Origin of the sequence: Fibrobacter sp. UWP2, from assembly GCF_900141705.1 — a bacterium.
GTDB lineage: Bacteria > Fibrobacterota > Fibrobacteria > Fibrobacterales > Fibrobacteraceae > Fibrobacter.
On sequence record NZ_FQYM01000001.1, the window covers coordinates 230555 to 345897 of the forward strand.

107 protein-coding genes, 1 tRNA gene and 1 other RNA gene (2 of these 109 running past the window's edge) are annotated in these 115343 nt (G+C 54.4%); 38 read left to right on the forward strand and 71 right to left on the reverse strand.

From position 1 onward, the window contains the following. The 6 genes from BUB55_RS01010 to rpsF all read right to left on the reverse strand — a co-directional run. A protein-coding gene (locus tag BUB55_RS01010; RefSeq protein WP_073187397.1) for an efflux RND transporter periplasmic adaptor subunit crosses the window boundary here: on the reverse strand, window positions 1–1019 show its 5' portion. Its footprint begins 76 nt before the window's first position; the window shows 1019 of its 1095 coding nt (coding positions 1–1019); the start codon lies at window positions 1017–1019; its stop codon lies off the left edge, out of view. A gap of 56 nt (window positions 1020–1075) precedes the next feature. Then, a complete protein-coding gene (locus BUB55_RS01015; protein ID WP_073187399.1) occupies window positions 1076–1786 on the reverse strand; it encodes a hypothetical protein in 711 nt (236 codons plus the stop codon). 11 nt (window positions 1787–1797) lie between these two features. Further along, window positions 1798–3228, reverse strand: coding sequence for a DUF5683 domain-containing protein (locus BUB55_RS01020; protein ID WP_073187400.1), 1431 nt, complete (start codon window positions 3226–3228; stop codon window positions 1798–1800). Window positions 3229–3356: 128 nt separating this feature from the next. Further along, a complete protein-coding gene (rplI, locus tag BUB55_RS01025) occupies window positions 3357–3803 on the reverse strand; it encodes a 50S ribosomal protein L9 (protein ID WP_073187402.1) in 447 nt (148 codons plus the stop codon). A 14-nt stretch (window positions 3804–3817) separates the two neighbouring features. After that, window positions 3818–4069 (reverse strand): 30S ribosomal protein S18, encoded by a 252-nt coding sequence (gene rpsR / locus BUB55_RS01030; protein ID WP_073187404.1) that lies wholly within the window; start codon window positions 4067–4069, stop codon window positions 3818–3820. Further along, window positions 4069–4440, reverse strand: a complete 372-nt coding sequence (rpsF, locus tag BUB55_RS01035) for a 30S ribosomal protein S6 (protein ID WP_073187406.1) — start codon at window positions 4438–4440, stop codon at window positions 4069–4071. Before rpsF ends, rpsR begins: the two co-directional genes overlap by 1 nt. A gap of 137 nt (window positions 4441–4577) precedes the next feature. On the opposite strand from rpsF, the gene BUB55_RS01040 reads away from it, so the two are divergent. Continuing rightward, a complete protein-coding gene (locus tag BUB55_RS01040) occupies window positions 4578–5588 on the forward strand; it encodes an MlaD family protein (protein WP_073187408.1) in 1011 nt (336 codons plus the stop codon). Further along, entirely contained in the window at window positions 5557–7695 is a 2139-nt protein-coding gene (locus BUB55_RS01045; RefSeq protein ID WP_234971744.1) for an ATP-dependent DNA helicase RecG, read from the forward strand. The genes BUB55_RS01040 and BUB55_RS01045 overlap by 32 nt, the downstream gene beginning before the upstream one ends. 43 nt (window positions 7696–7738) lie before the next feature. Here BUB55_RS01045 and BUB55_RS01050 read toward each other — a convergent pair whose 3' ends face one another. After that, window positions 7739–8026, reverse strand: coding sequence for a hypothetical protein (locus BUB55_RS01050; RefSeq protein WP_234971745.1), 288 nt, complete (start codon window positions 8024–8026; stop codon window positions 7739–7741). A gap of 63 nt (window positions 8027–8089) precedes the next feature. Beyond that, complete coding sequence (locus BUB55_RS01055) at window positions 8090–9793, reverse strand: BamA/TamA family outer membrane protein (RefSeq protein WP_143152826.1); 1704 nt, start codon at window positions 9791–9793, stop codon at window positions 8090–8092. A gap of 88 nt (window positions 9794–9881) precedes the next feature. On the opposite strand from BUB55_RS01055, the gene rnpB reads away from it, so the two are divergent. Continuing rightward, an RNA gene (rnpB, locus tag BUB55_RS01060) (RNase P RNA component class A) lies at window positions 9882–10252 on the forward strand. Window positions 10253–10402: 150 nt separating this feature from the next. Here rnpB and BUB55_RS01065 read toward each other — a convergent pair. Genes BUB55_RS01065 through BUB55_RS01075 form a run of 3 tightly spaced genes read right to left on the reverse strand, consistent with a single transcriptional unit; the run spans window position 10403 to window position 12491 of the window. Next, entirely contained in the window at window positions 10403–11728 is a 1326-nt protein-coding gene (locus BUB55_RS01065) for a hemolysin family protein (RefSeq protein WP_073187414.1), read from the reverse strand. Beyond that, complete coding sequence (ybeY, locus tag BUB55_RS01070; RefSeq protein WP_083596804.1) at window positions 11728–12201, reverse strand: rRNA maturation RNase YbeY; 474 nt, start codon at window positions 12199–12201, stop codon at window positions 11728–11730. The genes BUB55_RS01065 and ybeY overlap by 1 nt, the downstream gene beginning before the upstream one ends. After that, a complete protein-coding gene (locus tag BUB55_RS01075; RefSeq protein ID WP_073187416.1) occupies window positions 12201–12491 on the reverse strand; it encodes a hypothetical protein in 291 nt (96 codons plus the stop codon). The genes ybeY and BUB55_RS01075 overlap by 1 nt, the downstream gene beginning before the upstream one ends. 115 nt (window positions 12492–12606) lie before the next feature. Between BUB55_RS01075 and BUB55_RS01080 the strand changes: the two genes are divergently transcribed. The 3 genes from BUB55_RS01080 to BUB55_RS01090 all read left to right on the forward strand — a co-directional run bounded on the left by BUB55_RS01080 (window position 12607) and on the right by BUB55_RS01090 (window position 19950). Further along, window positions 12607–14682, forward strand: coding sequence for a FecR domain-containing protein (locus tag BUB55_RS01080; RefSeq protein WP_083596805.1), 2076 nt, complete (start codon window positions 12607–12609; stop codon window positions 14680–14682). Beyond that, window positions 14682–18302, forward strand: coding sequence for a right-handed parallel beta-helix repeat-containing protein (locus tag BUB55_RS01085; RefSeq protein ID WP_073187419.1), 3621 nt, complete (start codon window positions 14682–14684; stop codon window positions 18300–18302). Before BUB55_RS01080 ends, BUB55_RS01085 begins: the two co-directional genes overlap by 1 nt. A gap of 67 nt (window positions 18303–18369) precedes the next feature. Next, window positions 18370–19950: an NAD(P)/FAD-dependent oxidoreductase gene (locus BUB55_RS01090; RefSeq protein WP_073187421.1), complete on the forward strand. Its 1581-nt coding sequence runs from the start codon at window positions 18370–18372 to the stop codon at window positions 19948–19950. Window positions 19951–19968: 18 nt separating this feature from the next. Here BUB55_RS01090 and BUB55_RS01095 read toward each other — a convergent pair whose 3' ends face one another. The 3 genes from BUB55_RS01095 to BUB55_RS01105 form a co-directional block, all read right to left on the reverse strand. Continuing rightward, window positions 19969–20247, reverse strand: a complete 279-nt coding sequence (locus BUB55_RS01095; protein WP_143152827.1) for a hypothetical protein — start codon at window positions 20245–20247, stop codon at window positions 19969–19971. 207 nt (window positions 20248–20454) lie between these two features. Continuing rightward, the gene (locus BUB55_RS01100; protein WP_143152828.1) at window positions 20455–22560 is read right to left on the reverse strand and encodes a cytochrome c biogenesis protein; all 2106 of its coding nucleotides are present in this window, start codon (window positions 22558–22560) and stop codon (window positions 20455–20457) included. Further along, window positions 22557–23549, reverse strand: coding sequence for a metallophosphoesterase (locus BUB55_RS01105; RefSeq protein ID WP_083596806.1), 993 nt, complete (start codon window positions 23547–23549; stop codon window positions 22557–22559). Before BUB55_RS01105 ends, BUB55_RS01100 begins: the two co-directional genes overlap by 4 nt. 25 nt (window positions 23550–23574) lie before the next feature. On the opposite strand from BUB55_RS01105, the gene BUB55_RS01110 reads away from it, so the two are divergent. Next, the gene (locus BUB55_RS01110; protein WP_073187429.1) at window positions 23575–24111 is read left to right on the forward strand and encodes a DUF5662 family protein; all 537 of its coding nucleotides are present in this window, start codon (window positions 23575–23577) and stop codon (window positions 24109–24111) included. On the opposite strand, the gene BUB55_RS01115 is transcribed toward BUB55_RS01110, so the two are convergent. Beyond that, window positions 24077–26413 (reverse strand): ATP-dependent helicase, encoded by a 2337-nt coding sequence (locus BUB55_RS01115; RefSeq protein WP_073187431.1) that lies wholly within the window; start codon window positions 26411–26413, stop codon window positions 24077–24079. The genes BUB55_RS01110 and BUB55_RS01115 overlap by 35 nt on opposite strands. Window positions 26414–26513: 100 nt before the next feature. On the opposite strand from BUB55_RS01115, the gene BUB55_RS01120 reads away from it, so the two are divergent. From BUB55_RS01120 to BUB55_RS01130, 3 genes are all read left to right on the forward strand, one after another. Further along, window positions 26514–27347: a CvfB family protein gene (locus BUB55_RS01120; RefSeq protein ID WP_073187433.1), complete on the forward strand. Its 834-nt coding sequence runs from the start codon at window positions 26514–26516 to the stop codon at window positions 27345–27347. 124 nt (window positions 27348–27471) lie between these two features. Next, entirely contained in the window at window positions 27472–28467 is a 996-nt protein-coding gene (locus BUB55_RS01125) for an FISUMP domain-containing protein (protein WP_073187435.1), read from the forward strand. A gap of 48 nt (window positions 28468–28515) precedes the next feature. Next, window positions 28516–29298, forward strand: a complete 783-nt coding sequence (locus BUB55_RS01130) for a CAP domain-containing protein (RefSeq protein ID WP_073187437.1) — start codon at window positions 28516–28518, stop codon at window positions 29296–29298. 11 nt (window positions 29299–29309) lie between these two features. Here BUB55_RS01130 and BUB55_RS01135 read toward each other — a convergent pair whose 3' ends face one another. Then, window positions 29310–30020 (reverse strand): OmpA family protein, encoded by a 711-nt coding sequence (locus BUB55_RS01135; RefSeq protein WP_073187439.1) that lies wholly within the window; start codon window positions 30018–30020, stop codon window positions 29310–29312. A gap of 175 nt (window positions 30021–30195) precedes the next feature. On the opposite strand from BUB55_RS01135, the gene BUB55_RS01140 reads away from it, so the two are divergent. Further along, entirely contained in the window at window positions 30196–31278 is a 1083-nt protein-coding gene (locus BUB55_RS01140; protein ID WP_073187440.1) for a hypothetical protein, read from the forward strand. A gap of 1 nt (window position 31279) precedes the next feature. Here the strand turns inward: BUB55_RS01140 and BUB55_RS01145 are convergent, their stop codons facing one another. After that, entirely contained in the window at window positions 31280–32041 is a 762-nt protein-coding gene (locus BUB55_RS01145) for a phosphatase PAP2 family protein (protein WP_073187442.1), read from the reverse strand. 92 nt (window positions 32042–32133) lie between these two features. On the opposite strand from BUB55_RS01145, the gene BUB55_RS01150 reads away from it, so the two are divergent. Further along, entirely contained in the window at window positions 32134–33066 is a 933-nt protein-coding gene (locus BUB55_RS01150) for an ArsR/SmtB family transcription factor (protein ID WP_234971746.1), read from the forward strand. A 238-nt stretch (window positions 33067–33304) separates the two neighbouring features. Continuing rightward, complete coding sequence (locus BUB55_RS01155) at window positions 33305–36052, forward strand: YfhO family protein (protein WP_234971747.1); 2748 nt, start codon at window positions 33305–33307, stop codon at window positions 36050–36052. A gap of 73 nt (window positions 36053–36125) precedes the next feature. Here BUB55_RS01155 and BUB55_RS01160 read toward each other — a convergent pair whose 3' ends face one another. Then, window positions 36126–37103 (reverse strand): hypothetical protein, encoded by a 978-nt coding sequence (locus BUB55_RS01160; RefSeq protein ID WP_073187443.1) that lies wholly within the window; start codon window positions 37101–37103, stop codon window positions 36126–36128. A 19-nt stretch (window positions 37104–37122) separates the two neighbouring features. Next, the gene (locus BUB55_RS01165) at window positions 37123–37911 is read right to left on the reverse strand and encodes an HAD-IIA family hydrolase (protein ID WP_073187445.1); all 789 of its coding nucleotides are present in this window, start codon (window positions 37909–37911) and stop codon (window positions 37123–37125) included. Between the two features lie 48 nt (window positions 37912–37959). On the opposite strand from BUB55_RS01165, the gene BUB55_RS01170 reads away from it, so the two are divergent. Beyond that, window positions 37960–38679: an RsmE family RNA methyltransferase gene (locus BUB55_RS01170; RefSeq protein ID WP_073187446.1), complete on the forward strand. Its 720-nt coding sequence runs from the start codon at window positions 37960–37962 to the stop codon at window positions 38677–38679. Window positions 38680–38717: 38 nt separating this feature from the next. Here BUB55_RS01170 and BUB55_RS01175 read toward each other — a convergent pair whose 3' ends face one another. Genes BUB55_RS01175 through BUB55_RS01185 form a run of 3 tightly spaced genes read right to left on the reverse strand, consistent with a single transcriptional unit; the run spans window position 38718 to window position 42408 of the window. Beyond that, a complete protein-coding gene (locus BUB55_RS01175) occupies window positions 38718–39890 on the reverse strand; it encodes a hypothetical protein (protein ID WP_073187448.1) in 1173 nt (390 codons plus the stop codon). A 1-nt stretch (window position 39891) separates the two neighbouring features. Further along, a complete protein-coding gene (locus BUB55_RS01180; protein WP_073187450.1) occupies window positions 39892–40857 on the reverse strand; it encodes a hypothetical protein in 966 nt (321 codons plus the stop codon). Between the two features lie 9 nt (window positions 40858–40866). Next, window positions 40867–42408 carry a FecR domain-containing protein gene (locus BUB55_RS01185; protein WP_159431907.1) on the reverse strand — a complete coding sequence of 514 codons (1542 nt, stop codon included), beginning with the start codon at window positions 42406–42408 and terminating at the stop codon, window positions 40867–40869. A 191-nt stretch (window positions 42409–42599) separates the two neighbouring features. On the opposite strand from BUB55_RS01185, the gene BUB55_RS01190 reads away from it, so the two are divergent. After that, window positions 42600–43145 (forward strand): hypothetical protein, encoded by a 546-nt coding sequence (locus BUB55_RS01190; RefSeq protein WP_073187454.1) that lies wholly within the window; start codon window positions 42600–42602, stop codon window positions 43143–43145. A gap of 59 nt (window positions 43146–43204) precedes the next feature. Here the strand turns inward: BUB55_RS01190 and BUB55_RS01195 are convergent, their stop codons facing one another. Together BUB55_RS01195 and BUB55_RS01200 are read right to left on the reverse strand one after the other, a co-directional pair. Continuing rightward, on the reverse strand, window positions 43205–43735 hold the full coding sequence (locus BUB55_RS01195) for a DUF4416 family protein (protein ID WP_073187456.1): 531 nt from the start codon (window positions 43733–43735) through the stop codon (window positions 43205–43207). Window positions 43736–43752: 17 nt separating this feature from the next. Beyond that, window positions 43753–44985: a zinc metalloprotease gene (locus BUB55_RS01200; RefSeq protein WP_073187458.1), complete on the reverse strand. Its 1233-nt coding sequence runs from the start codon at window positions 44983–44985 to the stop codon at window positions 43753–43755. Between the two features lie 159 nt (window positions 44986–45144). Here BUB55_RS01200 and BUB55_RS01205 point away from each other — a divergent pair, with 159 nt between their 5' ends. From BUB55_RS01205 to BUB55_RS01235, 6 genes are all read left to right on the forward strand, one after another. Then, a complete protein-coding gene (locus BUB55_RS01205; protein ID WP_159431908.1) occupies window positions 45145–45972 on the forward strand; it encodes a ComEC/Rec2 family competence protein in 828 nt (275 codons plus the stop codon). A 15-nt stretch (window positions 45973–45987) separates the two neighbouring features. Continuing rightward, window positions 45988–47049 carry a tyrosine-type recombinase/integrase gene (locus BUB55_RS01210; RefSeq protein ID WP_073187461.1) on the forward strand — a complete coding sequence of 354 codons (1062 nt, stop codon included), beginning with the start codon at window positions 45988–45990 and terminating at the stop codon, window positions 47047–47049. Window positions 47050–48189: 1140 nt separating this feature from the next. Beyond that, window positions 48190–50322 (forward strand): DUF5906 domain-containing protein, encoded by a 2133-nt coding sequence (locus BUB55_RS01220; protein WP_073187465.1) that lies wholly within the window; start codon window positions 48190–48192, stop codon window positions 50320–50322. A gap of 50 nt (window positions 50323–50372) precedes the next feature. After that, complete coding sequence (locus BUB55_RS01225; RefSeq protein WP_143152831.1) at window positions 50373–51164, forward strand: hypothetical protein; 792 nt, start codon at window positions 50373–50375, stop codon at window positions 51162–51164. Between the two features lie 74 nt (window positions 51165–51238). Then, window positions 51239–52081 carry a hypothetical protein gene (locus BUB55_RS01230; RefSeq protein ID WP_143152832.1) on the forward strand — a complete coding sequence of 281 codons (843 nt, stop codon included), beginning with the start codon at window positions 51239–51241 and terminating at the stop codon, window positions 52079–52081. A gap of 154 nt (window positions 52082–52235) precedes the next feature. Beyond that, on the forward strand, window positions 52236–52613 hold the full coding sequence (locus BUB55_RS01235) for a hypothetical protein (RefSeq protein ID WP_073187470.1): 378 nt from the start codon (window positions 52236–52238) through the stop codon (window positions 52611–52613). A gap of 200 nt (window positions 52614–52813) precedes the next feature. Here the strand turns inward: BUB55_RS01235 and BUB55_RS01240 are convergent, their stop codons facing one another. The 3 genes from BUB55_RS01240 to BUB55_RS01250 are packed head-to-tail and all read right to left on the reverse strand — an operon-like array spanning window position 52814 to window position 55340. Next, on the reverse strand, window positions 52814–54367 hold the full coding sequence (locus tag BUB55_RS01240; RefSeq protein WP_073187472.1) for a glycosyltransferase family 2 protein: 1554 nt from the start codon (window positions 54365–54367) through the stop codon (window positions 52814–52816). Next, window positions 54364–55002 carry a hypothetical protein gene (locus BUB55_RS01245; RefSeq protein WP_073187474.1) on the reverse strand — a complete coding sequence of 213 codons (639 nt, stop codon included), beginning with the start codon at window positions 55000–55002 and terminating at the stop codon, window positions 54364–54366. Before BUB55_RS01245 ends, BUB55_RS01240 begins: the two co-directional genes overlap by 4 nt. Beyond that, window positions 54999–55340, reverse strand: a complete 342-nt coding sequence (locus BUB55_RS01250) for a hypothetical protein (protein ID WP_143152833.1) — start codon at window positions 55338–55340, stop codon at window positions 54999–55001. The genes BUB55_RS01245 and BUB55_RS01250 overlap by 4 nt, the downstream gene beginning before the upstream one ends. Window positions 55341–55368: 28 nt before the next feature. Here BUB55_RS01250 and BUB55_RS01255 point away from each other — a divergent pair, with 28 nt between their 5' ends. Next, the gene (locus tag BUB55_RS01255; RefSeq protein WP_143152834.1) at window positions 55369–55635 is read left to right on the forward strand and encodes a hypothetical protein; all 267 of its coding nucleotides are present in this window, start codon (window positions 55369–55371) and stop codon (window positions 55633–55635) included. A 30-nt stretch (window positions 55636–55665) separates the two neighbouring features. Here the strand turns inward: BUB55_RS01255 and BUB55_RS01260 are convergent, their stop codons facing one another. The 24 genes from BUB55_RS01260 to BUB55_RS01365 form a co-directional block, all read right to left on the reverse strand. Beyond that, on the reverse strand, window positions 55666–56967 hold the full coding sequence (locus tag BUB55_RS01260) for a hypothetical protein (RefSeq protein ID WP_073187478.1): 1302 nt from the start codon (window positions 56965–56967) through the stop codon (window positions 55666–55668). A gap of 41 nt (window positions 56968–57008) precedes the next feature. Then, a complete protein-coding gene (locus BUB55_RS01265; RefSeq protein WP_143152835.1) occupies window positions 57009–57800 on the reverse strand; it encodes a hypothetical protein in 792 nt (263 codons plus the stop codon). Window positions 57801–57903: 103 nt separating this feature from the next. Beyond that, window positions 57904–58239, reverse strand: a complete 336-nt coding sequence (locus BUB55_RS01270) for a hypothetical protein (RefSeq protein WP_073187481.1) — start codon at window positions 58237–58239, stop codon at window positions 57904–57906. A 15-nt stretch (window positions 58240–58254) separates the two neighbouring features. Further along, on the reverse strand, window positions 58255–59652 hold the full coding sequence (locus tag BUB55_RS01275) for a hypothetical protein (protein WP_073187483.1): 1398 nt from the start codon (window positions 59650–59652) through the stop codon (window positions 58255–58257). Between the two features lie 3 nt (window positions 59653–59655). Then, a complete protein-coding gene (locus BUB55_RS01280; protein ID WP_073187485.1) occupies window positions 59656–61332 on the reverse strand; it encodes a BspA family leucine-rich repeat surface protein in 1677 nt (558 codons plus the stop codon). A gap of 27 nt (window positions 61333–61359) precedes the next feature. Continuing rightward, window positions 61360–63732 carry a hypothetical protein gene (locus tag BUB55_RS01285; protein ID WP_073187486.1) on the reverse strand — a complete coding sequence of 791 codons (2373 nt, stop codon included), beginning with the start codon at window positions 63730–63732 and terminating at the stop codon, window positions 61360–61362. Further along, on the reverse strand, window positions 63732–65573 hold the full coding sequence (locus BUB55_RS01290) for a portal protein (RefSeq protein ID WP_073187488.1): 1842 nt from the start codon (window positions 65571–65573) through the stop codon (window positions 63732–63734). Before BUB55_RS01290 ends, BUB55_RS01285 begins: the two co-directional genes overlap by 1 nt. Window positions 65574–65600: 27 nt before the next feature. Continuing rightward, entirely contained in the window at window positions 65601–67583 is a 1983-nt protein-coding gene (locus BUB55_RS01295) for a hypothetical protein (protein ID WP_073187490.1), read from the reverse strand. Then, window positions 67583–68668, reverse strand: a complete 1086-nt coding sequence (locus BUB55_RS01300) for a DUF5320 domain-containing protein (RefSeq protein ID WP_143152836.1) — start codon at window positions 68666–68668, stop codon at window positions 67583–67585. Before BUB55_RS01300 ends, BUB55_RS01295 begins: the two co-directional genes overlap by 1 nt. Window positions 68669–68679: 11 nt before the next feature. Further along, entirely contained in the window at window positions 68680–69378 is a 699-nt protein-coding gene (locus BUB55_RS01305) for a hypothetical protein (protein WP_143152837.1), read from the reverse strand. Window positions 69379–69381: 3 nt separating this feature from the next. Then, window positions 69382–69720 carry a hypothetical protein gene (locus BUB55_RS01310; RefSeq protein WP_073187495.1) on the reverse strand — a complete coding sequence of 113 codons (339 nt, stop codon included), beginning with the start codon at window positions 69718–69720 and terminating at the stop codon, window positions 69382–69384. Between the two features lie 9 nt (window positions 69721–69729). After that, on the reverse strand, window positions 69730–70446 hold the full coding sequence (locus BUB55_RS01315; protein WP_073187497.1) for a hypothetical protein: 717 nt from the start codon (window positions 70444–70446) through the stop codon (window positions 69730–69732). Beyond that, a complete protein-coding gene (locus BUB55_RS14150) occupies window positions 70439–70585 on the reverse strand; it encodes a hypothetical protein (protein ID WP_159431910.1) in 147 nt (48 codons plus the stop codon). The genes BUB55_RS01315 and BUB55_RS14150 overlap by 8 nt, the downstream gene beginning before the upstream one ends. Next, window positions 70578–70895 carry a hypothetical protein gene (locus BUB55_RS01320; RefSeq protein WP_143152838.1) on the reverse strand — a complete coding sequence of 106 codons (318 nt, stop codon included), beginning with the start codon at window positions 70893–70895 and terminating at the stop codon, window positions 70578–70580. Before BUB55_RS01320 ends, BUB55_RS14150 begins: the two co-directional genes overlap by 8 nt. Beyond that, entirely contained in the window at window positions 70892–72502 is a 1611-nt protein-coding gene (locus tag BUB55_RS01325; RefSeq protein ID WP_073187501.1) for a hypothetical protein, read from the reverse strand. Before BUB55_RS01325 ends, BUB55_RS01320 begins: the two co-directional genes overlap by 4 nt. 9 nt (window positions 72503–72511) lie before the next feature. Beyond that, the gene (locus tag BUB55_RS01330) at window positions 72512–73246 is read right to left on the reverse strand and encodes a hypothetical protein (RefSeq protein WP_073187503.1); all 735 of its coding nucleotides are present in this window, start codon (window positions 73244–73246) and stop codon (window positions 72512–72514) included. A 94-nt stretch (window positions 73247–73340) separates the two neighbouring features. Continuing rightward, window positions 73341–74594, reverse strand: a complete 1254-nt coding sequence (locus BUB55_RS01335) for a hypothetical protein (RefSeq protein WP_073187505.1) — start codon at window positions 74592–74594, stop codon at window positions 73341–73343. A 197-nt stretch (window positions 74595–74791) separates the two neighbouring features. Continuing rightward, a complete protein-coding gene (locus BUB55_RS14155) occupies window positions 74792–74953 on the reverse strand; it encodes a hypothetical protein (RefSeq protein WP_159431911.1) in 162 nt (53 codons plus the stop codon). Beyond that, window positions 74950–75912: a hypothetical protein gene (locus BUB55_RS01340; protein WP_073187506.1), complete on the reverse strand. Its 963-nt coding sequence runs from the start codon at window positions 75910–75912 to the stop codon at window positions 74950–74952. Before BUB55_RS01340 ends, BUB55_RS14155 begins: the two co-directional genes overlap by 4 nt. A 12-nt stretch (window positions 75913–75924) precedes the next feature. Next, the gene (locus BUB55_RS01345; RefSeq protein WP_143152839.1) at window positions 75925–76266 is read right to left on the reverse strand and encodes a hypothetical protein; all 342 of its coding nucleotides are present in this window, start codon (window positions 76264–76266) and stop codon (window positions 75925–75927) included. Between the two features lie 176 nt (window positions 76267–76442). Then, a complete protein-coding gene (locus BUB55_RS01350) occupies window positions 76443–77807 on the reverse strand; it encodes a hypothetical protein (RefSeq protein WP_073187510.1) in 1365 nt (454 codons plus the stop codon). Continuing rightward, on the reverse strand, window positions 77807–78229 hold the full coding sequence (locus BUB55_RS01355; RefSeq protein WP_073187511.1) for a hypothetical protein: 423 nt from the start codon (window positions 78227–78229) through the stop codon (window positions 77807–77809). The genes BUB55_RS01350 and BUB55_RS01355 overlap by 1 nt, the downstream gene beginning before the upstream one ends. Beyond that, a complete protein-coding gene (locus BUB55_RS01360; RefSeq protein ID WP_073187513.1) occupies window positions 78222–78458 on the reverse strand; it encodes a hypothetical protein in 237 nt (78 codons plus the stop codon). The genes BUB55_RS01355 and BUB55_RS01360 overlap by 8 nt, the downstream gene beginning before the upstream one ends. Window positions 78459–78557: 99 nt before the next feature. Beyond that, entirely contained in the window at window positions 78558–78923 is a 366-nt protein-coding gene (locus BUB55_RS01365) for a hypothetical protein (protein ID WP_073187515.1), read from the reverse strand. A gap of 98 nt (window positions 78924–79021) precedes the next feature. Here BUB55_RS01365 and BUB55_RS01370 point away from each other — a divergent pair, with 98 nt between their 5' ends. Continuing rightward, a complete protein-coding gene (locus BUB55_RS01370) occupies window positions 79022–80611 on the forward strand; it encodes a DNA internalization-related competence protein ComEC/Rec2 (RefSeq protein WP_234971748.1) in 1590 nt (529 codons plus the stop codon). Here BUB55_RS01370 and hisN read toward each other — a convergent pair. Together hisN and hisC are read right to left on the reverse strand one after the other, a co-directional pair. Next, complete coding sequence (hisN, locus tag BUB55_RS01375; RefSeq protein WP_073187519.1) at window positions 80608–81408, reverse strand: histidinol-phosphatase; 801 nt, start codon at window positions 81406–81408, stop codon at window positions 80608–80610. The two genes, BUB55_RS01370 and hisN, sit on opposite strands and share 4 nt — an antisense overlap. Further along, window positions 81408–82493 carry a histidinol-phosphate transaminase gene (gene hisC / locus BUB55_RS01380; RefSeq protein WP_073187522.1) on the reverse strand — a complete coding sequence of 362 codons (1086 nt, stop codon included), beginning with the start codon at window positions 82491–82493 and terminating at the stop codon, window positions 81408–81410. The genes hisN and hisC overlap by 1 nt, the downstream gene beginning before the upstream one ends. A gap of 63 nt (window positions 82494–82556) precedes the next feature. On the opposite strand from hisC, the gene BUB55_RS01385 reads away from it, so the two are divergent. Next, complete coding sequence (locus tag BUB55_RS01385) at window positions 82557–83255, forward strand: hypothetical protein (RefSeq protein ID WP_073187524.1); 699 nt, start codon at window positions 82557–82559, stop codon at window positions 83253–83255. 5 nt (window positions 83256–83260) lie between these two features. On the opposite strand, the gene BUB55_RS01390 is transcribed toward BUB55_RS01385, so the two are convergent. Continuing rightward, window positions 83261–85813 carry an ATP-dependent Clp protease ATP-binding subunit gene (locus tag BUB55_RS01390; protein ID WP_073187526.1) on the reverse strand — a complete coding sequence of 851 codons (2553 nt, stop codon included), beginning with the start codon at window positions 85811–85813 and terminating at the stop codon, window positions 83261–83263. Between the two features lie 245 nt (window positions 85814–86058). Here BUB55_RS01390 and BUB55_RS01395 point away from each other — a divergent pair, with 245 nt between their 5' ends. Then, window positions 86059–86940, forward strand: a complete 882-nt coding sequence (locus BUB55_RS01395) for a glycoside hydrolase family 11 protein (RefSeq protein ID WP_083596810.1) — start codon at window positions 86059–86061, stop codon at window positions 86938–86940. Window positions 86941–87280: 340 nt separating this feature from the next. Here BUB55_RS01395 and BUB55_RS01400 read toward each other — a convergent pair whose 3' ends face one another. The 14 genes from BUB55_RS01400 to BUB55_RS01465 form a co-directional block, all read right to left on the reverse strand. Next, window positions 87281–88672: a TldD/PmbA family protein gene (locus BUB55_RS01400; RefSeq protein WP_073187530.1), complete on the reverse strand. Its 1392-nt coding sequence runs from the start codon at window positions 88670–88672 to the stop codon at window positions 87281–87283. Beyond that, the gene (gene hisF / locus BUB55_RS01405) at window positions 88673–89464 is read right to left on the reverse strand and encodes an imidazole glycerol phosphate synthase subunit HisF (protein WP_073187531.1); all 792 of its coding nucleotides are present in this window, start codon (window positions 89462–89464) and stop codon (window positions 88673–88675) included. Window positions 89465–89505: 41 nt separating this feature from the next. Further along, entirely contained in the window at window positions 89506–89829 is a 324-nt protein-coding gene (gene trxA / locus BUB55_RS01410; RefSeq protein WP_073187533.1) for a thioredoxin, read from the reverse strand. A gap of 33 nt (window positions 89830–89862) precedes the next feature. Then, window positions 89863–90546: a hypothetical protein gene (locus BUB55_RS01415; RefSeq protein ID WP_073187535.1), complete on the reverse strand. Its 684-nt coding sequence runs from the start codon at window positions 90544–90546 to the stop codon at window positions 89863–89865. A 55-nt stretch (window positions 90547–90601) separates the two neighbouring features. Beyond that, window positions 90602–92272 (reverse strand): PCMD domain-containing protein, encoded by a 1671-nt coding sequence (locus tag BUB55_RS01420; RefSeq protein ID WP_143152841.1) that lies wholly within the window; start codon window positions 92270–92272, stop codon window positions 90602–90604. Between the two features lie 10 nt (window positions 92273–92282). Continuing rightward, window positions 92283–93071: a hypothetical protein gene (locus tag BUB55_RS01425; protein ID WP_143152842.1), complete on the reverse strand. Its 789-nt coding sequence runs from the start codon at window positions 93069–93071 to the stop codon at window positions 92283–92285. 62 nt (window positions 93072–93133) lie between these two features. Beyond that, the gene (locus BUB55_RS01430) at window positions 93134–94663 is read right to left on the reverse strand and encodes an FISUMP domain-containing protein (protein WP_083596811.1); all 1530 of its coding nucleotides are present in this window, start codon (window positions 94661–94663) and stop codon (window positions 93134–93136) included. Between the two features lie 47 nt (window positions 94664–94710). Further along, window positions 94711–95637 carry a nickel/cobalt transporter gene (locus BUB55_RS01435; RefSeq protein ID WP_073187543.1) on the reverse strand — a complete coding sequence of 309 codons (927 nt, stop codon included), beginning with the start codon at window positions 95635–95637 and terminating at the stop codon, window positions 94711–94713. A 20-nt stretch (window positions 95638–95657) separates the two neighbouring features. Further along, entirely contained in the window at window positions 95658–96254 is a 597-nt protein-coding gene (locus BUB55_RS01440; RefSeq protein WP_083596813.1) for a DUF1007 family protein, read from the reverse strand. A 29-nt stretch (window positions 96255–96283) separates the two neighbouring features. After that, complete coding sequence (locus BUB55_RS01445; RefSeq protein WP_143152843.1) at window positions 96284–97891, reverse strand: hypothetical protein; 1608 nt, start codon at window positions 97889–97891, stop codon at window positions 96284–96286. A gap of 43 nt (window positions 97892–97934) precedes the next feature. Continuing rightward, window positions 97935–98702, reverse strand: a complete 768-nt coding sequence (locus BUB55_RS01450) for an RsmB/NOP family class I SAM-dependent RNA methyltransferase (RefSeq protein WP_234971749.1) — start codon at window positions 98700–98702, stop codon at window positions 97935–97937. Between the two features lie 125 nt (window positions 98703–98827). After that, window positions 98828–98898 (reverse strand) — tRNA-Gln (locus BUB55_RS01455). A gap of 55 nt (window positions 98899–98953) precedes the next feature. Further along, window positions 98954–100384 (reverse strand): hypothetical protein, encoded by a 1431-nt coding sequence (locus BUB55_RS01460; protein WP_073187549.1) that lies wholly within the window; start codon window positions 100382–100384, stop codon window positions 98954–98956. Next, entirely contained in the window at window positions 100384–101238 is an 855-nt protein-coding gene (locus BUB55_RS01465; RefSeq protein ID WP_073187551.1) for a TIGR02147 family protein, read from the reverse strand. The genes BUB55_RS01460 and BUB55_RS01465 overlap by 1 nt, the downstream gene beginning before the upstream one ends. A gap of 314 nt (window positions 101239–101552) precedes the next feature. Here BUB55_RS01465 and BUB55_RS01470 point away from each other — a divergent pair, with 314 nt between their 5' ends. From BUB55_RS01470 to BUB55_RS01480, 3 genes are all read left to right on the forward strand, one after another. Further along, window positions 101553–102329, forward strand: a complete 777-nt coding sequence (locus BUB55_RS01470) for an alpha/beta hydrolase (protein ID WP_073187553.1) — start codon at window positions 101553–101555, stop codon at window positions 102327–102329. A 198-nt stretch (window positions 102330–102527) separates the two neighbouring features. Further along, a complete protein-coding gene (locus tag BUB55_RS01475; protein WP_073187555.1) occupies window positions 102528–103211 on the forward strand; it encodes a hypothetical protein in 684 nt (227 codons plus the stop codon). Window positions 103212–103224: 13 nt separating this feature from the next. Beyond that, the gene (locus BUB55_RS01480) at window positions 103225–103659 is read left to right on the forward strand and encodes a hypothetical protein (protein ID WP_073187557.1); all 435 of its coding nucleotides are present in this window, start codon (window positions 103225–103227) and stop codon (window positions 103657–103659) included. A gap of 2 nt (window positions 103660–103661) precedes the next feature. On the opposite strand, the gene BUB55_RS01485 is transcribed toward BUB55_RS01480, so the two are convergent. Then, entirely contained in the window at window positions 103662–104381 is a 720-nt protein-coding gene (locus BUB55_RS01485; protein ID WP_073187559.1) for a UDP-2,3-diacylglucosamine diphosphatase, read from the reverse strand. A 69-nt stretch (window positions 104382–104450) separates the two neighbouring features. Here BUB55_RS01485 and BUB55_RS01490 point away from each other — a divergent pair, with 69 nt between their 5' ends. The 3 genes from BUB55_RS01490 to lnt all read left to right on the forward strand — a co-directional run bounded on the left by BUB55_RS01490 (window position 104451) and on the right by lnt (window position 107696). Next, window positions 104451–105014 (forward strand): hypothetical protein, encoded by a 564-nt coding sequence (locus BUB55_RS01490; protein WP_073187561.1) that lies wholly within the window; start codon window positions 104451–104453, stop codon window positions 105012–105014. 66 nt (window positions 105015–105080) lie between these two features. Then, window positions 105081–105776 (forward strand): 16S rRNA (cytidine(1402)-2'-O)-methyltransferase, encoded by a 696-nt coding sequence (gene rsmI / locus BUB55_RS01495; RefSeq protein WP_073187563.1) that lies wholly within the window; start codon window positions 105081–105083, stop codon window positions 105774–105776. A 9-nt stretch (window positions 105777–105785) separates the two neighbouring features. Then, window positions 105786–107696 (forward strand): apolipoprotein N-acyltransferase, encoded by a 1911-nt coding sequence (gene lnt / locus BUB55_RS01500; protein ID WP_234971750.1) that lies wholly within the window; start codon window positions 105786–105788, stop codon window positions 107694–107696. Here lnt and BUB55_RS01505 read toward each other — a convergent pair. Beyond that, window positions 107693–108331 (reverse strand): alpha/beta fold hydrolase, encoded by a 639-nt coding sequence (locus BUB55_RS01505; RefSeq protein ID WP_073187736.1) that lies wholly within the window; start codon window positions 108329–108331, stop codon window positions 107693–107695. The two genes, lnt and BUB55_RS01505, sit on opposite strands and share 4 nt — an antisense overlap. 375 nt (window positions 108332–108706) lie before the next feature. Between BUB55_RS01505 and BUB55_RS01510 the strand changes: the two genes are divergently transcribed. The 6 genes from BUB55_RS01510 to BUB55_RS01535 are packed head-to-tail and all read left to right on the forward strand — an operon-like array spanning window position 108707 to window position 113045. Continuing rightward, a complete protein-coding gene (locus tag BUB55_RS01510) occupies window positions 108707–109471 on the forward strand; it encodes a hypothetical protein (protein ID WP_234971751.1) in 765 nt (254 codons plus the stop codon). 13 nt (window positions 109472–109484) lie between these two features. After that, window positions 109485–110705, forward strand: a complete 1221-nt coding sequence (locus BUB55_RS01515; RefSeq protein ID WP_073187566.1) for a hypothetical protein — start codon at window positions 109485–109487, stop codon at window positions 110703–110705. A 27-nt stretch (window positions 110706–110732) separates the two neighbouring features. After that, window positions 110733–111512, forward strand: a complete 780-nt coding sequence (locus BUB55_RS01520; RefSeq protein WP_234971752.1) for a TPM domain-containing protein — start codon at window positions 110733–110735, stop codon at window positions 111510–111512. A 30-nt stretch (window positions 111513–111542) separates the two neighbouring features. Beyond that, complete coding sequence (locus BUB55_RS01525) at window positions 111543–112190, forward strand: hypothetical protein (RefSeq protein WP_073187569.1); 648 nt, start codon at window positions 111543–111545, stop codon at window positions 112188–112190. Next, window positions 112187–112795 (forward strand): LemA family protein, encoded by a 609-nt coding sequence (locus tag BUB55_RS01530; RefSeq protein WP_073187571.1) that lies wholly within the window; start codon window positions 112187–112189, stop codon window positions 112793–112795. Before BUB55_RS01525 ends, BUB55_RS01530 begins: the two co-directional genes overlap by 4 nt. 7 nt (window positions 112796–112802) lie before the next feature. Then, on the forward strand, window positions 112803–113045 hold the full coding sequence (locus BUB55_RS01535) for a UreE family protein (RefSeq protein WP_073187573.1): 243 nt from the start codon (window positions 112803–112805) through the stop codon (window positions 113043–113045). A gap of 12 nt (window positions 113046–113057) precedes the next feature. On the opposite strand, the gene BUB55_RS01540 is transcribed toward BUB55_RS01535, so the two are convergent. Further along, window positions 113058–114158 (reverse strand): DUF3300 domain-containing protein, encoded by a 1101-nt coding sequence (locus BUB55_RS01540; RefSeq protein ID WP_234971753.1) that lies wholly within the window; start codon window positions 114156–114158, stop codon window positions 113058–113060. Window positions 114159–114366: 208 nt separating this feature from the next. On the opposite strand from BUB55_RS01540, the gene BUB55_RS01545 reads away from it, so the two are divergent. Next, on the forward strand, window positions 114367–115343 hold the 5' portion of the coding sequence (locus BUB55_RS01545; RefSeq protein ID WP_073187576.1) for a CotH kinase family protein. 805 nt of this gene lie beyond the right edge of the window; only the first 977 of its 1782 coding nucleotides appear in the window; the start codon lies at window positions 114367–114369; the stop codon falls past the right edge of the window.

Sequence of the window (115343 nt, forward strand, 5' to 3'; positions counted from 1 at the left end):
CCGGAGGTGATCACGGAGTCGCCCTCATCAAGGCCTGCGGTCACGTTTACCGCGATGGGTGTCCTGAGCCCGGTCTCGACACGCTTGACCGTCGCCTTGCCGCCCTTGACCACAAACACATAGGCGCCGTCCTTGTCGAGCGTGAGCGCTTCCGAGGGAACGCTCATGACGGGAACACTGTGCTGCGTAAGCGGGACAGTCACCTTGGCGAAGCCACCTGCCAAAAGTTCCCCCTTGGCGTTGTCGACCTCGACCATGATCTGGCGGGTACGACTGCTCTCCGAGATGGTGGCGTCGAGCGCCTTGACCTTGCCATCCTTTTTGAAATTGCGTTCCTGGTCCAAAACTTCGACAGCATCGCCCACCTTGACCGCAGAGGCAAAACGCTGCGGCAACGCAAAAACCGCCTTGAGCCGGTTCACTTCGCTGAGTTCAGCCACCCTGGCGCCCGCCGTGAGCCATGCGCCCACAGAAACGTCGACAAAGCCGAGCTTGCCTCCAAACGGAGCGCGGACCTCGGTCTTCTCGATTTGCGCCTTGATGAGTTCCGTGTTCGCCTGCGCCGACTGCAAACTCGCCTCGGCGGCTTCCAAGTCCTCCTTGGTGGCGCCATCTTTTTCAAAAAGGTTCTTAGTGCGGTTGTAACGCTGTTCCGCCAGCGCCTTGTTGGACTCCGCCTGCTTGAGCTGGGCCCTGAGTTCGGAATCGTCAATCTTTGCAAGGAGCGAGCCCTTCTGCACCTGGGCGCCGTCCTTCGCCGAAAGTTTTACCAGGCGACCCGATGTAGCCGCTGAGAGGGCGACACTGTTCATGGGCACCAAAGTCGCCATGGTCTGGTATTCCCGTGCCTGTTCGCTCAACGTGGCTATATAAACTTCAACGGCGACTTCGCGAGCGCCGCGTCCGCCTGGGCCCTTGCCCCCAGGTCCGTCCTTGGGAGCCTTGGAGCCGCCTTCATCGCCACCCGAACAGGCGACCACGAAACAAGCACATAAAAAAGCAAATAAAAAGTATTTCATACAAATTGGTGGTTCAATGCACCATTTAGATGTCTTATGGGCAGCAAAGGTTGCCATTAAAATTTCACATTCACATTGAGCCCGCTGCCGTCTTCGTAAAATTCGGGCAAAAACTCAATATTTTCGCTAAAGGACTTGCTTGAGGTCTTGCGGTAGACGCGCACCGCATCCAAAATCGAGACTACGCGGTTCAAAATCAAAGCGCCCACTGAAGCCTGGAACACTATGCGGCTTATGCGGTAATGACGCATGCGGCTCTGGAACTCGTCCATGTGCTCCGTCGTCTCGGGATTGTCGCTTGCGCCCCAGTCCCACTGGATACTCTCGTCGAACTCCTCGTCTATCTCCTTGCCCGAGCGGAGCATCGCCTGGTTGTAATCCTCGTCCATGTCGGGCGACGAGTTCTGCCCCGCAACGCCACTGCGGCTGCGGTAGTCGCCCACCGTGTTGAGCATCGACACGCTCTTGCTAGAACTGGTGAGGCCCGCATGACGCACCGCGTAACTGTGCGCCGAGGTGATGTAGCGCTCGCCTATGTAATAGGAACTCACCGCGGTGAGCCAAAGCCCAATGTCGGTCCACAAGAACGGACGCACCAGGCTCTTTTCGCCCAAATAGAGTTCGCCCATACCCGGCAAAAGCGCCGAGGCGCCTATCGCCAAAAATACGTTCTTGTCCTTGTTTTTGCTGACGCTCTCGTCAACCGAAATCACCACCTGCGAAAAAGCGGCGACCGCAGTCAAAAGTATGGCGAGAATAAAGCGCATCCAAACCCCGGCTAGAATCCTATACGTGCCTGAGCACCCACGTCAAAGCCGTCGGTAAAGCTCATGTAGCTGTCAAAATGCAAGCGGTCGTACCACGAGAGCTCCTCGGAATAGAGCGACTTGTTGTGGGAATGCGCAGTAAACGCGGCGTCCACGGCAGAAATCAGGTGGTTCAAGATGATACCGCCAAAGAACCACGCCTGCATGTCGGCGTAGTCGTTCGCCTTGCCGCGCATGTCGCGGTATTCTTCCTGACGGCTCGACTTGCCCAGGGGAACGGTCCCATTCTCGGGAGAATCCGTCTGCAGTTCCAGGTTCAATACCACTTCCTCGTCGGTCACGTCGTCCCAGCCCAGCACGTAGGCGTCGTCGGCAATCTGCTGGTAAATCGTGGAAACGTCATACACGTCCTTCAGGGCGTCAATTTCCTCGCCCAACGGCTTTTGGTCGCTGAACTTGTTCAAGTGGTTCTTGTCGTCCTGGAAGAGCTGACCCTTGACGTAGCAGCCGTAGCTGTTGGCCGTGCCGTAGAGGGCCTCGCAGAATCCCTCGCGGGAGCTCATGTAGCGGTTTTCAAAACGGGACTCCTCGGTCTCGTCGGCGAGCTGCTTGTAAATGTTGCGCATCTTGACTTCGTACTGGCCAATGGAGTAATGGCTCTTAGCAAACTTCTTGTACTTGTCGACCTGGTCGTTGTACTTGTGTACCGAGAAGTAGTACCAGCTGCCCCACAGGGCTGCTTCCAATGCCAGATAGACGCCGCCACGCACATAGGTGAACGTGGAGCCGCCCGTATAGAGCTGCCCGCTGCCCGGAATCACAAGGGACATGAACATCGCCTTGCGCGGGCTCTTGTACTTGCCCTTCATCTCGTCGATGCCATGCACCTTGGAAACCTTGACCGGGCCGAGCAAATCGCGACGGCTCATGCTACTGGAGGAAGGCGCTTCTGCGACGACCGAGGAAGTGGAAAGGGCGGCAAGCGAATCGCGCTTTTTGGCCTCTTCAATCGCAGCATTGATAGCGGCTTGTTTCTGGGCCGCATAATCTACGACCGCCGAATCGGCTGTCGATGCCGAATCAACCACAGCGGAATCGGCAGCTGCAGAATCTGCCGGAGCGACCGGGCCGCGGTCGGCGGGCGCCTCGATGGAACTGGAAGAGAGCTCGGCAGAACTGCTCGCAGGGGCCTCAACGGAACTGGAAGAACTGACAGCTACGGAACTACTCAACACGGCGACGCTCGAAGAACTGGCGGCAACACTGGAGGAGCTCGCAGGGGCAACCACGGCGCTGGACGCCGGAACCACGGCGGAACTCGCCGGGGCCTCCTGGGCGGCGACTTCTTCCTCGAATTCAGCAAAGAGGTCCCGGGGCTGGGCAAAAGCACCCTGGGCCAAGACGAGACCCACAAACAAAGGTAAAAGAGCAAACTTGCGCATATAGCCATAAAATAGAAAAATGAGCTATAAAAAAAGAACCGCCCCCCATAGGGAGCGGTCCAAAAGTTCCGGCGTCAGCGAGAATTACTTTTGGTGCTGCGCACCATCCGTAGCTGCACCTCGGTTTGCTACTTCTCGGCAACAACCCAAACCTTGACCTGTGCTTCAACGTCGCCAAAGACCTTGACAGTCACGGTGTAGACACCGAGCTGCTTGATGGGTTCAGCGAGGTCGATCTGAGCACGGGAAACCTTGACACCGGCCTTCGTGATGGCGTCAGCGATGTCAGCAGCGGTCACAGAACCGTACAGACGTTCGCCTTCCACGACACGGCGTTCGAGGTTCACAGAAACCTGGGCGAGCTTGGCAGCCACATCGCCGGCAGCGGCGAGTTCCTTCTGGAACTGAGCTTCGAGAGCAGCGCGGTTGGTTTCGATCTGAAGCTTGGCTTCTTTGGTTGCACGGACAGCGAGCTTGCGCGGGAAGAGGTAGTTACGGGCATAGCCGTCCTTAACCTTCACGACGTCGAGCATCTTGCCCAAGTGGGGAACATTGGCCTTAAGAATAATTTCCATAGTCTAGTTCCTCCTTAGCGCATGCTGTCCGAAACGAACGGGAGAATAGCCATCTGACGAGCACGCTTGATGGCCTCGTTCAGCATACGCTGATACTTGGCGCTCGTGCCGGAGATACGGCGCGGAATGATCTTGCCGCGTTCAGAGATAAAGCGACGGAGAGTCTTCTCGTCCTTGTAGTCAATGAACTTGACATTGTTTTCCGTGAACCAGCAAGTCTTCTTGCGGCGAATACGCGGAGCCTGTTTCTTGTCTTCAAAAGCCATTATTCAGCCTCCCCTTCTTCTGCGTCGACCGGGATGATTTCCTCGGTAGACTGAGCCATGTCCTTGTTGTAGACGATTTCGCTCATCGGATAATCCGCGAGGGTCATCCAGCGGAGGGCGTTCTCGTTCAGCTTGAGGGCAGCTTCCATGTTAGCCACCACAGAGGCTTCGGCCTTGTAGTAGAAAATCACATAGTAGCCGTGCTGGCGCTTGTTGATGGAATAGGCGAGCTTGCGCTTGCCCCAGTCGTCGCGACGGAGAATTTCACCGCCGCCGTTGGTGATCATGGCACCGATGTTCTCGACTTCAGCGTTGATGGCGTCGTCAGAGATCATAGCGTCGATGATAACCATCGTTTCGTATTGTCTCATAATGAGTCCCTTTGGTCTATCGCCCGAGAACCGACATTGGCCCCGGGAGGGTTCCGATTAAAATCGGTAACGGCAAATATAGCAAAAATTTCAGTTGAACCAAGGGTGGCGGTCGGGAATTAGTTAAATTGTGGAACATGAAAATATCGGACCGGGCCTTGGGCTATTTATCGTTTTTGGCGCTCATTTGCATAATTGCGGGCGTCTCTTACGGCATGTACCGGGCCCACCACGAGGTCACCCCCATAGCCCTGGTCGACTTTGACGAACTCGGCACCCTGCAGCCCGAGGACGTGGTCGTGGTCCGCGGCTACAAGGTCGGCACCATCGGTTCCGTCACCTGGCTCGGCGACCGCGCCCGCGTGCAAATCAAGTTCGACGAACCGCTCGTCATCCGCGAGGGCACGCAGTTTCACAACATCAACTACGCCCTCATGGGGCAGCGACGCCTTGAGATCATCCCCTCAAAAACCGGTAAAGTCCTCCCCGAGGACTTTGTCCATACCGGATATTTCGAGCCGGGAATCGCCGAGGCCCTCCGCTACATGGAGTCCGTCAACGAGCAAATCACCTACGTGCGCGAGGCCGTGATGCTCATCGCAAACGGGGACTCCACGCACGAGTCCGCCAAGGAGAAGTACGAGAACATCATGGCGGCAGTCGAGGGCATCCTCGAGAACGCCGACAAGAACATTAGCCGCCTTCAGCCCAAAATCAAGCAGGTCCTTACGCAGATCAACGACGCGAGCAACACGCTCATCGACGTGACGCACCAGGCCGACACCGCCGTCAAGACCGCGGCAGAAACCGTCAACGAGAAGCTCGCCCAGGCCGACAGCATCGTCAAGATCCTCTCGGAGGGCACCGCCAAGGCAAGCCAGACCATCGCCGAAATTGAGAGCAACCCGACCCTGAGCAAGCTCATGAACTCCAACGAGGCCGTCGAGAAGATCGAGGACTTCATCAAGAAGGTGAACACCCTGGTGGCGGCCATCGATACCAAGGGAATCAAGATTTACGACGAGAACGGGAACCAAGTCAAACTCGTCACCTGGAAGAACATCAACCTGATTGGCGACAAGGCCCGCGACAAGGCGAAGGAACGCGCCGAGAAGGGTGAAAGCCTACCTGGCTCGGAACCCGAGTAATATGGACATCTCGCAGCTTCCCGGGCTCGGTCCCAAGCGCATGGAGGCCCTCCGCAAGGCGGGGCTCTGTTCCTTTGCCGACCTGCTGTACAATATCCCCCGCACCTACCTGGACCAGACCAAAGTCACGCCCATAGGCAACTGCCGCGTGGGCGAAAAGGTCGTGCTCATCGGGACCATCAAGCGGGCGGGCGTGGTACGCGGGAGGCGTTCGCGGTTCATGGCGACCCTCACCGACGGCACGGGCGAAATTCAGCTCCTGTTTTTCCAGGGGACCAGCTGGTGGGCGCGCCGCGTCAAGAACGACACACGCTGGCTCGTGACGGGCCAGGTGGGTGACTACCGCGGGCTCCAGATGACGCACCCCGACATGCAGCCCTTTGACGACGACGAGGAATTCAGCGGCTGCATCCAGCCCGTGTACCCCATTAGCGAGGCATGCCGCGAAGCCCGGATGGAACAGAAGTTCTTCCGCGGCCTCTACAAGACGATTTTCAAGTTCCCGGACCTCACCCTCCCGGGACTCTGCCCCAAGGAACTCACCGACTACCTGCACTTTGCGCCCGTAATGGAGAACCTGCGCACGCTGCACCAGCCCAAGGACTTCCCGAGCATTTACCGCGCCAAGCGCGAAATGAAGGTGCTGGAGCTTTTGCCCTTTTGCCTGCGCATGGTCAAGCGCCGCGAAAACCAGAAGCAGCGCGGGCACGAGCGACAGATTGACCTCGGTACCGTGATGGCTGCCCGGGCGAGCCTCCCCTTCGAGCTCACCCGCGGGCAGGAGGTGGCCCTCGGCACCATCGTCGAGGGGCTCAACGGCAAAAAACAGTTCCATGCGCTTTTGCAGGGCGACGTGGGCTGCGGCAAAACCGTGGTCGCGATGCTTGCGATGATGGCAGTGTGCGGCGGTAACGGCGCCGGCAACGGGATGCGCGAGCAATGCGCCATGATGGTGCCGACCGACATTTTGGCGCGGCAGCACTACAAGTCGCTCAAACCCTTTTTTGACGCCGCAGGTCTCAATGTCCGCCTCCTGGTGGGGGCTACCCCCGCCGCCGAGAAGAAGGTTATTCTAGGCGAACTCCAGATGGGGCTATGCAACGTGGTCATCGGGACGCACGCCCTCTTTAGCAAGGACGTGTGCTTTGCAAAGCTCGGGCTTGTCATCATCGACGAACAGCATCGCTTTGGCGTGGGTCAGCGCGAGGCGCTGCTCGCCAAGGGCGACTACCCCGACATGCTGGTGATGAGCGCGACGCCGATTCCGCGAAGCCTCGCCATGACGCTCTATGGGGACTTGAAAGTCATCAGCATCAAGGAAAAGCCCGCGGGGCGCAAGCCTATCCGTACCCGCCTCGTCCCGGCGGAAAAACGCGACGACATGAAGAAGTTTATCTGCAACGAAGCTGCCCGCGGCAACCTATGCTACTGGATTGCTAGCCGCGTGGGGGCCGACGACGAGGGCGGCGCCCGGAGCGTGGACGAGATTGTTGAGGAACTGCGGGCGTTCATCAAAAGCAAAGCGGGCTCAAACGGCACGGGAAACGTCGCCGATTTAAAAGTCGCGGGAGTTCACGGGCAGATGGCCGAAGCGGAGCGCGATGAAATCATCGCGCAGTTCGCGGCGGGCAAAATCCAGATTCTCGTGGCGACGACCGTCATCGAGGTGGGCGTGAACGTGCCCGCCGCGAACCTGATGGTCATCGACCAGCCAGACCGTTTCGGCCTCGCGCAGTTGCACCAGCTGCGTGGCCGTGTAGGCCGCGGCGACGCCCAGGCATGGTGCTTTTTGATGATACCCGAAGGCGACGCCGCCGAAAGCAGCATGGAACGACTCTCGAAATTCTCCGTCACCGAAGACGGTTTTGAAATCGCGGAACTCGACCTGCAGACGCGCGGTGCGGGCAACCTCGAAGGCAACGAGCAGAGCGGCGCCTGGGTGTTCCGCTGGTTCGACTGGATTGCCGACCAGGAACTCATCAGCCAAACGCTCGAAACTGCAGACCACATTCTAAAAGACGCTTCGGCATTCGACGAAAGAGCCCGCGAAAAGATACAGGCCTGGTACGACGAAAAGCCCGTCGTCAATGCAGACGGCGTACACTAATCCTGCAAAGAAAAGCGGACTTTCACACCCGCTTAACAATAGTTTAAAGAAGATTCGTGAATGTCCCGACAACGAGCGCGAGCAGTACCACGTTCAAGAAAAACATCGCGCGGCGCACAATCAAGAAGAATACAGCCTGCCAATGCAATACGTGGTCCGTCGGGTCCACCAGTTCCTTGAACGCCAAAAAGATGTTGATGCATCCGGTAAGGACCATCATCAAGGCCCCCGGGAAATATCCTTCTCCCCAGACCATCGCAGTCACAACGGCACCGCCGATTATCGCCAGCAAGCCGATGACGATTTCGACGCGGAGGAACATATTCTTCATTTGGCGCGCCCTGGCACGTCTCGCTTCGCGTTTATCCGGCTCGTTTGTCATGATGGGCTCCTGCTACAGTGAATACGTCGTCGTGATGGAAAAATGCGGTTCGTGCTTGCGCGCCCCGTTCATCGGGAAACTCACGTCCACCTTGTTCACCAGACGGCTGATGGACTTGGTCTGCACAAAGCGTGCGCCCAGGCCAAGCACGTAAATCAAGTCTTCGCGGTTGATGTCCATCAGGTCCCACGCGGTCTCGCCCACGCTCGCGAAGCCGACAAACACGGGCACCAGCGTGAGTATTTCGAAATCCGGGAACCAGCGCTGTTCGACATTGCCGTACACGCGCGCCTGGCCAGTATAGAACCCGGTCGGGAATCCGGCAAAGCCCTCCGAGCCGCCCAGCGAAAGCTGGTAACCGTACCGCACGTCGTCAAAGACGTCGACCTGGCCCTTGACCACCGTAGAAAGCATGTTGCTCGGGTGGAAGATGTATTCGCCAAACACCTTCCCGAAAAAGTCCCTGCGCTCGCCGTGATCCAGGTAGAAGTACGTCTGCGTCGAGAGGTTCAAGTGGTGGTGGCGACGCCCCAGGTAAAGGTTCGTCCAGAAGTCGAGACGGATGTCGTTGTCGGCGGCACCGAGCTGCTCGTAGTTCTTGGAAACCTGCGCCTTGAGTTTCCAGCCCTTGTCCACGTCCTCGGTCCACTTCGCGTTGTGGTAGTTCCTGATTTTCTCGTAACGGAGGTTCGAATATTCGACATAGGCGCCCACGCGGGAATCCTTGCGTTCCGGGAGCCACTCGTTCCAGGCGGAAGCGGAATCGATGGCATACGCGCTTTCGCCGTCGGTAAACAGGTAGCGGAAAAGCTTGCCTTCGCGCGCCGTAGTCCTCCGGTAGTCATACGTTCCCGCCACATAGAACTTGCGCTGCGTCCCGCCAAAAGAACGCCCGAGATGGAAGGAGAGCGAGTCGTCGATAAAGTCCTCGACCTTCATGAGTTCGACGGTCTTGTCGCCGTTATATTCCTGCAGGTTCAGGGAATCAAGCGGCTTGTCGGTAGAATAGGAGGCCGCTCCCGGAGGCATGTCGCCGCTCCCGTAAAAGTAGGCGAAGCGCTGGTTCTTGAGGCCGGCAATCGTATACGCCCACTGGTTCACGCTACGGCTCAGGAACGGGCGGTACATCTTCCAGCTCGCGAGGTAGCCGTCGGTGTTATAGCTGTACAGGAAGTCCAAGTGGTTGTAGCGCAGCAAGAAGTGCGGGGCGCCGTATTCCACCTGCCACATGTCGCGGAACTCGTCGTGGCCGAAGTAGAAGCCCAGCAGTTGCCCCAGCCCGAGGAAGTTGCTTTCCTGCACGCCGATTCCCCAGTTCAGGTTGTCGTACGTCCACTCGCTTCCCGAAAAGCCGAAGCTGACCGGGACCGTCAAGGTCCAGTTGTCGCTCGTGTGCACGTTCGCGATGTTCTTGCCGCTATCCTGCACCACGGTAATGCTCGCGTCGCTCAAAAAGCGCTGGTCGCGCAAAAAGCGTTCCGATTCGAGCATCAGGTCGAGGTTCACGTAGTCGCCCTCGTTGAACAGGAGCAGCTTGCGGACGGTATGCTCGCGGGTCTCGATATGCACCCAGTTCAAAAAGTCGTAGGCCAGCTTGTCGTAGCGGGTATGCACACGGGAGTCGTCGAACACATCCCCGATGTCGTAGCGGATTTCATCTACACGGAACACGGCCGAGGAATCAGTTTCTTGAGCCGTTGCAGCAGAAAAAAGCAAAAAAAGACAAATTAACACGTAAAAAGGCACGGTCACAATATAGCAATAACTCTTCCCCCCACGTGCCTTTTTTACTACATTTGGAGCCGGGTAGCGGATGGCCGCCGGCGAAAGCTGGAGGAAAGTCCGGGCACCACAGGGCAGGATGCTGGATAACGTCCAGGCGCGGAAACGCGACAGACAGTGCAACAGAAAGCAAACCGCCAGGTTCGGGCGCAAGCCTGGGCAAGGTAAGGGTGAAACGGCGAGGTAAGAGCTCACCGCGTTCCTGGTGACAGGGACGGCACGGTAAACCTCATCCGGTGCAAGACCAAGCAGGAATCCGTCCGCAAGGACCGGCTGCGGCCCGCGGCTGTTGGATATCCGGGTAGGTCGCTTGAGGCGGTCGGTAACGATTCGTCCAGAGAGATGGTCATCGCCCCGCAAGGGGCACAGAACCCGGCTTATAACTACCCTAAAATGAAGGCTTCCTCTAACAGAGGAAGCCTTCTCCATAAGACCGCAAAATCCATTCGCTGGCAATCTCACCTCCGGTAAGGATTTTGCTCTCGCCACCACGACTCGTTAATACGAGGCGCTTATTGCTCACATAAGAACGCTAAAACGCAATTAAACCTTCTGGAAGGCGCCGGTCTTCGTGGCGTTTTTGCCCGGAGGGAGGATCATCATCACCTTCTCCATGCGGGTGCCGTCCATCTTGAGCACGCGGAAGGTGTAGCCCTCAATCTTGACTTCGGCGCCGGGAGCGGGAATCACGCCAAGCGTAGCCTGAATCAGCCCCGAGAGCGTTTCCACATGGGAATTCTCAGGAGCCTCGAGCTCTACGCCCAACTCATCTTCCAAATCCGAGAGCGTCATGAGCGGGTCCAGAATGTAGCGCCCGTCCTTGAGCTTTTGCACGTCGTCCTCTTCGTCCAAGTCGTCCTCGTCGCGAATCTCGCCCACGATTTCTTCCAAGATGTCCTCTAGGGTCACGAGGCCAGCCGTGCCGCCGTACTCGTCTACCACAATGGCGAGCTGGTTGCCCGTTTTGCGGAGTTCGGTGAGCAGGTCATCGATCTTTTTGTGGTAGGGCACAAACACCGGCGGCATCACGAGCTTCATGATGTCAAAAGGTTCGTCGCGGTGCTCGGTGTACCACTCCAAAAAGTCTCGGTTCGAAAGGATGCCAACAATGTTGTCCATGGTCTCTTTGTAGACCGGCAAGCGGGAGTGGCGTTCGTTGTTCAGCACCTGCACCAGGTCGTCGAGCGATGTCTCCACATCGATGGCGCACATGTCCACACGGGGGGTCATGATTTCGCGCACCGGCGTTTCCACAAAATCGAAGATGTTCAAAATCATCTGCTGCTCTTCTTTCTCGAGGCCCTCTTCCCCGCCGTCCCTGACGTCAGAGAGGTCGGCCTGCACGGCGTCACGCATTTCCTCGGGCAAAAAGCTCAGCTTGGAATCGTAGCCGAACCACTTGAGAATCTTGACAAAAATCACGTGGCAAATCTTGGCAGCGGGCACAAAGGGCAAGCGAACCAAGCTGAACAGCGGCACAAGAATTACAGACAAAGTATCTGGCTTGAGATTCGCGATGAGGTACGGGAAGAATACCGTCAAAATGTAAAGCACGGCGCAGGCCACAATGAGGTAGGCTGCCACCGAAAGGTACGGGTACGTGTGCACCCAATCCCACGTGGAATTGCTCAGCACAAAAAAGCCGAGCACGCCCGCGCTCACGTTGCCAAAAATACGGCCAATCGAGACGCACTCGTTAAAGCCCTGCCACCGCACGAGGGCGGCAATTTTCTCTTCGCGGGGAGTGCGGTCCTTGTCTTCGCGCTTGCCGTAAATAAGGCTAAAGGCGCACTTTGTGGCCGAGAACAAGGCGGAGGTCAAAACAAAGACGCAAAGGAAAACGACCGCCAAAATTTCGGAAGTTTCCATCAGTCCTTCTCCTTGTAGGGGTCAAGGTTCAGGAACTCGCACTCGCGTGCGCGCATCACCTTGCGGTCGGCCGCCTTGATGTGGTCGTAACCCGAGAGGTGCAAAAGACCATGTACAATCACGCGTTTGAGTTCGGCAAAAAAGGTGTTGCCGTACTGCGGGGCCTGGCGTTTGACCTGGTCGCGCGCAATGTAGATTTCGCCGAGCATCGTCTCTTCGCCAGGGAAATCCTCGTGCCATTCAAAAGAGAGTACGTCTGTCACCTTGTCGAGCCTGCGGTAGCTCTTGTTCATCTCGCGCACAAACTCGTCGCTGCAAAGGACGATGTTGACGTTATCCTCTGTGCCCTCCTCCTTGAGGAGCTTGCGAGCCATCGTTTCGAACTTGTCCTTCCAAGGGAAAGCCTTGATGTCCCCCTCGCAAAGGAATTCAATCTTATATTTCTTCTTTTTTCTACTAGCAGGGTCTGCCATTAAATATTATACCACTTCTTTAGATTTTCGATAATCGCTTCGGCCTGGGCCTTTCCGCTAATGTTAAACTTGCTGCGGGCCTTGAAGGCGCCGGCGACTTTTTGATAACGGCGAAGGTACACCTTCGGCTCGCCAAATTCGCCCGTCTTTTGGTTCTTTTCCTGGCAAAGAAACATCATGGTCTGCCAGGCGCCCTTGGTCAGGACAGCCTTGTCCAGCTCCTTGATAATCTGATCGCCCGTCTCCATATCGTTCATTTCAACGGTAGGCTCTTCAACTTCCATACTCATAATGGACCTCTGTAATAAAAAAGACAATTTTGCACCCTAAAAGATACATTTTTATCACAATATTAACAAATAATAGATATATTTAAATTGATTTACATCTCTATCGAGAGGTTTTATGTCATATTCTGCAAATTTTAAGGTTGTAGCAACTCTTCTCGCGGTGCTGGTATCCCTATCGGCGGCCGCCAAAAGCGGCAAAATTCGCTATGCCGTGGGCGAACCCGAGAACAAAGTTATCTTGCATCCCAACGGCAAACAGGAAGAAGCCAAAATCGGCGGAAAGATCAAAGAAAAAGACAAAGTGCGCACCGGTCTGGAATCCCAAGTCATTGTCGCCCTCCCCGACGGGAGTACCATCTCGATCGAAGAAAACTCCCTAGTCGAATTTTCCACACTCAATGCCGAAAACGGCATTCAGACCGCCATGACCGACGTCAAGCAGGGCAAGGTCAGGTTCGACGCCCAAAAGCAGACCGGCAAAAGCAGCTTCCAGTTCAAAACCGGAACGGCAACGGCCGCCATCCGCGGAACCGAAGGTGGCGCAGGCATCACCCCCAAGAACAGACCCGTCTACGCATTGAACTCCGGCCTCATCGAAGTGAACGACCAGTGCGGCGCCAAAACCTCCGTTTCGGCAGGCGAAGCTGTAATTGGCGACGGCAAATGCGGATTTAGGAAATTCAAGCTAAAACACGCCGGCGATACCAAGGTCATGGACCAGCTCCTTAAACTGGGCGACGCCGACAACCTGAGCAACGAAGAAGTGCAAAAGCAACTTGACGTGATCAGCGAAGCCATCGACAAGGCCATCACCGAAAAAATCATCAAAACGGTCTGTACCGCAGAAGGCGTCCCCGACACTGTCACCAAGAACAGCCTGACCACCAACATCAACTGCGCCTCTGAAGTCCCCAACACCTTGACCGTCAACGGAACCACGTTCCAAGGAACCAGCTCGGGTTCGTACACCATTGAATGGATCGACAACGCTCTGGGCGTCAAGCGTTTTGACCTCATTTGCAAGGACACCGTGGACCTGGTCGGCATTATCCAAGCACAACTCAAGGAATTCGGTAAGCAAAAGAAAAAGAACCAGTCGGATATCGAAAAAGCAAACTTCTTCTTGAACCTTCTCCCAAACAACCTGAAAAAAGCGGAATATGAGTTCACCTGCGGATCCATCGAGTTCATGTACTACGACCCGGCAATCGACTCCCTCAACAAGGCGCGTCTAGATTCCCTAGAAAAGCAGGATTCTCTCAGCAAGGGTGAGACTCACGACAAGGAGTTAAGCGTAAACGTCAATGTCGAAAAGACATGCGACAACGGCGCCATTGACATCGAGGGAAAAATCTCGGGTCATCCCACGCAGGTTTCCTTTGTGCTTGGTCCCACAACCGAGACCCTCAACTTGGACTCCAGCCAAACAGAATTTACGCACAGCATCTCGGTCAACGACCAAAAGAAAAACTGGAATGCAACAGAACTCGTGGTGACGGTGACCCTCAAGGACGGATCCACCCTCGTTCAAAAACTACCGATTTCCATCAACAAGGCTTGCAAGACCATCAACACCAACAAGCCCGCCGTTACCATTGTGAACCAGCAAACCGGCATTCCCATAGCCCCCTGCAAGGCATCCTTCAAGATTTCCAACAACACCGACGACGAGGGCATTGGCTCCCTGTTCATTGACGGAGACCTCATCAAGGAATTCAACATACAGAACAACGACGCGGAAGACTTCGCCCTTGCTAGCGGAACGCACACCTATAAGATCGTATTCAATGACCAGGCGGGCAATACCAACAGCGCACAAAGCAAACTGGTCTGCCTGGACCCGAACAACACCGCCTACATTGCCATTGACGGCATTCGCAGTCCCTCTAGTAAGCGTTTGCGCGTGCCGCCCCCACCCCGGGACGTCAACAAGTACATTTACAAGAATATGCGCTACGAAATCAAGAACATCAAAAACGACGACTACTCCCAGATTGAAAGCATCACCATCACCCAGTCTGGCGTAAACGGCAACGTGTTCTACCTGAGCAACGCAAACAACGGGATTGACCATTTGACTTTCAACCAGAACATTGCGTTAGAGCGTAACAAGACCACAACCGTCAAGGTCAGGGTCAAGCTTTATAACGGCAAGATTCTTGAGAACAGCATAACTTACGAGGCCCGTTAATGAAGAACTCCTATCGCTTTATTCTCTCTTCCATAGCCCTTGGTTCGGCACTCGTATTTGCTCAACAGGCGGCACCCGCGTCTACAGCAGCACAGCCGGCAGCTGCGCCCGCACCTGCCGCAGAACCTGCACCCGCGCCCGCTGCGCAGGCTACCCCGGCTCCTGCCGCAGAACCCGCACCCGCGCCCGCTGCGCAGGCTACCCCGGCTCCTGCCGCAGAACCCGCACCCGCGCCCGCTGCGCAGGCTACCCCAGCTCCTGCCGCAGAACCCGCACCCGCGCCCGCTGCGCAGGCTACCCCAGCTCCTGCCGCAGAACCCGCACCCGCGCCCGCCGACTCCGCCAAGCCCGCTGAAGCCGCTGCCGCCCCGGCCGACTCCGCTGCCCCGATAGCCGTCGCAGACAGCACCGCCGCGCCCGCCGACTCGAGCGCCCCGGCCGACTCCGTTGCCCCGGTAGCCATCGCAGACAGCGTGAACGCGGCCACCGCCGACACGGCAAAGGTCGCCGCAGAGCCCTCCAAGCCCGAGGTCAAAATGCTCACAGGCAAAGAGATCTCTGGTGACGTTCACGGCATGCTCTCTGTCGATGAATCCCCGTACCTCGTCACCGGCAACATCACCATTGACGAGAACAAGGCCCTTTACATTCAACCCGGCGTAACACTTCTGTTTATGCCGGGCACGGGACTCTACGTCAACCGCGGTCAACTCATGGCCTCTGGCAATAGCAGCGCACCTGTCGTATTCCGCTCTGCAAAAGAGCCCGGCACCGCAGGCGATTGGAAGGGAATCTACCTCACCGGCGAAAAGCCGTTCAACCTGCGAGGCATTACCGTTCAGGACGCCGAAGTGGGCATTGCCATTGAAAAGGGCAACCTCAACCTTCAATCGTCCAAGATTGCGAGCACCAGTTCCCGCGGCATTTACACCCGCGACGGCGAAGCCATCGTCATGGACTGCGAATTCACTGGAAACAAGGGCGTAGGTCTCCATGCAGCGAACTACGCCATGGTCAACGTGGAACGCAGCAACTTCAGCAAGAACAACATCGCGTTACTGAACTCCGAACTCGCCAACACCATCGTCCTCGGGAGTAAATTCCAAGAAAACGAATACGGTGTCATGGGCAAAGAGAACAACCTGTTCTACTTCCACGAAACAAACGTGAGCAACAACAACGTGGGTGCCGCCGGTATAGACATCCTGGATCCCTCGGTCATTGCAAGCGTCAGCCAAAACAACAAGGACTTTGGTTCCACCTCCATCGATTTCCTCGCCACGCTCCCGCCGAACCCCGAGATTCCCGGTGTCGACAGCCGCCCGTTTGACCCCAACGACAAGATTGGCGTGTTGACCCGCGAAGCCGAAGCCAAAAAGGCAGAACCGGGAGACAAAGCCTGGACCATCATGGGCAACGCCATGCTCGGTGGCAAATACCATTATGTGCGAACCCGCACCAATCACGGCGACACTAAAGTCATTGGAAACGACACTCTTGAATCTGGCGACCGCTACAAAAACGTTTTCCAGGTTCCCGGCTTTGGCGCCGAGGCCAGCGCCTACCTTTATATGCAGTCTGCTGACGGCAAGACCATCGAGTTCAACACCGACATTACAGGCGACAGCTGGAACCACTTCTCACCGAACCCGGTCACCTTGAGCTATACCGATGAACGCCACCACCTTGTTTTGGGCGACCTGCAAAAGACGGGCGGCGAAATCTACATGAGCGGACTCCCCATCTTTGGTGTAGACTACACCCTCTCCCTCCTCAAAAACCACGTGGACGCCCCGCTCTTTGAGCTGAATGGATTCTTTGGCGAAGCCAAACGCAGCATGGTTCCTGACGACCGTCACCCGTACATCTACAAGAACTATATTGAAGACGGCACGGCTCAAGCCCAGCGTATTGCCTACGGCGGATCCTTCAAGTGGGCTCCGGTACGCCGCTTTGACGCCAAGTTCGGCGCCATTTACGCCAACGACGAATTGCACGACCCGCTTATTCGCGAAGGCGCGAGCAACAAGACCGTAACCGCCGATCCCATGATTGAAGCGTTCACCATGTATGCCGACGGAAACTGGCTGTTCTTCCCGGGCGACATCGAACTCAATGGACAAATCGCCGTGGGTCACGCCGATACCACCGACGTTTTCCGCGAACGCGCCATCAACCAGGTGTTTGACAAAGCCGGGCTCGAAGTCAATTCTTACACAACCCTGCGCAAGTTGATGCAGAATTCCAACAACATCAACTCCCTGAGCCACGCCGAACTGGTAGAAATCTTTGGCGAGAGCACGGTCCTCCGCGATTCCGAGATGAAAGACTCCCTCCGCGCGCTCATCAAGGACGCCAGGGATGTCCAGCGCACCGCCGAAGATGACCGCGATGACGGACGCGTGCTTGGCGAAAACTGGGGGAGCCAGAGCATCGCCCTAAGCGCATCGCTTAACTGGAACATCTACAAGACGCGTATTTACGGCCGCGTAAAATACGTGGGCGAAGACTTCTACAGCGCCGGTTCCGACAACCAGCTTGCAGACTCCCGTCAGTTCAACGCCCGCCTAGAACAGGAAGTCTTCAAATTCTGGAATCTTGGTTTAGAGTACCAGATCGATGTCGAGAATGCCGCCAGCGGCAGCAAAACCAACCTGTTTGGCCTGAACGAGGGCAGCCGTTGGGGCTTGTTCTCGGGCGAGAGCAACGGATGGCTTGCCGAGCGCGAACTCGAAAACGACCGCACCAAGTACATTCACAGCATTTCTAACGACCATACGTTCGACATCAATAAAAACATCCGTGTTACCGCGGGTTACGACCTCCAGTACCAGAGGCAATACCGCAACAACCAGCTGCATGGCGACTACATTCTCGAAGATGGCATTTACAACGACGACTGGTTCAAGGCACGCAAGGATCGCGCTACTTCCAAGATCGTTGTTGACGGTGACACGACGCTTGTGGACTCTGCTCGCTGGGCCGAGTACAACTCCCTTTCGGGCGAAGACTATCTTGCCTCCAAGTTCCTGGAACGCATTTACAAGCACACCATCAGGGCTGGCGTAAGCGTCAAGGCGTTCAAGACGACGTTCAAGGCAGATGGCCGCTGGACCTTCCGTATAGACGCCTCCGAGTTCCTCCACGACGACCTCATCGAGGACATGGATTTGAGCGACGAGACCTGGTCGATGCTCGGCTACTACTATGGCGGAGCCGACTACTTTGAGCACACCTACCCGATTTCGGCGACGACCTTCCTCCAAAACATCCAGAACCGCTTTGCCTTGACTCCGCGATTCAAGAGCTACAAGCGCGACGACATGGAAGAATCCGAAATCTCAATCAGCGACGAATTCGAAATCGGATTCCTGAACCGGTTCCTGATTCTCGGCGTAAATGCCGAATTCCGCTACATGACTACCGAATGGGAAGAAGCTGACGAAAAGTTCGACGAGAGCGAAACCGACCTTTTGGGAGGCCTCAACCTCCGCGTAAACCACACCAAGCACTTCTATAGCGAATGGTATACCGGTGGTGCCCGCTACATGCGTCCAGACGACCGTTCCAGCGACTACACCGACATTTACGGCGGCGTAAACCTGAACTACATTTTCTAACCGACGCCATATCTTTTGAAAGACGCCGAGAATCAAAGCCTCGACGTCTTTTTTTATATTAGGCATCATGTTCACGTACCGCTTTAGAGAGCTCCCTGTAGACCTGCGCCAAAAAGGCAAGGTCCGCGAAGCATTGGCCCGCGAGCTGCGAGTACATCCTGAACAAATTTTCAACCTGAACGTGGAACGATTCGCCCTGGACTCGCGCCGGCGCGGCGAGCCGCACTGGAACTACAATGTCATTTTTGACGTGAACCAAAAACTGCGTGCCACCGGGAGCGCCGCCCGAGATTTGACCGAAGCAAGCCGCGAGAAGGAATCGCTGGAGAGTGACCCGCTAAAGACGAGTGTCCCCATGGCAAGCCACGTGAGCGTTGTGGGAGCCGGCCCTGCGGGACTGTGGGCCACGCTCCACCTGCTGCGTCGCGGATTCACTGTGGACTTGTACGAGCAGGGCAAACCTGTCGAAGAACGTTTCCGCGACATCCGCAGGTTCTTCGCCGAACGCGTCTTTAACGAGCATTCCAACGTACTGTTCGGCGAAGGCGGGGCCGGCGCGTTCAGCGATGGCAAACTTAACACCCGAAGCCGCAATGCTTTTTCGGAAGCCGTCCTCAAAGACATGGTAAACTTCGGCGTAGACGAAAGCGTGGTCACGTTTGCCAAGCCGCACATCGGCACCGACCGCCTGGTTTTAATGCTCCGCAAAATCCGTGCCGAAATCACACGCCTCGGAGGGGGCATCCACTTTTACACCGCCCTCGAAGACATCGAAATCAAGGACGCCCGTGTCGTCGCAATCAAGGTCGCCGGGCAATGGAAGCCCTGCGAAACGCTTGTCCTTGCCACGGGCCACTCCGCACGCCAAATTTACGAGCTCCTGCACGCCCGCGGCGTCGCCCTCGAAAGCAAGGCTTTTGCCATGGGCGTTCGCGTAGAACACCCGCAGGCGCTCATCAACCTGCGTCAACTCGGCAAGGGAGTTGATACAAGCCTCACGGGCAGCGCCGAATACGCGCTCACCGCCAAGACACTCAACGGGACCTCCGCCGCCTACAGTTTTTGCATGTGCCCGGGAGGCGTGCTGGTGCCTTGCGCCTCGGAACCGGGGACACTTGCCACCAACGGCATGAGCTACAGCCGCCGCAACGGCCCCTTCGCCAACGGCGCCATCGTTGTCCCCATCCAGGCGAGCGAAACGCTTTTTGGCGGACTCGAATTCCAACGCAAAATCGAGCTGGATGCCTACCGCGTGGGCGGCATGAACTACGCCGCCCCCTCGCAAAGCATTCGCGCCTTCCTCGCCCACCACGCCGACAAATCCCTACCCAAGTCCACCTACCCCTGCGGGCTCGCCGCAAGCAACCTGTGGGACTGGCTTGACAAGACCATTTGCAAGTCGCTCGCCGAAGGCTTCCAAAACTTTGACCGCAAGATTCCCGGCTTTATTGACCAGGGATTGATTGTCGCGCCCGAGACGCGCACCAGTTCACCGCTACGCATCACGCGCAACAACGACACACTCGAAAGCGTGAACACACAAGGCCTATTTGTACTAGGTGAAGGCGCCGGCTACTCGGGCGGCATCGTCACCAGCGCCGCCGACGGCGTAAGGCTCGCCCTGCGAGCTAAAAAAGAACAAGCCTAAACGAAATACGAAAAGGCTTTAGTTGGAGGAGCAGGCTGACGACCTTTTGTCCTCGGCAACACGAGTCCAGGTACCGGCACCATCGCATTCGGCAAAGTCACCGTCCCATTCTTCAATCCTGACGCGCTCGCACTTTTTGCTCTTGGTGCAGGCGGTGCCAAAATTGTTCAACAAATCGTCCATGGTCTTAGTACTATCGGGGAGTTCAATTTCCGCCGAGGAACTATTGTCGGAACAAGCAACAAAGCCGAACAGGGTCACCGCAAACAACAAAAAAGCCAACTTTTTAACTAACATAAAAGCTCCTATTTGTTAGCACTTTACAAAACAAGTATAGCTTTTTTAGAGAAGGCTCAGTCAATCAAACGCCCCATAATGATGATAGACAGCGAATAATAAATTGTCTTGAAAATCATGGATTCCTCCATTTTTATTGTTTTTTCAAAACAACACCGTAGGCCCCATGTTAAAATAACAACTTTAAGGGTTACAAAAGCACACAAATTACCTTTTTAGCACTTTTTTGCGATAAACTAGCAACAAAACAAGACAATCTGCCATTACAAAGCCTATGAGCCATGCCGCCGTACCGTTTTGGAAGCCGTAGCTGTGGAGTCCCACACCGAGCAAGTTTACCCCAAACCAGCAGAGGAAGGTGACCATCACGTTGAAGCTGTTGAACAAGGCGAACCCGCGGGCGCTCACCAAATGGCCCACCCGCAGGTGAAGCCCGAGCATCGCCCAGAGAATTACGAACAGCGCTCCGCATTCCTTGGGGTCAAATCCCCAAAAGCGACCCCAGGCAAAGTCGGCCCACACACCGCCGAGCAGCGTACCGATTATAGTAAACAGCGCACCGAAAGCAAGCGTTCCTTTCAGCAGGGCATAAAGCGGCGAGCCCTTCGGGTTTTCGGGCGTCGGGAGTGCCGTTCGATTCCTAATCAAAACCAGGTGCGCCACCACTCCCGAAAGGATCATCCCGGCAAAGCCAAGCGCAATGGTAAACACGTGTACCGTAAGGAATACAGAGGAATTGAGCGCTGCGGGAATCGGCTGGAATAGGTTCCCAGGCTCCAGAATGAACTTGGCAAAGAAGAGGAGCAGCGCAGCCATGAAGGCAACGGGAATCATCAAGGAAAACGTGCGTCTTTTGCAAAGGAGGAACGCCCCCGATTCAAAGGCGAGCAACAAAAGCGATATCAGAAGCACGATTTCGTACAAACTGGAAAGCGGCGGACGGCCCAGGATGTAGAACCGGAAAGCAAACAGCACAGCAAGAATCGCAGCCGACAACATACACGCCCCGTTCGCCACGAAATCTACCCTGCGGGACCTGAAAATGAGATTGACCGCAGATAAAAGGCTCGCTATAAAGGCGAATATAAACGCCCACAGCGAAAAATTCATCTTGTTGTAGGAGACTTCCGACTTTGTGCGCCCCCGTTCTTTGGACTTTTTGAAATCGCCCCGTTCAATGGCATCGTAGAGTTGAAGATTTGCCAAAAGACGCTTCATTTCCAAGGTCGCCGGATGTTCGTCGTTTCGGCTGGCATACAGTTCCAAAAGCCCCCGGGAATCCTTCAGCTGGTTGTAACTCACGTAGCGTTGATCCCTGGGCAGGTTCAAGGCATCTTGAACATCGCTGCGTAGGACCTTGAACAAGTTAAACGTACGGGCATTTAGGGAATCGACCTGAACAAAGAACAAAATGTCGCTCGCAGAGTATTTTGCATTATCTCCCTTGTAAGAGACTTTCCCCATCCACTCATCCAGTACGCCCCGGGCAAATGAATCGAAGGAGCGCACCTCGCCCTCCATCAAAACGGGGTCGTCAGGCTCCGACAAGGTCCTTTCAGGCAGGTCGTGATAGGTGTTTTCGGTAGCGCTGGCAGGCACTGGAGCAAAAGTCGCACTCACTACGAGAGCGAGGATACAAACACCCGCCCTGGGGGAGTCCCGCTTTACGCGCACCTTCACCGCGTAATGGAAAAAAGCGCTCAGCAAAAAAAGAAACATGAAGGCGTAAGGCACAAAGTGGAACGGATCGTAGGCAGCCCTATAAAGAGCCACATTCTTGCCGGGAGCCATTTCCACATAACCGCGATACTGCACCGAGTATGGCCAACCTTTGAAAAGCGCTCCATCCACGGGAGCCTGCCCCACGCTATCGCCTGCGGCAAAGAACTTCACCTGGGCAATGTCGGCATCCATCATCGGTTCCTCACCGCCGGTCATGACAGCATACCCGTTGTACTCCTGCCTGAGGGAACTCCCCACCAGGCTGCCAAAAAGTAAAACCAGAAGCGCCACATGCATGCCGTAAAGACCAAGATTCCGCCAGCCGCCATGAACGCCGCGCACCCGCGGCATGCGGTAGAGCATGCTCGCCACCAAGTTCAAGCTGGCAATGACAGCAAGCGACTTGAAGGCGGGTACAGGAATGACGCCCAGCGTCCACACAAAAAAACTTCCGAAAAAGCGGTCGGCGGCATCGGCAGCCGAGAGCCCTGCGGCTTCGGCGTTCGCCTGGCCCAGCACGCCCCAAAAAGTGAGCAACAAAAAGGCTATCAGCACAAGGGCCGTCACCTTGAGCGAGGCGAGCCTTTTCATGCGCAGCCCACCCACACGAACTTGCGTGCATCCAGTTCTTGTTCGCCGTCAAAGCGGTACGCCGCCAAGTGCCCATCACCGCGACAACCCGCCACACTGTAGTCGAGGCAGCAGACATTACTGCGGATCAGTTCGGGAAGTCCCGTAAGCCAGTAATGTCCAAAGAACACCGGACGTTCGTTTTCGCCGTAGTAGCCGCGGTTGCAAAGCTCGGGCGACACGTCGCAGGCGGGGAGTTCCACCCCCGGCTGGAAACTCAATTCCCGCAAAGTCGCGTGCTTCGGGTCCACCCACCAGCGCAAACGCGCCCTTTTGCGCAACACACCTTCCCCGTCGTAAAAGGTAATGCCGTTGGGCAGGTTCATTTCGGGGCCTTTCAAAAAGATGTCCACCGGGTAGAACAGAGAATCCGCGTATTCGCTGTACTGGTCGTTCGCCCGCGCAATGAGTTCGTCAAAGTTGCCATCGGCAAAGCTCTGCACGCCCGCCGCATTGAGTTCCTCGGCACAGCGCAAGTCAAAGCAGGCGTGTTGAGCCCGGAACAAGTCCGTCTCCAAATAGATCGGGAGCGTCTTCAAAAAATCGAGCATCTCGGCGAATTCCGCCTGACGACCCTTGTAGGCTTCCACCGTCTTGACGTGAATCGCCACCTTGTTGAACGTATGTTCACGCAGGTAACCGCCACGAATACTCTTGATTACATGACCGTCGCCGGCTCCATTCGGTTGCCAAAAACTGAGGGCGTTAAATTCATGGTTACCCATCAAGGCAACGGCCGAGCCAGCATCCCGCATGGCTCGCACCAGGTTCACCGTCTCGCGAACCTGCGGCCCGCGGTCAATGTAGTCGCCCAAAAAAACCACCGATCGCGCGCCACCCGGATAACGGAAAGCACCTGCCGACTCCACGTAGCCCAGTTTTTGCAACAACGCGCGAAGTTCATCGCAATGCCCGTGAATATCGCCAATAAAATCGATGGAAGAATTCATACTGGAAATATATATATTTGGAGCCATGATCCACCCGCTCAAGCACTTTATAACGATTACCAAGCACCGGAACGAAGTCATCCGCCTCTGCTTCAAGGCGGGCATTGGATTCCAGGGACTTTTTCACGACTTGAGCAAATACAGCCCTTCGGAATTCATCCCCGGGGCCATCTACTGCACCGGCAAAGAGTCGCCCAACAACGGCGAGCGCCGCGAAAAGGGTTACAGCCTTGCGTGGATGCACCACAAGGGCAGAAACAAGCACCACTTTGAATTTTGGTACGACTACGACCTGGTCACCAAAAAGATCGTGCCCATGGACATGCCCGACCGTTACATCAAGGAGATGTTCTGCGACCGCGTGGCCGCCTCCAAAACGTACAACAAGGAAGGCTACACCCAGAAGTCGCCGTTACTCTACCTCACCAAGAGCACCGCCCACGAAAAGATGACCGAAAGGACCTACCAAAAGTTGCTATACCTTTTGAAGATGCTCGCCGAAAAAGGCGAAAAGGAGACTCTCCGCTTTATTCGTGGGTGTCAGGATTTGCCAACGGGGTAGTGTCACCCTCTACAACCGCCTTGAGCGGATACTCAAAGTGGATGGCGCGCGGGGTCGCCACATTGTCGAAACGTATTGTATAGCCGAAGTTCTCTTCATCTACCTTTTCCACCGTCCCGAAACCCAGAATGCGGTGATGCACACGAGCGCCCACGCCAAAGGCGGCCTTCGGAATCATCGCGGAGTCGAGCGGTCCGTCACCCAACAAGTCGCGATTGCGATCCGCCTCGGCTATGTGCTCCCGCGCAGCGCGGTACCATTCCTCGTTAAAGCCATTCACGATGTGCAGGTCGGCAAGGTCCATCTCCAATAAAAAGCGCGACGGGTAACGCACCGCCTCCTCGCCCGCCCCACCGCCCTCGGCATCACTCAAAAAGAGTCCGTCCTCGGCACGGGTGAACGCCACGTATGCAAGGCGGCGTTCCTCCTCGAGCTGGATCTTGGTCTGCACCTTTTTGGCGGGGAAAAAGCCCTCGTTCATGCCGCACACGAACACGTAAGGGAACTCGAGCCCCTTCGCGTTGTGAATGGTCATGAGCTGCACCTGGTCCTTGTCGCCCGGGTCCTCGTCGGCGTTGGTAAAGAGCACGACGTTTTGCAGGTACTCGTCGAGTGTCGCGTCCTCTTCAAAGTACTTTTCGAACTCCATGAGGCCCTGCTTGAACTCGGCGAGGTTATCGAGGCGGTTGTCGTCGCCATCGAGGCGGAGCATCTCCTCGTAACGGCTCTCCTGGAGCATTTTGGTGAGCGTCTCGGAAGGGCGCATCGACGGGTAGTCGCGGCGGAACTTCTCGATGAGGTCCACATACTCGGCCACACGGCTCTTGGCAATAAAACCGCGGCAGTCAAAACCCGTTTCCCTAAGAGTCTGGTCGGCCACGGCGTCGCCGGAGCGGGCCATATTCACAACCTCGACCAGAGTCTCGTACAGGTTCAGGCCAAGACTCGCGGCTAAATCCTGCAAGGCAACCAGTTTCTTGTTGCCGAACATGCGCTTGGGCGTATTCACTGTCCGCACAAACGAGAGGTCGTCGCCATACACCAGCATGCGCAAATAGCAAATGACATCCTTCACCTCTTGCCGCTGGTAGAACCCCACTCCGCTGTACACCTTGTACGGCACGTTCGCCGACATCAGGGCCTCTTCAATAGAGCGCGACTGCGAATGCATGCGATAAAGGACCGCGATATCGCGGCGCTTGACACCGATGGCAGTAAGGCCCTCGATTTGAGAGACTATCCACCCCGCCTCCTCGCGCGTGTTCTTAGCGTGGCAAAAGAGGGGCGTGCGGCCGCCGCTACGCATGGGCTTCAACTGTTTGTCGATGCGGTACTGGTTGTTTTTAATGACCCGGTTGGGGATTTTCAAAATCGAGGGCGTCGAGCGGTAGTTGTTCTGCAGCAATATGGTGCGGGTGTTCTCATGGAACTTGTCGAATTCCAAAATGCGGTTCACGTCGGCACCGCGCCAGGTGTAAATAGTCTGGTCCGGGTCGCCTACCACAAACAGGTTCTTGTGGTAACCCGAGAGCAGGTCGGCGAGCATGTACTGCTGTCCATCAATATCCTGGAACTCGTCCACCATCACATACATCATACGCTCTTGCCACTTTTTGAGTTTTTCGGGGAAGTGCTGCAATATATAGATGGTCACCAAAATGAGGTCGTCAAAGTCCAGCGCGAAAATCTTCTTTTGCTCGTACAAGTAGCGGTAGTAGACCCGCATCCACTTATCGGGGGCACCCTCCACCATCTTGAGGAGCGATTCCGCGTCGTGCTCCGCAAAAAAGGGCACGTGGTCCATCTCGTTAGCCTTGCGTCCGCCAATAAAGTCGAGCGCACTGCTGATCTTCATGTCGGAGAGCTGCATACGGAGTTCGCCATAGGCCTTTTTGAGGATGGACTTTTGGTCCTCCTCGTCCAAAATCATGAACTCCTTGGGGTAATTGAGCACGTGGATTTCTTCGCGCAAAAAACGGACACAAAAACCGTGGAAAGTCGAAATGTAGCCCGAATCGTCGCCCTTCGCCATTTTACGGATGCGGTTCTTCATCTCGGTGGCGGCCTTGTTGGTGAAGGTCACGCAAAGGATGTGCGAAGGCGAAATCCCGAGTTCGTTGAGCAGGTAAAGGTAACGGTGTGTGAGCGTGCGGGTCTTGCCCGAGCCCGCGCCGGCGATGACGCGCACAAAGCCCTCGGTCGTCGTAACGGCCTCGCGCTGTTCCGCATCCAAATGCGAAACATCCCAGGCGGGCGACCCGCCCACTACGACCTCGTTTTGCTTGTTTACCGGCAGCTGCATATAGTGAACATTTGTTTTACTGCACATAATATAGCTAATTATTACGACAAAGTCAAATTTTCCAAATTTTTTTCAGCTAAAAGAAAGCTATATTTGGGGCATGGAACTTGGAAAATACAACAAAGCCCGTGTCGAGAGCATCATGCCGCAAGGTTACTACCTGGAACTGGAGACCGGCGGGCGCGTGCTCCTCCCGGGCAACCAGAACAAGTTCCAGCTGGAATTGGGCGAAATCGTCGACGTGTTCGTGTACATGGACTCCGAAGACCGCCCCATCGCGACCTTCGACAAGCCGTACGCCCAGGCGGGCGAATTCGCCGTACTCACCGTCAAGGAAGTGAACCGCTTTGGTGCGTTCCTCGACTGGGGCATCAACAAGGACCTCATGCTCCCCTTCAAGCAGCAGCTAGGGGAACTCCAAAGGGGCGACAAGTGCGTCGTCTACGTGCTTGAAGACGAAAAGAGCGGGCGCCTCGTGGCGACCGAAAAAATCAAGAGCTTTTTGGACTTGAACACCGAAGACCTCCACATTGGCGAACGCGTGCAACTCGCCGCCTACGAGGTCACTCCCGACTACGTGGACTTTTTGGTCAACTACCGCTACACGGGCCGCCTTATGGTGCAGCCGGGTACACCGCGCATTTACATTGGCGACACCATGACGGGCTACATCCAGCGTTTCACCAGCGACGGCAAAATCACCCTGAATCTGACTCCCGTTGGGTACAAGGGGATCATGAACAGCGAGAGTCCCGCCGCCATCATGGAAAAGCTCGAGGCCGCAGGCGGATTTTTGCCCTACGGCGACCACACCGACCCCGAAACAATACGCCAGGAGTTCGGAATGTCCAAAAAAACGTTCAAAAAAATCCTGGGGACTTTGTTCAAAGAGGGCAAAATCCAGCTCGGTGACGACGGATTCCGGGGCATATAGTCCCAAAAATCTTCTCTGTAAACATTATTTTTTGAGATTTTTTTTCGGGAGGCTCCTCAACTCCCGTTTTCGGTATATATTAAAGGTGTAATACTGTTAGTTGACATCGAATCGAGGTGTGGAAATGGGTATTTTGGGCCGTTTGGCTGTGGCCTGCATTTTGGGTACGGGACTCACGTTTGCAGCATCCGTTGTGGATTCCCGCGATCATCACTCTTACAAAACTATGCCCAACGGCAAGTTGAACTGGTTTACCGACAACCTGAATTTTCAGAAGACCGCCAGCTTTGCCGACCATGGCAAGAACCAGTTCTATACGCAAGAAGCCTGGGATGGCGCTTGCCCCACCGGCACGCACCTCCCCGACGTAACCGAGTGGAACGAAATCTACAAGGATCGTTTCACGGGTCCGCGTAAAAAACCGAACGTCAAGTCGTTCGCAGGCAAAACCCGCGGCTACTACCTGATGGGCGACAAGAAGAAAGACACCAAGGGCAAGGACGCCGCCTATTTTGCCATCGCAGGCTCCAACGGCAGGGCGATGATGCTCGATATCAAGCGCGGCGTCGCCAAACCGGTGAGCATACCCAAGGACGCCGCAGTCAACATCCGCTGCGTGGGTGAGCGCAACCTTTATGCCGAAAAGAACGTCTCCAAAGAAGACATGGTCATGACCGACCCGCGTGATGGAAAAAAATACAAAGTCGAAGAAAAAAGCGGACTCCTTTGGATGACTTCCAACCTCAAGTTCAGCCTGCAAAGCGCCAAGCAATGCTTTTTGGAAGACACCGTCTTTTGCAAAAAGCACGGGCGCTTTTACACCCACGCCGAAGCAAAAAAAGCATGCCCCGTCGGCTGGCACCTGCCCGACGACGGCGAATGGCGTGACTTTCAAAAGGACTGGTCCAAGCTGGATTGGAACAACCTGGGCGTCGGCGGCTGCAAGGACTGGGACGAATACTGCGATGAGGGTGCCACAGGCCATTATTGGTCCTCGACCTCCATCACCAAGAACACAGGGCGCTCGTGGGAGTTCCGTCGCGTGGGCAAGAACATCAACCGCACCGACGAGAATGTTCAAAAGGGTCTCTACGTAAGGTGTGTCGCCAGCCTGGAATAGCCCCCGGCAAGGCAACCACCGGTGAGTTTTAAAAAAAAAGGAAAAATTATGCGTAAGTTATGGAAGCTTTTAGGCGCGGGCACCGCAATATCGGTCGCGCTATTCCTTGGAGCCTGTTCCGACGACTCCAGCAACACTACCGGAACGGGTGTGGACCACGGTGAAATCTCCGTGCCGATCCCAGACACTGAAACCGACGCATCGTCGACAAGCGAAGAGACTTCTTCGGCTACCGAAAAGCCGAGCAGTTCCAGCGACGCCACAAGCAGCGAAACAAAGCCCGCGAGCAGCTCCGTAAAAGAAACGTCTTCGGCAAGCGAAGAGACTTCTTCGGCAAGCGAACCACCGAGCAGTTCCGCGACATCAAGCAGTTCTACAGCCGAAGTCGTCGCTAAGAGCTGGCGCGAAAACTGCCTTGACACCATCAACGCCTACCGCGCAACCGAAAACGTCGCCCCGCTCACCCTCGCCGCCGACAGCCTACAAGCTTGCACCGACAAGCAGGCCGCTGCCGACATGGAATCGGGCAAGGCACACGGGCACTTTGGCGACTGCCACGAAGGCGCCCAAAATACAGGACCGAACATCAATACTAGCTGGCAGGGAACCGACACGACCAAGATCGCCTACTACTACGCCAAGATGATGTGGGAAGACGAAAAGAAGCTCGTCACCAGCGGCGAGCGCGACCCCAACAAAGACGAGGACTACAGTTACATTGGCCACTACCTGAATATGCGCAACCCCAGGTACACCAAGGTCGCCTGCGGCTTTGCCGTAAGCAGTGACGGCAAAAAAGCCTGGCTCAACATGAACTTCTACTCCAGGTAGAAGCGTCGCCTTTAAAGTTCGTGAGTTTCCACTTCGTCCGTATTGAGAACGCGAATCTCAATACGGCGATTTTTTTTGCGCCCAGCTTCCGTGGCGTTGTCGGCCTTGGGCTGGCTGGAGCCATAGCCCGTCGCCGTCACGCGGTCCTCGGAAATCCCGTGTTCAATCATGTAGGCGCGCACGCTGTAGGCGCGCTCCGCCGAGAGTTGCTGGTTAAAGCTATCGCCACCTTCGCTGCTGGTATGTCCTTCGATTTCAATACGGGCCTTGGGGTTCCTTTTAAGCCCAGCAATGGCGTTATCCAGCGTTTTGAGCGATGTCGGCACGAGTTCGGCACTCCCCGGTTCAAACGTCACGCCCGTGAGTTCCACGCGCGTATCGTCAAACACGATCGTCACGCCGCCTGTGCTCGCCCCCATGGAAACATACGGGGTTTCACCGCAATCGAACATGCCCGTTACCGTCTCGCACAAAATGGAGTAGGTGTCGCCACGGGGAATCATGATGGCCGCTTCGCCGTTGGCGTCCGTCGTAACCGAAATCCTTTTTTTAGAGTCCTGCTGACCTTCGAACACCAGCCTTTTTTTGGCATGCGGCTCGTCGTCATTGTTCACATACAAAATATTCAGTACCGCGTGCGTCTTGTTGGGGGCCAAATCACGAGCGCCACAAAAAGGGACTGCCATAGATGACGCCAAAACAACCAAAACCCATTTATTCATCGTACACTCCAAATTTTACACCTACACCGATTTTTTCAACTAACGGGCTAAATATATACTCAAAGACGCCCAAAAAGGGGGGGTAAAAAAAACTTTGTTGTTTTTTTTCTAAATTCACAACAAAATTTAACACATGTGAATCTTCAAACAACGAGATTCCACATAAGGAGAGCACATGAATCTCATGAAATTTGCTAGCACCCTGCTTGTTGCAGGCATGGCAACCGCAGTCTTTGCTGCCGACGGCGATTTCAACCTGAAGGGCAACGTCCAGACCCAGGTGACCAAGTCCATCGCCGACGAAGACAACAACTTCAGCAGCGGCTGGATCCGTGCCAACATTGGCGGTCAGTACAAGTCCGACAACCTGGACGCTACCATCATGCTCCGCATTTGGGGCCCGGAATTCGGCAACAGCCTCGTCAAAGGCGTCGACTTCGAAAAGGAATCCACCACCAAGAGCAACATCGACAAGATTCTCGCCGACCTCTACTGGGTCAACTACAAGTGGGCTCTGGGTGAAAAGGACCTCCTGAACTTGAAGATTGGTCGTTGGAAAACCGACTGGTCGCAGTCGACCCACTTTGGTACCTATGTGGACAAGGACCTCACTGTTCGCGGTCTTTGGATGCGTGATTACAGCCACAACGCCGTGGAGATGGGCTGGAAGCACGGTTTGAACCAGTTGACTGCCATGGTCGCAGCCAAGAACGGCACCGCCAACCAGGGCTATGTGCGCATTGAAGACGACATGAAGTTCACCTTCCCCCTGGAATTGAAGGTCGCCTACCGCACCAACGCCGTTGACGTCGTGCAGAACACGGCCTTGCTCACCCACCGTTTGGCCGCTTACGCGAGCTACACCATCTTCCCGGGTCTGCGTGCCTACGGCGAATACGCCTGCATCTACACCCAGGACGAAGAAGACATTGACTACGACGCCCCGAACTACCTCGCTCCCGAATTCAAGTACTACCAGCCGGGCATCTACTTCCAGCCGTTCTACCTGGGTGCCGAACTTCCGGTGGCTGCCGTCCCCGGTTTGAACTACGTCTTGAGCAACCTCATGGTGGAATGGGAATACATCAACAAGCGCGACAACCTCTACCAGGTGACCGAACAGACTTACGACGACTGGGCATGGACTGTCGCCCTCGTAAGGAACATTGGCAAGTCCAAGCTCCAGTTCAGCCTGTACAGCGAAAACGAAATGACCGACCTCGGCCTCGCCTTCCGCCTCACCAGCACCATCAAGTGATCTAGAACATGGCCGTGAGGCCTACGCTATTGAATCCGGCCCAGAGCGATACGCGCTGGGTCTTTTTTTTGTGCATTTCAATCACAGCGAGGCTAATGCCAGTGCCGGCCAGCGCCCCGACAATCACATCGGACGGAAAATGCTTGCCGGCGGCAATGCGGAGCACGCCCACAAAGCCAGCCGCCGAAAGGCTCCCCGCCCACACCAAGGATTTGTACGGTGAGTTCGGGTACAGCTCGCTGAACCACTCCCCCGTAAAGACGGCGACCGTGAACGCCGCAGAAGTGTGCCCGCTAAAAAAGCTCCCGTAAGCTTCACCCTCGGCGTCGGCGGTTTTGGCGGCGCCTTCGCCATCTGTGGCGTAAACGTAGGGGCGCGGCCAAAACGCCATGGAGCGCACCATGAGCCCTATGCCACTCTGCAAGGCCAACGCCTGCGCGAACATGAGCGTATAGGCCCCGAAGTCAGAACCGCGGGCATCGCCCGCATACCAGGAGTAGCCGGCGACAGCGAGCGGCATCACGCCAAAGACCGCGGCCAAATCGCTCGCCTTGTCGGCGGCTTCGCTGTACCGCCCCGCAAAAGGACGGTCCCAAGGCAACAGGTGCGACTCGTCCAAAACATCGTCTTCGCTGGGCACCGCCATTTGCCCCAGGCGGTAATTGCCATAAACGCTTGCAAAGGCCGCAAAGAACGTGAGCGGCATGTCGCGGCTCCACGACAAGGAGTACGGCTGCGCCAGCGCCGGCACAGCAAGTACCATCACGCAAAAAATCTTTTTTATCCAGCCTGCAATCACCCTTAAAAATTAACAACAATCAAGAAGAATACAAGAAAAAAACTTATATTGATAACATGCAACGCGAACCGATTACCCCTACGATGGATTTGTTCGGCGCCATCTCCGACGAGATGCGTCTCAAAATTTTGATGCTCCTGGACCAGGCCGAATTCACGGTCAACGAAATCAAGGACATCTTGGACATCCACCAGAGTAACGCAAGCCGTCACTTGGCCAAACTCTCTGCCTGCGGGCTCCTGAAGGACCGCCGTGACGGAATCAAGGCCTATTACCGCTTGAGCGAGGAACTCCTCCTCTCCAAGCGCATGCTCGCCGTGATTCGCGACGCCTACGGAGAACTCCCCGACAAGGACATTCTGCTTTGCCGAGCCGAACAGACGTTGCAAGACCGCACCGACAAAACCAAAGGTCAAATCCACAAACTGGACCAGGCCGGCGGAAGCCTCAAGGCGCAAATCAGCCTGTTTAGCAAGCTGATGGTCCCTTTCGAGAACGCCGTGGACATCGGCTGTGGCGAAGGCGGCGACTTGAGCCTGATGCTCGCCAACCGTTGCAAAAACGTGACCTCGCTGGATTACGACCCCAAGGTCATTAGCGGACTCCAAAAGATTTTGAAGCAAAAGGGCATCGACAATGTGACGCCGAAGGTCGCCGACATGACCAAGACGGGTCTCCCCGACAATGATGCGGACCTCGTCCTCATGAGCCAGGTCTTGCACCACGCGACCGACCCGCGCCTCGCCCTCAAGGAGGCCATCCGCATTTTAAAACCGGGTGGAACGCTCGCCCTGCTCGACCTCGCCCAGCACAAAGAAGAATCCTTCCGCGAAACGCACGGGCACATTTGGCTGGGATTTGACCGCAGCCAGCTTGAATTCTTTGTGAAGGAATTCAACTGCAAGGTCATCGAAAGCGAAATAATCCCCAGCGAAAACGAAGTAGACAAGAAACTACCCGTAATTTGCATGATTCTTACCAAGAATTAACAAAGCACCGCTTGTTTTTTTGAAAAAATCAAATAAATTTGGAATATAACGAAACAGGAGAAAAAACATGGGCAAAATCATCAAGTACCTGGTCATTGCGGCAATTCTCATTTTGTCCGGATTCGGCATTTACAGTTTCCTCAAGTACAGCAAGGTCGACGAGAACACCCTTGACTAGATTTTTGCATTTCACAAACAACCGCCGGGCCCGAGGTCCGGCTTTTTTTATATTTCCATCATGAACTTTTTGAACAAGAAACCCGTATTCTTCGCGGCCATGGCCGTGCTGTTCTTCGCGATTCTCCTCATTGTTTTTAGGGAGTTCGTCTTCGATTCCAACCAGCTGATGCTGAATTCCGACCAGCTCAACGGCATTGGCAGCCGCATTTTGCGTGCCGAGAATGTCGTCGTCACCGAATGGGACGACAGCCGACTGGGGGGCGTCCCCACAATTGACGCACTGTTCGCCGATGCCTACCACCCGCTAGTCTGGACACAATTCCTAATGGACCCCGCCCGCGCCGTGGGCTTCAAGTTCATCTTGACCGTCTGGGTTGCCTTCATGAGCGCCATGCTTTTGGCGTGGAACCTGACCGGCAACAAATGGTGGGGCGCACTGCTCGGTTTCTTGTACGCGTTCTCGCCCGAATACTTCACCTACATTTACGGTGGACACGACGGCAAAATGATGGTGTTCGCCATCGCGCCTCTCGCCCTCCTCGCCATCCGTAAAGTCGTACGCGAGGCAAGCATCGGTTACCTGATCGTTTTAGCCCTGAGCATCACCTGGATGATCCTGGGTTCCCACCTGCAGCTCACCTACATGTTCCTGTGGGGCGCCGGATTCTACACGCTGTACGAGGTGGCGTTCCACTGCGACGGCTTAAAGACCCGCGGCAAGCGCATTGGCCTTGCGGCAGCAGGACTCGCCTTCGGACTCGCCTTGAGCTGTTTCCAGGTCGTCCCGCCATATATTTACACCACCACGCAATCGGTACGCGGCGAAGGCGACCACACCAACTACGGCCACGCCACCAGCTGGTGCCTGCACCAAGAAGAACTCATGCAAATGGTGCTGCCCGGGTTCATTGGCGTCGACGTTTACGAGCGAGACGAAAAGACGAACGACCTCAACGGCAGCTCGTTTGTGAACGTTACCATGCAGGACTACCGCAAGATGATGGAATCTGGTTCCCAGGGGAGCCCGTTCTACTGGGGTCACAACAGCTTCAAGTTGGACCATAACAACGCCGGCGCCCTCCTCACCTTCCTCGGTTTCCTCTGCCTGTTCCTCCCCGGCAAGCGCCGCTGGGCGTGTTTCTGGGGTCTCGGCGCCGTCCTCGCCCTCAGTTACGGCATGGGCGTCCATTCACCGCTATTCAAGCTATGGTACAACATACTCCCCGGCGCCAAGAATTTCCGCGCCCCGGGCATGTCGATGTTCTGGCTCCCGCTCCTCCTCGTGATGATGGCAGGTCCCGTACTCAAGGCGTTTACCGACGACACCGCCGAAGCACTTAAGAGCCGCAGGGCGCTCCTCCATGGCGCCGCAATGTTCGCCCTCCTGCTTGTGCTCGCCGTTGTCGCCCGTTTCAATTGGACTCTCTTCATCGGCCCGTTCGGTCTTGTGGTTTCTGTCCTATACGCAGTCGCATGCCTCGGCATCATGAGCATTGACGACCAAGGGAAGGATTTCAGCGTCAATAATTTTGTGGACGCCTTCAAGAACAAGCTCCCTGGCACAAAGCGCGCTGTGCAAGCTTGCATCGTTTTGGGATTCGCCTTTATCGGGGTATTCCTCATGAGCGGGCAGAACCTGATGAACGACCCCATCGCCGCGCCGTACTTTAAGCCACTGAACGAAATCGTGATGAACGCAACCGCGGGCAAGGTTATCCCTGGATTCATCTTGATTTTCGCCATCATGGCCGTCGCCATCGGCACATTCAAATGGAAAGGCAACATTGCAGCCAAGGCCGCCATCCTCGCCATTGCCGCCGCGGTGGAACTGTTCTTTATTGACGGAGCCTTTGTGCAGAATGTCGCCAAGGCCGAATACCTGCAGCCAAACAACGGAATTGCCAACGCCATCAAGGCGCCGTACAAAGCTGACCCGCAAAACACCCCCCGCGTGCTGAGCCTTTCCCGCTCGCAGGCATTGAGCGGCAACAGTTTCCCGCAATACCACATGCGCAACGCCGCTGGCATCCACGACAACGAACTCGCCTCCTACCGCGAATTCCGCGGCGGGCAGCAAAACGAGAACTTCTTGCAGAACATCAACAACCCCGATGCAGCCCATCCGTTCCTCGACCTCATGAACATTGGCGCCATCATCTTTGATACACAGCGCGGCACCACCTACATGCCGATTCCCACCGCCATGGGCGAAGCCTACATTTACGGTGAATCTGTCGTGATGAGCGATGCCGAAGCCATCAGCACCTTAAAGACCAAGGCCGCCATCCGCAAGCCCAAGGCCCCGGAGCCCGCCGTCACCGAATCCGCCGACACTACTGCTGCAGCACCTGCCGACAGCACCGACGCCGATTCCACGCAAACCGCCGAGGTCGAGCCCGACGACGACCCCAACGCCTTCTATTACCGCGAAAAGGTGATCCTCTCCGAAGCACCGGAACACGCTGGCCAAGGCGGCGTCGCCCAAGGTTATGCCAAACTGGTCGAAAGTCCCAAGATGGACACGCAAGTGTTCCAGGTCGAGAGCGACCGCGACGGATTCATGGTCGTCGCCGGCAACTACCATCCCTACTGGCACGCGACAGTCAACGGTGCTCCGGCGAAGGTCTACAAGGCGTTCGGTTCCCTCCGCGCCGTCGAGATTCCCAAGGGCAAATCCGAAGTGCGCATGGAATACCGCAGCACTCCGTTCCACGCCTGCCTCAAGGTGAGCCTGGTCGCCGCCATTCTCCTTATTGCCCTCGGCATCTTTGCCACGGCAAAATGCAAAAAAAAACCATCGGCTTGATGGTCTCTCTAAAAAAATTTAAGCCGGTTACTAGGTAGCCGGCTTTTTTGTTGGTTGTTTTTTTACGAGGGCATTACTTGATGCCGCTAAACATCACGTCGACAATTCCGCCTGCAAACGCCTTGGCTTCAGAAGCGAGGGAAGCTTCCTTCTTGAGCGGGATTCCCTGTTCCTTTTTCATCTGGAGAATCAATTCCTCGATGCAGTAGTCGTCGTAATCCGTGGTCTTCCAGTAGTTGTCAAAAACAAATTCCTCATCCTTGCTTGCTTCAAAGTCATCATAGGCGGCTTCGCAGTCAGCCTTTTCAAACGCATAGCGAATGTTGAACTTGATCGGGCAGGATTTATTCTTGTAGCTCACCGTGTAGGAGCCCGAGGATTCCTTGAGTTCGTTGATCTTGATAACCACGAGGCCGTCGTACATCGACATCTCGTCGCAATCCGAGGCGCGGATGTCGTTGAGCATCGTCTTTGCGCTGAACTCGTCATCCGGCCCTAAAAAGCGCTTGTAAAAACCGCTCAATAGCGAATCGTATTCGGCGAGGGCGGAATTGCTGTTGTAGAACGAAGCGTAGAAATCCTTCAAGAAGCACTTGCCGCTGTAACGGAACACCTTCTTGAACATGTTGTACGAGGTGAGCCTCTGTGCATTTTGGATGCTCTTCTTGTCGTTATCCGGATCCAGCCAGTCGCCTACCGGGAACTTCTTGCCGCTAAAGGTGTAGTTTTGAGTTTCTTCACCGTCATCGACAGTAATTGTCGACTTCTTGATGAACGCCGTAACGGGTTCCACATCTTCATCGCCCCTGCTCCAAACCAAGTTGCCCAATGTGCCCACCTTGCAAACCGGCTTGTAAAAGGCCATCGTCGAATCCTTGGACTTGTAGGCATACATGCCCTTCTCCAAGTCAATCTCGAAAGAGCCCTCGAGATTGAATGCAGAAGACACGACTTCTTCGTCGCCGCTGCTGCTGTCGTCGCCGCAGCCCACCAAGGAGACTGCGCCCAAAGCGAGGGCAAAGGCTGGAATAATCTTGACAAATTGATTCATTGAACAACCTCAATAAGTATTATGATAAAAATCCGTCAAAGTCGATTTCTTTTACGTTCTCTACAACATACTCGGGTTTGACCTCGAGTTTTTCCAAATCGGACCTTTTGGTCTCGCCGCAAAGAGGCAACACAAAACGGCAACCAGAACGTTTCGCCAATTCAAAATCCGTGTAAAGCCGGTCACCCACAAACAAGATCTCTTCGGGTTCAAACTTTTTGAGAAGCCCCTCAAGCATCGCCGGATTCGGCTTGCCAAAGCTTCGTTCGGGTTCCACGCCGTACGCCGTTTTGAGAAGTGCCATGAAACTCCCGATATCGGGCACCGGACCGCGGGCATCGGGGCAAACAAAGTCGGTGTGCGTCACCCAGAACGGGATTTTACGCTGCACGCGGAAACTGAGTTCGCAAAGCTCGCGGTAGTCAAAGCTGTTGTGGTAAGCCACTAGCACCAGTTCCGTATCTTCTACAGAGGGGCGCAGGTTCAAGCTGGGGTCTTGCGCAGCAAACCACTCGTACACTTCGGGGTTCGCAAAAAAGAAGACATTCTTGATTCCCTTTTCGTGGATGGCATCCAAAGATAGGGACAACGCCGAAATAATGGAGTCCCCCTTTAAGGGAAGACCCATGACCTTGAGGCGATTCTCGTAAAAAACCGGGGATTTGCTGGTATTGTTGCTCAAGTAGTAAACAGGCACCTGTTTGGCAACCCGCTTTACCGTCTCGACGGCACCAGGATACGGGCGACCGCTCAAATAAAGCGTCCCATCCAGGTCAAAAACGACTGCCTTTACCGGTTTGTGGCTCATGTACTTTAAATCTAGCAAAAAGACGCCGGAGTTTTTTATTTTTGGGGCATGAAGACTCCCGATAGCCGTTTTTACTGCCCGCTCATTACCTGTGGCAACATCGTGCTCGACGAAAACGAAAGTTCCCACGCCGTACGCGTATGCCGCGCCGCCGTGGGCGACACTCTGGAGCTCTGCGACGGGCTCGGCCACTACGCCGACGCGACCATCGTGAAAGCCGACGCCAAGGCATGCGAAGTACGGGTCGACTCGGTAGAGGACGCCCCGCGCCCGCGACCGCACGTAAGCCTTGCCATCGGCTGCCTCAAGGACGACGCCCTCGAGGAGGTCGTTTTCCATGCCGCCCAAACCGAAATCGAGAGCATCGTGTTTTTGCGCACCGACTATTCGCAGGAGCCCAAGAACTCGGACCTGCACAAGCAAGTGCGCCGCTCCGAACTCAAAAGCCTGGTAAGCCTAAAGCAATCCAAAAAGCCGTGGCTCACACGCATCGAGGGCCCCGTTGAATTCGACAAGTGGCTCGAGACGTACCAGGGCGACTTGGTCCTGTGCGACATTGACGGCGAAAAGGATTTTTGCGTGGACCCTGTTTCGGGAGACACGACCCCCGTTACGCTCCTGGTGGGACCCGAGGGTGGTTTCTCGCCCCGCGAAATCGAGCTCGTAAAAAAACACGCAGGCGGAAAAATCCACCTGCTCAACTTAGGGAGCACAAGGCTTCGCGCAAGGACAGCTGCCGTTGTTGCCCTCGGCCGCATTTTACGCTAAAGCAAAAGCGCGGTTCCAAGAACCGCGCCAATCTTTATTTATTTGCAAGCCTTGGTAAAGGCGTCAAAGATCTTTGTGGCGGGAAGCTTTTGAACCGCCTTCGACTGGGCGGCGTCCGCATCTCGTCCTACGCCTTGGGCGTTCTCGGTCAGCTGGACCTTGCCCGATTCAAGAGTCGCCGTTACGCGCGAAGTGCAAAGTGTCTTGCCGCTGTTGAACTTGTCACTGAACGTGAGTTTTGCCGAGAGCTTGGGGAGTCCCGGCTTGTCGAGCGTCGGGAGACCCGAATCGTTCAAGTACTTTTGCAAAGCGCCGCACGCTTCGGCAGGACCATCACAAACAAACTGGAATGTGCAGCTGCTCTTGTCGCTCGCATAGCTCACCGTTTGCGTAATGAAGTTCGCCGTACGCACATACTTGAAGTTCAAGTCGGCATGCACGGTCACTTCGCCTGTGGGCTTTCTCTTTTTTACCTGGGCAAGCGAGAATACGGCTTCGCCCGAGGCATTCGTCTTTTCGTGGGCCAAGTCCTTGTTGTCTTGCGTCAAGGCTATCGGGAACGCTTCTACCGGGCCAGCCACGTCAGTGATGGTCACCATCAAGGCCTCGCTGGTCAAATCGGTTTCCATTTTGACTGTCGAAAGGTTCGTCACCACAAAATCCACCAGCTTGCCCATGGCCGTTTCCAGCTTGAGCTCCGGCGGGATTTTTTGCAGGCAAGAGAGATTCTCAAGGTTGAAGGCGTATTCGTCGGCAAGTTTTTCAAAGGCAATCATGTCCGTCGTCATTTTGCGGTAATCGCCATTTAAAATGTCCTTGCGGATAATTGGGTCCAGTTCCTTCATTTTGTCTTGAACCGCAGCCAAATCCACACGAATCTTGGACGCCATCTGTTCGGTATCCACCGAGGCGGTCGCCTGGAACATGCCATCTTGCTTGGGGCCGTGGATAATTTTGGCGCCCTTGATGACGATGTCGGTAGACACCTTCTTTTTGCTCAAAACCGATTCCGAAATGTTGCCCGCTGCATCCTCGGTCTTTGTCACGGCAAACTCAGACTCCACCCTAGAGCGGAGTTGTTTGGCAAGGCCGTCCATGGCAAGCTGGTCGGCTTCCTTTTGCGATTTTTTTGAAACCGCCGTATAGGAGACTGTTGCCGCCGAAGCCATGGTGGCAAGAGCGAGTAGTACCGCGACAATTAACTTATTCATATTATTGTATCTCGAGAATAATCAGTTTCTTTGTGATATTCTGCTTACGCACCTTGGCAAGGTTCTCCAAGCCTTCATAGAACACACTATAAACCATCTGGGCATCATCGTAAGTGTTCGGATCGGCAAATACGAGCACGTCAAACGTATTGCGGCTCATCGAAATCACCTGCATCTTGTTGAACTTCTTGCGAATCTGGACAGAAACCATGTTGGAGATTTCTTCGGCCTGTTCATCGGTAAATTCACCCGTCAAGTGAGCCACCACCTTGTACTGCACGCCCTTCTCGAGGTCAGCAGCCAAACGGTCACGCACCTTGTTTTCGAGTTTTACAATCGCCTCTTGCATGGCTTTTTGCACCAGCACGCGCATGCCCTCACCCTCGTCCTTCATGCGGACAGACTCACTGGCGAGCAAGTTGGCGGTCGAGGCTTCGGTAGCATTCAAATCAATGACGATGTTCTCGTCTTGAATGCTGCCAGAATAAGTGATATTGATGTCGGCACCAACGCTCAAGCCTGCCACATAGGCCAAGTCTTCATCGTTACCGGCAATATCGTTTTGCAACTGCACCACTTCATCGAGTTGTGCCTGGCTTTCGAGGCCAATCACGCTGTAGTCTCGAGTCGAGAGGTAAGCGTTGATGACTTCCATGGCAGTCTTTGCAAGCGGGTTCTTGCGAATCACTTCAATAGAAGGATTGTCTGTCCTGCCCATGGCCGGGGCGACAAGCACCGTGGGGCGGGACTTGAACTTGGCATTGGACACAGCAATGGTGGGGGTTCCAGCATCGTCATTCTTTTTTATAGAACCTGTGGCAGATTCGCCAAACTCCTGGTCGGCGGCGTCGTAAGCGGCGGCGGCACGCTGGCGGGCAGGGTCGTTGTTCTCAGGCGGGTTCGATGCGCATGCGGCAAACGCCAACACAGAACCACAAGCCAAAATCATCTTCATGTTCTTTTTCATAAGGACCTCTTATTCTTCCTTCAACATTCCTCTTTGCTTGACCATGTCGTATTCCTCTTCCAGGCTCACGAGATTCTCGCCGCCCTGGTGGTTACGCGGGTTGCAATAAACTTCATACGTCTTCTTGGCACTGTATGTTTTGCCATTCTGGGTTGTCACAACGACTTCGAAGTTCGCAATCGTATTTTGCGGAATCTTCGCCGAGAACTCGTAACTAAGCGAATTGATGGCATTGGCGTTCACCGTTTCGACAACAGCGCCCTTGCGCTTTAACACAATGGACTTGATCTGACCCAGGTCGCCCGCCGTAATTCCAGAAAGGTTGACCTTCATATTTGCCGTATATTCGCCCGTGTGGTGGACGCGTTCGGAACGCGCACCGCCAAACTTGACAGACAACTTCACATCCTTTGCCGCAGGAGCGGCCTGGCTTTGCGCAGCCGGCTTTGCCGTCTCAGCCGCAGGCTCAGCTGCGGGCTGTTCGGCGGCAGGTTCGCCTTGTGCTGTCGGAGCCACGTAATTCGTGGTCCACATAAAGCACGGGATTTCCACGTCACCGTCGCTGCAGCTGGCGAGGAAGCGCTTGGTTCCATAAGCGTCATCACCCCATTCAAAGGTACGCTGGTAAACGCCGTTTGCACCAACCGTATCTACTTCGCCAAGCACCGTCACAATCACGCCCGGGTTCACACGGGCCTGCAACGTCACGTTCGGGAAAAACACCTCGGCAGGCAGCGCCGAAGCCTGGAAACGCAAGTTCTTTTCGAATGCGGCACGGCGTTCCTTGTAGCTAGCATCGAACTTTTTCAAGACAGCCGAAAGTTCCTTCGCCACATCGGCTTCGGGAGCCGCCGCCAGCAAAGAGTCCAATGTCTTGGAAAGGGCTCCCGTACCAGAAGCGCCCAAGTCCATCTTCACAACACCCTGCTTTTCGTCAACGACCACCGTCTGGTTCGCGGTAATGGATTCCACTTTGCCACTCTTATTGTCGGTAACATCGATCCGGCCTTCCTTCAAGGAGGCGACCATCTTGCCGTTCACTGCACCGACAAAGCCCGCCGTACCACGAATGGCAGCCACGGCCGTACCGGTCCTGAATTCCATGGTATTGCCGTCCACCTGCTTTTGAACGTCAAATCGCACTTGACCGTTTTCAATCTTAATCGAGATTCTCTTGTTCAAGGAATCCAACATTTCCACGGTAAGCGTGACGTCAGAACGTTCCGTAATCCACAAAGAAGAACCATCCTCCACCGCCAAAACGGCCTCGGACTCCACCGCCGTACGAATTCTGTTATTTTCAACGACCTTTTGCCCCGTAATCAAGCGCTTCCAGGTTTCGCCCTGATTCTTGGACAACTCGGTTTCACCAACCGACTTACGGACCTTGGCCTTTATTTTGGACTTTACAGGAGCATCTTCGTCAGGAGCTACTGCGGAAGCTTCATTTTGCGCCATTGCTTTGGGATTGGGTTCCTCTTTGCATCCTGCAATCACAAGAGCGGCCGAAACCGTAGCCGTCAAAAGAAGAGATTTTCGTAAGAACTTCATATGCTTCAAATATATGTAAAATTTTAGACAAATCATAGATAAAAGAATCGTTATAGCAAAAGCCTTAGCCCTAGTAGCGCCCCTTTTCAGATAAAATGTGCAAAAAAACACTTTTTGATAAAAATCTCTTGACTTTACAAAAACATTAAAATACCTTTACATCAAAAGTTTAACATCTCAAGGAGAATCTCATGAAAAAGTTACTCGCCACACTCGCTACCCTCGCCCTTTTGGCAGGCTGCGCAAGCACCCCGCAAGAAAAGGCTGCTAGCGCCCTTGCCGAAATGCAACAAGAAAAGAACGAACTCATCCAGAAGGGCGTCGTCGCCGGCTTTGGCATTGGCGAATCCCAGGACGAACAGATCGCCTATGACAAGGCCGACCTGAACGCCCGTACCGACATTGGCCGCGAACTGGAATCCAAGCTCCAGAACCTGACCCGCGCCTACGCCGAAGAAGTGGGCAGCGAACTGACCCAACACTTTGAAGAAGTGAAGAAGAACGTCGTTTCGACCACGCTCCGCGGTGCTACCATCATCAAGATCAAGACCGAAGCCAAGGAAAACACTGTGAAGGTCTACGCCATCATGGCCATGGACCCGAAGCTCGTGCGTGAAGCCTTCGAAGCCGAACTCGCCGCCCAGCAGGCTGACGTCGCCCGCTTCCGCGCCGCCAAGGCTTACGGTGACGCCAACGCCGAATTTGCCGCTTACGAAGCCGCCAAGGCCAACAAGTAATTCCTAGCGAATCCAAAAATTTCGCCTCGGCACTGCCGAGGCTTTTTTGTTTGCCAAAACTACTTGGCCGATTTACGCCAACGCTCGCGAATAAGCTGCAAGTCGTGCTGGTACGGGTTCCGCTTAAAGTCCTCGAACGCCCACGCTGTCGGGTGGAACTCCCCCTTGGCGTAGGTGAGGAGCATGTCGAGCCACACACCGCCACCGGCATAGAGCTTGAACGGCCCCCGCTTGTAGCTGGGCAAAACAACCTTATCCAAGTCCATGTAACCGATATCCACGTTCACATGGCGATGGTCGGAGTTGTCGCTTGAAGCCGTCGTGAGTTCCAAGGCGTTGCTGCGAGCCTTCTCTTGCGCAATGGTCTCGGGAGGGATGCACTTTTCAAAACTCACCACCCCTCGGAACAGGCCGTCCCCCATCTCGGGAGTGTAGTAGTCCGTTTTATCGAAGGGGAACAATTTGCCTTTGTAACGGAGAGGCCCCCAGGTAGACTCCAACAAGTTGACTACGACAGGGTCCCATTCAGGGCCTTTTTGAAGCACGAAGGCAATCAGTTGTGCCGGTTCAGAAAAATGAGTTGCTTTCATAACGAGGGCAATTAAAATCAGTGTGGAAAAATCATCAAGTTCTTGCGGACAATTTCGAGTTGCTTTTGAGAAAACCCTTCATACGGCAATTCGGTAGCCGCCGGGAACATGACATTGCTCGCATCGGGGCAGTCCTCAATCTCAAACGCCTTGGCATCAAAATAGTACTTGCGTGCGACTCCGCCAATCTCGTCGTCATTCACACTCATGTACCCGCCCAAAATCAAATTTATGCAATAGGGGGTTTCTTCGATGCCGTCTTCGAGATTGGAGTAATCGCCCTCCGCTTCCCAGTCCCCGGGTGTCGTAGTCGTGTGACGCAAGCCAAAAAAGTGGCCGGTCTCGTGCAAGGCGCTTTCCACAATCTCCTTGGACGTCAAAGGCACTTCGCCACCAAGGGAGGGCGCGTATATGCGGTTTCCCACAATAACGGTGCTTCTTTTTCCGCCACCCATGTTGCCACTGAAGAGCGCGGCAAAACCCAAGGAGCCCTCTTCCTCAATACGATGCATGTAGACAATGTCCAAGGCATTCCTGAGATTCGCCTCGGGCCAGCCTCCCAACTCCGACAGGTACATATCATCTGACGAGTAGCCTGCACGCCACGGCTCGTCTGCCGGGTATTTTTTCCCGAGAGTCGGGTGCTCGTGAGCATAGCGCACGTAAAGCGTATCGACCTTGATTGTACTGTAATACCTGCGGAAATCCTTGAGCATAAGATTTGCAAGGCTGTCCACATCGACGCTGTCCTTCGTCGGCAAGATTTTTCCCACCGCAACCAGGTTAATGCTCATGTGGTCCGAATAGGCCCCTTCGCCTGTCAATTTCACATTTTTTGTCGGACCCCTGTAAAAAGTTTCTCCGTCCAACAAAGATGTAGCCCAGTAAATCATCTCGTTTTCTTCACAGACAAACCGATACACAATCCGGTCACCCACAAATTCCCCTTCAAGTTCGCGGACCTTGTGGACCTTGAACTGAGTCTCCGTTTGCTCGTACAGCCGGTATAACTGAAGTACGGGCGCCTTTTCGGCTCCACTCCTATCAAAAGAAAGCTCGTAGCTTGCATTGGGATGGAGCTGGAGCTTGACGCCATGGGCCAGGTTCGCCGCGATGGAGTCGTTCACCGCCTCGTCGTTGGGGAACAAGGTAAAACGAACCCCGCTATCTGGAAGAAGATTGATTTCAGGATCGGATTCTTCGGAACAGGCGGCAAAAAGGCAAAAAAGCGCCGCCAAAATGACGTGCATCGGAGAAAAAAAGTTTTTCAAATCAAAATGGCACATTTTCCGTCAAAATTCCGTTTAATAGACAACAGTTTGCATCAAACCATTCAAGGTAAAGGTATAAAAATGAAACGGCAATATGGCATATGGCGGGGTAAAATAAATGTTTCGCTACAAGATTTATTGACCCCTCTCACAGGGAAACCGGCACTGACCAGCGCCCTGGTACTCATGGCCACCTACGCGAGTTTCAACTGCCCAGAATTCGCTCCGGTTCTGCTTTTGCCGCTCGCCATGTCTATACGTTTTTTTCCAAAGGGCGTCCAGTGGTCCATCTTGTTTTCGCTTTTGGTCGGGATCGCCAGCCATTATGCCGCTTCAAGCTCCGCCAGTCGGGACCTCTGGCAAGTGCCACGCGCCAAAGGGTGCGGCATCGTAGAGACGGTGATGCCGAGGGCAAACGGGACCGCGTTCATTGTGGCAAGCAGCCAACGCGTCCGCCTCACCGAAAAACGCGAATTGCGGGCATTGCCCCTGCCAGGCGATTCTATTTGCTACGAAGCCAGCTGGTACCCCATCACGCCACCAACCGTCCCCGGAGGCTTCGACACCCGTGGCTGGCTCAAAAGCCAAGGGCTCGCCGCCTACGGCAAGTTCACGCATTGGGACTCCTGGCGCGGGCACTGGACTCCCGAACGCAGTTTTTATGCATTTCGCATGTGGATCAAATCGAGGTTCGAGGAGTACCTGGCCCCCGCCGAGACCGGGCTTTTGCTCGGGCTACTGGCGGGCGACAAGAGCGGCATCCCCGAAGCCCTGCGCAGTGACTTCCAGCGTTCCGGACTGGTGCACGTGCTTGCCATTAGTGGTTCCGCCGAACGGTCCATTCCGGAAAGCTGGTGCCGATTTTGCCCAGTTTTAGCCCAATACAACCCCTTCGACCTTGAAAAATTCGTACATTTAGTGCACGATATTGTACAGATTTCAACTACATGGAATCAAATACAATAACAAAGGACACATAACATGGCATCTTACTGCATATTCATCAAGAACAAGCGTGACCGGGGGTTCTGGTACCTCCGGAAATCCGACCACGGCAAGGTCACGGACGTGAATCTCAAAACCCACGACCGGAAAGAGGCCGAGGTCCAGCTCATGAAGGTAAAGGTGGCACAGGCCGAGCTCGACCGGCAGAATGCCTCCGGCGAAGCCCTGAACGCCCTGGACGTGAGACAGAAGGAACTGCGCTCACCGGTGGACCTACCGGGTGGCGTGCTCGATATCTGGACGGATAGGCTCAAGGTGGAAGGTTATCGAGAACAGAGCATCAGCCGGTACCTCAGGGCCGCACAGTGGCTTCTGAGGGGCGTGAACATCGCCGACCTGACCGCGGACAAGGTGGCGGAGATTTTCGCCACCAAGACCGTCAAATTGAAATCCACGACCCGGCACGGCTACGTGAACGCGCTCAACAACCTGTTCGACCACTTCGGGAGGGACGACTTGAAAAAGGGTTTGCCCAAGGTAAAGGTCGAGCCTCCGACAAAATCGACGTGGACTCGCGAACAGATGTACGACATAATTATGAACGTGCGGAGCAACACTGCGGAGCGGACAGAACAATACCGCCTGTACTTCTCAGTAATGGCGATTATCGGCAGTCGCCCCGGCGAAACTTACGACCTTCTATGGTCCGACTTAAACGAGGACACCGGCATAATCCATTTTAGAGCCGAAATCGTAAAGACCCGCCGGGAGCGTTTTTGCCCTCTCCCGTTCTCTCTGTGGGCACAACTCGAAACGATAAGGGGTGAACCCGACCAACGCATTTTCTCGGCCTGTAGCCCATGCCAGGCGAGCCGCTTCACGGTCCTGAGCAACGCCATCAAAAGGGCCGGCGTACCGAAGGGCGGCTTAAAGACGTTCAGGACCTCGGTGAGCAACATATTGTACCGGAAGTCCGGTGATATCGTGAAGGTGTCCCAACTGCTCGGGCATGGCCCCGGTACCGCGATGACCTGGTATCAGTCGGTAAGGGCCCCGGAGGAGCTGGCCGACCTGGTCAACGACGAGGTGATACCATAGGGCGGGGGGGCGATATTTTTCGCCCTTCCCCTTCCTCTATAGATATTATTATACCTTTATATATTATTATTTTTTTTTATTTTTTTTCTAAAGTAAGAGAAGATAAGCCCCCTAGCCCCTTTCTTACTCTCAGGCGGATTTCAGCCCGCCCTCAACTATGCCCCCACCGATGCCCCCCATTTACCCCCCTTTAAAATTTCGCAAATTTCGGCACATGTAAGTATAAGGCATTTTTCGTCTACCGACGGCGTCCCTTGAAACCTACCAGCGCATAAGAGTCGAACCGACCAGAAGTTCTGGCCGGCTTTCTTTGTAAAGATGTAACTGTCACCGTTTCACAAAATTTTTTTTAAGATTTTTGTTGCTTTAGAATTTTTTTATGCTATATTTGGTTACAGCAAGGCGGTCCGACTCCGTCTTCGTGGCATAAGTCCAGGCGGTCCTGGCAGTGGCCATCAAGAATGGCCGAGCTCAATTAGCTCTCAATCCTCAAAGAACATAACAGACTTTAAACGACCATCTACCCAGTTAGTCGTCCGACCTTAAATATGGCAGTCCATAGTTAAGTCCGGGCAGCGGAGGGGTAGACCGCTGCCCGGTTTCTTTTAGGAGCCACGATGGAGAGCCTTGCCCAATCCTACCTGCCCAGCACGGGCGACAAGACGACAATAAACATTTACCGGTGTGACGGGGCCACCCAGGAGGACACCCTCCAGGAACAGCTTTTGAGGCACGGCCTTATAAAGTCCAAATGGACGCTTGACGATGATAAGCCAGGTACAGTATTCTACTGGTTTAGGCACGTCGCCGCCCGAGCATACAATATAACACACTTTATATTAAGCGAAGAAGGCCATTGCGGTATTTGCTACCATAGTATACTCAATAAGTTCTTCTACCAGAATTACCTACAGGAGCCGGTCCATCTAAAGGACAATATTTATATATAAGTCTGTAGCGACCGATATGGCTCACGCCCTGCTGGAACCCAGGGTTGTACGGGCTTATGATGTATTCAGGGGTTTCGACGAGTATGGTAGATGGGCCCAAGACAATACGCCTAATCAATGCGCTTCCAAAGGCTACTACGTTATAATCACGCAAGATTCAGCAAGCAGGCTGGTAAAGGAGATTTAAGGAATGACAGTAGACGAGTTTATTTACCTGTGCGACTACGCTGGACTTTTACCGAGCAAATTCGATGAACAGACGTGGACCCAGTCGATTGCCAAGTTTGTAGGCATCGGAGTCGACTGTGCCGACCTTATGAGCGAGACGGCCAAGTTCCCCGGTTCAAAATCCGACGTTAACACGACCTTGAAAAAATACAAGGAAGCCCTGAGGACATCCGATTCCACGGATTCCTTGGCTGTAAGCATCGATGCCAATAAGTTTGTGGCGATGTCAGACGATAAGAAGCGTAAGGAGTTCAAGGCCTACCTTAATTTCTGTGAAAAGACATTCTTCCCGGCATACATCTTCGACCTGAACCCCAGAGTGAGGGACTTCTTGGCCAAGAACTTCATGTTCACTTATGCCAACGATGGCAAGCGGATTGTGTATATGAGGAACTTGGATGCGCCTGGAACAATATGGCGGGAAGCAGCCAGCAGTGAAAACGCATTCTTACAGTTGCAGGGGTCGATGCGCAAAAAGTTAACCGGCCTCTTGTCGACTACGAACGAGTGCTCTACAGTATCCGTAATATCTATTCAGGATGGACAACCGGAAGTACAGGATGGCATACCATACTATAAATTGTACGAGTACTACGAGCAGAGCATAATGAAGGGTGTTTCGGGGACTCCTGCCAACGTAGATTATTTTAAGACAAAACTGCACGAATACATTGAAAACCTAAAACGCAGCTTTGAAAACAAGAAGTCTAAGAGCGAACTGTCTAGGGGACTCCAGAAGATACCTGAAATGCTTCATAACATGGATGTCGCAATGGATGAATACGGTTTTATCTACAAGGAGCAAATAGAACTTCCAGCCTTCACCAACGACCCGAATGAACCGGCTTTTATGTACTTCGACCTGAACAATATCGTGGAAGGACCGACACCCGACTTTGATGGTTTTATGGAGTCCGTTGTACCGGCTTGTCGAGAATCTTTGATGGCGGGTATATTTGCCACGTTCTTCGCCCAGTCGCACCTTAACCAGTACATTTGGATTGAGAGCCGAGGGGGTGATGGCAAATCAAGCCTATTCAACGCTATGGCAGAATATGCCGGTAAAAATCTTTCGTGTTCCCTTGGACAAACGCTTAATACGGAGTTCGGCCTTGAAAATGCCGTCGGAAAACGCATGGTTATCTTGAGCGACGTGAAAACCGGGCTCTCAGTAAAAAGCCAGTTGATACACAACCTGACCGGACACGATATAATTAGCATCAACCGAAAGAACAAGCCAATTATATCGGCAAGGCTTGACCCGATTTTGTGGATTGCGGCCAACAACCCGCCTGATGTGAACTTTGCGAACAGGAACGAGGCTCGCCGGTGCTTGTATATCAAAATGCAAGAACCGCCCATTGAAATAAAGAGGAAGTTCTACTTCACTGATGACAAGGGCAACTTGATTCTTGATGCCTCAGGAAAACCAATCAATAATGGCTACGACCTCAAAGGCAACCTTATCAAGGAAATGCCCCACATACTCTACAAGTGCCGAGAAGTGTTTAAACGGGTATGCCCACCACCTTACAGCGTTATCAAACAAACTACAGAACAATCTGCCCTTACGCTTGAAAACTGTGTCGACCTGGACGCCAATGAATGGTCTACTTATATCGAAGAAACGTTCGATTTTAGAAACCCCACAGCCAAGTTAAAAATAACAGAAATTCAGGAAGCCATACGCGAAACACGCTTAAACCACGGTGAACGCTCTGCTATTTCAAACTACCAGAAGGGAGATATCATCCAGCTTCTAGTAAACGGCTACAAGTGCTCCAAGAAGAAGGTCAAAGGTATCCGGTACCTTGAAGGAATCAGCATTGCCAATACCTCCGTTATATCATGGGCAAAGTCGGCCAATCTGCAATGCACGGCAGCACCTACAGAAATGTTGCAGAACCTTTATGATGATTATAAGCAATGGTGCCACGAGTGCGGAGCCTACGCCAAGTCCAGAGATATTTGGCTCAATGGCCTACGCAACGTCTTCCCCAACCTTATTACTGCCGTCGATAATAAGAACGAACTTATAAATCTAGAGTATTGCCCGGCGTTCAACACGTTTACCCCAGTCTCGAAGGTCGTATGATATTCCTCTGTAAACCCAACCAGTTCAGCAAGTACATGCACTTGGCTTCCATGAGCAACGAACAGTGGAACGAACTGCTCGAGCATCCGCCCGTGTTTAGCGATAAGAGCAAGGCGCCACTGGCCATCTATGGCTCGATGGTCCGGGACCCTGAACCGGTCTCCGAGACCGTGCGTCGACCGAGGTGTACAGGGGCAAATGTGGAGCATTTAGACTGCTTGCAATTAGATTTCGATAACGGGTTCAGCATCAGGGAATTTGCGGAACATTATGCAAAGTGGAGGTGGACACTTTATACGTCCTACTCTTATGGGTATAAGGAAGGAGACCGCTTTCGGGTGATTTTACCTCTGCAATCCAAAATGCCTTGCCACGTCCTTAATAATAGGCGAGTCAAGGCCAATCTTGCCTGGCACTTCCCTCACGTCGACCAGTGCTGTTTTGATAGAGGCCATTGGCAAATTTTGCCATGTGTTCGCTCAAAAGGCGCCCCATACCAATACCTGCGAAACAAAGGCGAACTCTGGGGTGGCGATGACTTCTGGAAGGAATACGAATGCTGGGTCAAGGACGATGAAATCGAGTTTGCACGCCGGGCCGAAAAGGCAAAGGAACTTACAAAAACTGTCAATGTCGAAGAACTAGTTTCCCAGCTGGAAGATGAACTGAATATGATTCCTGTCGGTGCCGGTCAGAGGTATAATAGAGTGAAGCACCTGCTCGCCAAATACGTACATAAAGGTCTTGGTGAAGCCGTATTGTCTGTGCCGTGTCCGTGGTCCGATAAGAAGTGGCAAAGACAATGGCCCGGCCTAGTAAATTGGGCGGCAACGATTACTTAAAAAAGTTGTTGCCACGCGAAGTTTAAAATGCTATTGGTATAACAGAAACAAAAAACGATAACAAGGAGTAAACTATGTCAATGTTTCTCGCACCTGCCGCATCTGCAAGCGGCGAATTTAACCTGCTCGAAGACGGCTGCTATGAAGCCGTCTGCGTGGGCCTCCGTGGCTTTATGGGAACAAAATATCAGAGCGACCAGCCTGAACCTAAAATGCAGTTTGTATTCCAGGTCCAGGATGATGAAGGTCGGCTCCACTATCTTACCACAAAGCCATTGACCAACACCATCAACGACAAGAGCAATCTCTTCAAGGTGCTCAATGGTCTCACCGGATACGGCCTCGACAAGTTCCCGGTCGGTTTCGATTACAGGGTTCTGGTCAATGCAGAAAAAACATTGAAGTGTCAACTCACCATAAAGACGGTGGCATCCAAGAAGGACCCCACCAAGCAATTCAACGAAATCGACGGTTATCTTAAGGCCAAGAAAGGGCAGAAGACTACATTCGTTGCCGACGACAAGGCCCCTGCATGGCTCAACCAGAATGTCATCGAAACCTGTTGGATGCCGGGTCTTGGATTCCAGGAACAGAAGGTTCAGTTCGGCGCACCCACTGAACAGAAACCGCAATTCATTCCCACCAATACCACGCAGGTAAATGCCGGCGATTTCTTGGGGCAGTCGCCCATGCAGCAAGCCTGCGGAACCAATGTGGCTCCATCTGAATGTGCCGTGGCTCCGTTCCCGACGGCGCAGGAAGTGGCACAAACACCGGCTACCCAGCCGTCCGCTTATGTGGCGCCGCAGCCCAAGCAGACTTATGTTCCGCCTGCCGCCCCGGCCCCGCAGCCGACTTGGCCGGCCCCGCAGAACCCGGTCGTGGAAGTCGACGACGGAGATTCATTGCCTTTTTAAGACAAACTAACCCAGTATAACCTCGTGCCCCGCCCGGTTCTATACTGCTGCTTCTTTGAGGGCGGGGGCATTTTTTTAAAAAGGAGTTTAATATGTGTACAACTACAATTGTATTAATCAATAAGTGGGCCGAGAAGACCAAGGGGAAAAAGAAATGAATGAAGTCGAAGAGGTCAGATACCTCACGGATTTACTCTTAAGTGCGACCCGCTGGATACGCCCAGATGAAGACTCTGCAACGGGGTTGGAACTCGAAATCCAGGACCGCATCAATAGGCTTACCAGCGTGCCCACTGACCGCCTCGTTGGGCCGGAAGAACCGGTGGAGATAAAGCCCACATATTTTGCGCAGAAGAAATACTGCGAAAACAAGGTGCGTGTTTCGTGGACCGATGAGGAAGGCAAGACCCACAGGTCTTGGTTTGACAGGGAATTGTGCAAACAGATTCCGATTGCAGCCGGGTGTTGCACGAAAATGAAGTGGGTGCTAAAAGAACCGAAAGAACTGGACCAAGAGCAAACAACGGAATAATGCGCAGGCCGGGCGGGAATGGTTTCGCTTCCGGTCTAGCCATGGGTTCAACGCCCGTGCCGCCCGGCCACTTATTCACACACTTGCCGAATTTTGAAAAATTTGGCCGAAAAAATGTTGATAGATTGTTAACATAATGTTTGGAGAACACAATGAAGCTTAAGCATATTGCCAAATCGGCGGTCGCAAGCTCACACCCTTTAGGGCGTGGGTAGTTGACTAAGGTCCATACCGGCATAGATACGTCTATGCCCGACACAGTCACTGACCGTTAAGTTATCGTTACCGTGCGCCCGGGCCCAATGGTCCGGGCCTTTGTATCGGCAGTGTAACAGGCGCACACGTTCATCATCAATTTTAATTCCGTTCACGCCACAGCCGTTCACGATATGCCCATCACAAGTGAGTGCATAGGCATGGCAAGAATGTTTTGGGACGTGCCCACCCGCCGGGTTTTCCCAGGTCTCTTGATAATGTACAGGGCCATCACGCCTGACGATGCACTTGATGGTATCGTCGCCAAGTTTCATGAACTGCCTGCTTAGTCCGGGGTTTTCTACCTTACAGTAGTCGAGCACACTACCTTTTCGTTCCTTACTGAAATCGAGCGGGAAAAGGTGGCGCCATCTTATTGCAAGCATTCCCAAGTGCGGTAACTTCTTTTGATAGTAGTCGAGCATTTCCGCCACGTTCTTGAACTTGCCAAGGTCGAGGTATTCGTCGTCGTCAATAGGCATTATCCATTCTGCTTGCGACTGGTAATTAACGTATCTATCATACAATTTGTATTGTCGTGGATGTCCTTCTACCAATTCATAAGTAACTCGGTCACCAAAACTTAAACACGCCGCCTTAACTCCAATATCACTCTCGTTGTCGAATACGTGTATGCGGTCAAACCCGCACCTGGACAGGTGCCAGTCCAACCACTCCACCATGTCCTTTGCGTTCATGTGCTTTGCCAAGAGCATAGCCTCGGTCTTGTACCGGTATGTTCTAGGATACTCTATGGCCTTCGAGAACCGGCGGGGCGATACAGGCACGTTGCATATATAGTAGTACTCGTCGTGGTTCTGGTATTTGGGCACCGGTTCGACCTTGCCGTGCGCACAATAGTTCATGTATGTAGACTGAATAATTTGTATCGATACCGGGAACAGCTTTACACCGACAGCACTGTATAGCAACTTGTGGAGGACCACCTCGTCTAATCGGGTCTTACCAAGAGCCAGAACCTGGCTCCATGTATCTTCCAGTAGTTTCAGTACCGGTTCGGTCTTCCTCAGCATCATGAAGGCGCACCCGATGGAACCCTTCCAGAATGTCTGATTGTGTTCGTCTATGAACTGCTTGACCCGGTAAATTTCATCATCGTCGACGCGGCGCAGCCTGTTCTTGAACACGTCCATCTTCTGTTCATCATTTGTATAGCTTGTGAGCATCGGAGCATAGTCTGCACCAGAATCGATGAACTCAGCTACGATTGGTTCAAGGCTGTCGTTGATTTGAACGGACGCATCCACGACGATAACAATGTCGGTCTTGGCGTACTTCCACGGGTGGTACCTGACAAAGTACGAGTCGTGTATCGGGTCCTTGCCGGGCAGGTCCTTGTCCTCGACGAACCTCCACTTGGACTTGCCCTCCGGCACTTTGTCCGAGACATAGATGTATTCGGCGTTAGGGTCGGTGACTCGTGGTTCCCGGACCGGTTCGTAGCCTTTGAAATTGAATGATAAGACAGTGTACTTCACTTCTTCTTCCTCTTTTTCTGCTGCTTAGTTGGCACCGCATCGATAAACCCGTTTCGCTTTCTAAAAACTGCCTCTGATACTGGAGTTACAAAAGTCTCTTTGCATTGCGCACAATAATCTTCGTACTCTTGTAGAGCACGGCGATTTTTGAGGTATACTGTGGCTAGTTCTTTGTATGGTTTTATATGTCGGTGTATATAACCGTTATATGGTCGCTCGTGTGTAATAATCGGGTTCAATGCTGACTCGGGAACCATATCAGCCACCAAGGTCCCGTTTTCATTGACGCCGTTTATGTCTACTGATTCGATGCGTTTCTTGATTTCTTCAAATTTACGGTTTACAAGAAGTGTGCGACACGACCAGGCTACACTTTGCACGTTCTGGAAAAACGTATGCTTTTTGCTGTAAGGGGCAATATTTGACGAACCCCCACGAATCTTGCGTAGAACATTAATGACTACATATAAAGTCATTTCTTCAATAAGTTCATTAATTTCTTCGTGGTTAAATCGTGGTAATCCATACCGCTTTGTAAATAGCATTATATAGGTGGCGAGCGTGGCCGCCCTCCACAAATTTTGCATTGCTGTTTCGTTCGGGTTTAGAACAAACTTTTGCTTGGACTTCATCATAGCAGCATCCCCTGCGCAATGTACAGCTCGTTCTGTTCATAAGCCGACAGCTCGTGCCAGTCATGGACGCGCTCTTCCAGGTACTCTGGGGTCACGTCCATTTCGGCAACCTGGCCAATGAAGAAATCGCCACCATCCAGCTCTTCCGAGGCCCGGCAGGCCTTGACATAGTTGGCCGTGGCCCCAACCTCGAACAGCCTGTCCGCATCTGGCTCGACCAACCGGGCGAAGACGACCCACTTCTTCTTGGTTACGGAACCGGCCGTGAGAAGGCGGCGGGTCTTTACTAGGAAATGCCCTATCATACAACCATAAATGATGCAAGACAAATATTTCATACGATTAAACTATGCTATATTAAAAGTTATGGCCAAGCACGTTACCAGAATTGTCATCTACGTTATCGTGGACGTTCTTCTCTTTATTTATCTTCTGAAGGGCGATGCCTTCAAGGGCGAGCTCTTTCAAACCTTATTTGAAATCTTCATCATAATAATGGTCATCCGGGGGCAAGCCTACTACGTCTTGGACTACCTATACGAATGGAAAGCGTATTGGAGAGAGACATACAAGGAAGTGAAAGAGCTTCGCAAGGAAGTGGCCGGTAAGGAAGACAAAGAAAACCTCCCGTGAGTCCGGGAGGCTTTCTCATGTAATTAACTATTACAGGTCCGATAGGTTCATCCATTGCAGGTAACCAGAACTGTTAATGGCGAGTACCTTACCAGCATCATCTGTCGGATCAAACCACGGCAATTCTGGATCAACACGAAGTCTACCGGAACTTGTGAAGGATATACCGCTACTTGGCGCAAGGTTGAATTTGATTTTTGCGGTAGCGTCTGTGGATATCACAACTTTAGCGTTGACGGCAACCAGGGGGTCGCCAACCGCGACATTGTTTGTAGTATCCCATGCGTATAGCTTGGCATAAGTGGTGCCGTTAGCTTTTAGGCCGGCTTGTGCCAAAGCATATTCAGTGCTGTTGGGGAAAAGACCAAACGCCCCAGTCCACATGTTAGCCTCATACCATAGGCCGTCAATACTATTTGCGCCCTCGACAAGCGTTTTGGTGTCGGCTATTGCACCCGTCTTTAAGTTATAACCAGACACAATTTCTTTCCAACCGTAACCAGAATTGCTACCGAAAGCTAACCTTATTGGTAAGCCAGCCTGTGCGGCAGACGCTGTAATTGTAAACGTATCCTGAGAGGTTCTACTAGCGGCTCCAGCAACGTTTAAATACACTTTACAAGTGTTTCCTTGCTTTATGTTGTCTGTGACGCCGATTGCCGGCGACGTGCTACCGGAGAGCCAAGTATCAGATACCAGCAAATCGTCGGAAACCACAAATCCTTTTCCCAACTTAACGGAAATTACCTTATTTAGGCTGTATTCAGAGATATTGATTCCGTCACCAGCTATGTAGGGTTTTCCAGCACTCGGTGCCGCCCATTCCGGGCCATTGCTGCCAATGGTCAACACGTCACCCTGGCTTGCACCACTAGTCTCCGGGACCGGGTTGGCGACCTGCACACCGACAACTGCGTTGTTGTCGATTGTCTCGACAAAAGTGCCGTTACTATTCTCGACGATTGTGTCGTAGTCGAGCATAACCCCGCCGGAGTCGTTAAAACTGATGCCACCGGACTCGTCACGGAAAATGCTAATTTCGCCAAGGCCGTTAATATCAATGCCGTCACCGGCAGTATAGCTGGAACCGCCCTGAGCTTCCGCCCATTCCACGGCCGGCCCGCCAGCGTCGTACACGGCGGTCAGGACCTTGCCATTGTCGTTCTTGGTCACCTGGGGAACTTGCCCGGATGCACCGGCAATGGCACGGGCCACGCCGTCAGACGTGACGGTGTTGAAACTGTTAACGGTCGGGGTCGTGTCGAAGACGAGCTCCGAGATGGTCTCGGACTGGAACTTCGGGTCTTCGGAATTGATAATTTTATTAATCATTGCCTACTCCAATAGAGGGTGATTTTCTTCATTTTTTAAAACTACACCGGGTAAACCATCGCATCAACCCGATCAAGCAATTTATTCAAAGGGGCCGTAAATTCTTTTCCATAATTTTTATCAAGTTCATCGGCAATACCACTCAACGACACCCGTTTACCATCATGAGTAGTATATGCTATCTCGTTTGTCGACATCACTCTCTTCACTGCTTCCGGATAGTCCTTGCCAAGGTCAATGAAAAAATCGTTACCGAGCTTCCCACTCTGCATCACATCGTACACCTCGGCTGTGTTCATGTTCTTCAATGCCGGATGCTTATCGACAAACTTGCTGAGCGACTGCAGTGCTTCTTCCGGGTACCTATTGGCGAACCTGTTTGCAATCGGGTTTTTGAGAATGTTATAGATGGCCTTGGCTTCGGCAGTCTTGCCGGCCTTCACCAGTCCCACCAGCCCCGCCTTGATAATGCCTCCGCCCGGGAGCATATCGAGTGCGCCCGGCTTGTTGCCAGTTGCTGCCGTGCCTACTGCTGCACCGGGGCCGGTAAAGCCAAGAAGGATATCGCCAACGGAATTGCCAGTGCCTTCACCGATAATAGCTTCCGGCACGGCTTCGGCAATGTTTTGCAGGCCCCGGTTGAGTTGAGGATTGCTTAAAGTACGGTAAACGATGTTGTCAGGTTTCTGCTCAGGTTCGACAAGGTTGTACGTGTCTCCCGGCCACAACTGGGCAGGGGCCTTCACGGCAGGCTTGGCACCGGCACTGTCGAGCAATGCCCGGGCACGACCGGCCCAGTCAATATCGAGAACGTCCCTGGAACTCATCGCCATTACAAGCCCCTCCATGTATCGTTTCTGTCATCGTCGTCGTTAAAGGAAAAGTACCCGCAAACTAGGACTAGCACAATAAATCCAACTGTAAATACTGCTGCCATTACTTGGCCTCCTTGAGGTCATGCAGCAGTTCGATGGCCGAGTCCAACTTTGTGCTCAACTTGGCCAACTCGGTATTGAGTACACTGAGCTGCATCTGGTGGTCGTCCAAGCCCGTCCGGAGGAACTGCACGTCCTCTTTTAATCGGGCGTTCTCCCACGTTAAACGCTGAACAGAGTCATGCAGGCTCTGGCTATCAGCGTCCCGTTTGGCGGTCGTTTCAGCCCGTTCTGCCTTGACCTTGGCCAGCTCGGTCCAGACCTTTAAAAGCCCGGCACCGGCGGTCAGAAACAAGACCACCGCACCAACGAGCATTTTCCAGAGTTCAGGTGTCATTTTCTGCCGCCTCCATTATTGGTACGAATACGCGTACTTGCCCTTGAGCAACAGGTATATACCGTTACTAGTCGGTGCTGCGTTTGGAATCATGAATCGGACACTGGCATCGAGTTCGAGCCATTCACCATACGGTGCACCCGTGTCTACCAGGAAGCGATGGGCTTCCTGGTTCTGTGGCATATTGCTTGACGGCGTCGATGGGTTTACATGGAACTTGAATCCATACTGGTCGGGTATTATCGCCGTCGTATAAGGGTCGTTGCCGTCGTAGTACCATAATGAGTTGGTGTAGTCGTATGTATTTCCGTTCTTATATTTATAACAATTTTGGACCTGGTACGAGCCTAACTTAATCTTGCCGGTTTCGCTCGCGTACGAATGGTTGATGCGGATGCGAATAGCTTCGTCGGCGTTGCCCCAGTCAGAAAAACCCTTCAGGTGTACGTGCACTCGCCAATTACCCCAGTAGTAGTCGAGGTCGTAGTTGTTGGCGAGCGTGTCCCACGTGATGCAGTCGTTTACAACGCTTTCGTGCATCGTGTTGGCGATTACGGTCGTATCCTGGGCGCCGGGCCCGATTGATATACGGGTGCCTGCGGTTAGTTTCTTCTGCATTTCGTTGCACGTTACAAAGTGCCCGTTGCTGTCGATGTAGAGCGGGGTCGTGTCGTCGCCCTTGCCGGCACCGTTGTTGATACCGGAGTCGAGCAGGCCCTTGTACGGCCCCATCACAAGGTGCCCCTTAGTTACGTTGTCTGCTTTCAGCAGTGCGTAGCCTTCCGGGTCATCGCTGTCGATAAGCAACGTGGCCACCCGCGACGCCTCGCTGTCGCCGTAGTTGAGCTTCTGCACAAGGCTGGTGCCAGATGCCGTCGCGAGGTTCACGGTCGAGTTCGACCAATTTCCAGAGCTGTCGACCGAGGCAATCTTTACGGAGGCGCCGTCAGACACGACGGACGCGAAGTTCGCGTAGGCTCCGTAGCGGGTCACCTCGCGCAGGTAGGCAACTGTGGAGTAATAAGTTCCGGGAATCAGCGTTAACACTTCCTTGCCTGCATTCTTGGCTGCGGAAATTTCCGCAACCGTGGCCACCCCGTATTCAGCAAGGAACACGTCGTTAGTATCCGTAGCGCTTATCACGTTGTTCAAAATAGTGATGTTGGAACCAGCCGTAAGGACGTCCTGCTTTCCAGCAAGGTCCGTTTGTGTCGCGTAGACGCTTAGGTCCGGCTGGTCAATCCATTCAATACCTGTCGCGGACGAGTTGACCGCCAGTATATCGCCGGCATGCCCGGTCTTTGCAGGCAGGTCCTCGACGCCGATGTTACTGCGGGCCCGGGCCTGTTCACTCGGCGTAACGTAGCCGGTCTGGTCCGCATTGAAAAGTACTTTTTTAATCGCTTCTCGCATAAATTACCCCGCTGCGTTACCGCCCCAAGACTGCGGAATCTGGTCAAGGTCCCCGGCGATTGCCGGTGTGTTGATGCCGTAATTCTTGAAGCATCCGTAGTGCCTCGTTATGTTCGGGTTTGCGCTCAACTGCTGATACAGAGGCAGACAGGACTCGGTCATGTTAGAACAGTTCTCAAACATGTTAGAAACGTCCGTCGCACTTGTATAGTCTAGGTTCGGGAGTGTCGTCATAGACAGGCAACCCCTAAACATGGAAGGCATGCCTACCAGTTGACTCGTATCCATTGTAGGTATCTGGTTAGACGGCAGCGACTGGCAATCTCCAAACATGGCAAATGATTGTTGTATCGGTCCGCTAAACGTGATCGGACAAATACTTTCCAGCCTCGTACAGCCATTGAACATTGCAACAGTATCCTGAACATTAATGGTCCCGGCGGCAACAACAGCTATCGTGTTGGCCGGTAGACGGAACTGTTGTTGCCTCGGCGAAATGTCGTAGTAATAAGGATCGGAGCCGCCCAACACTTGTTTAGAACTCGTTATATAGTCGGCTACGGATAATACAGCCTCGCCGTCAGTATGCACACGGACTGTGTTGACGGACGGATTGTCCGTTATGTACTTACAACCAAGTACTCGAGCCACGACTTTTGCAGGGTCCTCCCAAGTAGCCGTGCTGGCACCGGAACTATAATGTGCCTGCAGAATATTGTTGTTGTCGCCTGCCGTGATGTCCGGCAGTCCACTGCCGCTTCCACCAGTGGAACTGATAACGTTGTTCTCAATCGTTATGTTGTCACCTGGAATCAGTTTTTCCTGATATGTCTCGGCAGCCTCGTCCTTGGAAAGTACACCACTAGGAATATAAGGGGCGCCCGAGTAGACCCTGTGAATATCGAGGTCAACCAGCTCGAAGGCACCGGCATTGACATCCTGACCGTTTATCTTCAATACCAGTTCGGCATCGTCTTCAACGGCTACATCAAACGACACTTCAAACTCTTGGGAAAGGCCCATGGAGTAATCGACAATTTCCTTCTTGCTGCACACCGAGGTAAGAGGCGTCGCGTACATGTAAAAGTCGATTGAAACCTGGTCGTAGTTAGGGCTGATGCCGGTCTTGGTCGCACGGATATGCGAGGTAACGTGGTAGTACTGGCCACCCGTCAGCAGCACGCCGTACGTGCCGACTTCCATAGTGCCTTCAACCACGGTCGGCTTGTAGTAACCGTCCTCGATGGTCGCACCCGAGCATTCGATGTACCCGAGCAGTTCCGGGTCGTCCTCGACGTGCGCGGTAAGGTCGAACGTGACCTTGGAACCACTTACGCTCCTGTCGACCCCGATGGACCCGTCAGAGGAAATAACGTCAACGATGTTGCCTGCTCCGCCACCGCCCGCGCCCGGATACAACGGCTGCTGCGTGTAGAGCAGTTCCCCGCTGGGCAGGTAGACCTCGAGCCTGTACGGGATACCGTCCTCGACAATCATCGGGGCGCGGCCATTGTTGTCGATGACAATCTTGGCCGGGGCCAGTGTGCCGGTGAAATCGTAGTATACTTCGGCACGGTCGTCCGTGTCCATACGGAAAACTTCACACCAGCCGGATACGTTATTCACGCCTGCCCTGTTCTGGAATTGCAGGCACGGATCAAGTAAGTATGCAAGAGCCATCGCTAACCTCTCGATTACGAAACTACACTAGGGGAACCTGGTGATGCCGCCCGGAACGTCCATGATAGGCAAGTCCCATGTGAGGCACAGGTACTCGGTAAACTGGTTGTTGGCATCTTCATCCATCAGGTCGGACGGCACGGGAAGGCCGGCGGACCAGCCGAAGGCTACATTCCTTGGATATGCGCTCTCGCCGATACTGGCCACAACCTCGGCCATGCAGTCCTCGCGGCCGTCCCCAGCCTGTGCCATCTCGGGAATGTCCTGCGACAGTGTAATCTGGTATGGCGCCCAGGCGTTGAAAACGTTGTCGGAAATTATCCATTGCTGGCCGACCATTGACGGGGAGCTTTTCTTTTCTTGCGAGAACGTAGTCGCGTTGGAGATGCGAGCCGGTTTCACCACCGGGCAGTCGCCGGTGTTGCCACTGTACTCCCACGGCCCGCATACAGGGTTCATGAAGTGCGTGAATGCATACGGGTGCTCGCGGAGCATCTTGACGCCACCGGCACCTCCGCTGAAATCGTTGTTCAAAATACGGCACACGCCGAACTTGACGTTCCCGGCCATGTCAGTGCGCGGCTCTGTCGGAGAGAACACGCCCGTGAACCATATCCTACCACTGCCCTGCAAGTTGTTGCGCTGGAAGTCGAGCTCGTACCAGTACGAGGAATTTTCCTCGTATGGATACATGTCGATGAGCACGTCGCCTACGCAGTTGTGGCAGTACAGACGGTTGAGCCTCCACCTTGTGGAACCGGCAAGGCGCACGTTCTGGAACACCACGTTCTTGGACTTGGTGTAAGGCTCGCTGACGCCGAGGAAGCCAAGGAAGGTACCTCCGGAAATGTTCAGCGCCGTAGTGGACACGTCTACGGCCGGGTTGCCGGCCATGGTGATGTCACAGTCGCGTGCCACGAGCTGGGCAAGGCCGGAGGGAGCGGCGGGGAAAGTCAGGAGGCAGTTCTCTGCAAATAGAGCACAGTCCGTAGCGTTCACGCTAACGGAGCCGACAACGTTGTACAGGTTGCAAGCCGAGCCGTACACGAAGATTTCGCCGTTGACGGAGCCGTTCCGTAGCCCGGTAAAGCCGTTGGTGGCGTTCAAGTAGATGCTGTTCGACAATGTACGGCCCTGCAAGTCAATGACAGTCGTAGGATAGACATTGCCCATGCGAGTCTTGCGCTCGGTAGCCACGGCTACGAAGTTGTCCGGACTCTCGAACCAGTCAAGGTCCGGGGCCATGTCGTACTGGGTGTGGTGTCCCTCGACAATACGGCCCGGGTCGAACGTCCCGGTCGTAATGAGGTTCTTGTCACCGGCCATGCTCATGAACCTGACGTAGTCGAGCGTACGGGAGAATACCCGCCCCTCGACGGTGCAGTTCTGCAGGCCGATGTAGGCATTGGACTGGTATGTCAACGGGAGCCTGTTGGCGCCGATGATTACCTTGCCCTCCAGCGACAGGGCATACTTCACGACGGAGTTCCCGAAATAGTTCGTCGGGTCGATTAACAGCGTGCTTGCGCCGCTGAGCAGGAAGGCGTTGGCCGTCCTGAACCAGCTAGAATGAGCCGTGACGTTGGCGCCCGTGAACTCGAAGTCTGCGATGTAGTCGGCAGACGGGTTGAACAATCTGATGTTCGGGCAGGCGAAGGTGGCCTTCGGGAACTTGGCGCCCTTGTCGAAGCACAGTTCCTTGGGAGTGGAGAACCTGACCTCGCTCTCGTAGGTGCCTGCCAAGAAACGCACGCAAGGTGCGGTCTTGAGCAGGAAAGAGCCGACCACGTCCGGGTAGTTCAGGAGCAGGTTCATGTTGGCTTCTTCACCGGCAGTGACACCGTAGACGCTGCAAGGAAGAACATCGTCAGACCACATCAGTATCCATCGCCCGGAATCGGAATTGTTGCTCCTTACCACGTAGCCGCCGTCTTCCTCGTTCTGGGCCAGTTCGTCCCAGACGTACGTGCGGGGCACGCAGTCGCCCGGCGTGGAATACCACCTGACCTCGACAATGCCGATGGCAGGGTCTGCATCACGGAGCCCTTCCATATCGCCAACACGGACCACGTTCAGGCCGGAGAAGTCGTAGTCGAGGCCGTACTCGAAAATATCGAGCTGTTCAAAGTCCTCGTCCGGGCTGTCGATGGCCATCATGCCTTCGGCACCGATGTACTTTTCCACCACAAGGTCGACAAGGCCGACCTCAGTGAACAGTGATGCATCGACATAGCCGCCGTGAATCAGGGTCGGGTTCTCGGCCTCGACAAAGTCCTGACCTTCCAGGGTGTACACGGGAATAATCACCGACGAGCCGTGTTCACGGACGGTGAGACGCCCTTCCACCGGAAGGCCGGTGGAACGGTCGATAAACGGTTCGTTTACTATGCACATCTTCATTATGCGCTACCCCCGAAAATCTTGCTTGCCATATTGATGCGGTTCGTGAGTTCCTTGTTCTCCAGGTCCATCCGGTACTTCTCGGCCTTGTGGTCGAGGTCCATCTGTTCGGACTCGGCCTTGATTGCGGCAGACGTTGCCTCGGACTGGACCTTGATACGGTCGCGTTCCGCATCGACTGCGGCCTTGTCGGCATCGGCACCCTGTTGCAGCTGGGCATCCAGAATCTTGTCCTCGATGCCGAACTGGTGTTCAAGTTCCATCTTCTTAATCTGGAATAGCTTGTCCTTGTAAGTGTTCTCGATTTGCTTCTTGTACTCTTCGAGCTGGGCAGACATCTGCTGTATCTGCATGTTCTTGTCGTAAAGGGCCTGCTTCATCTGCATTGCGACATTCTGCATCTCCATTTCCATCGGAGTCGGAGCTTGCATAGAATTGAGGTCGACATAGAGCTGGGCAAGGATTTCATTGTCAGGATGCGTCCTGAGGATTGCATTGACAAGGGCGCCCTTCTGGTTCGGCTCGACCACGCCCATCAAGGCCGTCAGTTCCTGACGGGCCGTCTGCATTTCCATATAGCTTTCCGGTCCTTGAGCAATTTCCACCTTGATATCCGGGTGGCCGAGCATCACCATGACCGTGTCACCGAGAGCCTTGAAGCTCGTACGGAGGTGGCTGAAATAGTGCTTCACGTTGTTCTGGAATACCTTGCTCGTGTAGAGCACGGCAGTCGCCGTGACTTCGGTTTCGACATTGGCGAGGCCCTTGCTGTCCACGCCCGTAATCGAAGACATCATGTTCAGTGTACCGTCCATGATGCCTTGCAGGTCCGTGAACTGGATGTTCACGTCGGAACGCTTCGGGAGTTCGAGAATGGTCGTGCCGTCGTTGGCAAGACGCTGGGCAGGGACAATCGGGTTCACGCCGGAACCGGCCTTCTTGTAGTACTTGGAATAGCCCTTGAAGCTTTCCATGTAGCCGACCCACTGCGGCTTCGGGGAAAGTGCAAGACGGTCCATTAATTGGACCATGCTGTAATTTACAATCCTCTGAACATCTTTAGCTTTCGATACTAAGCCGCAGTATGTCTGCTTGTCGTTTTCATCCCAGGTCCTCTCTCCCCAGACAGGAAATATCGGTATTCTATGGATTGGGATAACGTCCTCGCCTTCCGCCATCGGTACTTCACGGTCGTTGACGAACGTCGCGACATGGCACCCGTCTTGTTCAAGCCAGTAGTATGTGATAATCGGAACGAGCTCGTTACAGGTCGCATTCTCTATAATCATCTTCTTGTTTTCGTCAGGCACAAACTCGTCGCCCATGTGGACACGGACCCAGTCACGTGACCTGTAATCGACCAGCCCGCCTTCCATCATATCACCGCCATCGAGTTCGGTCGAATCAGGGTCCAGGAGAACTCGTTCCAGGTCGTTCACCGCGTAGATGACCGGCACGGTGTTGCCCGCCACGTCAATGTCGGTTCCGAGTGCAAGCACGCCCAAACCGAACGAGACTGTGTCCAGCAGGGCCTCTTCCGAGGCGAACCTGTTGGAGTCCACGTTGAAGAACTGGTCCACTTCACGGTCAACATCGGCGTTGCCGGTGAACCAGGTGAACGGGAAAGTGCTGTAGCTGTTCGAGACGCTGTGGCACTGGTTGCTGAGCACGTTGACCGTGATACGGTTACGGCTCGGGTCGATGAAGTTGTCATCCGCCGAGGTCCATTGCTTGGCGCCACTCATGAAGGCACGGTCAACCTTGATTCTCTCGTGCAGGGAAGCATAGGCTGCCTTGCTCTTGGATGCGAACTTCTTAAACTTTTCCAACTTGTCGGTCATGCTAAACCTCTCGTGAAGTAAACTACCCTATTCTACCTTCCACAGCGGCCTGTGAGCCTCTGTTCCACGGAGCAGGTCATTGCCGCCCGTGATGAGCCAGAGCTTGAACTTGTCGTTCTCGGCCGGGTCGGACAGACCAACAGTCATCACGTCCGGATTGTCGGCAATGAGCTGCAGATACTTATGGTCATCGGCTGACAATGTCTGGGCCTTATTGCCTGCATCGAGAACACGGGCAACCCCGGCCTTCTTGGCCTGGTTCTTGGATTCCTCACGGTTGGAGTCGATGTCCTCCTTCACTACGTCGGCAACTTCACGGGCGAACTTGGAACGTCCGGCCTCGTTGACGACAAGGCTTGCCTCGGCCTGATTGAGCGCGTTGAACAACTTGTCCGTCTTGGAGGCGCCGTTCTTCCAGTAGGCATAATTGAACAGTTCCGGATGTTTAAGGAACGCTTCCTCGACAGTCTTCTTACCGAGAGCTTGTTTACTTGCAAGGTCCTGTACCGCTTCCAGGCCATTCAGGATGTCAGATGGTTTAAGACCCGGTGCAAGACGGCCACTGTTTGCAATATCGTTCATGATATTCACGTCGGAATTGCGCTTCACCAGACCGGAGAAGTCTCCGGTTTCCAGAGCATACTGGGCGGCCTTTTCTGCATCAGCGGCAGACATTTCTTTGGCCTCTCCCATAACTACCTTTTTCGCATCTTCAGTAGCTCTTTTCACGGCATTGTTAATGGCCTTCGCATCCTTGAACGTGATTGTACCGTTGTGAACAGCGTCAAGAACCTTCGCAAGTTCCATGTTGTTCATCACGTCTTCAAGGTTCATACCTTCCGGAATAATGTTGCGCCCGTTCTGCAAGGCCCTGAGTTCACCCGGAGTAATGGCCGTGCCGTTGGTGAACGGACGGACCAATTGGGTATTGTTCAGTCGAATGTCGTTGGCAAAGGCGTTGCCGAGTTCGGCCTTGGACTTGCCAAGGTTGGACAGGATGTCTCGCACCTTCCTGGCACCTGCACCACGAGCAAGAGCACCGGAATACTTGTCGGCCAATGGACCGGCCATCTGCAAGAGACCACGGTTCACTGCCTGATTAACTGCAGTGCCGAGAAGAACATCGCCAACTGAGAAGTTGGCACGTTCGTCCATGCCCTCACCCTGGTCGTACACAACATCATCAAGAATTTCTGATGTGAGCGGTACAACCGCGTTGCCAGCCGTGTTGGCAGCAGCACCTGCGAGGCCAGGCAACGTGGAAGCTACGGCCGAGCTGCTCTTGCGGAGCTCATCGGCTGCCTTCTTGGCTTTCAGGACAGCACTCGGCACAGCATGCCTGGCAATGGCCCCGCCGGCCTTCACAAAGCCGGAACCCGGAATGGACATGAGACCGATGTTGCCAAGTTCAAGCGCAACATCCTGTGGTTCAACTGAACCAGTATTGGCCAGTCTTTCAGTGGCTCGCGGGAATGCAATTTTTGTCAGTGTGGTAGAGCCTGGAATGTTGGGCAGTGTAAACAGGCCGTAATCAAGCGGGGCATCTTCCATTGCCTTTAAACGGGCAGCCTTGATGTCCTCATTCATCAGGTCGATGTTGGCACGTTTCCACATGTCCTTGACCGTTTCCCAACCACGTTCGCCGAGGAGATTGTTCTCCATGATGATTTCTTTCCAGTTATCCTTCTTGGATTTCCAATCCTCGACGAACTTTCTTGCGGCGGACCGGGCATTCTTTACCTTCTTCGGGTCGTCGTCGGTCAGGCCGAGCGCCTTCAATATCATCGGAAGGGTCGGAATGACCGGGTCACGAGAATACTTGATACCGTCATCACCAGTGAGCCACCACGGCATCTTGTCTGTGCCGCCGAAGGCGTCGATGACATTGTTGGTATACAGCTGGTCGGTGACACCGGGCGTGGTGTCACGGATGGCAAGGATTTCGTCCGGTACCGGGGTCTTCGGGTTGGACTCTCTTGCTGCGATTATTTCACTGAACTTGGTAGCCATTATTGAATCGTCCCCTTTACAAGGTCGACTTTGTATCCGTACTTTGTAAGAAGTTCACGTTGCTTGACCGTGAGACCATTCCACCATTTTTCCAGGTCGTCCTTGCTCTTATTAAGGCCCTCTTTGCGGAGCTTCTCTGCTGCTGCCTTTTCACGAGCCCGAGCAGCACGCTTCTCGACGGTATCGTTCTCGTACTGCTTGACAAGTCCTCTAAGGGCCTCAGTTTCCTCGCCGTTCGGGTCCGCCTCAATCTGAGCCTTTATTGCCTCGATGTCGGCATCAGTAAGGGTCTTTTTATTAGCCTTGAGGAACATCGCGTTGGAAGTGATTCTGGCATTAGCATTGCCAATGTCCTGGTTATTGTCTTCATCAGACTTGGCAAGCTTTTCCTCCAATTCATAGTAGATGCTTGGAAGAGCAGCGCCTGTCTTGTCGGCCTCGGACTTGGCACGTTCAAGGGCTACTTCAATCTGGTTCCTTGCCGCTGCCCGGTCCTCGGTGGAGTCGGCCTTCAAACCCCAGGTCAGCTTGGCCGCATTGTACAGTTCGTTTTCAATTCCCTTGGCAGTAGACTTGGCCTCGGCCATACGGTTATGGCCACGGCTCACGATGTTGTCGTATGCCGAGAAGTCGCCGACCTCTGCACGCTTGGCGGCGATTTCCCATTCGTTCCCGCCGATGCCAGGGACTTCCTTGTCAATCTGGGCGATACGGGCATCGATACTGTTCAGCTGTGCCTGCAACTTGTTAATCTCGCCTTCAATTACGGCTCGGTTCTCAGCATCAGCAGCTTCACGGGAAGCATCGGCGCGGTACTGTTCGTACACGTCCATATTGTCCGGAGCCATACCCCTGCCATAACCTTGCCGGGCATTGAAGGCAATGCCAGTTGTATAGGAATTGATTGGACGGTACCCAGCCATTGCAGCAGATGCAGAGACAGCCGGGGCGTTGTTCACCGGTGCAAATGCGGAGTTGGGAGTGTACCCCTGCATGGACACGGCCTGCTGTTCACCGATTTCCGGCGGCACCATCCCGTAGTCATCAGGTGTACGGTCACCATACTGTTTCCATCTAAAAGCCATCGTTCAGCTCCTTAATAGTTCGGGTTGTAGTACTTCTCGCCCCACCAGCCCATATTCTTGTCTTTTACTTTGTTTGCAGTTACGTCCTTGGAGTCAGTATGTGCATACTGGCAACGGACACGGTGTCCCGGACGACCGCCTTCACGAGCAACCGCACGGCCAATACTCGGGGAGGTAAGCAGTTCCATCGCCATCTTGGAGGAGGCGCCTGCATCGGCACCGGCCTTGTACGTGTACCACTTCGAACCCTTGTACCACTTGACCTGCACAGTCCCGTCCTTGTTGATACGGATGCCTTCAACGGCAGAGCTGGACGGGCTTATCGTAAGTCTCGGTTCGGTGTCCTCGCCCGGCCACCACTGTTCAAGGTCCTTCTCGTTACCTGCTTTTATGGCCCGGTTGTGCTCGGCCACGGACTGGGCCAGGGCCGCACTCTCGTTCGCACGGTTGATATGTTCGTTCAGGGACGGGAACTTGGTGGTAATCATACGGCCGTTCTTTGTAACGGTCGAAGTATGGCCACCCTGCACCATCGGGTAGTTGAAATCCTTGGTAAACGCCGGATAGTCAAAGGCCACGCCCTTCAAGTTGTCACCAAGTGCACGCTCGGCAATGGCGCCTGCAGCCATACGGCCGACACCTATTCCCGGCAACAGACCGGCCAGGAACGTTGGCAATGCCTTCAATACTGTCGACCACTGGACCGCCATCTACTAGCCTCCAATCCTTGCCTTCAACTCGTCAATCTGTGCCTGAATCTGGGCACGCTGTGCAACCAGCTGGTCACGCTCGGCCTTCCTCTGCCTGATAAGCTCGGCAGAATCCTTTTGCGCCTGGATGCGCCTGTCCTCTTCCGCAATGCGGCGGGACCGGTCTTCATCCTCAATCGTGTCCCGCCTCTTGTCACGGGCCTTCTGGTAACGGATTTTCTGCAAGTCGGCAATGGCGTTGCCGGCCTGCGTCAGGCTCTCACCGGTCTTGTTCTTTTCCCAGTCGGTCTGTGCCGCCTGAATGTTCGGGGTTTTCCACCTCCACTGAATCGCTAATGGCATAGACCCTCCTTACTTGAAGAACGCCGTGGCGAACTGTGCAATAGGCCCGATTGCCGAGCCGATGCCCTGCTTGCGCTGTGCATCAAGGTTCGCGCTGTTCTGGGCCACGTCGCTGTACACTTCAAGGTCGGCATTGTTCTGGTTCGCAATGTTGCTGTAATAGTTGCCCATTGCATCGGCAATACCCTGACGGTCCTGACCGTAGAGCCCGGCAAGGCTGCCCAAGTTCTGAATCTTCTGCTGGCCGGTCTGCCACTGTTGAAGCTGGGCGCTACGGTCCTGGATCATCTTGTCGAACGCCTTCTCCCACTCCTGGGCCGCAATTCCTTGGCTCTGGGCCATTAACTTGTCCTGATAGTTTGAGCTAAATCTGGAACCTCCAGAACTGGCAGCGGCGTTGAGCTGCTGTGCAGCCTGACGCTGACGCATCTCCATCGCCGGGTTCAGGAAGTCCTCGGTCGAGCCGGTGTACTCGAAGTCACCACGGTTGGCAATGGCATCGGCATACTGTTTCACGGCATCGCTGTACTTGGCAGCATTGTCGCCGTACATGCCCTGCATCTGGTTCCAGTAGTTGTCGTAGATGCCACGGTTCTGGGCCGAGACCTGGTTCGCACGGGTGTTGATGCCCTGCAGGGTTTGCTGGGCGGCATCAATCTGGTCGTTGTTGTCCGTGCCGAGAATACGGCCGACACCCTTGGAAATTTCTTCTAACGGATTATACATCCTTTTCCTCCTTGCCCTTCCCGGCAGGTTTCTTATCTTCCTTCTTCTCATCGACAGCATCCATGTCGATGTTGTCGAGGTAATCCTGGATGGCGTTCCTCATCTTGATGAGTTTCGCCTTCAATTCCTTGTTATCCATTGTCGTTATCCCCATAGAATGTCGCCTCGACAAATGCCGGCTCCGGGAGGTCAAACCCTGTTTCGCCTGCCCTGATAATCAAACTACCCGAGTTGTCTTTCGAGGTCCAGTATAAAGCCTTGGTTGAGTTGGGTGCAAGCGGCAATTCCTGCCTGCCCGCCTGTAATGTGGCCTCCATGTGCACAAAGAACGGGCACTTGGTCACGAGCCACTCGTTGTTCACGCCTCGCCTGAACGTGCCCCAGACACCCGTGAGGATGCCCCACACGTCTTCCTTCGGGGAGGCCATGTTTATCACACCGCTTCTCATATCATTGCCCCCGTGGACTCGGCCCTGATGGAACAGCTGGTAAGCACCAAGTCGGTTGGATGGCTGTACGTGATTTTCAACACGCAGAGCCTCGTGTACCCCACGTTGAACCACCTGACCCGATGCGAGTAGTCGCCGGTCGAGCCGAGGCTCTCGCCGTGCATGTTCCCGAAGGTCATTCCCCCGTCGTGCGACACGCTCAGGTAAATTTCCGGTTTCAGGTCGTAGTCCTTCCAAGTGCCCACGTTCATTTCCAGTGCCAGCTCCTCGATGACAAACGGTTTCAACCCGTCAGTCATCACCGGGGTCTGCCTGTGCCTGACCATCGGCAGGCTCGTTCCGTCCGGGTAGTCCTCGCTCCAGTAGTCGGTCTGGAACCGGCAAATCATGCCGTCGTTCGTGAATGCATAGAACTTCTCGCGATAGTAGGCGATTGAACCGACCCGCCACTGGCCTTCGATACCGGCCAGCTTTTCTCGTGAAATTCTCTGGTGCCAGCCACCGTCGAGAGCATCGTAAACCCAGGTCTCGCCAAGGCTGTTGAGCTGTAGCACGTAGAAGTTGTGCTCGCCAACCGAGTAGCAGTAACCGTATGCCGAGTCAGTCGATTCCTTCAACAGCTTTTCCTCGAGCCAGTCCTCGCTGATTTTCTCGAACGAGGCCCCGGACACCCGGACCACGGCCTTGCCGTACTGGGCGCCACTGGCTATGAAGTACACGATGGAGCCGGAACTGGCCACGCTGTTGGGCGCCTCCAGGCCGAAGCTGTTCTGGGCAGTGTAGGACGTGCGTATCCAGTCCTCGAACTCGCCCGAACCCCTCTGCCAGATTTCAACGGTCTTCGAACCGTACACGTAAAGCGTCGGCCCGACAGCAAAAACAGCCACGACATTGTCTGAACTTGATTCACCCGCAAAGTACATCGGGGCCCCGTAATCGTTCTCGAACACGTGCTTGTCTGACTCGACCTGTTCGGTCTTGATGGTAACACCGTCATCCTCGTACACTACCTTTCCGTCCTGGACCACGTACATCTCACGGGTGTCGTTGTTGAGCGGATACGGCTGGGAGTAGTACACGTAGCCGGAACCGCCCGCATCGTTCACGGCGATGGAGCCTGCCACCACGGCCACCGAACTTGGCGTAATCGTCCCGCCCTCGGCGGTGATGCGTTCGGGCAGCTGAATCTGCTTGAGCTCGCCACCTTCCAACAGGTCGTAGTAGTACAGGGAGGCACCGTCGCAAACAAGCAACAGTGCCCTAGGCCCGCCGGTCTCGGCGAAGGATACCCGCCTTCCATTGAACGCCACTCTGCCAATCCTCGTGGCGTTGCCGTATGCGTCCACCCGGTAAAGCGAGGCGCCGAACACGACGAACATGTCTTCCTGGCTGCCATCGGCCTTCAAGCCGATGGTCGACACGTACGAGCCGCGGCAGCGTCCCGCCAGCAGCTCGAGCCTCTTCAGGCCCGGGAGCGACTCCATGTATTCCTGCTTGCCGTTCTTGGCATAGTACATGTTGCAGCTCCACTCGCTGCCCATTACCGCCGGGAACTTCGCCTTCTTGGTGGAGCCGACAAAGTTATTGTACACCTTGCTTGTGGCCATACTGACCTCCTAGAACCCGTTGCCGCCGAGCAGGTTGTAGTACGGCGTCATGTAGTCGGCGACCGAGTCCACGCCGTTCACGAGAGGCTGGTTGTTGGCGGCGTTGGTGTCGATTGCCTTCATGGCCTTGGTCAGGTTGAGCTGAACCTTCGGCTCGTAGGAGTAGAGCTTGTACTTGTCCACCATGAACATCTCGGTCTGGTAGAGGACAAGGCTGTAGTAGAGCGGGCTCAGGTAGATGGCGTCGCCCTGCCTGTAATGGGGCATGGCGGAGTTCTCGTAGATGCGGAGCTCGGTCGGTGCTGAACCGTTCAGCCTGACGACACCGACCCTGCGCTCGTTGCCCGAAGGCGCCGTCTCGGTCGTGATTTCGTAGCACCAGAGCTGGGGCAGCGAGTACGTAATCGCGTGGTCCATCTGTTCCTTGTTCGCTCCAACCAGTCCAATCCAGCGGATGCCGACCTTGCGCGATACTCCCTGTACAGCGTCGGGCGGTTCCTGGTCGATAGTGTTGGCCGGACGTTCCTCGCCTTCTTCGAGCTTGCGGAAGTAGACAGAACCTGCCACCATAAGGTCGTGCGTCTTTACGGACAGGCTGATGAAGTTGTCGGAGTTGAGGGCCGTGATTGCACGGTTCAGGCATCCCTCGGCGGATGCCGCCCTCTTGCCGGAAAGCTGCTCTCCGTCCTGTACCATCGACAGGTCCTCGGCGGCTTCTTGCAGTAGCTGGTTTACTGTGAACATTTAAAAACCTCTCTGCACCTTAAACTACACGGGACAAAAAAAGGGGACGTACCCAAGAAGGGCACGTCCCGTGTAGGAGCACTATGGCTATCAATTAAGCCAGTTCGAGGTAAGTCGTGACCGACTGCCTGATTTCGAATTGCTTGGCCACCCAAGGCAAATCGATACGGAGACAGTTCACACCGTTGAGCAGCTGCGGGGCAGACTGCATCTTGAGAGTGATGTTCTCGTACGTGCCGATTTCGTCCTGCTTGGCGGCTGGCAACGAATCGAAACGGTACTGATCAAAGCTCAAGCCCTTGATGGTCCTAGCCTGGCCGCAGAGATACTGCTTGGAAGCGGTAAGCACCGGGGACAGGGTGAGGGTCACGTCGGAGCCGGATACGGCAGCGGCGATGGCGCTCGCGGACATGTGAGCATTTGGGTTCCCATAGGATTTGCCAGTGGCGGACACACGCACTTCGGGAATGTACTGGACCGTAGAGGCATTGCCATCGGCGTCGTAACGGACTTCTTCGTTGACGATGATAATGTATTCCTGAGCGGTCTCGATGCCGCCTTCATCGACCACATACAGGCCGGACACCTTGTACGGAACGCCAGTGATGAGCGAGCCGGTACCGGAACCGGTGATAGTGTTGATGGGCTTGATGCCGATGATGTTGTTGGAAGCATCCTTCACGACTTCGGCCGTCACGGTCGGAGCAGCGTCCATACCGGTCGTGTCGACAATCGGGAGACCCGGGAGCTGGACCTGGCCAACCTGGTGGTAGGTGCCGAGCGCGGCATCTTCGTAGATGTCGGTCATGATGGCGGACGGGAGGAAGTTCTTGAGGGTGCTGTCACCAATCTTGTCGAACACGGTCGGGGTCTGGAAGCAGACCTTGTCGCCGTCCACCTGGAGCTCTTCGAGCTTGGCAGCGGCTTCACCGAGCATGGACAGGCCGGCGGAAGTGGCAACCACGCACTGGGCGGAACGGAACACGTTCTCGGCCATGACAGCCTTCTGCACTTCACGGGCAAGCTTGCCGGAACGCTTGTCGACAATTTCCTTACGGAAATCTTCGATGTTGGTGAATTCGTCCCACATGTCGACTTCGACAGCGGTGTTCTTGTTTCTCAAGTAGGCAGTGATTTCTACCTGGTGAGCCTTGTCCGGAGTCGCGACCAGGCCGTCATTGACGGTGCCACAATCAGGAAGATACCCGTGGACAGCCATGCCGTACTTGGCGCCCTTCATGTAAGACTGAGGGAAGAGCGAACCGGCGTTCTTGATATACGGCATCTTTTCTGCAACAGCAGCCGCAAGGAGCCGCAGGGCCTTGCGTTTGGAGAATGTACCAGCCATTATTTGGCCTCCATAAATTTTTGAATGAGTTTGTCTGTTTGGCGCCCGCGCCTCTACGGACAAAATCAAGGAGGCAAATGGTCGGCATCACGCGGCCGGTCGCGAATACTTTATGACGGCAAAGCTCCGGGGAATTTTTCGTTCCTACTTCCAGAAACAACACCAAAACAAAAAAAGGTGGTGTAACCACCACCTTTTTAGCCATTTTCCTGACGCAACTGGTTTATCTCCCGTACCGCCTTTTCAAGGATTTGCCCTTCCTCGGAGGCGAAGTACTCGACAGTCCCAATCAGGTATACCCGGCCGTCCTTGTCGAGGAACTGGACGTCCTCGATTCCCATCGACCCGTCCTTCTTCATCGATGGCTCCTGATGTAGGCCTTCATGGCCTTGTCGTCAGTCCAGATGTCCGGGGCAGCTCCAGAGCCGGCCTGCTTGCCCGGCTTGCCAAGGTTCGGCAGTTTCGGCTTGGCCGGTGCAGTCTCGGCAGGGGCGGCATTGCGGAGCTCGGAGTCGAGCTGGCGCAACTCGTAGTAGATGTCCAGCTGAGAAGTCATCTGGTCGTTGAATACTCGGCTGAACGCATCCGGGTTGTCGAGCAGGTGCTCGAGCACGACAGGCCCCCTCGGGTTGTTCATGAGGTAGTCTGCCGCCACCGGACAATTGTCGAGGATATTCCCGAAGCCCTTGTCGGTCGCATACTGGACCTTGTTCAGGAACGTGTTTTCACGGGCCTTGTCACCGGCGAACGCAGCGTTTACATTGTTGAGCCATGCGTTCTGACGGTCGGCCAGTTCACGGTCGGCCTCGGCCTGTCTACGTGCGGCCTCGGCAGCCTCTTCCTGCTTCTTCTTGTTCTCGGCTACCCATTCTTCCTTGAACTTCTCGAAGTCGCGCTGGTTCAGGGCGTGTATGAAATCCTCGTCGTCGCCGAACTTGTCACGGGTCAGCTCGTCCTTCTTTTCGGGAATGCGCTTTTTAAGTTCCTCGAACTCCTGGGAGAGCTTGTCGTACTTATCGTCACGGTTTTTCAGTTCGGCCTCGTACTTTTCCTTCTGCCGACCTAGCTGACGCTTGAACGCGAACTCGGCACGCTGGAACTTGTCCTCGGGTATCGGGGCCGGCTTGTCCTCGGGCGGTTTGTCCTCCGGTTTGTCCTCGGGCGTATCTTCGGGCTTGTCCTCGACAGCAGGCGCCGGGTCTTCCTCGGGCTTGTCCTCGACGGCCGGGGCAGGCGAGTCCTCGACCTGGGTGGTGGTTTCTGCCGGCTCGGTGTCGGCCTTCATCTCTTCATACAGAGCTTCGAATTTGGATGCCATATTGTGCTCCTGTTAGTTCATGTTGCGGTCGACCGTGTCGACCTTGTGTGATTTCACGTTGTTGATTCTTCGACCGTCGAGGTTGCAGGCCACCGGCCCGACCTCGGAAATGTCAATGCCCAGCACCGTATCGGTCACGAACTCGATGCGTGCCTTGCGCCTGGTCGTGTCCCGGACGTGGTTCCTGAGCCGGTTCTGGACCACCTTGACGCAGTAGTTCACCAGCTTCTTCGGGCTACGTGTGTCAACGTTCTTTTCAAGCGCGGCCAATGCGTGCAACAGCATCGTGGCCTGCACGTCCTCGTTCATCAGCTCCGCACGGTGCGCCCTGTACTTAGGCGCCTGGACCAGCAAGGCCGTGGCCATGTTGACCATGCTCTGTACTATCTCCCCGTACAGGTTGTCTATCTCGGGCGGACAGTTATCGGTCTTGCGCAGCCTGACCGCCATCGCCAACGCATCGGCATTCTCCCAGCAGTTAATCCTTGGCATCTACGACTCCTACATCCTGTAAACTATCTCACTTCAGTTTATACGTCTTCCATGATTTCCGCTTCCTCTTCGGCGGAAACCGAGGCAACAGTGTTCGCCTTGAACTTAGGGTCGATACGAAGGATACGGTCGAGGGCGGCAAGCATCAGTGCATCGGCCGGGTCAGGGCTCCGGTGCAGGCGTTCACGGATTAAATCCTTCTTCTCGATTAGGAGTCGTCCATCGTTGGCGATGGTGAAGTGCATGTTGGTTATCTCGCGCTTGTACTCGGCAACGATGTCCTCGTCGATGAACTCGTTTGGCTCCACGTCCACGCACAGGCCTTCCCGGTGCATCTGGCACAGCTTGAAGAAACCGGATGCCCTGATGTTGCCGTACTGTCTCTGCTCCTGCTCGGTCGGGGCCTTCTCGGCAAACGACACCTGGCGGCACGGTACCTCGTACCGGAGCTGTTCGAAAACCGCCTCCGACCACGCGATATCCATGTTAAGCGATGTCATCTTGTACTTCTTGTTGAAGTTCCGAATCCACCTTGCCACTTCCAGGGAATCGCAGACGCCGAACTGGTGGAAGGCCACGAGGCGGTTGCCCTTGATGGCTCCGAAGCAGTGGCTGTCCCTCTGCCCGCCATGCGCCATGTCCAGGCCACCGTAGACACGGTCGTCGGAGAAGTACGGCACCTCTGTCGGGAACTCGCGCAGGGAAATCAGGGCCGTCGCGTCCTGCGCCATGATGATTTCGCCGTCGACTTCCTGCCGGCGCAGGTCCGCCGAGAATATGGATGCGGCGATGCCGTCCTTTACAGACTGCGGGACCATGTGTTCGGGCATGTCCGCAAGCCTCGCACGCAGCAGCTTGATGCCATATTTCTCGTGCTCGACCAGCATGACCTGCCAGAGGCTTTCCATGTTCGGTGTCGACACGGCGCGGATTTTAATCCTGTCTATGCTGTTGCCGTAGTTGTCATGGCCGCGCATGCAGGGAGTCAGGGCCCCGAGCACGCTTGGCTTGCTTAAAACGAATTCATCCAGGTAAAGTGCTGATATCTCAGTGGCGCCTCTCACTTCATCACAGTCGGAGGTGTAGCTACCCATGTACATCTTGCTCTCTATGCCGTTGCCGAGCGAGAGCGTGCCGGTCTTATACGTGGAGTTCCATTTCCAGCGGTCGCGAAGGTTGAACTTTACCAGGAAGTCCTGCAGGTGCTTCCAGGGGCCTTTATAAAATGCACCGTCGGTCTGGCTGCAATAGATGACGTTCTTGCCCTGCATCATGTCGGTCAGGGCACAGAGCATGGCAATCCATGATTTACCGCAAGAGCGCGAGCTTACAATCGCAACGAAATCCTCCGTCGACTCCATGAATTCCTTCTGGACTGGAAGTCGCTCGAGCTCTACCTGCATCAACCCTCTTTATTTGGTTGCAAGTCCTTGAAGACAAGTTCGAGCTTGCTGTCGACCTTGCCGTTCAGGGTCGTGTCTGCTTTCAGGTCGACCTTCTGCACGGCCTCCTCGGACGAGCCGAAATCGAGCCCCGTCAGCTTCATTGCCGACTCGATAATTTTCATGCGGTCGGTGTCCGAGTTCTTCATCGCCTGAATGAACATCTTGTCGATGCCTTCGTCGACAGCAGCCTGCAATATCTTTGCACGCATCGCCTTCCTGAGATTACGTGCCCGTGTTGCCGCTTCCTGGGCTTTCTTGGCAGTGAGAGTGGTGAACGGAGTAAGGTTTCCGCCTTCCTCCTTCTTCTTGTTTACGGTCACGGTTCCGCGCCTGGTTGCCCCGGAATGTTCCACGTTATGTTTCACGCCTTCCTTAGACATGCGACCGCTCCATTCTTGCCCGGACAAGCTCGCGCAGGATGGCGTCGAGGCGGGCAATGATGTTGCCCTGGCCAATCCATCCATACTCCTTGTCGAGTTCGTCGTTCACCAGTTTGTCGAGGGTGACGGCAGGTCCCGTAAGTGAACCGGGCTTATCCTCGCCATGCATGGGCGAAGGGACACCTTGCCCTCCACCTGCCGCACCCAAGCTCTTCTTTGTTTTAGCCATAATATTCTCCTACACCTCTTATGAAACAACACCTAAATCTTGGCAAAGTCCGACACGTCGAGCTTCGGCTTCCTCATCTCCTCGACCTCCTTGATGATTTCAGCCTCGCGCTGTCTCGTCCTCCACCGGGTACATCTCGTTGTAGTCGGTGTCCCAGTCGTGCCTCGGGAAGTCACAGAGGTCGGCAAAGCAGTCCAGGGCAAAGGCGATGTCCTCAATTACCTCTCCGTGGGTCATATCATTGGATTCCAGGCCACAAGCAAAGGCGTGGTGGACGGTCTTGCAGAGCTTTTCCCAAGATTCACGTGTAGGGTTAACCCGGTTACAGGGTAGTAAGGCAAGGTTATTGTCATACGTATAGTCCCGCCAATACCGTTCAAACCCTGCAATGGCCTCGACGGGCACGACAATGGCCTTCTGCTTGCCATTGTCCGCCTCAATTACCTGTGCGATTTTATCATTCATGCTAGTCTCCTACACTTGGGAAACTAGTGCATTTTATAGTGCACGTTCACGTTTTAGCCCAATAACTGCGCATACTATATGGAAGTAGTGGGTTCCACGTGGTGCTCCTGGCGGGGATGCTCATGGTATTCTTGAAGGCGACCGGCCTCCCCCACAAGGTGGTGCGCATCGCCGCCATCGTCCTCCTGTTCATCTACATTCCCATAACCGGAGGCTCGCCCGCAGTGAGACGCGCCGTACTGATGTTCGCCGTGCCGCAGCTGGGGGCATTGCTGCAACGCCCCGCAAACACCCTGAACAGCCTCGGCGTCGCCCTGCTGTTCATCTTGATTCCCAACCCGGGCGTGCTCTGGAATCCCGGTTTCCAGTTTTCGGTCACCGCCACCATGGGAATCCTTATCGGTGGTCCGATAAACCCACTCCAAAAACTTCCCGAAGCACTCACCAAAAACAAATGGTGGATGCGTTTTCAAAATTTCATCCTAAACCCCACATATGTTACTTTATGCGCAACCCTTTCAACCGCCCCGTTCCTAATACACCATTTCAAGACGCTCTCCCCCGTCGCCTGGCTCGGCAACATCGTTGTCGTACCCGCCATTTCGTGGGGTATGCAGGCGGGGCTCTTTGCCCTCTTGAGCCCTGTCGATTTTTTGCGGCAGCACTTTTGCTATGCGGCAGGGTTCTTTTTGCGCATCGCAAGTCTCCTCACCCGGATGCTCTCGGACTCCTCGGAAGCCTCCATCACGGTAGGGCCCTTCGCGCCGGCGGAGCTCCTCATTTTGGGAATTCTCTTTTTGCTGATTCCCATGATGAGGAAAAACGCCATCGCCCGCGCCTACGCCCTTATAAGCGTCCTTGTGTTCGCCTTCCTCTTTTGCTTTGGCGCCTACAGGGAGATTGTCCACCCCACATGGAAACTCGCCATCATCGACATCGGTCAGGGCGACAGCATCCTCATCACGACGCCCTCGGGCAAAAACCTACTGGTGGACACCGGTCCCAATGACAAGCGCGACTCCGGTAAAGACATCATTGTCCCATACCTGCACCACATTGGCGTCATGCGGCTGGACGCCCTCATCATCTCGCACCCTGACGCCGACCATTTCGGCGGTGCCAAGGCCATCATCAAGTCATTCCCCGTAAAGGAGGTCTGGATTACCGAATGCGCAAGGACCGAACCCAAAAGCGCCTGGCTCAGTACCTTGGCGGAGGCCGCCGACAGGGGCATCCTCATCAGGGACATCCGGCGCGGCTTCACTTGGAAGGAACGACTGTTCGAACTCCATGCCGTCCACCCGCAGCCCAACGAATGCGTCGAGACCAACGAGGGGAGTATCACCCTCCGCGCCAAGGGACTCGGACATTCCGCCGTACTCACCGGCGACCTCACGACCGCCGGCGAAAAAGAAATCCTCCGCACGGGAGCCTACCTCAAAAGCGATGTTCTAAAACTGGGCCACCACGGAAGTAAAACCTCGAGCAGCGTGCTTTTTTTAAATGCGGTAAATCCCCGCCTGGCGCTGATTTCCAGTGGGCGCCACAACCGGTTCCGGCACCCACACAAGCAGGTGACAAGGCGGCTGGATTCTTTAGGGATACCTTACCTGAATACGGCGACGAGCGGAACCATCACCGTCAAGTTCACGCCCGACACCATGCTCATAAACACGATGTGGAACTAGTTGTTCATCAAGCGCAGGACTTCTTCGTGCAGGAGCCCGTTCGTCGCAATGCTCGTGAAGCCTTCGTAAATCGGCGCCGTGGGTTTTCCGCTTGCGTCAAAGAGTTCAGTCTTGCCGTCAATGGTGCTGAACTTGCCGCCAGCCTCCTGCAAAAGGAGCGGGAACGGGGCAATGTCCCAGAGCGAAACGACCGGGTCTAGCATAATATCGGCGCGGCCGGCGGTCACCAGGTAGTAGCCGTAGCAATCGCCCCACCCGCGGTAGAGCTTGGCGCTGCGGCGAAGTTGAGTAAAGCCTTCACCAAAACCTTTGGTCTCCATGGTGTTCACCGTACCCGAGAGCACAGTGGCGTCTTTGAGAGCCGCGGTCTTGGAGCAATGACACGGCTTTCCGTCCAAAAAGGCGCCACCGCCGTTCACCGCCCACACCGCCGTATTCATCGCCGGGATGCGGATCACAGAACAAACGGGAACGTTGCGCTTGTAAAGCGCAATCAACGTACCGAACAGCGGCACACCATGCACAAACGACTTGGTGCCGTCAATCGGGTCAATGACCCACTGGTATTCGGCATCGGGGCTCTCGATCCCGAACTCCTCGCCAATCACGCCAAAGCCCGGAGTCTCCTTGGCCCAAAACATGCGGGCGACTTCTTCGGTGCTCTTGTCGGCGATGGTCACCGGCGTATTGTCGGCCTTCCACTCGACGCCCACATCCGCCTGGTAATACTTGAGGATGTTCGCCTGGGCAAGCTCTGCCGTCTTGAGGGCAATCTTCAAAAGTTCCTGGTTTTCCATTAGCCTACCCACTTTTTGACGAGAGCCACCAAAAATTCATTTTCTTCGGCCTTGCCGATGGTCACCCGGATGTACTCCGGCATGTCGAAGCTTGTGAGACCGCGAACAATCATGCCGTTCTGTTCAAGGAAACCCACCAGTTCCTTGGCGCGTTCACCAATGCGCACGCAAATAAAGTTGCCCTGCGTGGGGAGCACCTTGAAACCGAGTCCTTCAAACGCCGCAGTCAACATCTTGATGCCAGCCGCATTCAGCGCGCGGGTAGCCTCCACGTGATCGGCATCGCCGAGAGCCGCCACCGCGGCTACCTGCGCAGCCTGGTTCACGTCAAACGGGGGCTTGATTTTCCACATGGCACGGACAACGTCTTCGCTCGACATGGCATAACCAATGCGCAAGCCTGCCAAGCCGTAAATCTTGCTAAAAGTGCGGTTCACAAACAAGTTGGGGAAGTCCTTAAGGAGGGCGGCTGTTTTGGGGAAATCCGTCGCCGTGGCAAATTCCGCATACGCTTCGTCCAAAAACACGAGCACATTTTGCGGCACCATCTTCATAAAATCACGGATCTCGGCATCGCTATAGTAATGCCCCGTCGGGTTGTTGGGGCTGCAAATAAACACCACGCGGGTATTGCCGTCAATTGCCTTGGCAAGTTCCGCAAGGGAGGTCTTCGCTTCGCCCTCGCCCACGCCAATAAAGTCGGCGCCGTTCGAGAGTGTCGTGAACTTGTACACCGAAAAAGTCGGCGTAATGCCCACGCAGTTGTCACCCTGGCGGATAAACGCCTTGCCCACCATGTCAATGATTTCGTCGGAGCCATTGCCAATAATGATCTGCGAAGTCTTCACGGAGTACTTCTTCGCAATCGTGTCAATAAGCTTCGGGGCGTCGCCACGCGGGTACAGGTGCAAGCTGTCGGCAATCTGGTGGAATGCCTCGACCGCCTTCGGGGATGCCCCGAGCGGGTTCTCGTTGCTTGCCAGTTTTACAACCCGGTCAAGTCCATAGCGTTCACGGATCTCCTCAATGGATTTACCGGGAACATAATCGCTGAGTTTCGAAAGTTCAGGACGCGGTTCGACCATAATTACCTCTTTTACAACACCAAATTTAGAATATTAACCGACAATAATTTAAATTTGAAGCGTATGAAGCGCCTCGCCATAGTCCTGTTCGCCATTCTCGCGGTAAATGCCTTTGCGTTGGACCCCATTTGGCGCATGCACTACACGCTAGGGCCCGACAGCCACCACGCCCCCACCTTTGCGGCCGGAGCTGGCGTCAGCACCAACTTCGACGACAACATGCTGATTCCCGTCAGTTTTTGGGGCATGGTCTCCAACGACATCGACATTGGCGGCAAACTCGATATTTTTGAATACGACGAAATGAGTCATGTTCAAATTTCCGTTGACGTGGGTGGGCGCTACTGGGTTGGCAAAACCAGCTTTTTGGAAGTCGACGGTTATTTTGGACTGAACCGCAACAACGGAAGCGCCGTAGTAGCCTCGTACGGCTACGAACAGTTCATCGCCAAGAGTTTCTCGAACTTCTATGAATTCCGTGCCGGCTTCCTGAACGGTGTCACCGGCAACGGCGGCTACGTCAAGTTCGCCACGGGCATGACCCCGACCCTTTACTTTGGGAATTTCTTTAGGACCATGATTGAAATCAACATGTCCGAGAGCATAGGACACCTCCAAGACGACTTCATGATTGACATCGTCCCCAAGCTGGAACTGTCATTCAGCCGCATCCGTTTGCGCCTCGACATAGACCTGGGCATTATGCAAGAAAAGAACAACGATCAAAAGACCGCTGCTCTTTATGCGATATTCGTATTTTAATCCCGTTACTTCACCGTAAATGCGGTGCCGTCGTAGTCGATGACCACCGGCTTTGCCGCACTCACGTCTCCGGCGAGGATGGCGTGGCTCAGCGGGCGTTCCACGTTCCTTTCCAGGTAACGCTGGATCGGACGTGCGCCGAATTCCGGCTGGTAAGCGCCATCGGCGATGGCATCGAGCGCCTTGTCGGTCAGCGTGAGCTGCAAATCCTGACGGGCGGCGCGTTCGGCGAGCCCCTTGAATTTGAGCTTCACGATGTCACGAATCTGCGGCTTCGTCAAGCTCTGGAACACCAGCACTTCGTCCAGGCGGTTCAGGAATTCCGGCCTGAAGAAGCCGCGGAGTTCCGGCTCGATTTCCTTCAAGGTCACAGGCTTTGCATCGCCCGCGCGGTTCTGGAAGTGCGCGGCGCCCAGGTTCGACGTCATGAGAATCAAGGTGTTCTTGAAATTCACGGTACGACCCTTGCCATCGGTCAAACGACCGTCGTCAAGCACCTGCAACAGCGTGTTGAACACATCGGGGTGAGCCTTCTCGATTTCGTCGAGCAGAATCACGCAGTACGGATGCGTACGCACGGCTTCGGTCAGCTGGCCGCCTTCTTCGTAGCCCACGTATCCCGGAGGCGCACCGATCAAGCGGCTCACGCTATGCTTTTCCATGTATTCGCTCATGTCGATACGCACCAGCGCGTTCTCGTCGTCGAACAGTTCCACGGCGAGCGCCTTCGCAAGTTCCGTCTTGCCCACACCCGTGGGGCCCAGGAACAAGAAGCTACCAATCGGCGCATTCTCGCGGCTAAGTCCACTACGGTTACGGAGTATTGCTTCCGAAACCGCTTCCACGGCTTCGTCCTGGCCAATCACGCGGGCATGCAGGCGCTCGTCCAGGTGCAACAACTTGGCCTTTTCGCCTTCGCAAAGCTTCGTGACAGGGATTCCGGTCCAGCGGCTCACCACGAGGGCAATCGTCTCTTCGGTCACCTCTTCGCTCAGGTCGCTGTCGCTGGCGGACTTCTTGATTTCTTCCGTCTTCGCGGCGATTTCCTTTTCGAGATTCACAATCTTGTTGTACTTGAGTTCGGCGGCACGGTTCAAGTCGTAGCGGGCTTCGGCCTGCTCCATCTCGTCCTTCGCCTGCTGCAAGGATTTCTTAAGCCCCTGCAACTCGGCGTTTTTCGCGCGTCTCTCCTGCCAACGGTCCTGCATCAGCTTGACTGCAGCATCCGTCGTCGCGAGTTCTTCACGCAACTCTTTCAGGCGCTTTACGCTGGTGTCGTCGGTTTCCTTCGCCAAGGCCTGCTCCTCGATTTTCATCTGGAGTTCCTTACGCTGCAAGGTGTCCAAGGCTTCGGATACGGTATCCATCTGCGTCTTCACAAGGCTAGCCGCCTCGTCAATCAGGTCGATAGCCTTGTCCGGCAAGAAACGGTCGCTGATGTAGCGGTTCGAAAGTTTCACGGCCGCCACGAGCGCGTTGTCGTGCAGACGCACGCCATGGTGCGCATCAAAGCCATCCTTGATGCCACGCAGAATCGAAATCGATTCCTCTTCGCTCGGCTCGTCAACCTGCACGGGCTGGAAACGGCGTTCCAAGGCGGAATCCTTCTCAATGTACTTGCGGTATTCCTGCGTGGTGGTGGCACCGATGCAGTGCAGTTCGCCACGGGCGAGTTTCGGCTTGAGCATGTTGCCCAGGTCCATAGAACCCTCGGTCTTGCCTGCACCCACGATGGTGTGGATTTCATCGATGAACAGCAAGGTATTGCCGTCTTCTTCAAGTGCATCGAGCACAGCTTTCAAACGTTCTTCGAAATCGCCGCGGTACTTTGCGCCCGCCATCAAGGCAGACAAATCGAGCGCAAACAACTTCTTGCCCTTCAGAGCGTCAGGCACATCGCCGCGATAGATTCGCTCGGCGAGCCCTTCCACAATGGCGGTCTTACCCACGCCCGGTTCACCGACTAGGCACGGGTTGTTTTTCGTCTTACGGCTCAAAATCAAGATGACACGGCGGATTTCCTCTTCACGGCCAATCACCGGCGAGAGTTTTCCGTCGGCAGCCATTTCCACAAGCTCACGGCCGTAGAGTTTCAGCGGAGACTGTTCCTCGGCATTGGCAGCACCCGCAAACGGGTCCGACAGCCAGGTTTCCACGACTTCCACGGAACCAAGCGCATCTTCGAACACTTTCGCAAGGCCACGGTCGCCCGAGAATTTCATCAAGGCCACGAGCATGTCGCCCGGGGTCACCATGCGGTTCACCTGACGCGCCGCCTGCACAGAGGCACGCAAAATACGGTTCAAGTCGTTATCAGGTTCCACGTCGGGGTTCACGCCTTCCATACGCGGAATCTTCTGCACGAACGGTTCCAGCTTGCCGCGGAGCTCGTTCGTCTTCGCGCCCTTCGACTTGTAGAGTTTCTTCAGGGTGGCATCCGGGCCTTCGACTAGCCCCACGGCCAAATGTGCCGCACCCAGGTAGGAATGCGAGCAACGGTCGCGCAGGCTCTGCGCCTTCGCCAACACCTTTTCTGCATCGTTATTAAAATCGGACATGGATTTACCTTCTTTTTATTTTTACCGCATCCTAGATGCAAAACCCGTGCCAAGGGTCATTTTTCGGCAAAAAACGCCCCAAACACCGTAAAAACGGCAATTTTCGCCGTAAAAAAGCAAAAAATGTCGCATTTTTCAGCGGCAATTTTTCAAAATAAAACACGCAGGCGTTTAATTCCGCATAAATAAAGATATATTCAGAAAGCAGGTCTTACAGGGACTCTTTATGAGCCGAGGTTAAGCACATGAAGAAGAATCTAGTGGGTTTAGGAATCGCCCTCACCATGGGCTTGGCTACGACTATCTATGCGGAAAGGTGTCCTAACGCATGGCCCGCGGAGGGCGAAAACTACGCCTCTGGCACGATAGACGGTACAAACTACAGTTACGAAGTCTGGCGCGATGGCTACAATGCTTATTTGGAGTGCTACGATGATGGCGGCTACTTAGTTTACTCCAAGGTCGCGGACGCTATCGTGCGCTTTGGTCCCAAGTTCGACGAGCCAAAGACCTTCGACCAGCACGGCAATTTTTCTGCGGACTACAAGTTTCGCACAAAAGGCGGCGGCTTCGGCACCCCCTTTTTCCTGGTCGGCATCCAGGGCAATACCACCGAGCCGAAAACCGAATTCTATATCATAGACTACTGGATAATCAGAGATACAGCCGACACATCAGCTTTCGGAACCAGGCTCGGCGAATTCACCGTCGATGGCGACACCTACGACATCTGGCAGAACACCGCCAACAACTACTTGAGCGCCCAGGGCGACATATCGTACAAGCGGTATTTCAGCATTCGCCGCACCGTACGCGACAGCGGCCACATCGACATTACCGCACACTTCAAGAAGTGGGAAGAGCTCGGCCTGAAGGTGGGCAAGATAACCGATGTCATGGCGCTTGTAGAAGCGAGCAAAGGGGAAAGCAGCATCAACTTTTTTCAAATTGACTACTTCAACATCACCGAATCGGCAGACACTACCGGCGAAACGACAGCCATTTCAAGGCGCGCAAGCCTACCGCTCCTAAAGGGCGATGCCCGTGTGTTCGACATGCAGGGCCGCTACCTCGGCACCGGCGAAAAGAAGATTAGCCCTGCCGTCAGGACCGTGAAGAAAAGATAATTTCAACAGCCAGAAAGGTCCCCGTCGAACTGATACCAAATCAGTACGATGCCTGAATTTTCCCCACTCAATTGCAAACATTTCGCAACAATCTGCAAAAAAAGCCCCCTACGCAACCCTTTTTTCCCTTCAAAAAGCCTCTTTTCTGTGTTTTTTAGGCAAGTAGCGCCGTTGTAGGTGTTGTAAACCTTTACAATGGAAATTGACCGTACTACTCTCGCAGTACATATTTAGAATCTATCTTATAGACATAAATCCAAACATCCCATACACCAACAACGGCATCTCCTCGCGGGGTGCCGTTGTTTTTTTGTTCTTTTTTTTTAGAAATGATTGGAGGCTAGCGCCCACCGACCAATATCTGGTCTACCTTGATGCTCGGCTGGCCAACCGTCACGGGAATATGGCCCGAACTGGCCCCGCAAACGCCTGCAGCCTGTTCAAAGTCGGTGCCAACCATGCTAATACGCGGCATAATTTCGTGGCCCTTTCCGATCAACGTAGCTCCGCGGACGGGTTCGCAAATCTTGCCATTGCGGATAACATAACCTTCATCGACCGCGAAGTTGAATTCGCCCGTCGCCGGGTTCACCGAACCGCCCGCCATGCGTGCCGCATAGAGGCCGTTATCGACGCTCGCGATCATGGAATCGAGCGAATCTTTGCCCGGAGCAATAAAGGTATTGCGCATACGGCTCACGGGGGCGTACTTGTAGCTTTCACGGCGGGCACTTCCCGTACGGGCAATCCCCACTTCGGCGGCTCCCACGCGGTCGCTCATATACGTCTTCAAGATGCCATTTTCAATCAAGACGGTGCGCTGCGTGGGCATTCCCTCGTCATCGTACTTGAGGCTCCCCCACACGCCGTCCATCGTGCCGTCGTCAATCGCCGTAAGGCAGGGCTGGCCAATCGCCTCGCCAATCTTGCCGCAGAACGGGCTTGCCCCGCGCCGTACGGATTCCGTTTCGAGCGGATGCCCGCAGGCTTCATGGAATATCACGCCACCAAAGCCGTTGCCCATCACCACGGGCATCTGTCCGCCGGTAATGTATCCGGCATCGAGCATGCGCAGCACGCGTTCGGCGCACACCGTGGCAAGGTTCTCCGGGGAGTAACCTTCCAAAAGTTCGTAACCACCGAGCGCCCCGGGAGCCTCGTGCGTCGTCAGGCGTTCGGAGCCGTCCGTCGCAGTGACATTCACGTTCACGCGGAGGCGGCTGCGGCTCATTTCCAGGTGCAAACCTTCGCTGTTCATGAGCGTAATCTGAGAACAGCAGTCCGTAACGCTCGCGCCGACCTGCGCAATCTTCGGAGACAGTGCGCGGGCGGCCTTGTCGGCACGGAACAGAAAATCCTGCTTTATAGCCTGTCCCAAGACGCGCGGGTCCTTGTAGGCAGCCGCATTGAAATCGCAAATACGCTTCTCGGGAGCGAATTCGAACGAAGCGTTCGACGGGCCAACGGCGGCAGCAATTCGCCCGAAAGCAAGCGTCTTGACTAGCTTAACCAAAGCCTCTTCGCTGTCATCGCTCGTGAAGCCATAAAGTACCTCGGTACCGTAAAGCAGGCGCACGCCTATGCCGTATTCGGTACCTGCGGTCGCCGTCTCAATCTGGCTGCTTTTGATGCCCAGGCTCGAGCTACGGGTCTCTTCTTCAAAAATCTCAACAAAATCGGCACCGGCGCTGCGGCCCGCCTCAAAAATCTTTACAGCGACTTCCGGGTTCACTTAAACTTCTCCGTTCATCTTTTTACGCACGGGAATCCCCGCCTTGAGCATTTCGCCCTTGATGCCCGGGACCGTGTAATCGCCAAAGTGCACCATCGAGGCGACCAGGGCCGCATCGGCACTGGTCTTGCGGAACAGGTCCACAATGTGCTCCGGCGTGCCCGCGCCACCGCTTGCAATCACAGGCACCTGCACCGCTTTCGCAATCATGTCGGTAATGCAGAGCTCGTAGCCGTTCTTTACGCCATCGGTATCGATAGAGTTGAGGCAAATCTCGCCCACTCCCAGGTCTTCGGCCTTCTTGGCCCATTCAAGGGCGTCAATGCCCATGGCCTGGCGTCCACCGCGGATATAGACCTCGTAACCGCTCGGAATCTTTTCGGAAACGCCCACGAACTTGGCGTCCATGCCCAGCACCACGCACTGGCGCCCAAAGGCCTTCGCCCCCTCGGCAATGATCTCGGGATGGAGAACGGCCAAACTGTTCACGCTCACCTTCTCGGCACCGGCAAGCAGCGCCTGGTGCATGTCGTCGAGGTTGCGGATGCCGCCACCCACCGCGAACGGGATAAACACGCGTTTCGCTATCTGGCGGATCATTTCCATGTCGCAGGGGCGGTTCTCGGCGCTCGCGGTAATATCGTAAAAAACGAGTTCGTCCACACCGTCGTCGCTATAGCGGGCTCCCATCTCCACGGGGTCGCCAATATCGATATTGCCCTTAAATTTCACGCCCTTCGTCACCTTGCGGTCACGAACATCCAAGCACACAATCAAACGTTTGGTAAGCATAGTTCAAAAATAGAAAAAAGCCCGCCGAGGCGGGCTCCATTCTAAAGGTTCTTGTCGATTACGCCCTTGAGCGTCGCCTTGGGCACGGCGCCCACGACGTTGCCGACCTCGACCCCATTCTTGAAGAGCTTCATGTTGGGGATGTTGGTAATGCCAAAGCGCATGCAAATGTCGCGGGAACCGTCGGCATCCACGTCCATCTTGGCGATGATCGCCTTGTCCTTGTACTCGTCGGCGAGTTCGTCGATAATCGGGCCCATCATTTGGCACGGACGGCACCAAGTCGCCCAAAAGTCCACAAAGACCAACTGGCCAGAACTGATGGCTTTATCAAAATTTTCTGCGGTAAGGTGAATAGCAGGCATAATGTTCCCCAGTTTTTCTTTAAAATAGCAAATTTAGAAGGCGAATCCCATCATGAAGTTGATGGTATAGCCAAAACCAATCGCCGTGACATCTTCCACGTCGTCCTCGTTTTCGCCCTTGGCGGTATAGCTCGAGTAGCCGTAGCCAACATCGCTGGCCAAAGTGAAATGGCCATCCAGGAACTTGTAACCCACAACCACATAGAAACCGAACCCGTCTACAGAAACCGATTCGTCATCGGAATGGTCATGTTCGTACTCGTAGTCCAGACCCAAGTGCATATACTCGAACTCCGGTTCCACGTACACGCCCTTGTGCCCGCCGTTAAGATAGTAGCGGACGCCACCCATAATGCCGAACATGTAGAGTTCCAGATTCTCATCGTCGTCATCGTCCGTAAACTCGGCGTCCAATACGTAGGGGCGTAAAATAAACGAGAAATTTTCCGTTATGCCGGCTTCAAACGTAAGGTACACCATCGGGATATCGATTAGGGAGAAAATGAAAAGGGAAATCGGGTGGATCGAGATGGCAAAGCGGTTCTCATTGCTTTTGACCTCGTTGATGTTCACCACCGGGGTCTCGGGGGCAGGCGCTCCCGAAGTGTACTGGGACATGTCCTCGTACTGGGTTTCTTCGGTAGGAGCGGGAGCATAGGCATCCTGAGCAAAAGAAATAACTGCCGACGCCAAAAAGAGAACAATCCATTTTTTCATAAGAATTCCTTGTTAAGCACCCGTAAAGTTAGAATAATGCTATAAAATGTCAATATCAATAAATCAGGCGCATCCAGTCCACAACGAGGGTCGCGCCCTTTTTACCCACGTAAAAGTTCCCGGCGGCGCTTGACGCCATCACCACGCGCACGTGCGTCACGGTTTCCGATCCGTCCCCCTGGACCAGGGCGTTGTTGATGGCGCTCTTGTTCTTGGAGCGGAGTCCCTCGGCAAACACCGACGAATTCTCGATGGGGGACCCTTCCAGCGGTTCCCCGTACTTGAGTTTGAGACGCACCGTGCGAAACCCTCCGTCACGGGCTTCTGAAACGTCCACCACATCGGGATTTTCACGGCCCGTATTGTCGCCGGTGGTCGAGCGGAACCACGCCGAGGCAACCAGCGTGTTCACATCGCTTGCCTTGCGGTCCACGTTGCGGTCGCCGGTCCTGTTTTCCAAAAGAATATAGAGGTCGCAGCTGTCGCCCAGCCCCTCGTACGAGAAGGCGAACTCCACGTATTCGGGACGTGCCGCGAACTTGCGCCCAAAGTTGATGAGTTCATTGCCGTCAGGCCAGGTAGAGGAACTGGCCATAGAAAGAGTGCTTACATTATTGGGGTTGAAGTCCGCCGTGTAAAGGCTTCCGCTAGCCACCTTGCCCAACAATTCATTCGTCGCCATCTTTGCCCCGATGACTCCGTTCGAGGAATACTTGGTGGTGGTCGTCAAAACCGTATTCGCGTTGTTCCAAATGCTGTCGGGCTGCGAGTCGTCGCTTTTCCATGTATCGAAGTCGGATCCCGGCAACTGATAGCCAGCCTTGACGGTGTAAGTCCTTTTTGCCTTACCAAGCGAAACAGTCACTTCCTTGTTGCCGCTAAAGTCGTAGGTTTCATTCAGTTCAATATCGCACTCGGCACCTTCCGTGATTTCGAGCTCAGTCACTTCCAGGTCGCTCAGGTCGACCCGGAAACCGAGGGAATCTACATGCCAGTGGTACATCATTTTGCCGTCCACATCAAAGCTATCCAACTCGGCGGCCACTCCGGCAATTTTCAGCGAGAGGATTTCGGGCATCTCCCCCCGTTCTTCTGCAGAACTGGAACACTCGGGCTCTTCTCCTGAGGAACTGCTGGAACCGTCCTTAGAGCTACTAGACTTGTCTGTTGAATCGCTCGACTTTGTCGTGGAGCTGCTCGACTTGTCTTTTTCCGAACTGCTGGACGTTTCCTTCGCCGAACTACTGGACTTCGCCTTGGAGCTGCTTGATTTCGGTTCTGCGCCCGGTATGACAAATTCAATTTTCCACAGGCTGGGATTCCCGCTCTCGGACAAAATAACGACATAAACTACCTGGTCGTCAGGAATCCCTATTTTATCACCCTTGCTCAACGCCGTACTGGAATAGGTGACCTTTTTCGCCAGGGAATCCAGCGCCGCGGAATCGGAGGGGAACTCGTCCATCTCGCCACGCACCAGGTGGAAAGTTGCAAAATGGCTCATATCGATAAAGTCAATCGTTACCGATTCCCACGGGTCCTCATCCTCCCCCCGTTCTTCCAGCGTTACCTTGATTCGATGTTCATCGGCATAGACCATAGCAGAACCATCCTGCCCAACAAACCCAATGTCGTCCATCTTGTTGTAGTCCGATTCGCCAAAAGTGTCATAATCGGCGGAACACCCTACCAGCACAAGAACAAGAGCCAATAGATAGTAATACATCTTGCGCCTCCTAGAAGAAGTATACCAGCGAGAAGTCCAGCGCCAGCAGGTTGATGGTGAAATTCACAATGTTGTAATTGATTGTACTGCGGGTCTCGTCATTTTCCTCAACCTCAATAATATTGGAACTCAACCCCAAAAGTCCCACCGAAGTTTCAAAGGCAAACCGGTTGAGGACCATAATGCAAAGTCCCGGATTGATACCCGCCTTGATGGACCAGGAGCGGTTACGCGTCTTGGTGATTTCTTCACCGTCGTCCGTTTGCGAGATCCCGTAAGAGTACTCCACCGAGATGGAAGTCTCGTTAAAGAAATAAATTATATGGGAATCAAAGACCTTCAGGTAGTTTTTGAGGAAGGGCTGAATGAAGAACCCGTTACTCACGTACTGGCTGTGTTGCGCCAAGTCGAGAACATCCTCCATAAAAGCGAAATCGATATCGAACCAGGTCCTGGAATAACCCACATGCGCCCCCAACGCCATGGCGTCCCTCAAAAAATACCCGCCAAAAAGTTCCGCCGTAAACGTATAGCCTTCGCCCTCGTAAACATCGCCTATGAGAATATTCAGGGGGTCGTCCGCCGACTCCGCCTGGATAAGCGAGAGCGTGGCTCCACTAAAAATGCGCCCCCGCGAAATGGCCTCGTCCTTGTTTACAGGAATCAAGGCGTCAAAAAGGCCTCCCGCCTTCTTTTTTTCGGCAGGAGCCGGCGAACTCGTTTCGGCCTTGGGAGCCTCTTGCGCAAAAGCCCCCTGGAACAGGACAAGGGTCAACAATACAAGAATAAAACGGGTCATACCCATAAAATAAAAGAAAACTCCCCAAAAGGGGGAGCTTTTTTCGCATTTATTGTTCCAAATCACTTACGGACGGCATCCAAGACCTGTTTTTCGCTCAAAATGCAACGCACGCCGTACCCGTATCTTTTTTCGTAGTTCTGCTTTTGAAGGCCGGCCCCCTGGAAATACCACTCCGTGGCTCCAAGGGAATTGGCCTCCGTCGAAGTCCAGTAACGGGCCACATCATCGGAACGAGCCAAATGATATTCGGAGAATTCCCCTGTCGGGTAAGCCGAAAAGCCGGATTCATCCCGTGTCGAGCAGACGCGTCCCATTTCTTGAGCATCCTTCGAAATCAGGACGCACACGGACGTTTCCATTTTTTGGCTTGTAGCCAATAGGGTCGCCCAATCCTCGGTCGAAGGCAACTTCCAGCCGGCAGGGCATGCGCTATTGGCTGCATCAAAATCGTACAGGCAGCCACTGGCCGAATCCTTTTCTACGAAGGGACAAGTGGAATAACCGTCCTCGGTTTCCGCAAACCGCAGGTTCTCGGCCATCCACACCTGTTCACCAATCACAACGACACGGTACACGTTGCCGTCGCGGGCGTCCGTAAAGGCGTTGCAATCGTCGCAGTCGCCGGCCTTGGTCAAAAGACCCGACTTCCAGGTCGCCATGAACTCGTCGTACTCCGCGACTGGTACAATCTTCGAAATTGAACTGCTGGAGGCTTCGACACTGGACGAAGAAACCTTCTCGCTGGACGAGGAAAATTCCTCACTGGATGACGAGAACATCGCGCTGGAAGAAGACAACATGCTTGAAGAAGAGACTACGCTGGACGAGGAACTGCGCTTTTCGCTGGACGAGGAAATTTTTTCGGATTCCACGTAGGTATCGAGCCTTACATCATCTGCATCAGCTACACACCGCACCGCATAGCCCATTTTTTTGTCATATTCCTGCGAACCCCATACGGCGCTCGCGCTTGTAGTGAGAATGTACCATTCCACGGCGGCACTGCTATTCGCTTCGGTAGCGCTCCAATAGCGGGCGTAATCATCCGTTTTTAAAGTGCTAAAATATTCGCCGGTCGCCACGAGATTAAAGGAATCCTTGACCGACTCCCATTCCGACTTGATGGTTTTCCACTCATAATCTAGGGGCAAGTGCCATCCCTTGGGGCAGGTGGAATCGCCAGTGGCAGCCGCATAGGTATAGAGGCGCCCAGACTTTCCGCAATTAGAGCCTTTCCCGTCAATGCACCAGGAGCTATTCATCAAGTACGAAACCTTGGACACGTCGTAATAGTTCAGGTTGTCGGCCATCCAAACCAGGTCTCCGACTTGAACCACGCGGTAAACGTGCCCGTCGCGCTCATCGGTAAAGGCGTTGAATTTGGCATCCTGCGCCAACGAGGAACTGGTCGTTTTACTTGACGACGAAGAGCTTTTGAGCTGCGCATCACTTGACGAGAAGGGGGAACTCAGGTTCTCCCACGGGTCATCGTTATCGTTGCGATTAGGGCCGAAACTATCGTCATCGCCGCAAGCCGCCAACAAGCCGCCCGCCAGAGCAACCGTCATCCAAAGACCACAAAAACGCATCTTTTGCTACTCCTTTTTTCAAATTTAACAACAGGATCCTGGACGGTTCAGCACCGTCCCGAAAAAACATTGACAAACAGCAGAAGTCCCGACATAAACACGAGAATGCCGCCCACAAGTGCCGCCGCAATGTGGATGTCGCTCGCAAAACGTCCAGAACGGACGGCCCCCTTGTCAATCCCCTTACTCATGGCGACCGCCGCTATACCGAACGAAACATTAGTCACCGTCATGCCGATGCAAATGAAGAGCGCGCCCAAAAGCGAAAGCAGAACCATCGAGTGGAGCAGGCAAAAGAGCACAATCAAGGCGACCGCCGGGCACGGGACGATCCCTGTCACTGCAGCGACAGCCATAATCTCTTTCCACGAGGCAGGAGTCGCGCGGTCCCTTTTTTCTGAGCGACGGAATCGGCGAACCAAGTCCCTTACGGCGATGGCAACAAGCAAAACGCCCGTCAGCATCACCAAGGCGTAGCTCGCCTTCTCAATGTTTTCGCGGGCAAATTCAAACGACGGGAATACCGTCGCCCGCATAACCAGATACAAAATCACAAGCAGCAGAACGGCACTCAGCGTATGGATAAAGGTAATACTCGTCCCCAGGGCAATTCCCTGACGCCACCCACCCTTGCGCGCCAAAAAATAGCCCACCACAATCGACTTGCCATGACCCGGGCCAAGGGCATGGAGGATTCCGTATATGAAGCAGACCGCCAAGAAAGCCCAAATGACGCTCCAGTCGCCCGACTTCATCAGCGAGACTTTTTCGGTAATGACCTCGCGCAACTGCTTTTGGGCATTGGCGAAGCGATCCCAAAGACCAACCTCCTTCACCGCGGCACGGGCGCTTTGCAGTTCGGCAGTCGCCTCGACCTGCGCCGGGGCGTCCGTATTCACGCCCTCCACCGAGAAGCGCTTCTTGGTGGCTCCCGCAAAGAGGGCCACGCAACAAACCAGTACCAATACCAGCATTCGACGCAAGCGCAATCCAGTCATTTCTTTTTATACCTCAAATAAAGCCCTTCTATCTCCGAACGGAATCCGCGAAACAGGGTCAACCCGTCCAGCGCATCCGAAAAATATTCCACCTCGAGCAATTCCGGGGAATCAACGTCCGAATTATCCATGTCCGTCGTCATCTGGATGTAGTTCGACGGGTCCGAGACGACTATGACCAACATGGTGTAGTCCGCCGTCACCGGCACCGAGAAACCCACCGTAAAATCCAGGACCAGTTTGCGGTCCACAATCTTCGCCTTAAAATCCTGGATGCGTTCGGCCTTCAAAAAATCGGACTTGTACTGCACGTAATTGAAGTAATTGTTCTTCTCTATCGGTTCAAGAATCGCCGACTGCATCCAGCTGTTCTCGGAACTCGAGAGTTTGCCGTCCTTGTCCTTATCGGCAGAGGACATCATGGCCGCGCTGTACATTTCGTCGTAAACCCAGTGGTTCTTGATTCCCACAAATCCCTTCTCGCTAAAGAGAGCCTTCACCGTGACATCGGCAAACACGTGCGGGTGTGCCGATGACAACGACGAGAATACAGCCAGCAAGGCAATGGCGAATGTCAAAACATGCCGAGACAAGAATACCCCTGCAGCCTAAACATCCATTGCTAGAACGCGAGTATAAAGCCCGCCGTTAGGAGTCCCAAACCCAAAGCGCCCAGCCCGATGGCGACGCCTCCCTTGATATCCCCGCTGTCGTTCAGGTCATGATTGTCCTTGACCATCTGCTGCGTGTCGGCGCTGGCGAACGCGCTCTTGTTGTACGACTTCTTTTTGTTGGCGGCATCAGTCCAGTCGCTCTCGGCCAGGTACCACATGACGCCACCGGCAATGAAGGGCACAATGGAACCCCACAGGAGCCCGCGACCAATACGACGCTTGCGGCGTTCCGCGTTGAACGCGTTCTGCTGTTCAATGAACTCCAGGTCGTCTAGCACCGGGACCATTTCAACGTTCACGATGTTCGGCATGTAGGCGCGGACTTCGGTCGTGATGCTCGTGTCGCGGTAGCCGACCTTGCGCAAGTGGAGGGTCACCTGCGGCTGCGGATTGATGTCCTCGACCACCACGTCGGTCATGTAGTCAGGGAAAATGTTCACCGTAGGCTCGCGGTCAATAAAGACTTCTACCGCCTCGGGGTCCGTATTGAGCGTAAGTCGCGTGGACGGGCGCTGCACCGGAATTTCGACCTTGTTCAGGCTGTCGGCGTTAATGCGGACAACCGTCGAGCCCCACCACTCCACGTCCTTGAGCACGCGCATCACCGAGATGGTGTACTTGCCCGGGCGGATGTTCTTGATGGTATCGGGCGCCACCTGCTTGAGCGGGATGCCGTTCACAAAGAGCGAGCACGCCTCGGGGTTCGAGACCACAAGCAGGTTCGCATTTCCCGGCGGGTAGAGTTCCATTTTCTCTTCTTCTTCCACAATCACGGGGACCACGTAATTGGAGAGGGAGAGGTCGATCATCACGTTGTCTTCAAGGTTAAAGAGGCGCTTCAAGTCCAATCGGTATATCTTGATGTAGGGGTTCGCGTTGGCGGCCTCGATACTGTCCTGGATCTCGCGCTGGCGAATTTCCGCTTCGACTTTCTCGATTTCCACGCGTTTCTGGCGGGCTTCCTCCTTCTCTAGGGCGGCCTCCAGGTCGTCCGAGGCATCCTGGGCCAGTTCCTCGGCGGCGGCGCGGGCTGCAATGGCGGAATCGCTCTGCGCCGCCATGGAATCCTTAACCGCGTCGGTCATAATGACTTCGACGGTATCCTTCTTGATTTCCTCTTCCTCGTTCTCGTCTTCCTCGACCTCTTGACCGTTGCTCTCCTGGAGGGCAATGCTCGCCTGGTCGTCAATCTTTTCGATCTTCTTCTGCTCCGCTTCGTTCGGGGCCTTCATATAGACCGTATCGTTCTCGATCTTGACGAAAATCGCATCCAGTTCAACAGAATCGCCCATGACCCAGTAACGAACCGGCACTTCTCGCGTTATAGGCGCCGGGGGCGCGGCAGGTGCAACCGAAGACGAAGAAGCCGGGGCGGCGGACTCGGAAGAACCCGGAACAGTAGAATCAGGGGCATCAGAAACAACGGGTGCGACCGTATCGGGGGCAACACTTTCGGGAGCTTCCGCAGGAGCTGCGGCATCCCAATCATCACCTTGAGCCCAAGCGGGCAAAGACACCGCCAGGGCGAAGAACAAAGGAAAAATTTTCTTTATCATACTATAAAGATATATAAAAACACCTCAAGAGGAACGGTCAAAATCAAACGTCGCGTTTCCTGAGCTTGGCACAATATATGGGACCGCAGCCGTGAGTGCGGTCTGGCAACACGTGGACGCCCAGTTCCGTGCGGTCAGCGCCCTCGGGCAATTCTTCAACTTGGACTATTTCCATGGCGGGTCGCTTTTTTAAAATCTTCGCCACCACGGCATCGTTTTCGAGCGGAGCCAGCGCACAAGTGCCGTACACCAGTTCGCCTCCCGGCTTTAAAGCGTCACAGGCCGAAGCCAATAGTGAGCCCTGCTCCACCGAAAGCCTTTTCACTCGCTTGCTGGACCACTCGGCGAGGTGCGTCGGCGAGGCGAGCACGTGCCTATCCGAAGAACACGGGGCGTCCAGCAAAATGCGGTCGTACGACTCCTTTTTGTGAAGGCCGAACTTCACACCGTCGTAACCGGTCACGGTTATGTTCGTGCGCCACTCGGGCGGGAGCGAGTTCTCGAGCACATGCGACAGGCGAATCCGCCTATCCGGGGAGCGGTCGTTGCACTGGAGGCTCCCCTCGCCCTTGAGCATGGAAGCCAGTATCAGGGACTTGCCCCCCGGGGCGGCGCACATGTCCAGAACAGCCATTCCCGGTTCCACCGAGAGGGTTTTCGCGGCAAAGACCGAGGCCTCGTCCAGGTAATACGGCTCCGCGGCGCCGTCGAACCTGAGTTCCACGGCTCTGCCCTCGCCCTTCAAGGCCTCTAAAAGCGCCGGCCAGCGTTCTGCGTACACCTGCTCGAAGTAGTCAAAAAACTCCATCATCCCAAATATAAGAAAAACCCCTGTGTTATAGGCTCCTCGGCACCACACGTACTGAGAGTCCGGTCTCTTTCACAAGCGGTCTTGTAAAACAAGAAAAAGACCTTTGCAAAGCAAAGGTCTTTTTCTTGAGCTACCAGGATTCGAACCTAGACAAACAGAGTCAGAATCTGTTGTGCTACCGTTACACCATAGCTCAGTGTGGGCACAATTTTAGAAAAACTCTTTTAATTGTGCAAGGGGTACCCCCCAAATTATTTCAATGTAGGGGGCGTAAACGTCATCCACTGCTGGTCCAGGGGCTCACCGGCAGGGAGTTCCACATGGGTAATGGTGATGTACTGCTTTAACGGCGTCTTGGAGGTCTGGAGGGCATTCAAAACCTTGGCGTCACCTGTATAGAGAACGACATCCTGGGCTCCAGACGGCAAATCCAAGATTTTGAGCATGTTGCAGGTTACCGCACGAACGAAATGGGCGCTGCCCTTGATGCCAACGACCACGCTAATCGCCATGCAGTTGTCCGTCGAGGCCGTATCCTGCTTGTCAATCGTCAGCCTAACGCCGCTGTTCAAACCCGAGAGGTTGACCAGGGAGTCATTGCCCAGGAAAAGCGTATCGCCCAGGTTCCTGACTTCAGACTCCCTCACGTAACGGCTAAAGCCTCCCTCGGTAATCTTAGAATCCCTGCTCACGCGGCGGTATTCCACGCGGAAACTGTCGTAGGGGACCTCGGGAACCGGCATGTACCAGCGACCCGTACTGTCGGTCACCGTTTGAGCGACAAAAACCGTGGTATCGCCAGAGACCGTCGTGTCGCCAAATACAACGCCGAAACCGTAGATATCGGTAATCACCTGGACTTCCACGCCGGCGCATTCCTTACCGGACTTGCAATAGACCCTTCCGGAGATGCGGGACACGATTTCCTGTTCCTTTTTCTCTTCCTCGATAATGGAATCCACCTTGACCTTGGAACTCCAAATAAACGGACCAGCCACCAAGGTGTCTCCCGCCTTGAGCGTGTCTTCCATGCTCCAGTTGCGGAAAATCAAGGAGTCGGCAAAAGCAGATTCCTCGAGCTTGGACACGATTTGCGGGTCACCCGGGCTGAACGAGAACTGCCAGTAGCCAGCCGGGATCATCATGGAGAAGGAATCCCCCGCGAACACGCTCTGGAAGAACGGAGTCCCCGGCAGGAACACCCTAAAGTGGGAGCCGACCGCCACAGGAGGTTCCGTCAGTTCCTCGTAGTAGAGAACGCTACTGAAAATGGCCGCCTTCTCGAGCTTGATGGAGTCAAACTCGCCGGACTCGGCCGTCGTTTGCGGCAAATAAGAGATTTCGGCAGTATTCGTATCGATGACCGCGAGCTGGAAGGTATCGCCCAGCGCCTTGGAAGTATCGAACGTGAAGGCTCCCGTAGAGTCCGTTTGGGTCTCCACGTATTCAGGGACGTGCATAGCATCCTTAGCATCCACAACAGTAGCCATGCGAACCGTCGCACCCGACGCCACTTTGCCGTTGGAGCGCAGAACCTTGCCCGAGATAAATGCAAGCGTATTGCCCGTATCAGTCACGGTACCGGAAATATTCAATTCGTCGTCGCCCTCGCCCGTAGAGCAGGCAACAAAGGAGGCCATGGCGACCGTCAAAACCGCGAAAGAGTACTTAAGGAAATTCATCAGTCTTCCTCCTTTTCCGTTTCGGGGGGCAAGATTGTCTTTTCCTTGCTCAACGGGAAGAACTGAATGTTCATCTCGCAAACCATCGACTCGCCCTCGTCGGAACGAATAATATCAACGACCTCTTTACGGAACAGATCAATCTTGCTAATGATACGCTCCAACCCCTGGGCCGAGACGCTCATCGTCATACAAGATACATTTCTGCGCTCGGTGCTGTAGTGGTCCAGGGCGTTCTTGCCCAAATCGATCATCTGCTTTTGGAACTGGTGTACAAAAAGCGGGGCAATTTCATTCCCGTTGGTGATCGCCTTGTTCACCGAACGGTAGTAGCCGTTTTCGTCCTCTTCAATCAAACCCATGTTCAGCAAAAGCTGGATGGACTGTTTCGCCTGCGGGAGGGTAATCTTCGGGTTCAGGAACAGCGCCAGTTCCTGGATATTCTTTTCGTTGATGTTTAGAACGGCCAAGGCTTCACGGACAACCACATAGTACCACTTACTGTAGTACTCCTGCTGGTTCTTGGTGATGCTCTTGATGGTGCGTGGGAGCAGAGCCGACATTTGGTCAAAGATCTGCTGCTTTGAGGCGGCGGTCGTCGCGTGCGTGAAGTCGACCATCAAGGTAAAGTAGCGGCCTTCGCGCTCGTTGAGGCCGAGGGCGGCAATAAACTTGGGAAGCATCTGCGGCGTAAGGGACTTACGGCCGCGGATCAAATCCAGATAAAAGCCCGAGGAGGAATACCCGGCTTTTTTGGCAAATGACCTGTATGAAAAATAGCGCTGGACGGACTTACGGTACTCGTAATAGTCCTGCAGGTATTTGCGGTAGTTGTAATAGGCGTATACGTTCATCGTTATGAAAAATAAATTATTCTTTTTTTGGGAACAACCCCCGAGAACGCAAAAAGATATGTAAAAAGTAAAAAACCTTGAATTTTAACAAAAATTAGGGAACGTACTGGGAACACTTTCGTGAACAGGGGCAAAAAAAGAGTACCCATTAAAGAATTTTTTGTCTAATTTTAGGGAACACCCAATCCCATCCCTCGGACCTTCGGTTGTACTCCACCGAAGGTCCTTTTTCGTACCCTAGACTAGGGAGGGCGCAACCCTCCCAAACCCTCCTTTGTCTGCTACAGACTGGTTGATTTTCTATCTTTTTATGCATGAACATAAAGCAGTCGGTCACTGGGCTTTTATTGCGCGGGCTCCGCATCGCGGGCCTCCTACTCGTTATATATGTAAGCATGGTATTCTACCTCGCCCTCACGGAGCGCAGGAACGCCTACCCTCGCGCCATTACCCACACTGAGGCGGAAGCCGCCATCCAAAACACCGCCAACCCAATCACCTGCACACTCGCCGACGGGACGGTTCTTAGCGGCTGGTCCATCGGCAACACACAGGATCCGGTTCTGCTCTACTACCCCGACGCCGACGAAGACGCCGCCCAGTTCCTTGCGGAAGTCCAGCAAATTCAAGGACTTACGCTAGTCTCGTTCAATCTCCGCGGGAGTGCCAGCAACAAGGGAACACCTTCCGCCGACACCTTTGAACCCGACGCCAAGGAAATCGCGGAATGCGCAAGCCAGGTCAACGGACAAAAGCCCGTAGCCCTCGCCGGTCGCGGCACAGGCGCCATTCTCGCCGCAGAACAGCTCGGGGACGGCCAAAAAGTGGTACTAATTGACCCAGTTTTAAGCATTGCCGACGCCATTTCAGACAAATACCGTTTTTTGTACCCCAAATTTTTGGTCCGAGCCAAGGAAAAACTCCCCATCGAAAGGCTCAAAAAACGAATTTCTCAGGTTTTTCTGCTATTTGATCGGCAAACACACTGTGACCGAAATCACAAAGTCATCAGTGAGATTCCTCTAATTCGTGTCAAATATCGACAACAAAGTACACTTTCCGAAGCTTTAAAAAGCATCTTATTTGAATAACAAATCGTCAGCAATCCCTTTATTTATCAACCTTTGAACAAACTCAAAAATTAATTTGTACTAATTTTAAACATTGTATTAAGTACAAAATTTGCTAAAAATCACATTCTTCTTTTTTTATTATAAACTTGCAATTCTATTTGCAATTTGTTAATTTATCGCTAAGAACTAAACTAATTCAAATAAATGAGGTGTATAATGAACAAATTCACAATCAAGATGGACATTCGCGGTTTCATCCGATTCAGCGAAGAAGTTGCCAAGGAGCTTAAGCTCGACAAGAACCCCTATGCAGATATCGAAGTCGACAAAGAGGGCAAGCGCATTGCCGTCACTCCCTGCAAGACCATCAAGACCACTTCCTTCCGTTTTATGCCCAATGGCACCGGCTACCTCCTGTATTTCAAGGGAGCCATGAACGCTGTGGGTTTCAAGGTCGTCACTGGCGCCTACACCATGGTCAAGGAAGGTGGCAAATGTGTATTTACCGGTAAGACACCCGCCAAAAAGAAAGGCTCCTGGGAACTCATCGCCTGCCGCAACTCCGCTGGCATCCCGATGCTCTCCATCGACAGCCGCGGCACCATCATCTTCGACAAGCGCAGCTGCACTGCCGTCGAAACGGTCAAGAACGACACAATGATTGCCGAATACGATACTGCAAAGAAGACCTTCAAGCTGACCTTCAGCAAAAAGGGCTTCATCAACGTCCGTACTATTGCTAGCCACGCCAACGCCTCCTTCATGGGCACGCTTTCCTCCCACGGGATTGCCCTTCCCAAGAAGAGCTTCCGCACCGCTTGCAAAATTGACGGCAAGGTCATCACCTTCAGCGTAGCCCAGCTCATCGCCGACCAGAAGGCTGCGAAGAAGGCCAAGTAAAAAAGGCTAAACCATGTTAGAAGTCTTCAAGGTTTTTTATACCACCCATTATAATTTTGCGGCAGTCACTATACTGCTCCTCATGTTGCTGATATACCTGCTGACGCAAAAGAATTACAGGTGGTGCATAGCTGTTTTTGCAGTGCTGTTGGTTTTCAACGTGCTACTGTACAACCGTACCGAAGGCAAATCCTGGACCATCCTCATTGAATCGCCGGAACCCTCCGACTCCCAATTTTCCAAGCCGCCCGCACAGGAAATGACCTTCTCTGCGCACAAGAATTGGAAGATTGTCGACGACAAGGGCGAAGAACACCACTGGTGCTGGGTCGAAGACTACTGGGAAGTGTTCGCCAATACTGACCTCGTCGCAAAAATCTGGGGTGAGAACTCCAGTAAAAAGATGATGCAGTCCTCCGAAAAGAGGCTGAACACTAACGGCGAATAAACCTACAACGAAACCAATTTCAATCCACCTTCTTCCATGGCGAGGAAGGTGGATTTTTTTATCCACTCGCCGGGCGAGGCGACCGTGCCGTGCTCGGTAGACCAAATACCGGCAATATGGTGATGCCCGTGGATGCAATAATCGCACTTTTCACGAACCAGAACGGAGTCACCCCAATCCAAGTATTCCTCGAGCTTGATTTGACAATTCTCGCCATACTTGCGGCTGTTGCGGCCCACAAAGCGGGCAATCTTCATGCCGGTATCAGGGTGAATTTGGCTAAAGAGCCAACGGTTTAATGGGAAGTCAAGGACCTTCCGCAAAAAACGGTAGCCGCGATCGGACTTGGGCACGCCATCGCCATGGCGGAAATACACCCGCTTGCCCTGGATCTCGAGCATCAACTCTTTGTGGACCGGCACGCCCAATTTTTTTGGAAAAAAATCCCCGTAGGCAAAGTCGTGATTTCCTTGCAGCAAGTGAACCGCGACACCGGACTTGACCAGTTCGGCAAGAACACGCATCAACTCCATGTGTTCCGACGCCACGTAAAAGCTGTACTCGTACCAGAACTCAAACAGGTCACCCACGATGACCACGTGGCTCGCCGCCCCTTTCCACGATTCCAAAAGACGAACGAGTTTTGCCTCCCTGTCGGGAACGCATCCCGGGGGGTCAATACCCAAATGGGCGTCGCAAATGAAGTACGCAGGCAAAGACATCGACCATAATATAACTTGTTCATCGCGTTTCCGTCATTGTTTTTTGTCCAAAGTATTTATCTTTATGGTATGTTTCGGCCCTCAATAAAAATACTACTGGTCGCCACAGTGGCAGCACTTGCGGCATGCTCAGTCAACCTGACCCAAAGCGACCTGGAAGGCGTCCCGCTCACAACGGAAAAGTACAGCTTTTTCGGGAGCATCCCGATGATCTTTGACGGGGACTCGGCGGAACTGAGCCAGGATCTGTTGCGCGCCTATACAGCGGCCGCCAGCGCCGAAGCGTTCCCCAGGGAACACTGCCGCGGGGTCGCGGCAGTCCAGGCGCAAGTGAAGCAGAACGCGCAGGCCAGCGCCTGGTCCCTCGGCGCGGTAGTCATCCCGTTCTGGCCCGCCATGCCCGTAAACGAGACCTGGACATACACACTCAACGCAAGAATCTTTTGCGACGGCACGCTTGTCAAGCACGTGGAATTCACCGAGGAAGAGTCCGTCAAGGCGTTTTGGTTCGGCAGACTCCGCAGCGACCTTTTGAACAACATCTCGAGCGAGATGCACCAAAAGCTCGTTCAGCGTCTCTCCTTTGAACTCGGCGAACGCAGGGCCGACCTCAACAGCGCAAGCGACTACTAACCCGCCCTACGCATTTGCCATTATTAATTGTTCATTGTTAATTTCTAATTGTTCTATATTTAACCCATGCCCCACACACTCTACATCGTAGCGACTCCCATCGGGAACATGGAGGACATCACCTACCGCGCCGTGCGCATCTTGAAAGAGGTCCCGCTCGTGCTGGCCGAGGACACCCGCCATTCCCGCATTTTGTTTGACGCCTACGGCATCACGACCCCCATGGAAGCCTACCACGACTTCAACAAAGAGAAGGTCACCCCCAAGTATGTGGAATTCTTGAAAAACGAAGGCGACATCGCCCTCGTGAGCGACGCGGGCACCCCCGGCGTCGCCGACCCCGCCTTCAACCTGGTACGCGAATGCGTCCGCGAAGGCATCCAAGTCCGCGCCATTCCGGGCGCATGCGCCATGATTACCGCGCTTGTATCGAGCGGAATGCCCACGGACCACTTCACCTTCCAGTACTTTTCGCCCAAAAAGAGCGCCCAACGTATCCACCTGCTCGAAAAACTCAAGGACGGTGCCGACGCCGAGACCACGCAAATCTTTTACGCCAGCCCGCACAACGTGGACAAGTTCGTCGAAGAAATCAAGCAGGTCTTTGGCGACATCAAAATCGCCCTGATGCGCGAACTCACCAAAAAATTCGAGGAGCACCTCGTCGGGACCCCCACCGATATTCTCGCCCACTTCAAGGCGCACCCGCCCAAGGGTGAGTTCGTGCTCATCTTCAACCCGCAAGACAAAAGCGGATTGTAGGAGTTTTCCTTGAAATCAATACCAAAAATCTATTGGATCTTTTTTGTCCTCTTGTTGGTGAGTGAAGTCGTTGGCTTTGCCATGCGGCCTAACCAGCCCGGGCTCTATGTGCTAAAGGTCCAGTTCGCCCCATTAGCCATCGCCCTCCCCTTCCTCATTGCCAAATCCATACGTTCACATTTCCGCCGGTGGCTCTATACCTACACCATTTTGCAGTTTGCGGTTCTTGCCATAGACTACCTTAGCGCCGGCCACGCCGGGCTCATCCAAATCGCGACGACTTTTATCCCGGCATTCCTTTTTTGGCTCATCCTATTTGGAATTTGGAACGTGGGCAAACTCCGCGACAGCGCCGCCATACGCGCCCTTTTGCTAAGCACCATCGCCTGGACGCTTTACGGCTTGGCGTTCCCGCCGCTCCCCCTTGGGCCGGCGGCTCTCGTTTTGCTGGTCCCCTGGTTCATTGTACTGAACCGCTACACCCGCGGGCAGGCTATTTTTGCAACCTTCTGGTCGGGAATGGTGTACAACACCATCAACTACTACTGGATTTACAACGTGATGAACGTGGAAACGGCGCCCTCCGGGCTCATCTGCCTTGGCGTAGTGCTCCTCATCGCTTTCTTTAGCGCCTACAGCGTGTTTGCCGCCTTCATCTATTCTCTTGCCCGCGACATTAAAATCAAGGGCATCCGCCCGCTCCTCGTTTTGTACCCACTGTTCTACGCCGGGCTCGAAATGACGCGCACCCGCGGCGATTTCGCCTTCCCCTGGAGCCACGTGGGCTACGTTTTTGGAAGCAACCTCGAGCTCATCCAAATGCTCAGCATCGTCGGCATCTTTGGCTACAGCACCTTGGTCATCGCTTCGAACATGATTGTCGCCAAGGCCCTCGAGCGGCCGGGCGTCAAGGCCAAGTGGCCCGTCCTCACGCCCGTTGCCATCCTCACGGTCCTGCTAGTCCACGGAAGCGTGGTGCTTTCGGCACCCGAAGCCCAACCGTTCTACGGGGCCGATAGCGACGAGAACCCCACCATCGCCATGGTCCAGCCCAGCATCAAGCAGGGCGAAAAATGGAGCCGCGCCCGTTACGACTCCATCACCACAAAAACCTTCGGCATGGTGAACGACAGCGTGAAGCCCGGAACCGACATCATCATTTTAGCCGAAACCGCCATTCCCGACCACATCCGTCGGCAGCGCAAAACCATCCAGACCCTCCACGATATGACAGAGCAGCATCAAGCCTCCATTTTGGTGGGTGCACTCGACTTCAAGCGGAACCCCAAGGGAAGCCCACGCAAGTTCGACATATACAACGCCTCGTTCCTCTTTACCCCGGGAGACTCGACCGACTACCAACGCTACATCAAAAAGCACCTGGTGCCCTTCAGTGAGCGCATCCCGTTCGACGACATCTTCCCCATTTTGAACTACGTGGACCTGGGCGAAGGCGACTTTGTCCCCGGCAAGGAGACTCCTGTTTACGGGCCCTTCAAATGGACTCCCTTCATTTGCTACGACGCCATCTTTGGCGACCTAGTCCGCGAAGCCATCAATGCCGGTTCGCGCCTCATGGTGAACATCACCAACGACGGCTGGTTCGGGCGCAGTACCGCCCCCTACCAGCACTTGAACCTGGTGCGCTACCGCGCCATCGAGAACGGCATGCCGTCGGCACGCCTTGCCAACAGCGGCATATCGAGCTTTATCGACCAATACGGTCACTACAGCATGAACACGGCAATCTTTACCGACCGCGTCATCCAGCGCAAAATGCAGCTCAAGACACGCGACACGCTATACCAGCATATAGGCGACCACGTGGAGACTGCGCTCCTATGGTTTTTCCTTGTTTATTTGATGGCGACGGCAGCCTTTGCATTTAAAAACCGCCGTAACATGAAACAGGCAGACTAAAGCAGCAGAAGCGGCGGCCAATGCCCCGCCTTCGGACGTTCCCTAAAGGTTGCCTTGGGGAGCAGTTCCTTGAGTTTAAGCGTCTGTACCGGCGGGACCGTTTGGTCCATGCGGCCATACACCACCTGGATGTTTTCGCTATCCGGAACCACGTCCGTTAGTTTGTGTGTAGCCAAGTAGCTTATTCCCTCGGCCAGCAATGCCGCATTCATTTTTGTTGCGGTCTTGCGCCAATCGTCTTGCCACTCGCCAAACTCTTCGGCAAGTTGTTCTTCAAAGGAATTGAGGGCGGGTTCGATGGTTGACTGCATTTGGCGGGCCATAAACGTTAGGTTCTGTTCCGTCCACACGCCATCCTCGTCACAAAAGTCGGCATAGGGAGCAAGCAAAATCCACTTTTGATTTTTTGGTCGCTTGGCGGCATTCATCAGGAGCAAAAAACCACCCATACCCCACCCCACAATCGTTGAAGCGGCAGAGAGACCCGGGAGCTTATACAAGTCGTCGAAGCTCTTGGCCATTTTCTCGTAAGGCACAAAAACATGGTCAGCAGACGGTTCAACATCAGTTAAATCGTCTTCCCACAGTCCCAAATCCGAGGCCCAGTCGGGCAGCCAAATCCACTTCTCACTCATATATCCATACTCCAATGCACTCTACATATAAGACCATCTCTTTTTGTATATCCAATTTGAAAATATATAGCCTTTAGAAAAAAGGACACCTTTTATAAAAAAAAATGAAAATTTCACATTTTAGATAACTTTGCGTGTTTTTTTGTCTTCCATATATTGACTTTCTTGTAAGTTTAAAATAACTTTACACATATGCGATTTATTTCCAATTGTTTACTTGTCATGTTGCTTGTTGCCGGGACGGCGTGTTCCAGTAGTCCAAAGTATAAACCGGACCCCTCAGTAACCCAAAATAAGGCACATAAGGCTTATTCCGATTTGGACCAAGAAACCGGGACTTCCCATGTCAACCAGAGGGACGTTCGTCGGGGAGACTTGGATCGCACTTCCCAAATTCCATCAGAAACGCCGACGACGACCCCCTCCATCATGGTCGTGCCCTCCCAGGGGGACGCCCCCATGTCCAAGGCGATGATGGAATCCATCAACGCCTACCTCACCAACAAGCATTACGAGGTCAAGTCCCTCGAGGGGCAGGCTCAGCTCGACGACGTCATCAAAATGCAAAACGACATCGCCAATACCGACGATGACCTCTCGTACCTAGCGAGCCTCGCCCTGGGTGCAGACATCTACGTAAAGTTTTCGGGCGCAATGCAAACCGACAATGTGACCGTAGAGGTGAGCGCCTACGAAACCTCCACCGGCAGACTCCTGGGGAGCCAGACCGCCGAAGTCAAGAACAACGGGCACGTGAACCAGACCAACCTGCGCGCAAATGCCCAGTCGGCCGCACGCAAGGCCATGCCGAACCTGGAACAAAAAATTCTCGCCTACTGGAAGGCGGACCTGGCCAAAGGCGCCCAGTACAAGGTCGTGATGAACCTGAAAGGCGAATACTCCGACACGCAAATCGAGGATCTCCAGGAATTTGTGGTGCGCGCCCTCAAGAACACCTTCAACAGCGTCACCATGAACGTGATGACCGACAAGACCATGGACATGGTCGTTTACGCCGACCCGCACCGCTACGGCGATTCCCAGGAAGTCTACAGCCAAATTCGAAACCTTTTGAAATCTGTCGCAGAGACTAAAAAGATCAACATCACCAAGAAGCTGATTTTGATGGACCTGCGCTAACCGGGAACAACTCATGAAATTCGCGACCCTGGCATTGATCTCCGTACTCACCGTCCCGGCCCTCGCCGGGAAGGTCATCACCTATACGGCAGTTTCTGCCGTTTCGCAAGAGGACGCGAACAATGCCGCCATGGCAGGTGTCGCCAAGCAAATCGTTTCGCAGGTGAGTTCCAACCAGACGGTCTCCAAAAAAGAAACGACCAAAAACGGGAGCAGTACCCTGGACGAGACTTTTTTCTCGAGCAATAACGTCAAGAGCAGCATCAAGCTCAAGGGCGTGACCGTCATCTCGGTAAAAGTCGACGGAAAAAAATACAAGGCCACCGCCACGCTCGACATGGACGAGTTCACCGCCGACATCCAGTTCCAGATTAAGCGTATCAAAACAGACGTCGAAAAACTGGAAGCGAGCGCCCGCGAGGCCCTCAAGAACAGGCTCTACGGCAAGGCCGCCAACGACTTGGCAGCTGCACAAGAAAAGCTCCCCGAACACGAGCGGCTGCTTTGGCAGTTGAGCAAGATCTACCCGCTCAACGACAGCCACCGGTTGCAACACAATTTGCCCGACGTGGAATCGATGCTTCTCGCCAAGCTCTCAACCGTCAAGTTGCAAGGACCCACCGAGACATTCGCCCTCACCAAATCGGAGATGCCCGAGTGGAACGTGCTTGTGACCGACGACCAAGGACCGATTCCAGGATTCCCGCTCATTGCGAAGCAGGGACGCCAGACGCTTGCCGAAAAACGTACCGCCGCCAACGGAAACGCCGCATTCCTGCTACGCAAGGTGAACTTTGAAACGGGACCGTTCAGCATTATTGTGACGCCGAACATGCCCCTTGGCATCTTGAAAGCTTCCGGACTGGACCAGGGCATCGAGGTTACATACAAGGTAAGCAGAATGCACTGCGATATTCGCCTTACCTGCAACAAAATCGCAAACCTCTGCCACGCCGCCGAACAGGCCTTGAGCAAACGTTCCGTATTTGTTGTGACCGACGCCAGCGCCCCTGAACTCAGCATTGATTTTTCAAGTACCGCAAAGAACACGCTTACCGCCGGCAACAATGCGATGAACTCCTTTGATGTTGGAATTTACATCAAGGGCGAAAGGGTCAACTTCAGTGCCGCCGCCAAGGGCGTTGGCAAAAACGAACTGGACGCCACCATCAAGGCCGTTCAAAAGATGGACTTCGCCGACCTGCAAAAGCAACTCGCTCCCTATTGCAAGTAGCCGATTTGCTACATTGTAACGGTGCACTTGGCAAGATTCACAAAAATTTTGATGCTGTTCGTGACCATGATGGTCGCGTTCGTTTTTGCCGCACCGTGGGGAATCGAGGGCAGGCTCCCTCCCCGTCCGCAGCACAGCTACCTCTATGACGAGGACCGTTTGCTAAACGCACAGCAGGCGCAGTACTTTAACCAGCTCGCCGAGGAACTCTACCGCAAAACGGGGGTTGGCCTCGCCGCCGCCCTCATGGACGACATCGGCATTAGCGACGCCCGTAAATACGCGACGGAAACGGCCCACAAGTGGGGCGTTGGCGGCAAAACCGACGAAGGCATTTTGATATTCGTGGCTCTCAAGCAGCGTCGCCGAAGCGTAGAGGTGGGCTACGGCGCCGAGGGCTACCTCCCCGACGTTCTGGTAGAGCGGTTGCAACAGCAGACGCTGATACCCGCGTTCCGCAAAGAAAAATACGGCGAGGGCGTTTTGCAACTGGCCTACAGCCTGGCGAAGGTCGTTGCTCAAGAGAAAGGCGTCACGCTGAACATCGGCGAGGCTAACATCCCGGGCGAAGAACCCATGACAATCCGCGGCTGGATTTTTATTGTCATTGTCATTGTGCTTTTGTTGAGTGCCCGCGGCAACGGCTTCTTCTATTTTTTGCTGGGCGCCCTGATGAGCGGGAACCACCATCACCGCGGCGGTTTTGGAGGCGGCGGTTTTGGAGGCTTCGGCGGAAGGGGCAGAGGCTTTGGAGGAGGTTTTGGCGGTGGACGCTTTGGCGGAGGAGGCAGTGGCGGAAGCTGGTGACCCCGGTTTTGCCAGGCCCAAGAGGTAACTATGATCAAACTTTTAAACATCCAGGAACTGCAAAAATCCAAATGGCCCGAACTGTTGCATAGCACATTCGGCGAAAATCTGGTATCGGCATTTTTGCACGGAAACTGTCTAATGGAAGGTTTCAGTGCTCTGGACTCGCCCTGGACCGTGAGTTTTATTCTCAAAGACAACTCCCCCGCGGTGCTCGCCAAGGCTCACGAACTCACCAAACAGGCCAAGCGAGAAAACATCCAGTTCGGTTACTTTTTCACCCCGACCGAGCTGCTAAAGTCCCTGGACACCTTCCCACTCGAGTACCTGCACATTGCCAACCGAAGTGCCGCGCTTTGCGGCATACAGCCTCTCGCCGGATTCGTCCCGGAGCGGGCAAAACTCCGCCTGCAATGCGAGCGCGAACTCCGGGGATTTCTGGTGCACCTGCGCGAAGGCTTTGTGAACACCAAGGCAGGCAAAGCGCTCGACAAAATGATGAACGAGGCGATAAAAGACATACTCCCTGTGCTTTACGGAGTGTATTTTTTGGAGACCGGGACCTACCCAGAATCCCACCAGCAGGTCTTTGAACGCTACCCGGAACTGAAAAACGAAAACTTGATTACAGCCATCGAAGGAATCGTGAACAAAGTCGATTCCATGGAGGAAAAATGAAGAAAATTGTGATTGCGACCCTGGTCTCTGTCATTGTGCTCGCCCTCGTGATTGTGGGCAAGTCCATTAGCGTGTACAACGGCATCATCGCCCTAGACGAAGGCGTGAAAGCGCAGTGGGCGCAAGTCGAGAACACCTACCAGCGCCGTTTTGACCTTGTACCGAACCTGGTCGCCACTGTGCAGGGCGAGGCCGACTTTGAAAAGAGCACGCTTGCCGCGGTGACCGACGCCCGCAGCAAAATGGGCGGCACCGTGAAAGTCGACGAGAACATGTTGGGCGACGAAGCCGCCATGAAGCGTTTCCAAGAAATGCAGGCAGGCCTCGGCGGGGCGCTGCAACGTCTGATGGCCGTAAGCGAGAACTACCCCGACCTCAAGAGCAACACGAGTTTCCAGGAACTGCGCGTGCAGTTGGAAGGCGCCGAGAACCGCATTGCCACCGAACGCATGCGTTACAACGAAATCGTAAAGAACTACAACACCACCATACGCCAGTTCCCGAACAGCCTTATCGCCGGTTTTGCCGGCGCAAGCCCCAAGGTTCCATTCTCAGCGGACGCTGGCGCGAGCGCCGCTCCCGCCGTCAAGTTCGACACCAAGTAGTTAGAACATGAAGTGCGAAAGAATCATAGGCACCACCCATCACGGCACCTACAAAAAGGTCATTGACGTGCTGTTCACCCGCGACGAACTCACGGTGAGGAACTGCCGCAAAATAGCCCGTGACGGGATCGAGTTGGAAATTGACCTGTACGAAGACCTGCAAGAGGGCGACATCATTGCCGAAACCGACAAGTACGTGTACGCCGTCAAGATTTACGTACCAAAGAAAAAGCCGGGCGACCCCGGCTAATCCACATTCATTTTAGCGACGCCCGACCTTGCCAAAATTACCCGAGGTGTGGCTGTTGCCCGACGATCGGCCGCTGTTTGAAGAACGGCTGTTGTTGGACGACCCGCGGTTATTTTCTTCGTAGGTGCTGCGTGCCGAAGGAGCCGGCGCCGGGTAAGTTTGTCCGTAAGAGGGCTCCGTGCGCGGCGAAGAAGAATGCCCCATTTGCACAGGGAAACTGCCGACTTCGCGAACTTCGGGGTTCATTGGCCTTGGAGCCGGTCTCGGCGTTACATTTACAACATTTGGAACCGGGGCATTAGTCCTGGGAGCCGGAGCCGTGGTATGATGACGCGGAGGAGGCGGGACCATGCCGGGACCGTGACGCGGAGGAGGAGGTCCAATGCGCCTTGGAGGCGGCACGTAACGGCGCGGATGACGCGGGATGTACCTGTGGGGGTACCAGCGGGTATTGCGCACATAAATCACGCGCGGGCCCCAGTCAAACCAGCAACTGCCCCATCCCCATTCTCCATACCAGGTTCCAAGCCACACGCCCGAACCGTACGAGATTCTCGTGTAGCCATCGGCATAAACGTAGTAGACCACTCGCGGGTTGTATACGGGCACGTAGACCACCTCGGTTTTAACGGGAACGATGGCGATATTGCTCTCGCTGGCGCTCACCTGCACCTTGTCGTCAGTTTTGAGGTGCCCATGGTCATAGGCAGACTGGCGCATGCGTTGCACGGCCTCCATCACGTCTTCTTTTTGGCTCGTCACGGCATCACCCAGCTGATCGCACCAGGGCTTGTACTTGGCCATCATCGCCAGGACCGTCGGGAAGGGGATCAGCGCCTGCACGCTCGGGTCGTAATTCAGGTTTGCGTCCTCCATGGCGGCCGCAAGGGATTCTCCGGTGAGGTGCTTGTGACCTTGAGCCCAAAGGTTCGCGGCGGGAATCTGCTCCCCGTAAGTAGAAGCAGTCAAAACATGCACCAAAAGGGGGTCCGGGTACAGAGCTATACTCGAAACCAGGGTATCCAGTTCCGAGGGAGTGTAATTGCTCTGGGCATTCCCCATGACAGAGAGGCTCAACAGCAGAGCCACAATAAAAACGGGAATTTTTTTCACATGGCCTCCTTGAACAACTCTAAAATTACAATCTATTAGATGAAAAGAAAAATCAAATGGTTGCAATTTCGTACAAAATCGAGAAAAAAAAGCCATTTTTGCCCTTTTATATAGTTGTAATTACTTACAACGCGTAAACTACAATTAACAGACTTTGGCATATATATGCAAATATTTTTATACCAGGTGTTAAATCCAGGGAGACATTATGCTCAAGAAAATAACTTTGCTGTGCTGCTTTTTGGCAGGTACGCTCCTAGCACAAACCGTCGATTTGCCCATCGTGTTCATCGACACCAAGGGTAAATGCCTAGACAACACAGTGAACGACAAGATGCCCGCCACGATGAGCGTGCTGGACGCGGCAACGAACAACGTAGCCGACAGCGCCAAGGGTACGCACTACGACATCGGCATCAAAGTGCGCGGTCAATCTTCGGCCAAGTTCCCCAAGCCCGGCTACAGCGTGGAAGTCCGCGACGACAAGGGCGAAGGCCTTGACGTGAGCATGCTCGGGCTCCCCCCTGCCGACGACTGGGTATTCCATGGCCCGTACGTTGACAAGAGCATGATGCGCAACGCGCTCGCCCACTGGCTGTTTAGGCAGGCTGGCCACTATAGCCCCCGCACCAAGCATTTCGACCTCTACATCAACGGCGTGTACCGCGGCGTGTACGTGCTTATCGAAAAAATCAAACGCGGCAAATACCGCGTAGACGTGAGCAAGCTTAAAGAAACCGACATCAGCGGCGACGACGTGACCGGCGGCTACATCTGGGCATTCGACAAGACCGGCACCAATACCGGCGGCATGGGCAACGAAGACATCAACAAGGAAGGCTTCAAGACCGCCGACGGCCTGAACGTCATCATGCACTATCCCAAGAAGGAAAACCTGCAAACAGAGCAGCAGGCCTACCTGAAAAAGTACCTGGAAGATCTCGAGAACCTGTTCAAGAACGGCAAGAACGGCAGCGGGTACGAAAACTATGTGGACATGACTTCGGCGCTCGACTACGTGCTGCACGAAGAAGTGACCAACAACTCCGACTCCTACTGGTGCAGCTTCTTCTTGCACAAGCCCAAGGAAAGCAAGGGCGGCAAGGTGACGCTTGGCCCGGCTTGGGACTTTAACCTCGCCATGAGCAACGGAAGCCAGCCTGAAAACGGCGGCAACAACAACGG

Coding starts and splice junctions, on each gene's coding strand:
- BUB55_RS01015 (WP_073187399.1), bottom strand. CDS start 1,786: ATGCGCTTTATTCTCGCCATACTTTTGACTGCGGTCGCCGCTTTTTCG.
- BUB55_RS01020 (WP_073187400.1), bottom strand. CDS start 3,228: ATGCGCAAGTTTGCTCTTTTACCTTTGTTTGTGGGTCTCGTCTTGGCC.
- rplI (WP_073187402.1), bottom strand. CDS start 3,803: ATGGAAATTATTCTTAAGGCCAATGTTCCCCACTTGGGCAAGATGCTC.
- rpsR (WP_073187404.1), bottom strand. CDS start 4,069: ATGGCTTTTGAAGACAAGAAACAGGCTCCGCGTATTCGCCGCAAGAAG.
- rpsF (WP_073187406.1), bottom strand. CDS start 4,440: ATGAGACAATACGAAACGATGGTTATCATCGACGCTATGATCTCTGAC.
- BUB55_RS01040 (WP_073187408.1), top strand. CDS start 4,578: ATGAAAATATCGGACCGGGCCTTGGGCTATTTATCGTTTTTGGCGCTC.
- BUB55_RS01050 (WP_234971745.1), bottom strand. CDS start 8,026: ATGAAGAATATGTTCCTCCGCGTCGAAATCGTCATCGGCTTGCTGGCG.
- BUB55_RS01065 (WP_073187414.1), bottom strand. CDS start 11,728: ATGGAAACTTCCGAAATTTTGGCGGTCGTTTTCCTTTGCGTCTTTGTT.
- ybeY (WP_083596804.1), bottom strand. CDS start 12,201: ATGGCAGACCCTGCTAGTAGAAAAAAGAAGAAATATAAGATTGAATTC.
- BUB55_RS01075 (WP_073187416.1), bottom strand. CDS start 12,491: ATGAGTATGGAAGTTGAAGAGCCTACCGTTGAAATGAACGATATGGAG.
- BUB55_RS01080 (WP_083596805.1), top strand. CDS start 12,607: ATGTCATATTCTGCAAATTTTAAGGTTGTAGCAACTCTTCTCGCGGTG.
- BUB55_RS01085 (WP_073187419.1), top strand. CDS start 14,682: ATGAAGAACTCCTATCGCTTTATTCTCTCTTCCATAGCCCTTGGTTCG.
- BUB55_RS01090 (WP_073187421.1), top strand. CDS start 18,370: ATGTTCACGTACCGCTTTAGAGAGCTCCCTGTAGACCTGCGCCAAAAA.
- BUB55_RS01095 (WP_143152827.1), bottom strand. CDS start 20,247: ATGTTAGTTAAAAAGTTGGCTTTTTTGTTGTTTGCGGTGACCCTGTTC.
- BUB55_RS01100 (WP_143152828.1), bottom strand. CDS start 22,560: ATGAAAAGGCTCGCCTCGCTCAAGGTGACGGCCCTTGTGCTGATAGCC.
- BUB55_RS01105 (WP_083596806.1), bottom strand. CDS start 23,549: ATGAATTCTTCCATCGATTTTATTGGCGATATTCACGGGCATTGCGAT.
- BUB55_RS01110 (WP_073187429.1), top strand. CDS start 23,575: ATGATCCACCCGCTCAAGCACTTTATAACGATTACCAAGCACCGGAAC.
- BUB55_RS01115 (WP_073187431.1), bottom strand. CDS start 26,413: ATGCAGCTGCCGGTAAACAAGCAAAACGAGGTCGTAGTGGGCGGGTCG.
- BUB55_RS01120 (WP_073187433.1), top strand. CDS start 26,514: ATGGAACTTGGAAAATACAACAAAGCCCGTGTCGAGAGCATCATGCCG.
- BUB55_RS01125 (WP_073187435.1), top strand. CDS start 27,472: ATGGGTATTTTGGGCCGTTTGGCTGTGGCCTGCATTTTGGGTACGGGA.
- BUB55_RS01130 (WP_073187437.1), top strand. CDS start 28,516: ATGCGTAAGTTATGGAAGCTTTTAGGCGCGGGCACCGCAATATCGGTC.
- BUB55_RS01135 (WP_073187439.1), bottom strand. CDS start 30,020: ATGAATAAATGGGTTTTGGTTGTTTTGGCGTCATCTATGGCAGTCCCT.
- BUB55_RS01140 (WP_073187440.1), top strand. CDS start 30,196: ATGAATCTCATGAAATTTGCTAGCACCCTGCTTGTTGCAGGCATGGCA.
- BUB55_RS01145 (WP_073187442.1), bottom strand. CDS start 32,041: ATGGTACTTGCTGTGCCGGCGCTGGCGCAGCCGTACTCCTTGTCGTGG.
- BUB55_RS01150 (WP_234971746.1), top strand. CDS start 32,134: ATGCAACGCGAACCGATTACCCCTACGATGGATTTGTTCGGCGCCATC.
- BUB55_RS01155 (WP_234971747.1), top strand. CDS start 33,305: ATGAACTTTTTGAACAAGAAACCCGTATTCTTCGCGGCCATGGCCGTG.
- BUB55_RS01160 (WP_073187443.1), bottom strand. CDS start 37,103: ATGAATCAATTTGTCAAGATTATTCCAGCCTTTGCCCTCGCTTTGGGC.
- BUB55_RS01165 (WP_073187445.1), bottom strand. CDS start 37,911: ATGAGCCACAAACCGGTAAAGGCAGTCGTTTTTGACCTGGATGGGACG.
- BUB55_RS01170 (WP_073187446.1), top strand. CDS start 37,960: ATGAAGACTCCCGATAGCCGTTTTTACTGCCCGCTCATTACCTGTGGC.
- BUB55_RS01175 (WP_073187448.1), bottom strand. CDS start 39,890: ATGAATAAGTTAATTGTCGCGGTACTACTCGCTCTTGCCACCATGGCT.
- BUB55_RS01180 (WP_073187450.1), bottom strand. CDS start 40,857: ATGAAAAAGAACATGAAGATGATTTTGGCTTGTGGTTCTGTGTTGGCG.
- BUB55_RS01185 (WP_159431907.1), bottom strand. CDS start 42,408: ATGAAGTTCTTACGAAAATCTCTTCTTTTGACGGCTACGGTTTCGGCC.
- BUB55_RS01190 (WP_073187454.1), top strand. CDS start 42,600: ATGAAAAAGTTACTCGCCACACTCGCTACCCTCGCCCTTTTGGCAGGC.
- BUB55_RS01195 (WP_073187456.1), bottom strand. CDS start 43,735: ATGAAAGCAACTCATTTTTCTGAACCGGCACAACTGATTGCCTTCGTG.
- BUB55_RS01200 (WP_073187458.1), bottom strand. CDS start 44,985: ATGCACGTCATTTTGGCGGCGCTTTTTTGCCTTTTTGCCGCCTGTTCC.
- BUB55_RS01210 (WP_073187461.1), top strand. CDS start 45,988: ATGGCATCTTACTGCATATTCATCAAGAACAAGCGTGACCGGGGGTTC.
- BUB55_RS01220 (WP_073187465.1), top strand. CDS start 48,190: ATGACAGTAGACGAGTTTATTTACCTGTGCGACTACGCTGGACTTTTA.
- BUB55_RS01225 (WP_143152831.1), top strand. CDS start 50,373: ATGAGCAACGAACAGTGGAACGAACTGCTCGAGCATCCGCCCGTGTTT.
- BUB55_RS01230 (WP_143152832.1), top strand. CDS start 51,239: ATGTCAATGTTTCTCGCACCTGCCGCATCTGCAAGCGGCGAATTTAAC.
- BUB55_RS01235 (WP_073187470.1), top strand. CDS start 52,236: ATGAATGAAGTCGAAGAGGTCAGATACCTCACGGATTTACTCTTAAGT.
- BUB55_RS01245 (WP_073187474.1), bottom strand. CDS start 55,002: ATGATGAAGTCCAAGCAAAAGTTTGTTCTAAACCCGAACGAAACAGCA.
- BUB55_RS01250 (WP_143152833.1), bottom strand. CDS start 55,340: ATGAAATATTTGTCTTGCATCATTTATGGTTGTATGATAGGGCATTTC.
- BUB55_RS01255 (WP_143152834.1), top strand. CDS start 55,369: ATGGCCAAGCACGTTACCAGAATTGTCATCTACGTTATCGTGGACGTT.
- BUB55_RS01260 (WP_073187478.1), bottom strand. CDS start 56,967: ATGATTAATAAAATTATCAATTCCGAAGACCCGAAGTTCCAGTCCGAG.
- BUB55_RS01265 (WP_143152835.1), bottom strand. CDS start 57,800: ATGGCGATGAGTTCCAGGGACGTTCTCGATATTGACTGGGCCGGTCGT.
- BUB55_RS01270 (WP_073187481.1), bottom strand. CDS start 58,239: ATGACACCTGAACTCTGGAAAATGCTCGTTGGTGCGGTGGTCTTGTTT.
- BUB55_RS01275 (WP_073187483.1), bottom strand. CDS start 59,652: ATGCGAGAAGCGATTAAAAAAGTACTTTTCAATGCGGACCAGACCGGC.
- BUB55_RS01280 (WP_073187485.1), bottom strand. CDS start 61,332: ATGGCTCTTGCATACTTACTTGATCCGTGCCTGCAATTCCAGAACAGG.
- BUB55_RS01285 (WP_073187486.1), bottom strand. CDS start 63,732: ATGAAGATGTGCATAGTAAACGAACCGTTTATCGACCGTTCCACCGGC.
- BUB55_RS01290 (WP_073187488.1), bottom strand. CDS start 65,573: ATGACCGACAAGTTGGAAAAGTTTAAGAAGTTCGCATCCAAGAGCAAG.
- BUB55_RS01295 (WP_073187490.1), bottom strand. CDS start 67,583: ATGGCTACCAAGTTCAGTGAAATAATCGCAGCAAGAGAGTCCAACCCG.
- BUB55_RS01300 (WP_143152836.1), bottom strand. CDS start 68,668: ATGGCTTTTAGATGGAAACAGTATGGTGACCGTACACCTGATGACTAC.
- BUB55_RS01305 (WP_143152837.1), bottom strand. CDS start 69,378: ATGGCGGTCCAGTGGTCGACAGTATTGAAGGCATTGCCAACGTTCCTG.
- BUB55_RS01310 (WP_073187495.1), bottom strand. CDS start 69,720: ATGCCATTAGCGATTCAGTGGAGGTGGAAAACCCCGAACATTCAGGCG.
- BUB55_RS01315 (WP_073187497.1), bottom strand. CDS start 70,446: ATGTATAATCCGTTAGAAGAAATTTCCAAGGGTGTCGGCCGTATTCTC.
- BUB55_RS14150 (WP_159431910.1), bottom strand. CDS start 70,585: ATGGATAACAAGGAATTGAAGGCGAAACTCATCAAGATGAGGAACGCC.
- BUB55_RS01320 (WP_143152838.1), bottom strand. CDS start 70,895: ATGAGAAGCGGTGTGATAAACATGGCCTCCCCGAAGGAAGACGTGTGG.
- BUB55_RS01325 (WP_073187501.1), bottom strand. CDS start 72,502: ATGGCCACAAGCAAGGTGTACAATAACTTTGTCGGCTCCACCAAGAAG.
- BUB55_RS01330 (WP_073187503.1), bottom strand. CDS start 73,246: ATGTTCACAGTAAACCAGCTACTGCAAGAAGCCGCCGAGGACCTGTCG.
- BUB55_RS01335 (WP_073187505.1), bottom strand. CDS start 74,594: ATGGCTGGTACATTCTCCAAACGCAAGGCCCTGCGGCTCCTTGCGGCT.
- BUB55_RS14155 (WP_159431911.1), bottom strand. CDS start 74,953: ATGAAGAAGGACGGGTCGATGGGAATCGAGGACGTCCAGTTCCTCGAC.
- BUB55_RS01340 (WP_073187506.1), bottom strand. CDS start 75,912: ATGGCATCCAAATTCGAAGCTCTGTATGAAGAGATGAAGGCCGACACC.
- BUB55_RS01350 (WP_073187510.1), bottom strand. CDS start 77,807: ATGCAGGTAGAGCTCGAGCGACTTCCAGTCCAGAAGGAATTCATGGAG.
- BUB55_RS01355 (WP_073187511.1), bottom strand. CDS start 78,229: ATGTCTAAGGAAGGCGTGAAACATAACGTGGAACATTCCGGGGCAACC.
- BUB55_RS01360 (WP_073187513.1), bottom strand. CDS start 78,458: ATGGCTAAAACAAAGAAGAGCTTGGGTGCGGCAGGTGGAGGGCAAGGT.
- BUB55_RS01365 (WP_073187515.1), bottom strand. CDS start 78,923: ATGAATGATAAAATCGCACAGGTAATTGAGGCGGACAATGGCAAGCAG.
- hisN (WP_073187519.1), bottom strand. CDS start 81,408: ATGGAAAACCAGGAACTTTTGAAGATTGCCCTCAAGACGGCAGAGCTT.
- hisC (WP_073187522.1), bottom strand. CDS start 82,493: ATGGTCGAACCGCGTCCTGAACTTTCGAAACTCAGCGATTATGTTCCC.
- BUB55_RS01385 (WP_073187524.1), top strand. CDS start 82,557: ATGAAGCGCCTCGCCATAGTCCTGTTCGCCATTCTCGCGGTAAATGCC.
- BUB55_RS01390 (WP_073187526.1), bottom strand. CDS start 85,813: ATGTCCGATTTTAATAACGATGCAGAAAAGGTGTTGGCGAAGGCGCAG.
- BUB55_RS01395 (WP_083596810.1), top strand. CDS start 86,059: ATGAAGAAGAATCTAGTGGGTTTAGGAATCGCCCTCACCATGGGCTTG.
- hisF (WP_073187531.1), bottom strand. CDS start 89,464: ATGCTTACCAAACGTTTGATTGTGTGCTTGGATGTTCGTGACCGCAAG.
- trxA (WP_073187533.1), bottom strand. CDS start 89,829: ATGCCTGCTATTCACCTTACCGCAGAAAATTTTGATAAAGCCATCAGT.
- BUB55_RS01415 (WP_073187535.1), bottom strand. CDS start 90,546: ATGAAAAAATGGATTGTTCTCTTTTTGGCGTCGGCAGTTATTTCTTTT.
- BUB55_RS01420 (WP_143152841.1), bottom strand. CDS start 92,272: ATGTATTACTATCTATTGGCTCTTGTTCTTGTGCTGGTAGGGTGTTCC.
- BUB55_RS01425 (WP_143152842.1), bottom strand. CDS start 93,071: ATGACCCGTTTTATTCTTGTATTGTTGACCCTTGTCCTGTTCCAGGGG.
- BUB55_RS01430 (WP_083596811.1), bottom strand. CDS start 94,663: ATGCGTTTTTGTGGTCTTTGGATGACGGTTGCTCTGGCGGGCGGCTTG.
- BUB55_RS01435 (WP_073187543.1), bottom strand. CDS start 95,637: ATGCTGGTATTGGTACTGGTTTGTTGCGTGGCCCTCTTTGCGGGAGCC.
- BUB55_RS01445 (WP_143152843.1), bottom strand. CDS start 97,891: ATGATAAAGAAAATTTTTCCTTTGTTCTTCGCCCTGGCGGTGTCTTTG.
- BUB55_RS01450 (WP_234971749.1), bottom strand. CDS start 98,702: ATGATGGAGTTTTTTGACTACTTCGAGCAGGTGTACGCAGAACGCTGG.
- BUB55_RS01460 (WP_073187549.1), bottom strand. CDS start 100,384: ATGAATTTCCTTAAGTACTCTTTCGCGGTTTTGACGGTCGCCATGGCC.
- BUB55_RS01465 (WP_073187551.1), bottom strand. CDS start 101,238: ATGAACGTATACGCCTATTACAACTACCGCAAATACCTGCAGGACTAT.
- BUB55_RS01470 (WP_073187553.1), top strand. CDS start 101,553: ATGAACATAAAGCAGTCGGTCACTGGGCTTTTATTGCGCGGGCTCCGC.
- BUB55_RS01475 (WP_073187555.1), top strand. CDS start 102,528: ATGAACAAATTCACAATCAAGATGGACATTCGCGGTTTCATCCGATTC.
- BUB55_RS01480 (WP_073187557.1), top strand. CDS start 103,225: ATGTTAGAAGTCTTCAAGGTTTTTTATACCACCCATTATAATTTTGCG.
- BUB55_RS01485 (WP_073187559.1), bottom strand. CDS start 104,381: ATGTCTTTGCCTGCGTACTTCATTTGCGACGCCCATTTGGGTATTGAC.
- BUB55_RS01490 (WP_073187561.1), top strand. CDS start 104,451: ATGTTTCGGCCCTCAATAAAAATACTACTGGTCGCCACAGTGGCAGCA.
- rsmI (WP_073187563.1), top strand. CDS start 105,081: ATGCCCCACACACTCTACATCGTAGCGACTCCCATCGGGAACATGGAG.
- BUB55_RS01505 (WP_073187736.1), bottom strand. CDS start 108,331: ATGAGTGAGAAGTGGATTTGGCTGCCCGACTGGGCCTCGGATTTGGGA.
- BUB55_RS01515 (WP_073187566.1), top strand. CDS start 109,485: ATGAAATTCGCGACCCTGGCATTGATCTCCGTACTCACCGTCCCGGCC.
- BUB55_RS01525 (WP_073187569.1), top strand. CDS start 111,543: ATGATCAAACTTTTAAACATCCAGGAACTGCAAAAATCCAAATGGCCC.
- BUB55_RS01530 (WP_073187571.1), top strand. CDS start 112,187: ATGAAGAAAATTGTGATTGCGACCCTGGTCTCTGTCATTGTGCTCGCC.
- BUB55_RS01535 (WP_073187573.1), top strand. CDS start 112,803: ATGAAGTGCGAAAGAATCATAGGCACCACCCATCACGGCACCTACAAA.